Raw genomic sequence first — 112,285 nt, forward strand, 5'->3', positions numbered from 1 at the left:
AGTGCCGAGCGCACCGCTTGGTTGCCCGCTTTCCTGCGCTACTACAACTGCGAGCGCCCGCACTGCGCTCTGGGGCACAAGCCCCCAGCCTCCCGCCTTTGTGGGAACAACCTATTGCAACTCGACACCTAGTATCCGAGCGACGTCCAAGGCTACTAAACAAAGGAGAGAGCAATCGGATATGCGGCTAGCCGCAGGTCTATTCGCCGGTGGCTTTCTACAACAGCAGATCTATAGAGGAATCAGCCATGGGCATCATTCAAAACTCTGGCGCTGTACATGTGAACGGCAATGTGTCCGCGGTGCTTGATCGGGAGTCGCAGCAGGATGATCCTGAAGGGTGGTCGATTACCACCCGGCCCTATCGGCCAGCACTGGAAACTGGGGCTATCCCACCCGAATTTCTTTGCAACACTGGGGAAAACACCTGTTATCTGGCCGGCAATCGCGTTCGGATGGCGGACGGGTCACAAAAGGCCGTCGAGCGCATCAAGATCGGTGATCTTGTGCTGACGATGCAAGGTCCCGACCGGGTCCGGGCCCTGGAGCAGCCCAAACTTGGATTGTCCCGAAAAGTCATCGAACTGCGCGGCCTTGGCGATGACTGCCTCGTGATCTCAGACGAGCATCCTCTTTGGGTGCGTCGTCTGGACGCAGATGGAAAGAGCGACGACACATGGGGAACATACAACCTCAACCACCTCATGTACGAGATGCGTAACTCCATCGAGCCGCGGCTACCGTCGCTGCCCGTGCCCTTGCAAATCGACATTCCAGAGCAACTGGCCCACGAGACCGGTTGGGTGCATGCGCAGCCGATCTACCATCACTTGGCACCATCGACGCAGTTGTACAACATCGCTACAGAGAAAGGCTGCGCGGTCTTTGTTGAAGGCTTCGCAGCGTTCAGTCACTGCCTTGGCTCCCTTACCCCCGCCAATGGCTGGCAGGGGTTAAGTGGTCGCCCCGCCGCGCAAGACCTGTTGAGAAAGCTTGAGCTTCACTCCGCCTGATGCTCATGACGTCCGCGCGCGGAACTTCACCACTTCTGCGCTTGGGAAAGATCCTCAAGCATGGTTCACGCTGCTTGATTGTGGAGAAGGCGGATGGAAAAGCAGAGATTCAAGCGCCGGCTAGGGTGTTGAACGCACTGATTCACGTGGGCGACGGCTCCCGCTCACGCTCCGAAATTGAAGCAGAGTTGGTTGCACGGACTGCTTGGCCATTTGTGTCTGGGTTTCTGGATGGCCTGCTTCTTCAAGGGGCGATGACGACGGATGGCCCGGCCGCAGTGCAGCCGCGGCGAGCGGCCATCCAATTGACGTCGCTTGACCCACAACTGCCAGCAGCAGTCACCGACCTTGGCTTCAAGTCCTTTCAAGCGACGGTCATGGGCTCCGCCGCACCTCTGGCAATGGGGTTCGGCCGGTCAGCAGAGGCGCAAATGGCCATGGATATCGCACGCTCCGAGGCATGCGAAAGGTACGCGTACCGCCATCCTCCGCGAGCGATCCGCGTTTGTAAATCCTCGGAATTGCCGCGCCACATGAGTCCTCTGACGCTGATTCAGTACGCGCCGGAACAGTACAGGAATCCAGCACTGGCCCTGAAGCCGTATTCAAGTAGCGATCAACATCCCTGGTTGAAGGCAACTCAGCTTCAGGACGATCAGCCCACGTGGTGTCATGCTCAACTGGTCTACGACGTGCGCTCCTCCCATGGGGAAGCGCCAGATTGCGCGCTCATGTGGCCGACCACCTCTGGTTGTGCAAGCGACGTAAACGTGCACCTCGCCATTGAGAGGGCGGGGTTGGAGGTCGTCGAGCGCGACGCCCTGGCAAGACATTGGCTCGCGCAGAAGCCATCGCATTCCATCCTGCGGAAGACGCTGCCACCCATCGTCCGCGAGTTGCTGCGACACGCCGAAGGGCAGTCGCTGGAGGTGGATGGCCGGATCGGCCTTGACGCAACAGAGGGGCTGTTCGGCAAGCCCCTCGAAAGCCTCGGTGCGCTGGGGCGGAGCCGACGACTCCGCCCTGGCACTGCGCTCATTCGCGCACGTTCGCGAACTTCACCAACTCGGCGTACTTGGCCGTGTCCTCCTGCATCAGCCGCGCCAGGTCTTCCTTGCCCGTGGCGGGGATCGAGCCGCCGTCCTCCAGGCGCCGGCGCATGCCGGGGTCGGTCAGGCCGGCCTGCAGCGCCTCGCGCAGCTTCTGCGCGAGCGGGGCCGGAAAGTGCTTCGGGCCGGCCAGCGCAAACCAGCCATTGAGTTCATAGCCCTTGAGCAGCGGGTGCTCGCCCAGCGCCGGCACCTGCGGCAGCGTCGGAAAGCGCTGGGCCGAGGTGATGCCCAGGGGAACGAGCCGGCCGCTGGCGATGAAGGGCGCCGCCGCCGTGGGCGAGAGCATGGCGAAGTCCAGCGCGCCGCCCACCAGGTCGGTGGTGAGCGGCCCGGTGCCGCGGTACGGGATGTGCGTCATGAAGATGCCTGCGCGCTGCTTGAGCAGCTCGCCTGCGAAGTGCAGCGTGGAGCCGACGCCCGAGCTGCCATAGCTGTACTTGCCCGGGCTGCGCTTGACCAGGGCGATCAGCTGGTCGATGTTCTTCACGCCGGTGTGCGGCGCCGCGACGAAGAGCACTGGGGCCGTGGCGATCAGCGCGATGGGCGAGAGGTCGGTCAGCGGGCTGTAGCGCTGCGACGGGTTGACCAGCGCCGTCGCCGCCATCTCGTTGCTCGATCCGGCCAGCAGCGTGTAGCCGTCCGGGCGGCTGGCGGCCACGCGCTGGGCGGCCAGCACGCCGGCGGCGCCCGGCAGGTTGTCGATCACCACCGAGCCGCCGAGCCGGGCCGACAGGATGTCCGCCGCCACGCGGGCCGCCATGTCGACCGAGCCGCCCGGCGCGTAGCCCACCACCATGCGGATCGGCCGGGTCGGATAGGCGTCCTGGGCGAGGGCGAGCGATGCGGCCGGGCAGAGCGCGGCGCCGCCCAGGGCGCCCAGCAGGCGCCGGCGGGTGACGGAAGAAGGGGGGGAGGTCATGGCAGTGCGAAGCGGAAGAGAAAAAGGGGCGGTGCGGCCGCGTCAGCGTTGCGGCGCCAGGAAGCGGCGCACCAGCTCCACCCAGTAGCTGGCAGCGATGGGCAGGATGGCGTCGTTGAAGTCGTAGCCTGGGTTGTGGACCATGCAGCCGCCGGTGTGGTGGTGCTCGCCCACGCCGTTGCCGACGATGAGGTAGCTGCCCGGGCAGTGCTCGAGCATGAAGGAGAAGTCCTCGCTGCCGGTCAGCGGCGCCAGGTCGTGCAGCAGGCCGTCCTCGCCCAGCCAGTCCGCCGCGACCTGCCGGGCGAAGCGCGTGGAGGCCACGTCGTTGACCAGCGCGGGGTAGCGCCAGTGGTAGTCCACCTCGGCCTGCACGCCCAGCGTGGCGGCCTGCGACTGCACCAGCGCGGTGATGCGCTCGCGCAGCATGGCGCGGATCTCGGGCCGGTAGGCGCGCACCGTCAGGCGCATCGTGACGGTGCCGGGAATGACGTTGGGCGCATCGCCGCCGTGGATGGCGCCGACCGACACCACGGCCATCTCGCGCGGATCCACGTTGCGCGACACGATGGTCTGCAGCGCCACGACGATGTGCGCGGCGGCCACCACCGGGTCGGTCGCCAGGTGCGGTGCCGAGCCATGGCCACCGCGGCCGCTCACGGTCACATGTACCGTGTCCGACGAGGCCATGAACGGCCCTTCCCTGAAGCCCAGCTTGCCGGCCGGAAAGCCGGGCATGTTGTGCAGGGCGAAGATGGCGTCGCAGGGAAAGCGCTCGAACAGTCCTTCCTCCACCATCCGGCGGCCGCCGCCCAGGCCTTCCTCGGCAGGCTGGAAGACCAGGTGCAGCGTGCCGTCGAAGTCGGCCTGCTGCGCGATGACGCGCGCTGCAGCCAGCAGGATGCTGGTGTGGCCGTCATGGCCGCATGCGTGCATCTTGCCGGCCACCTGACTCGCATAGGGCAGGCCGGTGGTCTCCTGGATCGGCAGCGCATCCATGTCGGCGCGCAGGCCCAGGCGGCGCGTGCCCTGGCCCTTGCGCAGCGTGCCCACCACGCCGGTGCCGGCCAGGCCGCGGTGCACCTCGTAGCCCCAGGCCGCCAGACGCTCGGCCACCAGATCGCTGGTGGCATGTTCCTCGTAGGCCAGCTCCGGGTGGGCATGGATGCGCTGGCGCAGCGCCACCATCTCCGGTGCGATGTCGCGCACTTCGGGGGGCACATGGTCCAGGGCAGCGGCGGTCTCGATTTCGAATGGCATGGGGTCGTCCTTTGCGGAGCCAGTCTAGGAGTGCCTTTGCCGCATCGACAGACAGGCATTGCCCGTCACTGCGTGGCGGCGCCTGTCGCTTCGCATAATCGCGGCCCATGAAGCTGCATCAGCTGCGCTACCTCGTCGCAGTCGCCTCCGAGGGCGGCATCCGCGCCGCCGCCCGGTCGCTCGGCGTGACGCAGGCGACCGTCACCCAGGGCCTGCGCGAACTCGAGGCGCATGCGCAGGTGGCGCTGATCGCGCGCCGCGGCAGCCACGTCGCCCTCACGCCCGCCGGCCAGGCGCTGCTCGCGCATGCGCAGCGCATGCTGTCCGAGATGCGTCAGGCCGAAGGCATGCTGGCCCGCCATCGCGACACGGGCGCGCCGCAGCGGCTGGCGCTGGCCATCACGCCCTGGGTGGCGCAGACCCTGCTGCCGCGGGTGCTGCCCGCCTTCCGGCAGGAGCTGCCCCATGTGCAGCTGGAGATGTTCGATGGCCTGTCGGCACTGGGCTACCCGCGCCTGCGCGAAGGCAGCCTCGACCTGTTGATCGGCCGCCTCGGCCCCACCGAGTCGATGCAGGGCCTGCATGCGCAGCCCATGTTCCGCTACGAGATGACGGTGGTGGCGCGTCGCGGCCATCCACGCGCCGCGGCCCGTTCGATGGCCGAACTGCTGGACGAGGACTGGGTGCTGAACTTCACCGCCGGCGAGCGTGTGAACCTGCTGGACAACCTGTTCGTGCAGCACGGCCTGGCGCCGCCCGTGCACCGCATCCAGCTGGCGCATTCGGCCTCGCTGATGCTGGGCCTGGTGCGCAAGACCGACATGCTGACCTTCTGCCCATGGCCCCTGGTGGAGGGCGATGCGCTGCGCGATGAGGTCGTCGCGCTGCCGCTGCGCGAGCGCTTCCACAGCCATGTGGTGGGGCTGGTGCGCCGCTCGCACGAAGGTCTTTCGCATGCCGCGGGCCGCTTCGTCGCCCACTTCCAGGGGCAGTTGGCGGGCTGGATGTCCTCGGACGAACCCGAACTGCGCCGGGTGCTGCACTCGGTGGAGTTCGTGGGCGAGTGGCCCGCCGACGGCCCGGCGCCCGGGCGCGACTGAGCGACCAAGCCGCAGCCCCGTGGCCGCGGTCGCGCCCCAGGCGTGTGCGCGGCGCCCTGCCTTGGGGGAGCCCCGTGGGTCGCCCTGCGGCTCACGCCGGCTTTGGCGCACCGCCGTGCACCGAAGCACGGGGGGCATGCGGGCATGACTCCTGCATACCCCTCCAGTCTGGCGAACCGGTATCGCATCGCCGTCCCTGCAAGATTCGCGAAGTTCCGCCTTCAAATGTCTTATTGACAGAACAATAAAACGGCTCCTACGATCATTTCCCATGTCCTCGGCGCTGCCGCTTCCCAAGTACCACCGCATCTACCTCGTGCTCCGGCAGCAGCTAGAGGAGGGCGCCTTCGAAGCGGGGCTGCCGGGCGAACATGCCTTGATGGAGCAGTTCGAGGTCTCCCGCGTCACGGTGCGCAAGGCGCTGGAGCGCCTGTCCGGCGAGGGCCTCATCAAGCGCGAGCCCGGCCGCGGCACGCGGCCCACGACGGCCAATGCCTCCGTCGCCGCGCCTGACCGCACGCCGCTCACCGGCCTGCTCGAGAACCTCGTCACCATGGGCCTGAAGACCTCGGTGAAGGTGCTCGATGTGGCGGGCATCACCGCCTCCGAGGCGGTGGCGCAGGCGCTGGCCATCCCGGTCGGGGCCGAGGTGCAGAAGGCGGTGCGCGTGCGCAGCACGCGCGAGGGGCCGCTGTCGCTCATCACCACCTATGTGCCCCAGGCGCTGGCGCAGGGCTTCGGCCGCCGCGAGCTGGCGCGCAAGCCCATCCTGCTGCTGCTGGAGGAGTCGGGCGTGCGCGTGGGCCGGGCGCACCAGAGCATCTCGGCCCGGCTGGCCGACGCCCACACGGCCGAGCACCTCGACGTGTCGGTCGGCACGGCGCTGCTGGCCGTGCGCCGCCTCATCTACGACGTGGACGACCGGCCTGTGCAATGGCTGCACGGCCTGTACCGGCCCGACCGCTACGAGTACCAGATGGAGCTGTCCCGCGTTGGCGACATCGACGCCAAGGTGTGGGTCAGCAAGGACGCTTCCGCCCGCTTTTCCTGACATCGACCCACGAAGGAGTTCGCCGTGACCCAGCCCACCCGCAACCGTCGCCAGTTCATCGCCCAGTCGGCCGCCGCCGCGTCCGCGCTCGCCTTGCCGACCATCGGCGGTGCCCAGCCGCGCAGCATCAAGGTCGGCGTGCTGCACCCGGTCACCGGGGCGCTCGCCTATTCGGGCCAGCAGTGCCGGGCTGGCGCGCTCATGGCCATCGAGGACATCAACAAGGCCGGTGGCATCAAGTCGCTCGGCGGTGCGCGCCTCGAAGCCCTGCTGGGCGATGCCCAGTCGCAGCCGCAGGCCGGCGCGGCCGAGGTCGAGAAGATGAACGAGGCCGGCGTGTCCGCCGTGGTCGGCGCCTTCGCCTCGGCCATCTGCCTGGCCACCACGCAGGCCGCCGCCAAGTACAACCTGCCGCACATCGTGGACGTGGGCGTGGCCGACCAGATCGTCGAGCGCGGCCTGAAGAACACCTTCCGCTTCGGCCCCGGCTACAAGGCCGTGACCGATCTGGCCATGTCCAACCTGCACGTGCTCAACAGCGTGGCGGGCAAGCCGGCCAAGACCGTGATGATCATCCACGAGGAGTCGCTCTTCGGCACCGGCACGGCCAACCTGCTGTCGCGCGAACTGCCGGGCTATGGCTTCGAGGTGAAGGAAGTCATCAAGCACGCCAACCCCACGCGCGACTTCAACAACATCGTGCTGCGCATCAAGTCCGTCAACCCGGACATCGTGATCCCGGCCAACTACTACAACGAATACGCACTGCTGGTGCGCACCATGCAGCAGCAGCGCGTGGTGCCCAAGGCCATCTACTCGGTGCTGGGCGGCGCGGCGTCGAGCTACAAGTTTGTGCAGGAGTTCCCCGATGCCTCGCACGGCATCATCGACTGCAACCACTGGTTCAACCCCAAGGACGCACGCGCCCAGGCGCTCAAGAAGCGGGCCGAGGCCCAGAAGCTGTACTTCAGCTATGAGCTGTTCATGACCTACACCAGCATGATGCTGCTGGCCGATGCGCTGGAGCGGGCCAAGTCCAGCGAGCGCGCGGCGCTGATCGACGCGCTGGAGAAGAGCACCTTCTCCGACCACTTCATGCCCTACGGCCCGACCAAGTTCGTCAATGGCCAGAACCAGGGCGGCCGCCCGCTGATGACGCAGGTCATCGACAAGGACATCAAGGTCATCATCCCGCGCGAATACCGCGAGGCCGAGCCCCTGTTCCCGCTCAAGGCCTGAACGGCACCACCAGGCTCCTTTTCCATGTTCGATCTGTCGATCGTGGTGCCGTCCGTGCTGAACGGACTCACCACCGGGGCGGTCTACGCCCTCATCGCCCTGGGGCTCACGCTGATCTACGGCGTGCTGCACATCATCAACTTCGCGCACGGCGCCTCGCTGATGCTGGCGCTCTATGCCGTCTACTGGCTGCGCGCGCAGTTCGGCATCGACCCCTACCTGGCGCTGCCGCTGGTGGTGGCGGGCATGTTCGCGCTGGGCTACGTGCTGCAGCGCGGCATCATCAACCGCGCCAGCCACGGCAAGGACGAGAACATCCTGCTGGTCACGCTGGGCCTGTCGATCGTGATGGAGAACCTGGCGCTGCTGTTCTTCCGCTCCGACACGCGCACCATCGACACGCCCTACACGCTGACGACGCTGCAGATCGGCCCGGCCTTCATCGCGCTGCCCAAGCTCATCGCCTTCGGCGGTGCGCTGGCCGGGGCGGCCGTGCTGCTGTGGATCGTCAAGGCCACCGACCTGGGCCGCGCGATCCGCGCCGTGGCCAAGGAGAAGCAGGGCGCGCGCCTGATGGGCATCGACGTCGACCATGTCTACGCCATGAGCTTCGGCATCGGCCTGGCCTGCCTGGGCGCGGCCGCCTGCTTCCTGCTGCCGGCCTACTACGTCAACCCGCAGGTGGGCGGCGGCTTCGTGCTGGTGGCCTTCACCATCGTGGTGCTGGGCGGCATGGGCAGCTTCGCAGGCGCGCTGGTGGGCGGGCTGCTGATCGGCGTGGTCGAGTCGCTGGGCGGCCTCTTCCTGGGCGAGTCGCTGGGGCAGATCGGCATCTTCCTCATCTTCATCGCGGTGCTGCTGTTCCGTCCCCAGGGCCTCTTCGGAAGCAAGGCATGAAATCGGTTCTTCTCATCGTGGTGTTCGCCCTCGTGGTGGGCGCCATTCCGCTCGTCACCACCTCGGGGGTCTGGCTCAACTTCGTCATGATGGCGCTCTACGCGGCGCTGCTGGCGCAGGCCTGGAACATCCTGGGCGGCTTCGGCGGGCAGTTCTCCTTCGGGCATGCGCTGTTCTTCGGCTTCGGCGCCTATGTGCAGGCCATCGCGCAGCTGCAGTGGGGCCTCAACCCCTGGGTGGCGCTGGTGGCGGCGGCTGGCGTCGCGGCGCTGGTCGGCTTGATCGTGGGGGCGCTGAGCTTCCGCTACGGCCTCAAGGGCTCGTACTTCGCGCTGGTCACGCTGGCCTTCGCGGAGGTGTGCCGCATCCTGGCGCTGTCGCTGCCCTTCACCGGGGCCGGCGTCGGCCTGATGGTGCCGCTGCGCGAGTCGGTGGCCAACCTGCAGTTCGGCTCGCGGGTGGGATACCTGTACGTGATCCTCGCCATGGTGGTGGCGGCCCTGCTGGTCAGTGCCTGGCTGCGCCACTCGCGCTTCGGCGCCTACCTCCAGGCGGTGCGCGACAACGAGGACGCGGCCCGCGCGGCCGGCGTCGATCCGCTGCGCGTCAAGCTCGGCGCCATCGTGCTGTCGGGCGGCTTCATGGGCCTGGCCGGTGCCTTCTATGTGCAGGTGTTCCAGTACATCGACCCGGGCATCGCCTTCGGCTCCACCGCCTCCGTGGAGGCGCTGGTGGCGGCCATCGTGGGCGGCATGGGCACCGTGTGGGGCCCGCTGCTGGGCGCCTTCGCGCTGCATGTGCTGGCCGACCTGACGCGCAACCTGTTCGGCGAGCTGCCGGGCATCAACATGGTCATCTATGGCTGCGTGCTGGTGCTGATCGTGATGTTCCTGCCGCGCGGCATCGCCGGCGTGGGGCAGAACGTGCGCCGGCTCTGGAAGGGAGGCCGCGGTGGCTGAGTACCTGCTCGAAGTCGAAGGCGTCTCCAAGACCTTCGGTGGCCTGCGCGCCGTGCGCGAGGTGTCGCTGGCGGTGCCGGCGGGCTCGCTCACCGCGCTGATCGGCCCCAACGGCGCCGGCAAGACCACGCTGTTCTCGCTGATGTCGGGCTTCCAGCGCCCGGACACCGGCCGCGTGCGCCTGGGCGGGCGCGACATCACCGGCCAGGCGCCGCACCTCAATGCCCGCATGGGCATGGGCCGCACCTTCCAGATCGTGCAGCCCTTCGCCGCGCAGACCGTGCGCGAGAACATCGCCGTCGGCGCCCACCTGCACCATGCCAGCCGGCGCGAGGCCCTGGCCAGCGCCACGGCCGTGGCCGAACGCGTCGGCCTGGGGCCGCAGCTGGACAAGCCGGCCTCCGACCTCACCGTGGCCGGCCGCAAGCGGCTGGAGCTGGCGCGGGCCCTGGCCACCCGGCCGCGGCTGCTGCTGCTCGACGAGGTGCTGGCCGGCCTCAATCCGCAGGAGATCGCCGAGATGCTGCCCGTGGTGCGCGCCATCCGCGAGGAGGGCGTCACCGTCCTCATGATCGAGCATGTGATGCAGGCCGTGATGAACCTGGCCGAGCATGTGTGGGTGCTGGCCCAGGGCGAGCTGATCGCCGAAGGGCCGCCGCAGGTCGTCACCCGCGACCCCAAGGTGGTCGAGGCCTACCTGGGCCACGGCACGGCCGCCCGGCTGCAGCGGGGCATGACGGCGCAGGCGGAGGTGCAGGCATGAGTGCACAAGCGATCGATACGCAGGTCGTGCGCGACGCGAGCACGACCGCCGCGGAGACCCTGCTCGACGTGCGCGGCCTGCGCGGCGGCTATGGCCGCATCGAGGTGCTGCGCGGCGTGGACCTGCAGGTCGCGCGCGGCGAGATGGTGGCCCTGCTGGGCAGCAACGGCGCCGGCAAGACCACCTTCAACCACACGCTGTGCGGCCTGGTGAAACCCTGGTCGGGCTCGGTGCGCTTCAACGGCGTGGAGCTGGGCGGCGCGCATTACCGCGAGGTGGTGCGGGCGGGCCTGATCCAGGTGCCCGAGGGCCGCAAGATCTTCCCCAACCTGAGCGTGATGGAGAACCTGGAGCTGGGCTCCTTCACCCGCGGCCGGGCGCGCCGCGCGCAGAACCTGGAGAAGGTGTTCGGCATCTTCCCGCGGCTCAAGGAGCGCACCGCCCAGTTGGCCGGCACCATGAGCGGTGGCGAGCAGCAGATGCTGGCCATCGGCCGCGGCCTGATGGCCGAGCCCGAGTTGCTGATCCTCGACGAGCCCTCGCTCGGCCTGTCGCCGCTGCTGGTGGAGGAGATGTTCGCCCTCATCGGCCGCCTGCGCGGCGAGGGCCTGGCCATCCTGCTCGTGGAGCAGAACGTGGGTCAGGCGCTGGAGATGGCCGATCGCGCCTACGTGATCGAGAACGGCAGCATGCGCTTCTCGGGTCGTCCGGAGGAACTCCTCAACTCCGACGCCCTGCGCCGCGCTTACCTGGGGGTATGACATGAGCACCCCTCAGACCCTGGCGCAGAAGCTCATCGCGCAAGCCGCGGGCGTGCCCACCGTGCGCGAAGGCGAGATCGTCAACTGCCGCGTGGACCTGGCCATGTTCCACGACTCCTCCGGCCCGCGCCGGCTCAAGCCCATGCTGGAGGAGCTGGGCGCGCGCATCTGGGATCCGTCCCGCGTGGTGCTGGTGATGGACCACTTCGTGCCCGAGGCCGACGACGACGCGCGGCGCATCGTGCGCATCGCGCGCGACTGGGCGGCCGAGCAGGGCCTGCCCCATGTGCACGACAGCCAGGGCATCTGCCATGTGGTGCTGCCGCAGAAGGGCCACCTGCGCCCGGGCTTGTTCTGCGTCGGCGGCGATTCGCATTCGCCCACCGGCGGCGCCTTCGGCAGCTACATGTTCGGGATCGGCAGCACCGAGATGCTGGGCGTGGTCGTCACCGGCGAGATCTGGGTGAAGGTGCCACGCACCCTGCGCATGCGCTGGCAGGGCGGCCTGGCCGACGGCGTCTGCGCCAAGGACATGATGCTGCACATGATCGGCCGCCTGGGCATGAACGGCGGCGACTACCAGGCGGTGGAGTACGCGGGCGACACGGTGCGCGGCCTCTCGATGGCCGAGCGCATGACGCTGTCCAACCTGAGCGCCGAGCTGGGCGCCCAGGCCGGCCTGGTGGCGCCCGATGCCACCACCGCCGCCTGGCTGCGCGAGGTCGGCGTGACGGTGAGCGACGAGGAGCTCGCCCGCTGGCAGACCGATGAAGACGCCGTGTGCATCGACCACGATTTCGACGCGAGCGAGCTGGTGCCCATGGTGGCGCTGCCTCACAGCCCGCAGAACGGCCGCACGGTCGACGCGGTGGCTGACGAGCCGGTGCAGCTGGCCTACATCGGCGCTTGCACCGGTGCCAAGCTGGAGGACCTGCAGGCCGCCGCCCGCGTGCTGGCCGGGCGTCGCATCGCCCCCGGCATGCGGCTGCTGGTGGCGCCGGCCAGCGTGCACGACTGGCAGCGGGCCGAGGCCACGGGCGTGGCCCAGGTGCTGCGCGATGCGGGCGCCGAGCTGCTGCCCAGCGCCTGCGGTGCCTGCGCCGGCTACGGCCAGGCCATCCAGGGCGCGACGCGGGTCATCTCCAGCACGGCGCGCAATTTCAAGGGCCGCATGGGCTCGGCGCAGGCCGAGGTGTTCCTGGCCTCGCCCTACACCGTGGCGGCCTCGGCGCTGCGCGGGCGCGTCACCGATCCGCGCGAGCTGCTGGCGGACGGGCGCTCTTCCGCCGTCACTTTTTCATCGCCGAGCGCAAAGCCATGAGCGCATCTCTACTTACCGACGGCGCGGTGCTAGGCCACAGCGTGTGGCGCCTGGGCGCCAATGTCGACACCGACGCGCTGGCCCCCGGCCACGCCATGAAGTTCGGCATGGACGTCATCGCGCGCCACTGCCTCGAATCGATGCGGCCGGAATTCGCCGCCCAGGTGCGTCCTGGCGACGTGGTGGTGGCCGGGCCGGGCTTCGGCATCGGCTCCTCGCGCGAGCAGGCCGCGTCCGTGCTCGTGGCCCTGGGCGTGCGCGCCGTCATCGCGCCCAGCTACAGCGGCCTGTACTTCCGCAATGCCTTCAACGTCGGCCTGCTGCTGCTGACCTGCCCGGACGTTGGCGCGCTGCAGGAAGGCGAGCGCATCGGCCTGGCGGTGGACGACCCCGATCGGCCCCTGGTGCTGGCGGCCGACGGCCAGGTGCTCGCCTGCGAGCCCGTCCCCGCCTTCCTGATGGCGCGGGTGCGCGCCGGCGGCCTGCTCAACGAACTCAAGCAACGCTTCTCCAAGGAATCCCATGTCTGAAGCCACACTCGATCCCGTCACGCTGGCGGTGCTCAAGGGGCGACTCGAGCAGATCGCCGACGAGATGGACGCGACGCTCTACCGCAGCGCGTTCAATCCCATCATTGCCGAGGCGCACGACGCCTGCCACGGCCTGTACGACGCCCAGAGTGGCGACACGCTGGTGCAGGGCAAATCGGGCCTGCCGGTGTTCGTGGGCGCCATGGCCTTCGCGGTGCGCGCCGCCAAGCGCGCGGCCGAGGCCCTGGGCGGCATGCGCGAGGGCGAGGTCTGGCTGTTCAACGACCCCTACGAGGGCGGCACCCATGCCAACGACTTCAAGCTGGTGCGTCCGGTGTTCCGCGACGGCCGGCTGCTGTGCTTCCTGGCCTCGGCCGCGCACTGGCACGACGTGGGCGGCGCGGTGCCGGGCAACTACAACCCCGCGGCCACCGAATGCTGGCAGGAGGCCGTGCAGATCCCGCCGGTGCGCATCGTGCAGGGCGGCCAGATCAACCCCGACGTGCTGGCCATCCTGCGGGCCAACACCCGGCTGCCCGACAGCCTGTGGGGCGACCTCAACGGCCAGCTGGCCGCGCTGGAGCTGGGCGCGCGCCGCCTGGCCGAGCTGCTCGACGCCTACGGCGATGCCGTGGTGCTGCAGGCCCTGCAGGCGCTGCGCGAGCGCGCCCGCCGGCTGATGCGCGCGCAGATCGCCTCGCTGCCCGACGGCGTCTATCGCTTCTCGGACGTGCTCGACAACGACGGCGTGGTCGACGAACCCCTCACCATCGCGCTGGACATGACGGTGGAGGGCGAGCGACTGGTGCTGGACTTCTCGCGCAGCTCGCCGCAGTGCCAGGGCCCCGTCAACATCTCGCGCGCCACCGCGGTGGCGGCCTGCTACGTGGCGCTCAAGCACCTGTTCCCCGAGGTGCCGGCCAATGCCGGCGTGCTCGATGCGGTGGAGTTCGTCATGCCCGAGGGGCTGGTCATCACGGCGCAGAGGCCACGGCCGGTGGGCGGCTACACCGAGACCATCCTGCGCATGATCGACGTCATCTTCAGCGCCGCGGCCCAGGCCGATCCGCGCCGCGCCGTGGCCCAGGCCTACGGCACCATCAATGCGCTGTCCATCGCCGGCCACCGCAGCGAGGGCGCGCGCAGCGGCCAGCGCTGGGTGATGTTCAGCTTCTTCGGCGGCGGCCACGGCGCCCATGCGGGCGGCGACGGCCTCAACCACGGCAATGCGCCGATCTCCACCGCCACCATCCCGCCGCTGGAGATCCTGGAGGCCGCCTATCCCGTGCGCTTCACCGAATGGGCCCTGCGCCCCGGCTCGGGCGGCGACGGCACGCACCGCGGCGGCCTGGGTGCCGTCTACGAGATCGAACTGCTGGAGCGCCAGGCCCAGGCCTTCGTCTTCGGCGAGCGCGGCAAGTCGGCGCCCAAGGGCATTGCCGGCGGCGGCGATGCGCAGGCCAACCGCTTCAGCTGGCATTCGCAGGGCGCGTGGCACACGCCGCCCATGGTGTCGAAGATGCTGGGCATCACCCTGGAGCGCGGCGACCGCGTGCGGCTCGAAACCCCCGGCGGCGGTGGCTGGGGCCCGCCCGAGGCGCGCAGCGCCGACGAACGCGCGGTGGATGCCCGCCGCGGCTACCTGGCCGACGCGGCCAACCCGGGAGAACAGCAATGAGCGACGCGCGCACCCGTGTCGTCGGCGTGGACGTCGGCGGCACCTTCACCGACCTCTTCGTGCTCGACGAGGCGGCCGGTACCGCCGAGATCGTCAAGGTACCCTCCACCCGCGGCGAGGAATCGGTGGGCTTCATGAACGGCATCGCGCGCGTGGACGACCGCGGCGCGCAGAGCCTGGCCACCATCATCCACGGCACCACCGTGGGCACCAACGCGCTGCTGGAGCGCAAGGTGGCCCGCACCGGACTGATCACCACGCGGGGCTTTCGCGACGTGCTGGAGATGCGCCGGCGCGACCGGCCCCAGACCTGGGGCCTGCGCGGCGGCTTCGAGCCTGTGATCGAGCGCGCCCTGCGCCTGGAGGTGGACGAACGCGTGCTGGCCGACGGCAGCGTGCACACGCCGGTGGACCTGGACCAGGTGCGCAGCGCCGCCCGCCAGCTGCTGGAGCAGGGCTGCGAGGCGGTGTGCGTGTTCTTCATCAACACCTATGCCAACCCCAGCAACGAGCACGCCGCCGCAGCGGCGGTGCGCGCGCTCTGGCCCAACGACCATGTGACGGCCGCGGCCGAGGTGCTGCCCGAGATCCGCGAGTTCGAGCGCGCCTCCACCGCCAGCCTCAATGCCGCGCTGCAGCCCGTGGTGGGCCGCTACCTGGAGCGGCTGGACGGCGACCTGCGCGCGCGCGGCTTCGGCGGCGAGCTGCTGATCGTGCAGAGCAACGGCGGGGTGATGTCGCGCCGCACCGCGGGCGAACTGCCGGTGCGCACGGCGCTCTCCGGCCCGGCCGCGGGCGTCATCGCCTGCGCAGCCATCGCCACGGCCGCGGGGCATCCGGACGTGATCACCGGCGACATCGGCGGCACCTCCTTCGACGTGTCGCTCATCGCGGGCGGGCAGGCGGCCCTGGCCTCGCAGACCAGCATCGACTTCGGCCTGGTGGTGCGCTCGCCCATGATCCAGATCGAGACCATCGGCGCCGGCGGCGGCTCCATCGCCAGCGTGGATGCGGGCGGCATGCTGCAGGTCGGGCCCGAGTCCGCCGGCAGCGTGCCCGGCCCGGCATGCTATGGCCGCGGCAACGAGCGGCCCACCGTGACCGACGCCAACGTGCTGCTGGGCCGCATCGCGGCGCAGCGTCCCCTGGGCGGCGGGCTGCTGGGCGCGCTGGACGTGGAGAAGGCCCGCGAGGCCATCCGCCACCACGTGGCCGAGCCGCTGGGCCTGGACGTGCTGGCCGCGGCCGAGGCCATCCTCACGGTGGCCAATGCCAAGATGGCCGGCGCGATGCGGCTGGTGTCCATCGAGCGCGGCCACGACCCGCGGCGCTTCGCCTACATGCCCTTCGGCGGCGGTGGCGGCCTGCATGTGTGCGCCATGATGCGCGAGGTGGGCGTGGTCACCGGCATCGTGCCGCGCTACCCCGGCGTCACCTCGGCCCTGGGCTGCGTGATGGCCGACATGCGCCACGACGCGGTCCAGACCCTCAACCAGGACCTGGCCGCCATCGACTTCGCCGCGCTGCGCGAACTGCGCGCCGGCTTCGCGTCGCGCTGCCGCGCCCGGCTGGACAGTGCCGGCGTGGCCTTCGAGTCGGTGCGCGAGGAGCTGGTGCTGGACATGCTCTACCAGGGCCAGACGCACACCGTGGCTGTGCCGGTGCGCGCCGATGCGCTCGATGCCGACGCCGCCCGCGCCGCCTTCGAGGCTGCCTACCGCGCCGAGTTCGGCCGCGTGCTCGACGGCATCGGCCTGCGGGTCATGAACCTGCGCTATGCCCTCATCGGCGTGCGGCCCAAGTTCGACCTGTCCGTGCTGGCGCCGCGCGGCGAGGGGCGCACCGAGCCCCTGGGCGAGCAGCCGGTCTACTTCGGCGGCGACTGGGTGCAGGCACGCCGCTACGCGCGGCTGGACCTGCCGGTGGGCGCGCGCATCGCCGGCCCGGCCATCCTCGAACAGGCCGACACCACCGTGTGGCTCGAACCCGGCTTCGAGGCCGTGGTCGACGCCCTGGGCAACCTCATCCTTCGCCAGCCATGAAAACCGCCCTGGTCATCATCGACCTGCAGAACGACTTCCTCGACGCCCGCGGCGCCTATGCCCGCGGCGGCTGTGCCAACCCCGCCGCGCAGGCGCTGCCCGAGCGCGTGCTGCCGCTGGCGCAGGCCGTGCGCGCGGCGGGCGGCCTGGTGGTGGCCAGCCAGTTCACGCTGTGGCCCGGCGTGGGCGGTGCGCCCATGATCTCGCCGCACCTGCTGGCGCTGCGGCCCTTCCTGCGGCAGGGCGACTTCGCGCCCGGCAGCTGGGGCCAGGCCAATGTGGAGCTGCTGCAGCCGGTCATCGACGCCACGGTGCACAAGGTGGCGTACTCCGCCTTCTTCAACACCCAGCTCGACTGGCTGCTGCGCAAGAACGGCATCGAGCGCGTGGCGGTGTGCGGCATCGTCACCAACGGGGGCGTGGCCAGCACCGTGCGCGATGCGCACATGCGCGACTACGACACCTGGGTGGTGGCCGACGGCTGCGCCGCCTTCAAGCCCGAGACCCATGCGACCGCACTGGCCGACATGGCCACCGTGGCCCATGTGGTGGACTGCGCCGACTTCGGCGCGCGGGTGCTGGCATGAGCGGCCCTCCGGCCGCCACGGCCGGGACGGGCACGGCGGCCCGGGTGGTGGTCGAGCCGGGCTTCGAGGCGCCGGTGCAGACCGATGTGCTGATCGTGGGCGCGGGCGCCTGCGGCCTCGTGGCCGCACTGCTGCTCGCCGATCTGGGCGTCGAGGCGGTGGTGCTGGAGCGCGATGCACAGCCCAGCGGCTCGACCAGCCTGTCCTCCGGCTTCATTCCGGCGGCCGGTACACGCACGCAGCAGGCGCTGGGCGTGCAGGACAGTGCCGAGCGCTTCGCCGAAGACATCCAGGCCAAGGCCCACGGCACGGCGGCGTCGGCCCTGGTGGCGGCCTACACGCAGGCCATCGCCCCGGCGCTGGACCATCTCGAATCGCGCCATGGCCTGCAGTGGGAAGTGCTGACGGGCTTTCTCTATCCGGGCCACAGCCGCCATCGCATGCACACGCTGGCCGCCCGCACCGGCGTCGCGCTGGAGCAGGCGCTGGAGGCCGCGGTCGAGGCGGCGGCGGTGCCCATCCTCTGCGAGGCGCAGGCGACCGAGCTGGTGGTCGACGCGGCGCGCCGCGTGCTCGGCGTGCGCGCGCGTCGGCCCGACGGCAGCGTGGAGGCCGTCGGCTGCCGCGCGCTGCTGCTGGCCTGTAATGGCTACGGTGGGGCGCCTGCGCTGGTGCGCCGCTACATCCCCGAGATGGCCGAGGCCACCTTCGGCGGCCACACCGGCAACGACGGCACCGCGCTGCACTGGGGCGAGGCGCTGGGCGCGCACCTCGCGGACATGCGGGCCTACCAGGGTCACGGCTCCTGGGCGGTGCCGCATGGCGTGCTCATGACCTGGGCCCTGATGGTCGAGGGCGGGGTGCAGATCAACCGCGAAGGCCGTCGCTTCCACGACGAGTCGCAGGGCTACTCCGAAGCCGCGCTGCATGTGGTCGCGCAGCCCGGCGGCATCGCCTGGAATGTGTTCGACACGCCGGTGCATGCGCTGGCGCAGGGCTTTCCCGACTTCGTCGACGCCGAGCGCGCCGGTGCCGTCCGGCGGGCCGATTCGCTCGAAGCGCTGGCGGGGCTCATCGGCTGCGATCCGGCGACGCTCGGCGAGACGCTGTCTGCCTGGACGCCGGGCGAGCCCGATGCCTTCGGCCGCCGGCTGCCGCGCCGCCTCGACGCACCCTTCTACGCCGTGAAGGTGACCGGCGCCCTGTTCCATACGCAGGGCGGGCTCGACATCGATGCGCGGACCCGCGTGCTCGATGGCCAGGGGCAACCGCTGCCCAACCTCTGGGCGGCGGGCGGCGCGGCGCGTGGCGTCTCCGGCAACCATGTCAGCGGCTACCTCTCCGGCAACGGCCTGCTCAGCGCGGTGGCGGGCGGCTACATCGCGGCCCATGACATGGCGGCCTTCCTGCGCACATCCACTTCGACATGAACGAGACAGCTTCTTCTTCGTCGCGCCCTGGGCGCAGCGCTTCCGTCCCTGCAGGCGCCGGGCTTGCCGCGCGCCTGGCGCGCCCCGAGCCCCTGCTGTGCCCGGGCGTCTACGACGCCTTCAGCGCCCTGCTGGCCGAGCAGGCCGGCTTCGAGGCGCTGTACCTGTCGGGTGCCTCCGTCGCCTACACCAAGCTGGGCCGCTCCGACATCGGCCTCACCACCTTCACCGAGGTCTGCGACACGCTGGCCCACATCACCGAGCGGGTGCGCACGCCGGTGATCGTGGATGCCGACACCGGCTTCGGCAATGCGCTGAACACGCAGCGCACCGTGGCCGGCCTGGAGCGCGCCGGCGCCGCCATGATCCAGCTGGAGGACCAGGGCTTTCCCAAGCGATGCGGCCACCTGGACGGCAAGACCGTGGTGCCCGTCGCCGAGATGCAGGGCAAGCTGCGCGCGGCGCTGGACGCGCGCCGCAGCGCCGACACGCTGATCCTCGCGCGCACCGATGCCCTGGCCGTGGAGGGCTGGGACGCCGCCATGGAACGGGCCGAGGCCTACCTGGCCTGCGGTGTCGATGCGCTCTTCATCGAGGCCCTGCGCACGCCGGAACAACTGGCCAAGGCCGCACAACAATTCGCCGGCCGCGTGCCGCTGCTGGCCAACATGGTCGAAGGCGGCAAGACGCCGATCACACCCGCGGACGCGCTCGGCCGCCTGGGCTTTCGCATCGTCATCTTTCCCGGCGGCACGGTGCGGGCCCTGGCCCATGCGATGCAGGGCTACTTCACCAGCCTGCGGGCGCACCAGACCACCGAGCCCTGGCGTTCGTCGATGCTGGACTTCGATGGGCTCAATGCCGTGATCGGCACGCCCGACTTGCTCGCGCGGGGTCGGCAGTACGAGGGATGAGGCGCGGCGCGGGCGCGCCGCTCGGCCCGCCCGACGCCGATGCCTCGGCGCTCAGGCCTGCGCCGCCCAGGAGGCCACGGCGATGCCCGTGTACCAGGTCGGCACGGCTTCGTAGAAGTGCGTCCGACAGCCGCGTCCGCCGGCGGCGCCATGGGCCACCAGCCAGTTGCGGATTTCCTCGGCGCCATTGCCGGCCTCGTTCACATGGTCGGTGGCAAAGCGCAGCAGGGCGGCGGTGTCGTCGCCCTCCAGCAAGCTGAGCAACTCGCGGTCGAAGGCTTCGTTGACCATGCCCATGCGCGGCGTGGCCACGTCATGACTGATGCCCCCTGTCGCCAGCACCGCCACCCGCACGTCGGCCGGATAGGAGTCGATGGCCGACCGCAGCATGCGGCCCCACTGGAGGCTGCGCCGCATGGTCGGCAGCGGTGGCTGCACGCAGTTGATCAGCAGCGGCACCAGGCGGACCTGCTGTTCGAGCCCGGCAAGCAGCAGCGGGGTCAGCACGCCGTGGTCCAGCGTGAGTTGCATGGAGAACGAGGGATCGAAGTCGTGCTCCAGGGCCTCGCCCAGCAAATGCGCCCCGAAGGCGGCATCGCCTTGCAACGCCAGCCGGGGTGCCTTCAGCCAATGCTCGGCAGGTGCGGGCCAGCGGCTTCCGGCACCGATGCAGAACGAGGGAAAGTTGTCCAGGAAGAAGTTGTGCAGGTGGTCGTCGGAGACCAGCACCAGCACATCCGGTCGGACGGCGGCGATGGCCTCGCCGAGCGCCTTGAACGCGTCGTACACCCGCTGCCGTGTGGCGTCGTCGACGGCCCCGGGCAGGTTCAGCATCACAGGGGTATGGCTGGCAGCGAAGGCGCCGACGAACTCAGCCATGGGACGCCTCCTCGCGCACCGCACGCAGCGACTGCAGGAAGTCCTGCTCCGGCATGTGCACGCCCAGCGCGTGGGCGCGCAGCAGGTAGGGGTTGGCCCCGGCCAGGTAGAGCGCGCCGATGGCGTTGTCGCGGATCTGCGCCTTGCGCAGGGGCGGGAGGTCGATCGGGTCCATGTATCGGAGGGGGTCTTCCAGATATTGCTGCAGATGGCCTTCCTTGTGGTGGACATCGAACAGCACCCGGTTGATCCAGTAGCTTTCGGGCGTGGGCATGCTGAGCTGCCAGTTGCGTACGGCCATCACGGGCACTCCGGCGTGTCGGCAGGCGTGGAGCGGCGCTGCGGGCGGCCGGCGTCGCCCGGCGCTGCGAGGTGGGTCATGTCCATCGAGTCGTCTCGTCTGCGTGGTGGCCCCGGGCCTGCCCTTGCTGGCCTGCCTCGGGGGGATGCAGGCATGGTAGGAGTGGGCCCCGGCGCAAGCTTGCCTGCGGCTGCGCCCGATCTTGACCGGGTGTGCGGATGCCCGGCCTGCCGCGCAAGGCCGCGCCGTGGACCCGAGCCGGTCTCCCGGTCCCGATTTGCCTGGGCCTGTACTTCTTCTTGACCACGACGGGGCTTGGTTCACCGCGTCGTTGACGCAAGGCCCTGGGCCTCCTTCCAATCGCTGCCATCGCAACAGGAGACAAGCAGATGGGACAGCAACGAAGGGCGCTCATCGTCGGGGGCGGCATCGCCGGCATGGCCTCGGCCATCATGCTCGGACGCATCGGCGTCAGCGTGAAGCTGATCGACCTGGACCCCGGGTGGCGTGTGTACGGCGCCGGCATCACCATCACCGGGCCGACCCTGCGGGCCATGAAGCAGCTGGGCATCTACGAACAGGTTGCCGCGCAGGCCTACGTGGGCCACGGCATCCGCGTCTGCAACGTGGCGGGCGTGCCGATGGACGAGGTGGCCACGCCGATTGCCCCCGAGGCGGGCGTGGCCGGATGCGGCGGGATCATGCGCCCCGTGTTGCACCGCCTGCTGTCCGAGCAGGTCCGGGCGTCGGGTGCCGAGGTCGTGCTGGGCTGCACCGTCAGCGACATGGCTGACCAGGACGGCGGTGCCCTCGTGCGTTGCAGCGATGGATGCGTCGAGCGCTTCGACCTCGTGGTCGGGGCCGACGGGCTGTTCTCGCGGGTGCGCCAGCTGCTGTTTCCGCAGGCCGAGCCGCCGCGGTACATGGGCCAGTACGTGTGGCGCACCGTCGCGCCCCGGCCCCCCGGGCTGGACCAGCGGCACTTCTTCCTGGGCGGTCCGCACAAGGTGGGCCTGACGCCGGTCTCGGCCGACGCCATGTACATGTTCCTGCTGGAGGCCCGCGAGGACCGTCAGAACGTCGCCGACGCCGACCTCGCCCCCACATTGGCGCGGCTGCTGGCCACCTATGGCGGCCCGCTGCGAGACATCCGCGAGAACCTGTCGGATCGCTCGCCCATCATCGTCCGCCCCTTGGAAGCCTTCCGCCTGCCCAGCCCCTGGTCGCGGGGCTGTGTGCAGCTCATCGGCGACGCCGCGCATCCCACCACGCCGCAGCTGGCTTCCGGTGCGGGCCTGGCCATCGAGGATGCGTTGGTGCTGGCCGAGGAACTCGCGGCAACGCAGGACGTCCGGGCCGCCCTGACGCAGTTCATGGCGCGGCGCTATGCCCGCTGCCAGCTGGTCGTCGACAGATCCTTTGCGATTGGCGACAAGGAGCGGGCGGGCGCGCCTGCGCAAGAGCAGACCGCCATCCTGGCGCGCAGCCTGGCCAGCCTGGCCGAGGAAATATGAGTGCCGCAGAGCACCGTCCAGGCCTCTTCGGAGGCGGACCCACGAAGGAGGCAGCGTCGAATTACGCCACCTCGGTCTGGTACATGGCCGCCTGGAGCGACGAGCTCACCGTTGGCGAGCTGCGTCATCGCAAGCTGCTCGACCAGGACCTTGTCCTGTTCCGCGACGAGCAGGGAAGGGCACACGCGCTGCACGACCGCTGCCCCCATCGCTTCGCGCCATTGCATCTGGGCAACTGCACCGCGGCCGGCACCATCCAGTGCAAGTACCACGGCCTGGAGTTCGACAGCGAGGGCCGGTGCGTGCACAACCCCCACGGCACCGGCACCATCCCGCGCAACGCGCAGGTTCGCCGCTATCCCCTGGTCGAGCGCCACGGCATCGTCTGGGCCTGGTTCGGCGATCCGGACGCGGCCGACGCCGACAGCATCCCCGACTACGGCCGGGCCGACCCGGCGACGGCCTGGTTGGCGCGGCGCTACCTGCACGTCAAGGCCAACTACGTCCTGGAAACCGACAACATCCTGGACCTGAGCCACATCCAGTACCTGCACCCGTCCACACTGGGGACGGCCGCCGTGTCCCAGGCCCGGACCGAGGTGGTGCTCGACGGCGAGACGGTGTGGTGCCGCCGCGAGATTCGCGCCGAGATTCCTTCGCCCTTCCTGGCCCGCAACTTTGGCCTGGTCCCGGGTGCGCCGGCCGATCGCTGGCTGGATGTGCGATGGGACGCGGCTTCCAGCCTGCTGTTGCTGGTGAGCATGTCGGCGGCCGGGGAAGGACGCGACCGTGGTCGGACCATCGCCATACCGCACATCTTCACGCCCGAGACGCGCACCACCACGCACTACTGGTTCGCCTCCGCGTTCAGCCGTGCCGATGGCGACGATGGACAGGCCCGCGCCGAGGCCCATGTCGAGGGCCTGCTGCAGCCCTTCGCCACCGAGGACATGCCGATGCTCGAAGCCCAGCAGAGCCGCATGGGCGATGCCGATTTCTGGTCGCTGCGGCCGGTGCTGATGGCGACCGACGCCGCCGCGGTGCGGGCCCGGCGGCTGCTCGACGCTCGGATCCAGCGTGACAGGGAATCCGCAGAACGTCGTGCATGACAGGCCGCGTTCCGCGGCGACCGCAAACGCTGACAAGGCCGCCATCGTGGGCGGCACCAAAAAGGAGACCTATGAAAGCCGCATCCGTCCTCACGCAGGACGCCCCCCTTCCGGGTGGCGCCGCCTCCGGATTCGCCGTCCCGGCGACGTCCTCCAACGAAAGCCGCAAGAGTTGGATGGTCGCCGTCGCAGCCATGTACGGGCTGATATTCGGTCCCAGCGCCATCCTGGTGACCGGCTTCGGCGTGCTTGCGGGGCCGGTGGCGCGCGGCTTCGGCTGGACGCTGGGCCAGGTGTCGTCGGCCGTCAGCGTGATCGCGCTGTCGATCGTGGCGATCGCGCCGCTGCAGGGGTATCTGATCGACCGCTATGGCGCGCGTCGCGTCGTGCTGGGCTCCGTGGTGGCCTTTGCGGCCTCGCTGCTCGCCATGTCGTCCCTGCCCGCTGACCTGCTGATCTTTCATCTCGCCTGGGGCCTGATGGCGCTGGCGGCCGTCGGCCTGTGGCCGGCGGCGTACCTGAAGGTGGTCAGCGGCTGGTTCGACCGCCGCATGGGCCTGGCCATCGGCATCGCCAATGCCGGCATTCCGGTGGGCGCCGTGCTGGTCTCGCCCATCGCGGCCTATGTGATCGAGGGCTGGGGCTGGCGATCCGCCTTCATGGCCCTGGCCGCCTGCGTGGCGACGACCTTCCCTGTGCTCTACCTCGGATTCCATGAGCGTGCTTCGCAGCGAGCGGCCGTCCTTTCCCAGCCGGGGGTGCGCAGCGCATCGGCGATGCGCGAGCTCTGGCGCGACCACGACTTCCGTCTGCTGGTGGGCAGCTTCTTCCTGATCGGCTTCACCGGCACGGGCATGGTCGCGAACCTGGTGCCACTGCTGATCGAAGCGGGGCTCACGTCGAAGGCTGCGGTCGGCCTGATGTCGGTGTATGGCCTGTCGTCGCTGGTGGCCCGCCTGGTGACTGGCGCGCTGCTCGACCGGATGTTCGCCAGCCGCCTGCTCAACGTCTTCGTGGCCGGCGCCCTGGTGGCGTCGTTGATCCTCTCCGTCCAGGCCAGTGGTGCTGTGCTGGTGGTGGCCGTGGTGCTGATCGGCTTCATCATGGGCGCCGAGTTCGACATCCTGGCCTATGTCCTGCGCCGCTACTTCGGCCTGGTGGTGTTCGGCCGGGCTTTCGGTGCGATCTTCGCGGTGTTCCAGTGCGGTGCGGCGCTGGGCGCCGGCTTTCTTTCGTTGAGCCTGCAGCGCTGGGGCAGCTACCGGCCCGGCATGCTGGCCTTTGCGGCGGCACTGGCGGCCTCCATGCTGATCGTGCACCGTCTGCGGCCCTACCGCATCAACGTGTTCGGCCAGCCGGTCGGCGCGCCGAAATGATGGGTGCGCCGCCCGGCGGGCGGTCCAGCGTTCAGGCGGCCGGCAGGGCGGCCGCGGCGTGCGCCTGCCGCCGGAATTCGCGCGGCGACACGCCGTGGCGCAGCTTGAAGGCCCGGCTGAAATGGGCCACGTCGTTGAAGCCCCAGTAGTAGGCGATCTCGCCGATGGACCGCGCCCGCAGGGCGGGCGACGCCAGGTCGGCACGGCAAAGCTCCAGCCGATGCGACCACACCCGCTTCATCAGGGGCTCGCCACTGTCCTCGAAGAGCTCATACACGTAGCGCGTCGACAGGCCGACCGATTCGGCGATGGTCCCCGCGTCCAGGGCGCTGTTGCGCAGGTTGTCGCGCAGAAAGTCCATGACCCGCTGCCGGTGGATCGCCCGGATGCGCGACGGCGCGCCGTCGATCTGGCGGGCGGTGGTGGCCAGCGCGGCGCTCAGCGTGTGCGGCAACGCGTGGGCCAACTGGTCTGCCTGGTGCTCGTCCAGGCTGGCCGCACAGGCGAAGAGCTGGTCGACGAAGTTGGCGAACAGTCCGGCGGCGCCCTCGCGGCAGGGCACGGCGGTGGCCGTCATCGTGTCGGCTTCGGGCAGCACCCGGCGCAGCGCGTCGGGCTCGAGGTAGATCGAGTGCGTGAAGATGTGGTCGGTCCGGATCGAAAAAGGCCGGGAGGGGTCCACGAGAAACAGGTCTCCCGCCGACACCGTCGAGGAGCGGCCATCCTGCGACACATGCGCCGTGCCCTCCCGCTGCAGGGTCACCAGCCAGCGCGTGGGTCGCCTGAACTGCTGAGAGCGCGTCAGGTGGGGTGAGAAGCGCAGCGCGGCGAATCGCAGCTTGCGGCCGCAATAGGCCGTGATCTGGCTGCTGAATTGCGCTCTGTCGGGTTGCTCCACTGCGAGATCCACCGCGAACAGCCGGTGCATCGCGTCGGAAAACTGCAGAGGTCCAGGGTGGCCCTCGATCAGGATCTTCTGGTAGGGGCTCATGGCAGAACGCAGGCAGTCATAGGCAGCGGTGCATGGTGTGGGGCGTCTTGACCAGCGTCAATGCCGAGAACCCGCACGGCATGCAGTCACCCAGTCCGGGTACATCGCTCTGACCAGGGACCGAAGCGCTTCAGAATGGCGGCCATCGTCCATTCCTGCGAGGTCGCCATGCCGCACATGCTCCTGATCGTCGAACCGCTGGGCCAGCGCGCCGGGCGCAGCCGTCCCGAGGGGGAGGCGGCGTACCAGCGCATGCTGGACTTCGGCGCCGAACTGAAGGAGGCCGGCCTGCTGATCGCCCGCGAGTCGCTGGGCACCGCCGCGCGGCGCCTCACCCGGCGCGCGGACGATGTGCAGGTGCTGGACGGCCCCTTCGCGGAGGCCAAGGAGATGGTGGGCGGTTTCTTCCTGCTGGACACCGAGGACGAGGCCGTGGCCCTGCACTGGGCCGGCCGCTGCCCCGCCGCGGAATGGGCCACGGTGGAGATCCGCGGCGTAGGCCCCTGTTACGCGTAAGTCGGTCACCGGGCCTGGCGGGCTAGGTAGTTTCCCGAGGCCTGTCGATTCCGCGCGTGCCGGATCGTCGTAGGCATGAAGGCAGCGAAAGGCGCTGCCGCCCCACCAGGAGAAAGCCTGCCATGCGATTCATGATTCAGGTCCGCGCGACGGACACCAGCGAGCGCGGCGACAAGCCCGGCCCCGAGTTCGCCAAGCTCTTCGAGGACATGGGCGCCTTCCACGAGGAGATGGCCCGCGCGGGCGTGCTGCTCGATGGTGCTGGCCTGCGCCCCAGCCGCCAGGGCTGGCGCCAGCGCTACCACGCCGATGGGCGACGCGAGGTCATCGACGGTCCCTTCGCCGAGACCAAGGAGCTGATCGCCGGCTACACGCTGATCCAGGTGCGCTCCGAAGAGGAGGCTCGCGCCTGGGCCAGCCGCTTCCCGGCGCCCTTCATCGGCATCACCTGCGAGATCGAGGTGCGGCGCCTGTACGAGGAGGCCGACTTCGGGCCCGGCGGCGACATGGAGATCGTCCGCTGACCGCGGCCCGTCATGCGAAGCACCCCCATGAGAATCCTCGTCTTCGTGCTGATCGGCCTGGCCGTCCTGGTCCTGGCCGTGCTGGCCTATGCCGCCACCCGCCCCGCCACGTTCTCGGTCGAGCGCCAGCTGCGGATCGAGGCCAGTCCCGAGCGGCTCTGGCCGCTGGTGAGCGAGCTGCAAGGCTTCAACCGCTGGAATCCCTATGCCCGCAAGGATCCGCAGATGCGCAGCCACTACAGCGGCCCGCCGGTGGGCGTGGGCTCGCGCTACGGCTGGGACAGCAGCAAGGTCGGCACCGGCAGCATGACCCTCACCGGCCAGCAGCCGGGGCGCGCGGTACAGCTGCAGCTGGACTTTCTCAAGCCCTTCGAAGCCCACAACCAGGCCGAGTTCGCGCTGGAGCCCGCCCCTGGCGGTGGCACGACCGTGCACTGGCGCATGCATGGCCCGGCCAACCTGATCGGCCGTGTCATGGGCCTGTTCATCGACATGGACCGCATGGTGGGCCGCGACTTCGAGGACGGCCTGCAGAACCTGAAACAGATCGCGGAGGCCAGGGCATGAGCGACCAGCAACACACCATCGACATCGGCGCCACGCCCGAGCGGGTCTGGGCCTGCCTGTTCGACCCCGTCGCCTTCCGCGACTGGGCCAGCGCCTTCTGCGAAGGGGCGCACTGCGAGGGCGACTGGTCCGAAGGCAGCCGCATGCGCTTCCTCGACCCCGACTGCAACGGCATGGAGGCCATCGTCGAGCAGCGCCGGCCGCCCGCCCATCTGAGCCTGCGCATCCTGGGCGAGTTGCGCGATGGCCAGCCGATGACGCCGCCCCTGCCCGACGCTGCGCCGATGCACGAGCGCTACACCCTCGCCCCGCTTTCCGATGGCGGCACCCGCCTGCAGGTGCGGCTGGAAGGCTGGAGCGACGAACACGCGGCCATGCTCGACGGCATGTGGCCGAAGGCCCTGCAGCGGCTCAAGGCCCTGGCCGAATCGTCGTCCACCCCCTGAAAGGAATCCGCATGCACAAGCTGATCTTCATCAACCTGCCCTGCAAGAGCCTGCCGGCCAGCAAGGCCTTCTTCGAAGCGCTGGGCTACCGCTTCAACCCGCAGTTCACCAACGAACACGGCGCCTGCCTGGTGCTGGGCGAGAACCTCTTCGCCATGTTGCTGACCGAGGACTTCGCCCGTGGCTTCACCGCCAAGCCGTTGGTGGACGCGAAGGCCGCGACCGAGGTGCTGGTGTGCCTGTCGTGCGAGAGCCGCGACGAGGTGGACAGCCTGGTCGTCAAGGCCCGCGCGGCCGGCGCCGCGGTGCCGCGTCCGCCGCAGGACCATGGCTTCATGTACGGCCATGGTTTCGAGGACCTGGATGGCCACATCTGGGAACTGGCGTACATGAGCGGCATGCCGCCCAACGCCTGAGCAAGGAGATCGCCATGGAGATGCTGAACAAGCTCACGCCCTTCATCTGGTACCAGAAAGGCGCCGAAGACGCGGTGGCCCACTACCTGCGGGTCTTCGGTCCCGGCAGTGGCCGCGTGCTGCACACGCAGCACTGGGGCGAGAACGCGCCGGGGCCGGCCGGCACCGTCATGCTGCAGCACGTCGAGCTGCTGGGCCTGCAGATGACGGCCTTCAACGGCGGGCCGCACTTCAAGCTGAGCGAGGCCTTCTCGCTCACCGTGGCCTGCGAGGACCAGGCGGAGATCGACCATCTCTGGGAAGCGCTGCCCGCGGGCGGCGGTACGGCGCTCGCCTGCGGCTGGGTACGCGATGCCTGGGGCCTGTCGTGGCAGGTCATTCCCCAGGCCTGGTTCCGCATGGTCAACGACCCCGACGCAGCGCGCGTGCAGCGCGTGTTCCAGGCGGTCTGGGGCATGCAGAAGATCGACGTCGCAGCCTTGCAGCGGGCCTACGACGGCGCCTGACAGGTCGCCCGACACGACGCCGATGCCCGCGCGCCATGCCGACACCGCCGCCGCCGTCTGGCGCATCGAGCGTGGCCGCCTGGTGGGCGCGGCGGCCAGGCTGCTGCGCGACCTGGACGAGGCCGACGACTGCGCGCAGGACGCGCTGCTCGCCGCCCTCGATGCCTGGCCGTGCGATGGCGCACCCGCCAACCCGGCAGCCTGGCTGATGACCGCCACACGCAACAAGGCGCTGGACCGCCTGCGCCGACGCGCCATGCAGGAGCGCGAGCATGCGCAGCTTGCCGCCGACGACGAGGCCCTGGGCGCGCAGGTGGTGCCCGACTTCGCCGATCAGCTCGATGCCGCGCGCGACCAGGCCGCGATCGGCGACGAGCAGCTGCGGCTGATCTTCATCGCCTGCCATCCGGTGCTGCCGCGCGAGTCGCAGGTGGCGCTCACGCTGCGCCTGCTGGGCGGACTGGAGACGCACGAGATCGCGCGCGCCTTCCTGCTGCCCGAGGCCACGGTGGCCCAGCGCATCGTGCGCGCCAAGAAGGCGCTCAAGGGCCAGCCCTACGAGCTGCCCGATGCGGGCGAGCGGACGCAGCGCCTGGGCGCCGTGCTGGCCGTGGTCTACCTCATCTTCAACGAAGGCCACAGCGCGGGCAGCGGCGCGAGCCTGCTGCGCCCGGCCCTGTGCGACGAGGCGCTGCGCCTTGCGCGACAGCTGCAGCATCTGCTGCCGAACGAGGCCGAGGTGCATGGTCTGGCGTCGCTGCTGGAGATCCAGGCCAGCCGCCTGCCGGCCCGGCTCGATGCGCAGGGCCGTCCCGTGCTGCTGCCGGATCAGGACCGCCGGCGCTGGGACCGCCTGCTGATCCAGCGGGGGCTCGGCGCGCTGGCGCGGGCCCAGCGGCTCGATCCCGATGGCCCCTACACATTGCAGGCCGCCATTGCCGCGTGCCACGCGCGCGCGGCCCGCGCCGAGGACACCGACTGGCACGCCATCGTGGCCGGCTACGACCGGCTGCTGGCGCGCCATCCATCGCCGGTGGTGGCACTCAACCGGGCCGTGGCCCTGAGCTTTGCCGAAGGCCCCGCTGCGGCGCTGCCCGTGCTGGACGCCCTGGCCGGGGAACCGCAGCTCCAGCGCTATCCCTACCTGCACGGTGCGCGCGCCGATGTGCTGGAGCGCCTGGGCCGCATCGCCGAGGCGCGCGAGGCCTACCGCCAGGCGGCGGACTTGACGCAGAACGAGGCCCAGCGCGCGCTGCTGCTGTCGCGCATGCAGGCGCTCGCCCACTGACCGAGACCCGCGGGCGCACGATGTCGCGCCCGCCCGCTGCGCCGCCGCCCACATCACGTTGCCCGGCGCGCGGCCGGCAGTCGGGCGCCCAGCCCCCGCTTTCTAGAATGCCGCGATGACCGACGACGCGCCCCGCCGAAGCCGCCGCAGCAGCGGGGCCGTGACCCTGCATGACGTGGCCCGCCTGGCCGGCGTGGCGCCCATCACCGCCTCGCGGGCGGTCAACACGCCGTCCCAGGTGTCGGCCGACGTGCTGCGGCGCGTGCAGGAGGCGGTGGCCAGCACCGGCTACGTGCCCAACCGCATCGCGGGCGGCCTGGCCTCCTCGCGCAGCCGGCTGGTGGCGGCGCTGGTGCCCACCATCTCGGGCCCGGTGTTCCAGAACGCGATCCAGGCGCTGATCCAGACCCTGGCCGACCACGACTACCAGCTGATGCTGGGGCAGTCGGGCTACGGCCACAGCCGCGAGGATGCGCTGCTGGAGGCCATCATCAGCCGGCGGCCTGACGGCATCGTGCTCACCGGCATCATGCATTCGGCCCAGGGGCGCAAACGCCTGGCCGCGGCGGGCATCCCGGTGGTGGAGACCTGGGACCTGACACCCACGCCCATCGACATGCTGGTCGGCTTCTCGCATGCCGAGGCGGGCCGGCAGGTGGCGCTGCTGCTGCATGCCAAGGGCCGGCGCCGGCTGGCCATCATCGCGGGCGACGACGAGCGCGCCAGTCGTCGCACTTCGGCCTTCGCGGAGGCGGTGCGCAGTCTGGGACTGCCCGAGGCGCGGCACATCCGCGTGCCGGCGCCCACCACCATGCGCAGCGGCCGCCTGGCGCTGCGCGAGCTGCTGCAGTCGGGCGAGACGGTCGACGGCATCTTCTGCAGCTCCGACCTGCTGGCGCTGGGCGTGCTGGCCGAGGCGCACAGCCAGGGCATCGCGGTGCCCGAGGCGCTGGCGCTGGTGGGCTTCGGCGACCAGGAATTCGCGGCGGACTCGCATCCCGCGCTGACCTCGGTCCACATCAAGGGCGCCGCCATCGGGGAGCAGGCGGCGCGCTTCATCCTCGACCGGGCCGACGGCCGCCGCGTCGAGCAGCCGGTGATCGACATCGGCTTTTCCATCATCGAGCGCGAGACGACCTGAGGTCTGGCGGCAAGGCCAAGGCGCTGCCGCACTAGGGCAAACCCGAGCAGCAAATCAAATCGGTAGCGCTACCATTTCGCCACACTTGGTAGCGCTACCGACTGGGCCTGCGCGCTTGCGTGCCTGGTGCCCCAGGACCTGCGGCAGCTCGGGCTGTCCGCGGTGCGCCTCGACCTTCCTCCATTCCTTTCTTCCGGAGACCTTGCATGAAAAAGTTGATCGCCTGCCTTGCCCTGGCCGCCACGGCTGCGGCGCCCGCCCTGGCCCAGGGCTGGCCCAACAAAACGATCAACCTGATCGTTCCCTTTCCGGCCGGCGGCTCCACCGACATGGTCGCCCGCGCCATCGGGCCCAAGGTCACGGCCGCGCTCGGCCAGCCCGTCGTGGTCGACAACAAGGCCGGGGCCACCGGCACCATCGGCGCCACCTTCGTCAAGCGCGCCGCGCCCGACGGCTACACCTTCCTCGTCACCTCGCTCGGCCCGCTGGTGATCGCGCCGCATCTGATCAAGGGCGTGCAGTACGACGCGCTGAAGGACTTCGACACCATCACCGTCGCCGTGCAGGCGCCGAACGTGCTGGTGGTGCCCGCCAACTCGCCCTACAAGACCGTGGCCGATGTCGTGGCCTTCGAGAAGGCCAATCCCGGCAAGATGAGCTTCGGCTCCTCGGGCACCGGTTCCAGCGACCACCTGACGGCCGCGCTCTTCTGGCAGCAGACCGGCACCTCGGGCCTGCATGTGCCCTACAAGGGCGGCGCTCCGGTGATCACCGACCTGCTGGGCGGGCAGGTGGACGCCTCGTTCCAGAACATCAACGCCGTCATCCAGTACATCCGCGGCGGCAAGCTCAGGGCGCTGGCCATCACCTCCGACAAGCGCTCCACGCTGCTGCCCGACGTGCCCACGCTGGGAGAGTCGGGCATCAAGGGCGTGGACGTCTACTCGTGGCAGGCCGTCGTCGGACCCAAGGGCCTGCCGGCCGACGTGCGCAAGAAGTTCCACGATGCCGTCGTCGCCGCGCTGAACGACGCATCCGTCAAGGAGCCGTTCGCCGCGTTGGGCTTCGAGATGGTGGCCAACACGCCCGAGCAGTTCGCGGCCTTCCAGCAGAAGGAATACGCGCGCTGGCAGAAGGTCATCGAGACCGGCAAGATCAGCGCGGAGTAAGCCACCGTGCTGGACCGAGTCACGACGGCGATGGCCGTCGACACGCCGCGCGTCGCGTCGGTGCAGGCCATTCCCGTGGCCGGGCGCGACAGCATGCTGCTCAACCTGAGCGGCGCGCACGCGCCCTTCTTCACCCGCAACCTGCTGCTCGTGACCGACAGCGCCGGCCACACCGGCGTGGGCGAGGTGCCCGGCGGCGAATCCATCCGCCAGGTGCTGGAGGGGTCCGCGCCGCTGCTGGTGGGCCAGCCCGTCGGTGCGCTGCGCCAGCTGCTGCAGAAGGTCGAAGCGGCCTTCAGCGACCGCGACGTCGGCGGCCGTGGTTTGCAGACCTTCGACCTGCGCACCACGGTGCATGCGGTCACCGCCATCGAGTCGGCCCTGCTCGATCTGCTGGGCCAGCATCTGGGCGTTCCCGTGGCGGCCCTGCTCGGCGAAGGCCAGCAGCGCGACCACGTGCCCGTGCTGGGCTACCTGTTCTACGTGGGCGACCGCCGCCGGAGCAGCCTGCCCTATGCCAGCGAACCCGATGCGCAGGACGACTGGCTGCGGCTGCGCCACGAGGAGGCCCTCACGCCCGAGGCCGTCGTGCGCCTCGCCGAGGCGGCGCATGCGCGCTACGGCTTCGAGGACTTCAAGCTCAAGGGCGGCGTGCTCGCCGGCGATGCCGAGGTCGATGCGGTGACCGCCCTGCACGAGCGATTTCCGCAGGCGCGCATCACGCTCGACCCCAATGGCGCCTGGCTGCTCAATGACGCCGTGCGCCTGGGCCACCGCATGAAGGGCGTGGTCGCCTATGCCGAAGATCCCTGCGGCGCCGAAGGCGGCTTCAGCGGGCGCGAGGTGATGGCCGAGTTCCGCCGCGAGACCGGCCTGCCCACCGCCACCAACATGGTCGCCACCGACTGGCGCCAGATGGTGCATGCGCTGGCGCTGCAGTCGGTGGACATCCCGCTGGCCGATCCGCATTTCTGGACCATGGCCGGCAGCGTGCGCGTGGCCCAGACCTGCCGCGACTGGGGCCTGACCTGGGGCTCGCATTCCAACAACCACTTCGATGTGTCGCTGGCCATGTTCACCCATGTGGCCGCCGCGGCACCGGGGCGCATCACGGCCATCGACACCCACTGGATCTGGCAGGACGGCCAGCGCCTGACGCGCGAGCCGCTGACCATCGCCGGCGGCCGGATCGCCGTGCCGGCACGCCCGGGCCTGGGCATCGAGCTGGACATGGACGAAGTGCACAAGGCGCATGCGCTCTACCGCGCGCACGGCCTGGGCGCGCGCGACGACGCCATCGCCATGGGGCATCTGGTGCCCGGCTGGCGCTTCGATCCCAAGCGGCCCGCGATGGTGCGATGAGCCGTGGGCGGGCAACGCCCGCCCTTGCCGAATCCGCGAAGCCGTCGCCCAAGAACGGCCGCAACAAGCCACCCACAACGAGTCGGAGAAGACAATGCAATCCATCCTCAGAAGCGGCACGTCGTCGCTCGCCCTGACCGTCGCGGCCGCCGCCGCGATGCTCGCCGCCTGTGGCGGTGGCGGGGGCAACAACAGCGGGGCCGCGGCGCTGCTGCTGGCGGCCTCCGGCGGCACAGGGGGCAGCGGCACCACCAGCCCCTCGACGCCGGGACAGACCGATCCGGTCACCCAGACGACGCCGCCGCGCCAGGCGGGCCTGGTCTACCAGGCCCCGGTCACCGAAGGTGGCAACGGCGGCTCGGTCGTCAAGGTGGCCGTGCTGGCCGCCTCGGGCCCGGTCACGCTGACCACCGCACCGCTGGCGACCGATGCGGCGCAGGCGCTGGTGGCCAAGCTGGTGCCCGGCAACCTGGTGGACTGGGTGGCGGGCAGCACGGCGGACAGCGTCGTCACGGCCGACGTGGCGGCCGACACCTTCAACGTGATCCTGCGCAAGGGCAGCTCGGCTGCGGCGCAGTTCAACCTGGCCCGCTATGGCGCGGCCGTCTCGCGCCGTGGCGACGAGCCCGGGCCCATGGTGGCCGCGGGCTGGGTCTACGGCAAGACCGGCACGAGCGTGACGGTGGGCGATGGCCGCGTGGTGACCGCCGACCAGGCTGGCCGCGCCTACAACCCGCCGATCAAGCGTTACGAGGAAAGCTACACGCTGGCGCCGGACGTGAAGGTCTACAACGTCAACACCGCCGACTACAGCCAGAGTGCGGCCTCCACGCTCGATGCGTTGCCCGTCACGGCCAATTACGACTACGCCACCACCAGCCGCCAGGCGGCGTACCTGCTGTTCGACCAGAACTACAAGAACGCCGACAAGGCCCGCGTGGTCGCCATCTGGTACTTCACGCCGACTTCGACGAGCGATGGCAAGCCCGTGTGGGACGTGCCGTCCAACAGCCCCATGCTGGCGGACAAGGGCACCGACCCGGTCTCGGGCCAGGCCTACGTCAACATCAACGCCACCACGCCCACCACGGCACCGTACGCGCGCAGCACCGAGCCCTTCGAGATGGTGAAGAACACCATGTACTACGTGGGCGACAACGAGGTGGCCTCGTACCTGCTCGTGGCCGACATGGGCACGCCCGACGACAAGTCCGACGACAAGGTCATCAAGGTCGACGCCGGCTGGCCCAACAGCGGCTACCAGTACTGGAAGAACATCGAGCTGCTGGGCCTGGACCCGCGCTCGGTCACCGACATCTGGCTCACCCACGGCCATTCGGACCACTACGGCACCGTGGTCGAGCAGCTGCGCATGATGGACAACGCCGGCAAGCCTGTCGCGCTGTGGGCCTCCAAGGAAGACGTGCAGGGCGTCAAGGCCGACCTGCAGGGCAACACCTTCGACATCACCGGCGCGCTGCCGGCGACCGAGACGGTGATCCGCGCCCGCACCACCAACTTCTACGAATACGACAAGTGGTACGACTACGGCAACGTGAAGATCATGGTGATCTGGGCGCCGGGCCACACGCCGGGCACCACCAACATGCTGTTCAAGGTGAAGAACCCGGTCGACGGCCAGTTCTACACCTTCGGCTACCACGGTGGCTACGGCTTCAATGGCCTGACCTCACCGACGGAGGCCAACGGCTGGCTGCGCCTGTCGTACCAGCATGGCTTCAGCTACCTGCAGAACAGCATCACGGCGGACTTCGTCAGCCCGCAGCACACCAACCAGTTCCCCATCGTCGAGGTGTACCAGGCGCTCAAGGCCTACAACCGCGACCCGGCCAACGCCGGCCGGCAGCTGACCATGATGGACGCCATGCAGTCGAAGGTGTATGACTCGCCGTCCATCAACGGCACGAAGATCACCAGCGAGTTCGCCAACCAGCTGGAGAAGCGCCGCTCGGTGGCCTCTTACAAGGCCAGCGACGCCGCCAACAGCAGCTACAAGAGCATCGAGACCTCGGGTCCGTTCAAGCCGGGCCGCGAGAACGGGCTCACGTCGGTGCCGGCGCGCATCCTCGACGACGCACGCATCGTGCAGGGCTTCGTGGGTCCGCAGAACAAGAACCCGGCCATCCCGCTGCTGGCCAATGGCATCGTGACCGCCACCGACCAGTACGTGAACGATCCGGGCGGCTACTACGTGCAGGTGTCGCTGGAGGTGCTGGACAACGGCCCGTACCGCGGCTTCATTCCCGAGGGCTACACCCAGTTCAGTCCCGGCCTGAACCGCAGCATCGTCTACAAGGGCGGCCCGGTGGAGTCGGTGCATGCGGCCAAGGGCACGATCCGTCCGCCCGAAGTGCTGCGCACCCAGCGGCTGGGTTCGCTGGCCGACGCCGTGCGCATCCTGGGCACGTTGCAGAAAGGCGCGACGGTGACGCTGTCGCTCACGCCGGCCAGCGAGATCGTGGTGCCGGCCGATCCGACCAAGACCTTCCAGTGAGCGTGCGGCCCGTCGTGCGCCGGGCCTGCCGGCAGGGCGCCGCCGTCGCCATGATGGCGGCCGCCCTGGTGGCCGCACCGGCCGGCGCCACGTCGCGCAGCGATGCGCGGGCGGCCGCCGCCGCCTGGGCCGAGGGCCAGCGCCTGCAGCGGGGCGAGGGCGTCGCGCCCGACCCGCAGCGGGCGCTGGCGCGCTTCGAGGACGCATCGCGCCTGGGCTCCGCCGACGCGGCCTATGCGCTGTCGCGCCACTACCGCGGCCTGACCGGCCTGGCCAATGATCCGCAGCGCGCCCGCGAGCAACTCCAGCGGGCGGCCGAGCGCCAGCACCTGCAGGCGCAGGTCGAGCTGGCCTTCCTGCATCTCAACGGCATGCCGCCGGTGCCACGCGACCTGGATGCGGCATACCGCTGGTTCTCGGTGGCGGCCCGCCGCGGCTCGGTGGCCGCGGCCTGCCAGCTGGGCGATTTCCACCAGCAGGGCTGGGGCGGCGCCACGCGGAGCGCAACGCTGGCCGTGGGCTGGTGGCGACGCACGGCCGACAGTGCCGATGCCTGCGCCGCGCATTCGCAGTTCGCGCTCTACCGCGCCTACCTGACGGGCGAGGGCGTGCCGCGCCATGGTGCCCGTGCGATGGCCTGGCTGGAGAAGGCGGCCGAGTCGGGCGACGTCCGCGCGCAGCGGGCCCTGGGCCGTGCCTACGAGCGCGGCGAGGGCGTGCCACGCGATGCCGGGCTGGCCCGCCACTGGCTGCGCAAGTCGCGCGAGGGCGTGGCACCGCACGACGACCATGAGCACGACCTGCCCAGCTTCGCCGGACCGCTGCTGTTCCAGAAGCTGGCGCCCTTCCAGCCCGACCGTCCGCCAGAAGGCGGCAACCGACCATGATGCTGTCGCGAAGAATCCTTCTTGCCGGCGTGCTCCAGGGCGCCGCCTGGGCCGCCTGGGCCCGCGAGCCCGGCTACCGCACCATCGGCTGGGATGCCCTGCTGCCCGAGGGCTGGGACCCCTGGGCCGAGTTCAGCGCCGGCGGCGTCGACCTGCGCCGGCTGCCCGACGACGACCCGCGCGCCAAGGCCGCCCTGGCGCGGCTGCGCCGTGTGTGGGATCAGGCGCCCACCAATGCCGCGCTGGACGGCGCCCTGGTGCGCCTGCCCGGTTATGTGGTGCCGCTGGAGCAGACGGCGCAGGGCCTGCGCGAGCTGCTGCTGGTGCCGCACTACGGCGCCTGCATCCACACGCCGCCGCCGCCGGCCAACCAGATCGTGCATGTGCGGCTGGATACGCCGGCGCGCTCCGTCGGCACCATGGACACCGTCTGGATCAGCGGCCGGCTCCAGGTGGCACGCTCCGAGACCAGCGAGGCCGTCAGCGGCTGGAAGCTGGCCGGCCAGCGCGTTGAGCGCTACACCGGCACGCCGTCGACGACCGGCCTGCGCTGAGCGGCCGCGCGCACGGCATCGCCAGGCGCGGCGCTCAGCCGCCCACCGTGTGCGAGCCCGTGGGCCCGTCCAGCACGTCGCGCACCTTGCGCGCCAGGTCCACCAGCCGGTAGGGCTTCTTGATGATCTCGAACTCCGCGGGCGCCACCGGGTCCAGGCTGCCCAGGTCGCGATCGAAGCCGGTGGTCAGCAGCACGCGGGCCGAGGGGCGCAGCTTCTGGATCTCGCGCGCCAGCGTGTAGCCGTTCATGCCGCCGGGCATCACCACGTCCGAGAAGAGCAGGTCCGGCTGCTCGAAGGGCGCCAGGCTGCGGAACAGCGTGAGCGCCTCCTGCGCGGAGGTGGCCATGCGCACGGTGTAGCCCAGGCCTTCCAGCATCTCGCGGGCGAGCAGGCCGACCTCTTCGCGGTCTTCCACCAGCAGGATGCGCTCGTCGCCGCCGCGGTAGTGGGCCTGCACGCCGCGCACCGCGGCGGTGGGCCGCGCCTCGACGGTGGGGAAGTACATGCGCACCGTGGTGCCCATGCCCAGCTCGGAATAGAGCGTCACCGTGCCGCCCGACTGCTTGACGAAGCCGTACACCATCGACAGGCCCAGGCCGGTGCCCTTGCCTTCCTCCTTGGTGGTGAAGAAGGGGTCCATCACGCGGCCGAGCAGCGCCTTGTCGATGCCGTGGCCGGTGTCGGTGACCGACAACGTGGCATAGCGGCCCGGCGGCAGGCCGGCGAAGGCCGTGGCGTCGTCCTCGCCCACCTCCACGCTGGCCGTCTGCAGCGTGAGCGTGCCGCCCTCGGGCATGGCGTCGCGCGCGTTGACCAGCACGTTGAGCAGCGCCACCTCCAGCTGCGTCGGGTCGAGCTGGCAGTTGCCGATGTTCTCTTCCAGTCTGAACTCGACGCGGATCTGCTCGCCCAGCGTGCGCACCGCCAGGTCGGTCATGTCCTTGGTCACGGCATTGAGGTTGATCACGCGCCCGCGCAGGCTCTGCTTGCGCGAGAAGGCCAGCAGCTGGCTGGTGAGCTTCGAGGCCTTGCTCACCGCCTCGCGGATGTTTTCCACGCCGCGGCGTACGTGCTCGGGGTCGAGCTTGTTCATGCGCCCGCGCAACTCCAGCAGGTCCAGGTGGCCCGACATCACCTGCAGCAGGTTGTTGAAGTCGTGCGAGATACCCCCGGTGAGCTGGCCCAGCGCCTCCATCTTCTGCGCCTGGGCCAGGCCGTCCTCGGCGTCGCGACGCCGGCTCACGTCCAACTGCGAGGCGAAGAAGTACACCAGTTCGCCGGCCGGGTTGAACACCGGCGAGACGAAGAGCGCATTCCAGAAGGTGCTGCCGTCCTTGCGGTAGTTGAGCAGCTCGATCTGCACCTCGGTGCGGCTCTCGATGGCTTCCCGGATCACGGCGACCGAGGCGCGGTCGGTGCCCGGGCCCTGCAGGAAGCGGCAGTTGGTGCCCATGATCTCTTCCGGCGTGTAGCCGGTCATCGAGAGGAAGGCGCGGTTGGCGAAGACGATGGGGTTGTCGGGCTGCCGCGGGTCGGTGACCAGCATGGGCATGCGGGTCATCTCGATGGCGGCGAAGAAGATGTCGTCCTTGTGGTCCTGCACCTCGCGTGGGCCGCCTTCGGCACGCACGGGTTTGCGGTCGTCGTTGAAGGGGGGTTTTTCGGGGGTACGGGTCACGGGCGAAGCCTCCGCGGATTGCGTTGCGGCAGGATCGTCCGGTGGACGAGGGCGCCGCCCGTGTAGGACGGCAGTCAGAGCCGCCGTCTGGCGACCGGGTCCTACGGTCGCGCGGCGTGGCGGCCGAACCCAAACGTCGGCGCCCGCGCGCTTGCGCGGGGCCGGCAGGTGCGCGGGGGTGGCCTCAGCCGGGCATGCCCAGCCGCGTGCGCACGGCGTCGGCGTCGGGCAGGAACTCGATGCCGCGCACCGTGCCCTGGTCGAGCACGAGCAGTGTCAGCGTTCCCGCCTTGCGCGGCAGGGCGGCCGTGACCTGGGCATCGCGCACCAGACCGACGGGGAAGGGCAGGTCGCGCAACTTGGGCAGCGCGAACATGCGGGTGATGACGGCCGGCATGCCGCTGATGTCGGCCAGGTACACCAGGCGCTGCTGGGCCAGCACCTCCGGATGCGCCTTCAGGGCCTCGGTGGCGACATCGCCGGCCGCCTTGTCGGCCGCGAAGAGCACCAGCCGGGTGCTGGCGTCCACCACCACGGGGCGGTCGAACTGGTCGTTGACCGAGAGGGGCGGCAGGGCGCTGCCCACGGCAAGCTCGGCCTCCGCGGCACCGGCCCCGGGCAGCAGCGCGACTGCGAGCAGCGCGGCGCCCGCGCGCAGGGCGTGGCGACGGGACGCCGTTGCGTCCAGGGCCAGTGGAAGGAAGAAGGAGGCGGATCGTTGGGTCATGCGAAAGGAAAAGGGAGAGTGCAGGCGTGGGCGGGCCGCCTGTGCAAGGCCGCCCAGCATAGGCGCCCGGCCATGCTCCAACCTGAACGGCGCCGCGGCGCCTGCCAACGCCGAGTGGGCGCGTTTCGGCAGGACGTGCGGACCTGACGGACTCGTCCAACCTTCTCAGGCCGGCAGTCGCGCCCCGGCCTCGCGCCGATTGACCTCGTGGAACAGCCCGCGCAGCCAGCGGTTGGCCGGGTCGTTCTGCATGCGCCGGTGCCAGAACTGCTGCACCTGCAGCGGCGGTGGTTTGAAGGGCAGCACCAGGGTGCGCAACGGAATGTGCCGGCCCACGGCGGTGGCGATGTCCTGCGGCACCGTGGCCACCAGCTCGGTGCCGGGCAGCAGGGCCAGGAGGCTCATGAAATGCGACAGCTCCAGCGTCACCTGCCGCTGCCAGCCCTTGGCATCCAGGAAGCGCTCCAGCAGGTGCTCGCGCCCATCGGGCCGCACCACCACATGACGCGCCGCCAGGTACTGCTTGAGCGTGGGCCGATCACCCAGAGCGGTGTGACCGGCACTGGTGATGCATTCGTAGGTGGTGGTGAACAGCGACTGCTGGAAGTAGCCGGCCTTCTGCAGGTCCGGGAAGAAGCCGATGGCCAGGTCGGCCTCGCCCTTTTCCAGCGCGTCGGCCGCCGCGGCGCGGGCGCGCGAGACCGCATGCAGCCGCACCCCCGGCGCCTCGTGCTGCAAGCGCCGAAGCACGCCGGGCAGGAAGGCCACCTCGCCGATGTCGGGCGTGAGCAGGGTGAAGCTGCGCTGCGCCTGGGCGGGTTCGAAATGGGGCGACTGCAGGATCTCCTGCTGGATGGTCTGCACGACCCGCCGCACCACCGGGGCCAGCTGCTGGGCGCGGGGCGTGGGCTCCATCTGCGCGGCGGTGCGCACGAAGAGCGCGTCGTCGAACACGCCGCGCAGCCGTGCCAGCGCACCACTGGTGGCCGACTGGCTCAGGCCCATGGCCTCGGCGGCCCGGTTGACGCTGCGCGTCTGAATGAGGGTGTCGAACAGCACCAGCAGGTTGAGGTCGACCGAGCGGATATCCATGAAACCGATTTTAGGAATCGGCCGCATCGTCTGTACAGGATCAGGCCCGCTTCCTACGATCCGCCGCAACCGCAACGACGCTGGCCACCCGCAACCCGCGGCAGCCGCGCGAAGGAGACAAGACGATGAGTTCCCCCTGGATCGAGGGCCTGCGCAGCGTGGCCCTGTTCGTGCCCGACCTCGCCCGTGCCGAGGCCTTCTACACCCAGACCTGGCACCTGGCCGTGGCCCACCGCGGCGAGGGCGTGCTCTACCTGCGCGGCACCGGCGACGACGCCTACCTGCTTGCCCTGCACCAGGGCGGCCATGCGCCCCAGGTGCGGCAGGTGACGCTGCGGGCCCGTAGCCGCGAGGCGCTCGACACCCTGTGCGAGACGGCCGTGGCGGCCGGTGGCACGTTGCTCGCTGAGCCGCATGCGCTGACCAAGGACCCGGCCGGCGGCATCGGCATGAAGTTCAAGGACCCGCACGGCCGCGTCTTCCAGGTGGTGCACGGCGACGCGCGACGCGAGGCCGACCCGCCCCAGGCCGACATGCCGATCCGCCTCACCCATGCCGTGCTCAACAGTCACGCGGTGGACGACACCAAGGCCTTCTTCGAACGGGCGATGGGCTTCCGGCTCGCGGACCGCACCGGGATCATGGCCTTCATGAACTGCAACCGGGACCACCACACCCTGGCCATCGGCATCACCGACAACGACGCGCTCAACCACATCGCCTTCCTGATGCCGGACTTCGAGTCGGTGATGCGCGGGGGTGGCCGCATGAAGGACGCGGGCCACCCCATCCAGTGGGGCCCCGGCCGGCATGGCCCTGGCAACAACCTCTTCAACTATTTCATCGACCCCTTCGGCGTGGTCATCGAATACACGGCCGAGGTGGAGCAGGTGGACGACAGCTATGTCTCGCGCGGGCCCGAGCACTGGAAGTGGCCGCCCGGCCGCATCGACCAGTGGGGCATTGCGCCCATGCCCGGCCCCGAACTCAAGGCGGCGCAGCGGCAGGTGCAGTTCGCGCCGGCCTGAGCGAGGCCGACCTCTCCTCCTTCCTTCCTCTTCCTTCCTTCTCCCGCACGGCGTTCCATGAAGTTCACCACCTACCTGCGCGATGGCGCACCCCGCCTGGCCCTCGTCGACGGCGACATGCTGATCGACCTCCACGACGCCGACGGCCGCATTCCGCACGACCTGCGCGCGGCGCTGACCGCCGGCATCGACCTGCCCGCCATGGCCGCGGCCTGTGCCGAGGCCGGCGCTGCCCGCGTGCCGATGGCCGGCGTGCGGCTGGCCCCGCTGGTGCCCGAGCCGGGCAAGACGGTCTGCCTGGGCCTCAACTACTTCGACCATGCCAAGGAAGGTGGGCGCGAGAAGCCCGACTACCCCTGGTTCTTCTTCCGCGGTGCCAGCTCGCTGATCGCCCATGGCGATGCCGGCGTGGTGCCGCGCGTGTCGCCTCGCTTCGACTACGAAGCCGAACTGGCCGTGGTCATCGGGCGGCGAGTGCCGCGGCACGTGAAGGAGGCCGATGCGCTGCAGTACGTCTTCGGCTACAGCTGCTTCAACGACATGAGCGTGCGCGACTACCAGAAGCGCACGCCGCAGTGGACCATCGGCAAGAACTTCGACGCCACCGGCGGCTTCGGCCCGGTGCTGGTGACGGCCGACGAACTGCCGCCCGGCGCAACGGGCCTGCGCATCCAGGGCCGGCTCAACGGCGAGGTCATGCAGGACGCCAACACCACCGACATGATCTTCGGCGTGGCCGAGACCATCGCCCTGCTGGCCGAGGTGCTCACGCTGGAGCCGGGCGACGTGATCGTGATGGGCACGCCCGCCGGCGTGGGCCAGGCGCGCACGCCGCCGGTGTGGATGAAGGCCGGCGACACCTACGAGGTGGAGATCGAGCGCGTCGGTCTGCTTTCCAACCCCATCGTCGGGGAAGCGCAGGCATGACGGCCGCGCCTGTCTACGACGTCGCCATCGTGGGCTACGGGCCGGTGGGCCAGGTGGCCGCCGGGCTGCTGGGCCAGCGCGGCTTCAAGGTCCATGTGTGCGACCGGCTGACGGAGGTCTACCAGATCCCCCGCGCCATCGCGCTGGACCACGAGATCATGCGCGTCTTCCAGCAGCTGGGCGTGGTGGAGGCCATCGCACCCTTCACCGAGCCCTTCTCCAATTCGGAGTACTTCGGCGTGGACGGGCAGCTGATCCGGCGCATGACCATGCTGCCGCCGCCCTATCCGCAGGGCTACACGCCCTCGCTGGTGTTCACCCAGCCGCCGGTGGAGCGGGCGCTGCGCGAGCGCGTGGCGCGCCTGCCCAACGTGACGGTGGAGCTGGGCGTGGAGATGACCGCCATCGCGCAGGACGCCGAAGGCGTGCAGCTCACCCTGCAGCGCGAGGGCCGCAGCCACACCGTGCAGGCCCGCTATGCCATCGCCTGCGACGGCGGCAGCAGCGGCGTGCGCACGCAGCTGGGCCTGCCGCTGGAGGACCTGGATTTCGACGAGCCGTGGCTGGTGGTCGACGTGCTGCTCAACGCCGCCGGCATGGCCCGCCTGCCAGCAGTGAGCGTGCAGTACTGCGAGCCGGATCGGCCTTGCACCCTGGTGCTGGGCCCGGGCAACCACCGCCGCTGGGAGATCTCGCTCAAGGCCGGCGAGGACCCGCGGGAGATGGCCACGCCCGAGGCCACCTGGCGGCTGCTGTCGCGCTGGATCGGCCCGGAGCACGGCGAGCTCTGGCGACAGGCCAGCTATCGCTTCCATGCGCTGGTGGCGGCCGACTGGCGGCGCGGCCGCGTCTTCCTGGCGGGCGATGCGGCCCACATGCAGCCACCCTTCCTGGGCCAGGGCATGTGCCAGGGCATCCGCGATGCGGCCAACCTGGCCTGGAAGCTGGGCGCCGTGCTGGGCGGCGAGGTTCAGGGCGAGGCGGCCGAGGCGCTGCTGGACAGCTATGGCCACGAGCGCCGTGCCCATGTGCGCGAACTCACCAGCCGCATCAAGCAGGTGGGCGCCGTGATCTGCGAGCGCGACACCGACCGCGCCCGCGAGCGCGACCGCCGCCTGCTGGCCGAGGCCGGCGGCGAGGTGCGCGATACGCCCAGGCAGGACATCCTGCCCGGGCTCGAGACCGGCCTGCTGGCCGAGCGATCCGCCGGCGGCCGGGGCGGCCTGTTTCCCCAACCCTGGCTGCGCACGGCGCAGGGGCCGCGGCGCATGGACGCGCTGCTGGACCCTGGCTGGCGGCTGGTGATGGCCGCCGGGGTGCCTCTGCCCGAGGGCGGCTTCGACGGCCTGCGCCTCCTCAACCTGGGCGAGCAGCCCGAGACCGAGGGCGTGGTGCGCGACTGGTTCGCCCGGCACGCGGCGGTGGCCGCGCTGGTGCGGCCCGACCACTATGTGTTCGGCACCGCGGCGCGGGCCGAGGACATCGGCGCCCTGCTGGACGAGGCCGCCACGCGCCTCGGCCTGGCCACGGCCTGCGCCGCCTGAACGGCGCCCGCCGCAATCACGGCGGCGAGGCAGGCCACGCTTTCGACGACGACAACAACCACAGACGGAGACAACGCACCATGAACCGACGCCAATTCCAGCAGGCCCTGGCCGCCCTGGCCCTGCCCCTTGCCGCCCCTGCGGCGCGCGCCCAGTCCTGGCCCGAGAAGCCCGTGCGCTTCGTGCTCTCGCAGCCCGCGGGCTCGGGGCCGGACATCCTGGCCCGCCAGATCGGCGACCAGCTTTCGCGCCTGTGGCAGCAGGCCGTGATCATCGACAACCGCCCCGGCGGCCAGAACGTGATCGGCGCCCAGGTGGCGGCCCGCGCCGCACCCGACGGCTATACGCTCTACTACGCCACCACCGCGGCCATGGTGACCAACGTGTTCACCTTCAAGTCGCTGCCCTACGACCCGGCGCGCGACTTCGTGCCGGTGCGGCTGGTCGGGCGCAGCCCCTTCGTGCTGGCGGCCGCGGCCAGCTTCCCGGCCAAGGACCTGCCCGACCTCATCGCCCGCGCCAAGGCCCAGCCCGGGATGCTGGCCGCGGGCACCGAGGGGCCCAAGACTTTCTCGGGCATGGTGCTCGACAGCATGGCCGCCACCGCCGGCATCAAGCTCAACCAGGTGCCCTACACCAAGGCGCCCGAGGCGCTGCAGGACCTGCTGGGCGGCCGGCTGCAGCTGGTGTGCCTGCCCGAGGCGGCCCTCACCGCCTACATCCAGGGGGGTCAGGTGCGTGCGCTGGCCGTGAGCACCGGCAAGCGGCTGCCGCAGTGGCCGCAGGTGGCCACCGTGGCCGAGACCCTGCCGGGCTTCGAGTTCACCGGCTGGAACGGCATCTTCGCGCCGGCCGGCACGCCCGCTGCGGTGGTGGCCCGCATCAATGCCGACCTGGACAAGGTCATGGCCCAGCCCGAGACCGCGCAGCGCCTGGCCGCGCTGGGCACGATGGCCGAAGGCCCCATGAGCCCGGCCGAGTTCGGCAGCTTCATGAAGGCCGAGCGCGAGCGCTGGGCGGTGGCCGTCAAGACCATCGGCCTGCAGCCCGAATGAGCCGGGCCGGGGGGAAGCGACATGCAACGCCGCGACTTCATCCGCCAGGCCGGCGCGGGCGCGCTCGCCGGTGCGCTGGGCCCGTCCCTTGCACAGGCACAGGCCGAGCGCACCGCCTTCATCATCTCGGGCTTTCCGGCCGGCGGCATGGGCGACCAGGTGGCGCGCCCGCTGGCCGAGAAGCTGCGCGGGCGCTATGCGCCCGGCGTGGTGGTCGATGCCCGGGTGGGCGCCGGCGGCCGCATCGCGGTGGACTACGTGCGCCGGGCGGTGCCCGACGGCATGACGATCCTGCAGATCCCCAGTTCGCCGATGACGCTGTACCCCAACACCTACCGCAAGCTGAGCTATGACCCGCTCGCGGACTTCGTGCCGGTGTGCAGCACGGTCAACTATGCCTTCGTGCTCACCGCCGGGCCCGGCGTGCCGGCCGAGGTACGTACGCTGGCCGACTACCTCAAGTGGGTGCAGGCCAATCCGCAGGCCGCCACCTATGGCGTGCCGGCGGCGGGCTCGGCCCTGCACTTCGTGGGCATGCTGCTGGAGCGCCACGGCGGCCGCAAGCTCACGGCCGTGCCCTACAAGGGCGGGGCGCCGCTGCTCAACGATGTGCTGGGCGGCCAGGTGCCGGTGAGCATCAGCGTGCTGGGCGAGGTCATGCCTTACATCCGCAGTGGCCGGCTGCGCGGACTGGCCGTCTCCAGTGCGCAGCGCTCGCCCTTCCTGCCCGATGTGCCCACCTTCGTCGAACAGGGACTGGCCGACGTGGTGGTGCAGGAATGGCTGGGCTGGTTCCTGCCGGCCCGCGCGCCGCGCGAGCGGGTGCAGCAGCTGAACGCGCTGGTGGGCGAAGGCCTGCGCGATCCGGCGCTGGTCGACAGCCTGGCCAGGAACGGGCTGCAGCCCTTCCACCAGTCGCCGGAGGAATTCGCCCAACTGGTGCGCGGCGATCTGGCGCGCTGGGCGCCCATCGTGAAGTCCTCGGGCTTTACCGCGGAGGACTGACAGCATGGTGATCGAACTGACGGGTGCGCAGGCGCTGGTGCGGCTGCTGGCGGTCGAGGGCGTGGAGCAGGCCTACGGCATCGTGGGCGGCAAGCTGGCGCCGCTGCTGCATGCCATCGCGGGCCAGCCGGGGCTGCGCTTCATCGGCACCCGGCACGAGGCCGCGGCGCCCATGATGGCGGCGGCCACCTTCGCCGGAACCGGCCGGCTGGCCGTGGCCATCGGCGAGATGGGGCCGGGCGGGCTCAACCTGATCTCGGGCCTGGGTGTGGCCTTTGCCAACCAATTGCCGCTGCTGGCCATCACCACCAACCAGCACCGCGCCGCCGCCTACCCGCACAGCGGCATGTTCATGGACCTGGATGCGGTGGCCGTGAGCCGCGCCATCACGAAGTGGAATGCCGTCGTCCACGACGCCCGGCGCCTGCCCGAGCTGGTGCGCCGCGCGCTGCGCGAAGCCCTGGGTGGCCGGCCCGGTCCGGTGCACCTGGACATTCCGCAGGACGTGCTGGCCCAGCGCTGCGCCTTCGCCGATGACGAGTTCGACCTGCCGCCGCACCGCTACCGCGCCATCGGTCGGCCGCGGCCGGATGCCCAGTCTGTGGCGCAGGCGGCCGCGTTGCTGCGCGCGGCGCGCCGTCCGCTGATCGTGGCGGGTGGCGGGGTGGTGGCCAGCGACGCGGCGGCGCAGGTGCAGGACCTGGCCGCGCGCCTGGGCTGCCCGGTGGTGCCCACGCAGATGGCGCTGGGCGTGGTGCCCACCGCCAGTGCACATTTCATCGGTCATGGCGGCCTCATCGCCGGCGCCCCGGTGCAGGCGGCCTTTGCCGAGGCGGACGTGATCGTGGCGGTGGGCTGCCGCTGGTCGTCCTGGATGTGGGACGCGCAAGGCCCGCTGGCCCGCCGCAGCCACCGCACCATCGCCATCAACCTGGACCCCTCGGCGCTGGGCCATCCGGCGGTGCACGAGGTGGCGATGCAGGCAGACGCCCGCGCCGCGCTGGACGACCTGTGCGCCGCCCTGCAGACCGGCGAGCTGGCGGTGGAGGCCGACTGGCTGCCGCGCATGAGGGAAGGCCGCCAGCGCTACGAGGCCGCCCTGCATGCCGCGGCCGATGCGCCCCGCGAGGAGGGCGCCGCCATGCATCCGGCGGCGCTGGCGCGCGAGATCGGCGCAGCACTGCCGTCCGACGCGCTGGCGGTGTTCGATGGCGGCCACACCACGTTCTGGTCCAACGACCTGACGCCCGTGACCGCACCGCGCACGCGCTTCCACGAGCCGGGCATGAGCCACCTGGGCTTCGGCCTGCCCTATGCGCTGGCGCTGCAGGCGGTGCATCCGGGCCGGCCGGTGGCGCTGATCACGGGCGACGGCTCCTTCGGCTTCACGCTCAACGAGCTGGACACGGCCCGTCGCCAGCGGCTGCCCGTGCTGGTGGTGATCCACAACAACGAGGCCTGGGGCATCATCCGCGCCGGTCAGCGCAAGGCGCTGGACTTCGAGCTGGGCACCGACCTGTCGGGCACGGACTATGCGGCAGTGGCACGCGGCTTCGGCTGCCACGGTGAACGCGTGCTCGCGCCGCAGGAGGTACGTCCGGCCATGGAGCGGGCCTGGGCCAGCGGCCTGCCGGCGGTGCTGGACTGCCGCACCGACTTCCTGCCCCATCCGGCCGGGCCGATGTTCGGCAGCATGAACCAGTACGGCTTCGAGGCGCTCACGCGGCTGCCCGCGGCCCCATCGGCCTGATCGCTTCTTGACTCACTTCCTGGAACACGCCATGACCGCCTCCCTCACCCTCGACCAGGCCCAGCGCCTGCTGGCCGCCGCCCTGGCGCGATCGCGCGAACGCGGCTTCAAACCCATGGCCGTGGCCGTGCTTGACGGCGCCGGCCACCTCAAGGCCTTTGTCAGCGAGGACGGCGCCAGCATGTTCCGCTTCGATGTCGCCCGGGCCAAGGCCTGGGGTGCGGTGGGCATGGGCGTGGCCAGCCGCGCGCTGGCCGAGCGGGCCCGCGACAACCCCAACTTCTTCGTCTCGCTGTCGGCCACGGCGCAGGGCCGCTTCCTGCCGCAGACGGGTGCCGTGGTCATCAAGGATGCCGCCGGCACGGTGATCGGCGCCGTGGGTGCCAGCGGTGGCACGGGCGACGAGGACGAGCTGATCTGCATCGCGGGCGTGGAGGCCGTCGGGCTGCAGTGGGGCTGAGCCTGGCCGCCATGCGATACGTCGCGCATGGGCATCGGGGCGCGGCGCCCGCTGTGGGCGCCGTTGCCGGTGCGGGCCGTTTCCGCGATCGAGAGGCTGTCGATGGCCGCCCCCGGCGCCAACCCGGAACACGATGAAACACCCTGCAGCCTGCCCATGCGGCATCGATGTCCACGCGCATGTGGTGCCGGAGAACTTTCCGAGCTATATCGGCGACAGGCTTCCCGCCGAGTGGCCGTCGATGGCTCCCGCCCATGCCTGCCATCGCCACGTGATCATCGCGGGCAAGGTGTATCGCACCGTCTCCGACGGCTGCTGGAACACCGCCCGGCGTCTCGACGATCTCGCCGCCATGGGCCTGGCCATGCAGGTGATCTCGCCGATGCCGGAACTGCTCTCCTACTGGATGGCGGCTGCGGACGCGCAGCAGCTGCTTCGCTACACCAACGACTGCATGGCATCGATGGTGAACGAGGGAGGCGGCCATATCGCGGCGCTGGGTGCGGTTCCGCTCCAGGACCTGGACCTGGCCATTGCGGAGCTGGAGTACGTGGTCAAGACGCTCGGATTCGCCGGCGTGGAGATCGGCAGCAACATCAATGGCGTGCCGGTCGGTGCACCACAGCTCGATCCCTTCTTCGAGGCCTGCGAAGGGCTCGGCGCCGCGGTGTTCGTCCACGCACTGCGACCGGCGGGCATGGAGCGGCTCGTCGGCCCCGCCTCTCTGCAACAGGTGCTGGCCTATCCGGGGGACGTCGGATTGGCGGCGGCATCGGTCATCACCGGCAATCTGATGTCGCGCCGCCCGAGATTGCGCATCGCCTTCAGCCACGGAGGCGGCACGCTCGCATCGTTGTTGCCGCGCCTGCAACAGGGCTGGGACGTCTTTCCTGAACTGAGGCAGAGCCTCGGCGCCTCGCCGGTGGAACAGGCTCGCCAACTGTTCTACGACACGCTTGTCTTCGATGCGCGGACGCTTCGCCATCTGGTCGATCAGTTCGGTGCCGGCCAGTTGATGGTGGGCACCGACTACCCCTTCAACTTCCGCGATCGCATGCCGGTGGAGCGCATCGAGGCCGCAGGCTTCTATGCCCCGACGGCCCAGGCGCTCCTGCATCGGAATGCGGCGCGCTTTCTCCACCTTCCGGCCGGGGCGCCGGCCGCGTGATCCGTCAGGGAGACCACTGCCGAGCGACCACGATGGGCCTCTCGTTCGCATTGCAACAAGGCTTTCGATGCGCACCACGAGCCATGATCGAAGCGGCCCAGCCTGACATGGGACGACCGGCCCCCACGCTCCGCAGCCGGTGGGGCTGGCAACCGATGGCGGCCCGCCGGGCAGCTCAGCCGGCCGGGCCAGGCGTCTCCAGCTCCACCACCGTCTCGCGCAGCCAGGCGCCGATCTGCGCCAGCCGGCGGGGGTCGGCCGCCTGGTCGCGCAGCACGCCGCAGTTCATCACGTAGCGCAGGCCCTCGACAGGTCGGCTGAAGGGCACGGCCACCGCCACGATCTCGGGACGGAAGTCGGCCGAGCTGCACCACCCCTGACGCCGGCAGTCGGCGATGGCCGCACTGGCGGCCGGCCACAGCCGCGCGAAGGCCTCGGGTTGCGTCAGGCGCAGGCGGTGCAGCAGGGCCTCGCGCGTCGGGTGGTCCACGCTGGCCAGCCAGGCCCGGCCCATGGCGGTGTGCAGCATCGGCATCGGGGCGCCGGTGTCGGGCGGCAGCAGGCGCGCGTCGGTCTGCCAGGCGGTTTCGACATAGACCATGCTGGTCTCGTGCGGCAGGCCCAGCGAGACGGCGCCGCCGGTGCGGGCCGCCAGGGCCAGCATGGCCGGCCGTGCGTGACGCCGCAGCGGCAGCCCCGAGAGCATGGGATAGGCCGCGGCCAGCACGGCCGGCGCCAGGCGGTAGCCGGCCGTGGCCTCGTCGCGCCGCAGATAGCCGCGTTCCATCAGCGTGTGCACCAGTCGCTGCACGGTGTTGGGCGCGAGGCCCAGGCGCCGCGCGAGGGCGCGGATGCCCAGCACCGGCTCGCCCGGCGCGAAGCTGCGCAGCAGGTCGATGCCATGCGCCAGCGTGCGGGCGAAGCCGCCATCGCGTGGATCGTCCTGCGCGGCCGCCGTTCCGTGGCCCACCAGCCAGGCGGGCGCGGGTGGCACGGCCGGTGGCTGGCCCGCGCCGTCGCGCAGCAGGGCGCGCTGCCAGTCGGCCTCGATGGTGCGTGCCAGCTGCACGAGACATGGGCCGATCTCCCGCTGCAACGCGCGCGGTGCCAGCCGCCGCGCGGGCAGGCCGGCGTTGAGCAGCAGGTGCTCGCCCTGCAGCGTGATGCGCAGCGGCACGGCCACCGCGTGCACGTCGGGCAGCCAGTCGCCTTCGGAATGGCAGAAGCCCTGCGCGGCCCACTGCCGCTGGGCTTCGCGCAGCACGCGGTCGAAGCGGCTGGCTTGCGCGCCGTCCACGACGGCGAGCGCCACGCGGGCTGCTTCGCGTTCCGATGGCGTCGCTGTGGCCAGCCAGGCGCGGCCAATGGCCGTGTCCAGCAGGGGCAGCGGCGCCCCCAGGTCGGGCTGGAAGGTGAGCGGGTCGTTGTTGCGCCAGGTCTCCACATAGACCATGCGGTGCCGGTCGCGCATGCCCAGCGACACCGAGGCGCCCAGCGCATCGGCCAGCTGCTTCATCGGCAGCCGGGCGATGCGTCGCAGGCCCAGCTGCGCGAGCAGCGGATAGCCCAGCGTCAGCGCGCCGCTGCCCAGCCGGTGGCCGCGGCCCTCGCCAGCTGGCACGACGAGGCCGCGGCTGGCCAGCGTGGTGGTGAGCCGGGTGATCGTGGCGCGGGCGAGGCCGGTGCGCTGCGCGAGGGCCGAATTGCCCAGCACGGCGGGCGCGCCGGCAAAGGCCTCCAGCACGTCCAGGCCGTTTGCCAGCGTGGTGGCGAAGCGCGGGTCGGTGATCGGCATTGGGGAAAGAGCGGCCTGGATGCGGGGCGGTGTCTGTCCAATATAGCGAAACAGCGTTTGGCGCCGGACCGGTGCCTCCCTAGTCTTCGGGCCCTGCCGCACTTCAGTGTGCCGGCACCCACCGGAGACAACGACATGCTCAAGCAACTGATGGCCGCCACGCTGGCGGCCGGCCTCGCACTGGCCGCGCCGCTGGCCTCGGCGCAGGCCGCCTATCCCACCAAGCCGATCCGCCTGGTCGTGCCCTTCGCGCCCGGCGGCTCTGCCGACGTGGTGGGCCGGCTCATCGCCGAGGAACTGCGCGCCGGACTGGGCCAACCCGTGGTGGTGGACAACCGCCCCGGCGCCGGCGGCAACATCGCCGGTGACATGGTGGCCAAGTCGCCGGCCGACGGCTACACGCTGCTGCTGGCGGCGGCCGGCCCCATCGCCATCAATCCCAGCCTGTACGGCCGCATGCCCTACAACCCGGCCACCGACCTGGCGCCGGTGGTGCTGCTGGCGCGCGACCATCAGCTCATGGCCGTCACGCCGTCGGTGCCGGCGCGCGATGTGCGCGAGTTCATCGCCTATGCCAAGGCCAATCCGGGCAAGGTCTCCTTCGGCTCGCCGGGCAACGGCACGCCCGCGCACCTGGGTGGCGAGTTGTTCAACCAGATGGCGGGCACGCAGATGGTCCATGTGCCCTACAAGGGCAGCGCGCCGGCCATGAACGACCTGATCTCGGGCCAGATCACCGTGATGATCGACAACATGCCGGCGCTGCTGCCCCAGGTGCAGTCCGGCCGCCTGCGGGCCCTGGGCGTGGCCAGCCCGTCGCGCGCGAGCGGTGCCCCCGACATTCCCACCGTGGCCGAGTCCGGCCTGCCCGGCTTCAACGTCACCGCCTGGAAGGGCCTGATGGCGCCGGCCGGCACGCCCAGACCCATCGTCGCGAAGCTGAACGAAGTGGCGGTGGCGGCCGTGGCCAAGCCGGAGATCCGCAAGCGCCTGGTGGACCTGGGCGCCGAGCCCGGCGGCGGCAGCCCCGAGGACTTCGGCGCGCTCATCGCCAAGGACAGCCGCAGCTGGGCGGCGCTGGTGAAGTCCACCGGCGCGCGGGTGGACTGAGGTATGCCCGACGCTTTCGATCCCGCGCAAGGGCCGCTGCACGGCCTGCGCATCCTGGACATGGCCACCGTCGTGGCCGCCCCCTTCGCGGCCACGCTGTGCGCCGACCTGGGCGCGGAGGTGACCAAGCTGGAACTGCCCGACGGCAGCGACGCCCTGCGTTCGTTGGCGCCGGTGGAGCCCGGTCATGCCCTGTACTGGAAGGTGCTCAACCGCGGCAAGCGCGGTATCACGCTGGACGTGCGCACCGACGCCGGCCGCGCCCTGTTCCTGCGTCTGGTGGCCGGCATGGACGTGCTGTTGGAGAACTTCCGTCCCGGCACGCTGGACCGCTGGGACCTGGACCTGGCGACGCTGCACCGGGCCAATCCGCGGCTCATCGTGCTGCGGCTCACCGGCTTCGGCCAGACCGGGCCCTATGCGGGCCGGCCCGGCTTCGCGCGCATCTTCGAGGCCATGGGTGGCCTGGCCCATCTGACCGGCGAGGCGGACGGCCCGCCGCAGCATGTCAACTTTCCGCTGGGCGATTCGATGGCCGGCCTGTTCGGCGCCTTCGCCATTGCGGCGGCGGCGGCGGAGCGGGCGCGCTGCCCCGATGCGCCCGGCCGCGAGATCGACCTGTCGGCCACCGAGGCCCTGCTGCGCGTGCTGGAGCCGCTGGCGGTGGAGCGCGAGCGCAGCGGCCAGCCGCGCCAGCGCAGCGGTGCCCGTGCCACCTACACCGCGCCGTCCAACATCTACCGCACGAAGGACGGCGACTGGATCACGCTGGTGGGCTCGTCGGATGCCATCTTCCGGCGCCTGTGCGTGGCCATGCAGGCGCCCGACATGGCGGCCGACCCGCGCTTCACCACCAACCCGCTGCGGGTGCGGCACCTCGATGCGCTGGACGGACGCGTCGCCGCCTGGTGCGCCGCGCACAGCCATGACGAGCTGCGGGCCGCGCTCGATGCGCATTCGGTGCCCTTCTGCAAGGTCTACGACATCGACGACGTGCTGGCCGATCCGCACTTTGCGGCGCGCGGCGCCATCGTGCGCCTGCCCGATGCCGAGCTGGGCTCGGTGCCGGCGCCGGCCGTGGTGCCGCGCTTCGGCGGCCATGCCTTCGCGCCGCCGCGCACCGGCCCGGCGGTGGGCGAACACAACGCCGAGGTTTTCGGCGCGCTGGGCCTCACGGCCGAGGACCTGCGCGGGCTGCGCGCGGCTGGTGCGCTGTGAGGTGGCAGCCACGTCGCGGAGCTGCTCTGCCCACCCTGCCTCACGGCCCAATGCACGAGGGCCGACCCAGAGCCGTTCGGGTTGAGCCTGTCGAAGCCTGGGCACACGCGCAGGGCATGACTGAGTGACCTTGGCCCACGGCCCACCCTTCTCCCCTTCATCCTTCATCCCCCACGACCATGATCCGCGACACCGCCGCCTTCGACGAAACCCTGCAATCCCTGCGCCGCTATGTGCGCGAGCGCCTGATTCCGCGCGAGGCCGAGGTCGAGGCCGGCGACGAGGTGCCGGCCGATCTGGTGGAGGACATGGCGCGCCTGGGCTTCTTCGGCTGGTCCATCCCCGAGGCCTGGGGCGGCGCCGGCATGACGACGGAAGAGCTGGTGCTGGCGGCGATGGAACTCTCGCAGGCCTCGGTGGCTTTCCGGGCGCGCGTGGGCACCAACACCGGCATCGGTTCCGAGGCGCTGGTGGCCGATGGCACGCCCGCGCAGAAGGACCGCTACCTGCCGCTGCTCGCCAGCGGCCAGCTCACGGGCGCCTTCGCGCTGACCGAGCCCGAAGCCGGTTCGGACGCTACGGCGCTCAAGACCACGGCCGTGCGCGACGGCGATCACTATGTGCTGAACGGCACCAAGTGCTTCATCACCAATGCGCCCATCGCCGGCCTGTTCACGGTGATGGCGCGTACCGATCCGCAGGACGCGAGCGCACGCGGCATCAGCGCCTTCCTCGTCGAGCGGGACATGCCCGGCCTGGGTACTGGCACGCCCTACCGCAAGATGGGCCAGGCCGGATCGCCCGTGTCGGAGGTGCATCTGCAGGACTGCCGGGTGCCGGCCAGCCACCTCATCGGCGGGACCGAGGGCACGGGCTTCAAGACCGCGATGAAGGTGCTGAACAAGCAGCGCATCCACCTGGCGGCGCTGTGCACGGGTCCGGCGATCCGCATGCTGGACGAGGCCATCGCCTGGACGACGCAGCGCCGGCAGTTCGGCCAGCCGGTGGCGGCCTTCCAGCTGATGCAGGCGCTGATTGCCGATTGCCAGACCGAGATCCAGGCGGCGCGCGCGCTGATCCTGCAGACGGCGCGCGAGCGCGATGCGGGGCAGGATGTGACGTTGCAGGCGTCGATCTGCAAGTACTTCGCGTCCGAGATGTGTGGGCGCGTGGCCGACCGGTGCGTACAGATGCTGGGCGGCACGGGCTTCATCCAGGGTCACCCGATCGAGCGCTTCTACCGTGATGTTCGGCTGTTCCGGTTGTACGAGGGCACGAGCCAGATCCACCAGCTCAACATCGCGAAGCGGACGATTGCGGCGGCGGGGTATCGACTGGCCGATTGAGCGGGCCCGTCTGCGCGTTTGCGTTCTCGGGTGTGGTGATTGGTGCCTGATGCTTGGTGCTTGGTGCTTGGTGCGCGTCAAGGGTGACATGGCGAGTGCCGTGAAGCTAACCCGGCAGAGGACGCCGGCATGCGCGCTCCCGGTGCACGCTCGCGCTGACCGGCTTGCCTCGCCGGACGGGTGCTCGCTTTCCACCGACGTGCCCGGGGCACTGCACGGCGCCGCGAATGGCACCTCCGCACGCAGACCGGCATCCTCCGCCTCGACGCTGCGCCCGAACGGCCGGGTTCGGCCATACGGGTCCTAACTCCGTTCGCCCTGAGCTCGTCGAAGGGCAGAGCGGAGCGCGGCGCAAATGCCCGGCGCTGCTTGACCTGCCTGCGTGCCGCCCACAGGTGCGAGGCTTCGACAGGCTCAGCTCGAACGGTCTGGGGGTTGACGGGCCCGCCTTGCCCTGAAACGCAGGATCAGGACTTCAGGACTCAAGGACTCAAGGACTCAAGGACTCAAGGACTCCACGGCCCTGATGGTCTCAAGGCCCCATGACCTGAACAGCGGAGGGCTCGCGCGCAACGTCGAGGCGGAGGATGCCGGTGTGCGTGCGGAGGTGCCATTCGCGGCGCCGTGCAGTGCGGCAAGCACGTCGGTGGAGAGCGAGCACCCGTGTCGTGCAGCAAGCCGGTCGGCGCGAGCGTGCACCGGGAGCGCGCATGCCGGCGTCCTCCGCCGGGTTAGTACCCCTATCGCCAGTGCCCAGCGCCCTATTGCCAGTGCCCGAGGCCCTATTGCCAGTGCACCAGCGTCCTACCGCCGCTGCCCCGAGACGCTCCGCCAGCGCACCAGGCCCCTGCCACCCATCGTCCCAGGACACGACCGCCGGTCGACGCAGGAGAAGCGGCGGATCTTTGCCGCCGGTCGGTGAGACCCCAACGAACCCGCGCTACCGGATCACCTGCCGCGCCCGCAGACCTTCCAGATCGCTGCCCTGCAAACCGAGCAGCTCGCCCAGCACCTCGGCCGTGTGCTCGCCCAGGTGCGGCGGCGGCTGGTGCACGGGCGCGCGCTGGCCGTCGAACACGTAAGGCGGTGCGTGCACACCCTGCGTGCCGGCCTCGCTGTCCTCGAAGCTGTGCCACAGGCCCACCTCGCGCGTGCGCTTCGAACCGAGCGCCTCGTACAGCCCCAGCACCTCGCCGCAGGGAATGCCCGCCGCGTCCATGCGCGCGATCAACTGCGCGCGCGGATGCCTGGCGATCTCGGCCAGCAGGATGGGCAGCAGCACGGCGCGGTGCTTCGCGCGCTCGGTGTTCTGCGCGAAGCGCGGGTCCAGCGGCAGGTCCGGCCGGCCGATCACCGCCTCGCAGAACTTGCGGAACTGGCCGTTGTTGCCCACGGCGATCACCACCGGCCCATCGGCCGCGTCGAACACGCCGTAGGGCACGATGGACGGATGCGAGTTGCCGAACTTGGGCGGGTCGGCCTGCTGCATCCAGGCCGTGAGGCCGTAGTACGAGGTGATCATCATGCCGCCGTCGTACAGCGACATCTGGATGTGCCGGCCCCGGCCCGTTCGATGGCGCTCGTGCAGCACCGCCAGGATGGCCTGCCCGGCATACATGCCCGTGAACATGTCCACTGCCGCGATGCCGAACTTGAGCGGGCCCTGGCCCTCCTCGCCGTTCATCGCCATCAGGCCCGTCTCGCCCTGGATCACCAGGTCGTAGCCCGGACGCGCGCGCTCCGGCCCCAGCGCCGAGTAACCCGCGATGGAGCAGTAGATGAGCCCGGGGTTCAGCGCCTTCAGGTCCTCGTAGCCCAGCCCCATCTTCTCGGCGCCACCGTGCTTGAAGTTCTGGATCAGCACGTCGCTCTTCGCCGCCAGCTGCCGCGCCATGTCGCGGCCCTCGGGCGTCTGCAGGTCGAGGGCCACCGAGCGCTTGTTGCGGTTGCAGCTGTTGAAGTAGGTGGTGTTGTGCTGGCCGATGCGCAGCCCCCAGTCGCGCGTGTCGTCGCCGCGCTCGGGATGCTCGACCTTGATCACCTCCGCGCCCAGGTCCGCCAGCGCCTGCGCGCACAGCGGCCCTGCCATCACGCGGGACAGGTCCAGCACACGCAGGCCGGCGAGCGGGGCGGGAGACAGGGACGTCATGGCGGGCGGGGCTTCAAGTGCCTTGCTTGGGGATGTTCAGGCTCTGCAGCAATGGCAGCCAGCGGTCCGATTCGGTCTTGACGAAGCGGTCCAGCTCTTCGGGCGTGCTCCCGCGCGGCTCCATGCCGATGGCGCGGGCGCGGGCCACGAACTCGGGGTCGGCGATCACCTGGTTGACGGCCTTGTTCAATTTGTCGATCGCGGCGCGCGGCGTGCCGGCCGGCACCGAGAACGAATACCAGAGCGTGGCCACCATGTCGTAGCCCATCTCCTTGAAGGTGGGGGCGTCGGGCACCTGCGGCAGGCGCTGGTCGTCCATCACGCCCAGCACGCGCAGCTTGCCGGCCTTGATGTAGGGCAGCGAGCCGGTGATGGAGGTGCCGTGGATGTCGATCTGCCCACCCAGCAGCGCCTGCAGCGCCGGCGCGTCGCCGTTGAAGGGGATGTGCGTGGTGCTGAAGCCCTGGGCGCGCTCGAAGGCGATGGGCGCCAGGTTGGTCAGGATGGAGGCGCCCGGCGAGCCGCGGTTGATCTTGCCGGGGTTGGCCTTGGCATAGGCCACCATCTCCTTGATGTTCTTGTAGGGCAGGTCGGTGCGGCCCACGATCACCGAGGGCTGGTAGGCGATCTGCGTGACCGAGGCGAAGTCCTTGGCCGGGTCGTAGGGCAGCTTGTCGTACAGCGCGATGTTGTTGGCCAGCGTGCCCAGCGACGAGACCAGCACCGTCTGGCCGTCCGGCTTGGAACGGGCCACGTAGTCGGCCGCCAGGATGCCGCTGGCACCCGGCTTGTTCTCGATGATGACGTTCATGCCGTGCTTGTTCAGCTCCTGGGCCAGGATGCGGCAGTACTGGTCGGTGCCGCCTCCAGCGGCGAAGGGCACCACGATGCGGGTGACGTTCTGCTGGGCGAAGGCCGGGCTCAGCGCGCAGGCGCCGAGCAGCAGGCCGGCCAGGAAGTGGCGGCGATGGCTCATGGTGTGTCTCCGGGTCTTGGGCCCTGTCTCGGGCGTGGCGGCCAGTCTAGGGGGGTGTCCACAGACCTTGATCTCGATCAATGAAAAGATGCTTTCCGTGTCCTGCACATCGGGGCCAAGAGCGGCTGCGCACACTGCGAGGCATGCCGCACCTCGACATCCGCCGCCTGGGCACCACGCGCGACCAGCTGGGCGAAAGCCCCTGCTGGGACGACGAGGCGCAGGCCCTGTGCTGGATCGATGCGCTGGCCGGCACGGTGCACCGCCTGCGCCTCGCCACCGGCACCCTGGAATCTCATGCGCTGCCTGCACCCCTGGGCGCCATCGCGCCGGCCCAAGGCGATGCGGTGGTGGTGGCGCTGCGCCATGGCTTCGGCCGCTACGACTTCGGCACGCGCCGGCTGACGATGCTCGGCGACATCGGCCTCTCGGATCTCGACGTGCGGCTCAACGACGGCAAGTGCGACGCGGCGGGCAACTTCGTGGCCGGCACCATGCACATGAACCGGCCGGCGGATGTGCCGGTGCGCGGCGGGCTTTACCGGCTGTCGCCGGCAGGTCGCGTGGAGCAACTGGCCGACGACATCGGCTTTGCCAACGGCCCCTGCTTCAGCCCCGACGGACGCACGCTCTACCTGGCCGACAGCCTGGCCCGCGTGATCTGGGCCTACGACTACGACCCGCGGGGTCCGTTGTCCAACAAGCGCAGCTTCGTGGAGACCCATGGCTTCGAATCCGGCCCCGACGGTGCGACGGTCGATGCCGAAGGGTTTGTCTGGAGCGTGCTGGTGCGGGCCGCACGGCTGGCCCGCTTTTCGCCGTCGGGCGAGCTGGAGCGGCTCGTGCCGCTGCCGCTCACATACCCGACCAGCCTGTGCTTCGGCGGGCCGGGCCTGAGGCAGCTGTATGTGACCAGCATCTCGCGTAGCGCCCGGCTGGAAGGCCGCCTGCCGCAGGACGGCGGCCTGTTCGTTCTCGATGGGCTGCCCGTGGCGGGCTTGCCCACGCAGCGCTTCGGCGGGTGAGCGGCGAGCGTCATGCCTCGTCGCGTCGGCTCAGCCGGCCGCGAGCTTCAGCAACTGCACCAGCTTGGCCGCCTGCGCCGGGCTCAGACGCGCAAGCGTGGCGTCGCTGACGCTGGCGGCGGCATCGGCAAGTCGTTCGTAAAGCGCCAGGCCCTCCGGTGTCAGCGAGACCAGGACCCGGCGCCGGTGCGCCGGGTCGTCCTGGAACTGCACCAGTCCTCGCGTTGCCAGGCGGTCCGCCACGCCCTTGATCGTGGCGGCATCCATGGCGGTCATGCGCCCCAACAGGTTCTGCGAGCACTCCTGCACCTGGGCCAGCATGGAGATCACCGCCCACTGGGTGGGCGTCAGTCCGTCCAGGGCCTGGGTCAGCAGTTCCGCATTGCGCTGATAGAGAACCCGCAGCAGGAAGCCGACCTGTTCATCCAGTCGATAGCTCATCGGGGCATTGTGCTTTCGTGTGCCAGGCCGGTGCGCCGGCCCTGGCTCGGATTCTGCTAAGTGGCTGCGTCCGATTGTTTGCATACAAACAATCAAGGCGGCATGGCGAGGCTGCGGACGGTGCTCGCGCCTGTGCAATCTGATTCCAACTCAATCATCGCGAGGGATTCCATGATGAAGTTACAAGGATGGTGTGTGACTGGTGTGGCTGCGGCCGCCACGCTGCTGGTGACCGCATGCGGAGGAAGTGGCGGGGGCACGAGCTTTGCGCCCACGGCAGCAGCGCCCGCGCCCGCTTCAAGCGGGACCTCCACGAGCAGCGCGCCTGCGCCGGCGCCTGAGGCGAGCTTCGAGGCCCAGTGCAGTGCACTGGCCGGGCTGCCGCCGGCCAACGGAAAGCTGGTCAGCGCGGTCTACACGGCGGGCGTGACCAACACGGCGAGCCCCGCATCGTCCACACCCGACCACTGCCTGGTGCGCGGCGAACTCAATTCGCGCACGGGCGTCGACGGCAAGCCCTACGCGATCCTCTTCGAACTGCGGCTGCCCAAGGACTGGAACCAGCGCTTCTTCTACCAGGGCGGCAGCGGCGTGGACGGCAGCGTGCCGGCCGCGCTCGGCGCCTATCCCGGGGGTGGCGCCACGCGCAACGCGCTGCTGGACGGCTATGCGGTCGTGACCACCGACTCGGGGCACGAGGCGCCCTTCGACATGAGCTCGAACGTCACCTTCCTCTTCGCGGTCGATCCGCAGGCCCGTGACGAATACGGCGACAAGCAGCTGCCGCTGGTGGCCGGGTCGTCCCAGGTGGTGATCAAGCAGCTGTATGGCATGCAGCCCAGCCGCTCCTACTTCGTCGGCTGTTCCAACGGCGGGCGGCAGGCCATGGTCGCGGCGCAGCGCTACCCGCAGCTGTTCGACGGCATCGTGGCCGGCGCGCCCGGCTTTCGCCTGACGGCGGCGGCGCTCGAGGGCTCGATCTTCCGTGCCCAGGCGGCGGCGTCGGTGGCGCCCTTGGGCACCGACGGCAAGCCCGACATCTTCAATGCGCTCACGAGTGCGGAGAAGGATACGGTGCGCAACCGCATCCTCGCCAGCTGCGACGCGGCCGACGGCGTCACCGACGGCATGGTCAGCAAGCCCAGCGCCTGCAACCCCGATCCGTCCCAGTGGGTCTGCACCGGCGGCGCCACCAGCAACTGCCTCAGCGCCGACAAGGCCGCCTATGTGAAGAAGTTCTTCGAGGGTGCGAAGACGTCCACCGGCCGCCAGATCTACGGACCTTGGCCCTATGACCCCGGCATGATCGACACGGTCGGCACGCCCGCCCAGCTGTACTACGCCATCTTCGCGGGCGAGGCCTCGCACGTGTACACCACGCCGCCGACGGTCACGCCCGACCTGCTCGGCTACGCCCGCACGGCCGACCTGGATGCCGAGTACGCCAAGATCTTCGACGTGTCCGGCATCTACACGCGCTCCGGCCACGAGTTCACGGACGCGGACTCGGCCGACATGGACGCCTTCCGCGCGCGGGGCGGCAAGATCCTGTCGTTCAACGGCACGGCCGACTGGGCGTTCTCCTTCACCGATCTGTCCAGGTACCAGGACCGCGTGATCGCACGCTACGGCCGCACCGAGGCCGACAAGTTCGCCCGCGCCTTCGCGGTGCCCGGCATGGACCACTGCAGCGGCGGCAAGTACGGCACCGACCAGTTCGATGCCTTCGGCGCCGTGGTCAACTGGGTCGAGAAGGGCCAGGCGCCCGACGTGATGGTGGCCACCGCACGCGCCGCCGCCGGCGTCGCTTGGCCGGGCCGCACCCGTCCGCTGTGTCCGTATCCGAAGGAAGCGGTCTACAACGGCTCGGGCAGCATCGAGTCGGCCAGCAGCTTCAGCTGCCGCTGACGGGCGGCACGGCGCCGGCACCGCACCGCGTCAGGGCGGTGCCGGCGCGTCGTCCTGCAGCGCCTCGGCCACGAAGTCCACGAAGGCCCGCACCTTCAGCGGCAGGGCGCGGTTCTGGCGGAACACCGCGAAGATGCCGTTGGAAAACGCCCGCACCGCGAAGCGGTACTCGGGCAGCAGGCGCACCAGGGTGCCGTCCTGCAGGTTGCTGCGCACCGTAGGCTCGGACAGCAGCGCCACGCCCATGCCGCCCAGCGCGGCCAGGCGCAGCATCTCGCCGTTGTTGGCGCTGAGCACACCCTGGATCGCCAGCTCCTGCTGCACGCCCTGCTCGTCCACGTACTTCCAGCTCGTGGCCTCGTGTTCGCGCCGGTAGGTCAGGCATCGGGCCTGCGGCAGGTCGCTCGGATGCCTGATGCGCGAGTTGGTCTTGAGGTAGGCCGGGCTGGCCACCAGCACCTCGTCGCTGGACAGCAGCCGCTTGATCACGAAGCCCGAGTCGTTGGATTCGCCGGTGCGGATGTCCACGTCGAAGTCGTGCTCGACCAGGTTGACCGGATGCTCCGACAGCTCGATCTGCACCTGGATGTCCGGATAGCGCTGGGCAAAGCGCGGCAGCAGTGGCGCCACCACGCGCAGGCCGATGTGCGTGCGCGAGTGCACCCGCAGCCGGCCTTCGGGCCGCTGGCGGGCGCTGCGCGCGGCCTGCTCGGCATCGGCCATGGCTTCGAGCACGCCTTCCGCGCGTGACAGGAAGGCCTGGCCGGCCTCGGTCATCTTGAGATTGCGGCTGGTGCGGTCCACCAGCTGCACGCCCAGCTCTTCCTCCAGCGCACTGATGCGCCGTGAGATGGTGGCCGGCGACAGGCTCAGGCTGCGCGCCGCGGCCGACAGGCTGCCCTTGCGCTGGGTGGTGACGAAGATGCGCAGCGAGTCGAGGGCCTTCATTTCGAAAGACGCAAAGAAGGTGTGCGCAGGGCGGTGCGCTGGCAGGCCGGGGCGTTCCTAGCATTGATCCACGTCACGAACCAACGATCAGGAGCAACGGCCATGGACTTCGGAATCTTCATTCTGATGCAGCAGCGGAACAAACATAAGACCTCGCACGAGATCCTGCGGGACGCGGTCGAACAGACGCGTCTGGCGGACGAACTGGGCTTCGGCGCGGCATGGTATGCCGAGCACCACTTCAGCAACTACGGCATGTGCTCGTCGCCGCTGACGATGATCGCGCATTGCGCCGCCGCCACGCGCCGCATCCGCCTGGGCACGGGCATCGTGGTGGCGCCGCTGTACACGCCGGCCCGCCTGATCGCCGATGTGGCGATGGTGGACCAGCTGTCCAACGGGCGGCTCAATCTGGGCATCGGCTCGGGCTACCAGCACTTCGAGTTCGAGCGCTTCGGCGTCGCGCTGGAGACGGCCAAGGCCCGCACCTTCGAGATGCTGGATATGCTGGAGCTGGGCCTCAAGCAGCCCAAGTTCAGCTACGACGGGCAGTACTACCAGCAGCCCATGAGTGCCATCAGCCAGCGCGCGGTGCAGCAGCCCGGCCCGCCGATGTGGATCACCAGCGTGGACCCGAGCTTCGTCGCCCGCGCCGTGCGCGGCAACCACCATGTGTTCGTCTCCGGCGGCGACGGCGGCCTGGAGAAACTGGCCAGCACCCGCGCCCTCATCGACCGTGTGGCCACGCAGGAGGGCAAGGACCCGGCCGCCGTGCCCGTGGGCCTGCTGCGCGCCGCCTATGCCAGCAACGACAAGAACGAGGTCGAGAAGTACCTGGACTGCGCCCGCTACCAGCGCCGCATCGCCGTGAGCCTCAAGCGCCGCACGGCGCAGATCGCCGACGACTACCAGGTCGAGGAAGGCATCGTCGAGGGCGAGCCCACGCTCGATGAGATGCGCGCCCTGCTGCCCGTGGGCAGCATCGACACGGTGATCGAGCGCGTGGTCAAGGAGATTCGCACCCTCAAGCCAGTGCACTACTGCTTCCAGACCCAGATGGGCGACTTCGACCACCCCACCATGCTGCGCCAGCTGCGTACCTGGGCCGAGGTCATCATCCCGACCGTGCAGCAGGAGATCGCCAACGACCCGCCGCACCGCGCCGCCGCCGTCCAGCCCGAACTGGCTGCGGCCTGAGCCGCACGCCGAGGTTCCGCCATGACCGCGCTTGCCACCGCCGAACGCATCCGGCCGGCCATCGAGCCCACGCTGCTGCGCCAGCACCTGGGCTGCTTTCCGACGGGCGTGGCCATCGTCACCACGCGCACGGCCGACGGCCAGCCCGCGGGGCTGACCTGCAACAGCTTCAGCTCGGTCTCGCTGGAGCCGCCGCTGGTGTTGTTCAGCCTGCGCAAGGCCAGCCGGCTGCTGGAGACCTTCCAGCAGGCCGAGGGCTTTGCCATCCACATCCTGGGCGAGCACCAGGACGCGCTGTCGGGCCGCTTCGCCTCCAGCAGGATCGAGCACAAGTTCGAGGGCGTGGCCTGGCGCGAGGGCGGGCTGGGCATGCCGCTGCTGGACGACTGCCTGGCCAGCTTCGAATGCAGCCTGTTCGCCGCCCATGACGCGGGCGACCATGTCATCTTCATCGGCGAGGTGCACCACCTGGGCGCCGGCACGGGCGAGCAGGCGCTGGTGTTCTACAAGGGCGCCTACATGCGCCTGGCCGAGTCGCTGCGCCACCGCGTGGTGCAGGGCGGCATGGGCGATGCCGATGTGGACGAGGCCTACCGCACGCTCTATGGGCGGCTGCTGCGCCTGGCCTGCGAACGGGCGAGCGAGGCCGAGATCGACGCCATCGAGGCGGCCGCCGGGCTGATCGAGGCGCATCCCGAGGACGCGCCGCTCAAGGCCCGCATCGATTCGGCCAGCGCCTTCTTCGGCGCCATTGCCGCCGCCGGCCACAACGATGCGCTGATGCTCATGGCCCAGACCATGACCGCGGTGCTGCGCGAGCGCATGACCCATGTGCTGTCGGTGCGCGCGCGGCCCGACCTGTACCCGCTGCGGCGCGCCGTGGTGCATCACCTGCGCGAGCGCGATGCCGAAGGCGCTGCCGCCGCCCTGGATGCGCTGATCGACCAGCTGCGTCGCGGCTGAGCGCCATCCCCGACTGCCCCACGGCCCGAAGGCCCTGGGCGATCCGATTGAGAGAGACGAGGAGACACGATGTCCATCGACTACGCCGCGTTCCGGCGTGAACTGGAGACCTTCGCCCGCCAGGCCTGCCTGCCCGAGATCCGGGCCGTGGTGGCCGGCGGCCAGAAGATCACCAAGCGCGAGTACCAGGCCTGGCAGAAGATCCTGAACGACCGCGGCTGGGGCGCCCCCAGCTGGCCGGTCGAGGTCGGCGGCACCGGCTGGGACATCCGCCAGCGCCTGATCTTCGAAGAGGTGATGGCCGAGAACGACTGCCCGCCGCTGTACCACCACGGCCTGGGCCACATCGGCCCGGTCATCATCCGCTTCGGCACGCCCGAGCAAAAGGCCCGCTTCCTGCCACGCATCCTCGATGGCTCGGACTGGTGGTGCCAGGGCTATTCGGAGCCGGGCTCGGGCTCCGACCTGGCCTCGCTGCAGACCAGCGCCCGCCGCGACGGCGACGACTGGGTGGTCAACGGCCAGAAGATCTGGACCTCCCACGCCCACGAGGCCAGCATGATCTACATGCTGGTGCGCACCTCGAAGGAGGCAAAGAAGCAGGAGGGCATCTCGCTGCTGCTGGTGCCCATGGACACGCCCGGCATCACCGTGCGGCCCATCCGCACCATCGACGGCTGGCACCACCTCAACGAGGTCTTCTTCGACGAGGTGCGGGTGCGCGCGGACAACCTGATCGGCGAAGAAGGCAAGGGCTGGACCTGCGCCAAGTTCCTGCTGGAGCGCGAACGCCTGCCCCCGGCCAACGTGGCCCGGCTGGCGCTGATGCACCGCCAGGTCTCGGCCCTGCTGCAGCAGGCCGCACAGGAAGCGGGCGCCCGGCGCGACTTCGGCGTGCTGCAACACAAGCTGCTGCTGTGCGAGGCCGAGCTGCAGGGTGCCCGCGTGATGATGGCCAGCGCCACCGATGACCTGATCCACCAGCGGCCGCTGGGCGTGCAGCCCTCGGCCATCAAGATGACCTGCGCCGACGTCGCGCAGCGCCTGACCACCATCGCCCTCGATGCGGTCGGCCCCGAAGCCGCGCACCGCTTCCTGGCCGAGGAGGGCGGCGAGGAGCTGCCTGCCGCCACCTGGATCCAGAACTACATGTTCACGCGTGCCCGCACCATCGCCGGCGGCACCTCCGAGGTGCAGCGCAACGTGATCGCCAACGCGCTGCTGGGAGCCTGAGCCCATGTCGAACCACTTCTCCCCGCTCTTCCCCGGCATGCTCTTCGACGCGGCCGACCGCTTTGCGCAGGACCATGTGCACAGCGCCACCTTGCCCGGCGACCCGGTGCGCGAGCTGGGCTGGACCGCCACGCTGGTGCCCGAGTCCGACGGCGGCGTCGGCGGCACGCTGGCCGACCTGGCCAGCGTGGTCGAGGGCCTGGCCGCCCAGGGGCTGCAGCTGCCCGTGATCGAGACCTGCGCCGTGGTGCCGCTGCTGCTGCGTGCCGCGCCGACCGAGGTGGCCGGGCCCTGGCTGCAGGCCGTGGCCGAGTCCGAAGTGCAGATCGCGTCGCTGGCCGCGCTGGCGGCCCTGCCCGAAGATGGCACCCTGCGTGCGGTCCGCAGTGAAAGCGGCTTCGTGCTCGACGGCCGCGTGGACGGCGTGGACGCCACGCTGCCCGCCAGCCACTGGCTGGCCGTCGCCACGCTGGACGGCGCGCCCGCGCTCTTTCTGGTCGATGCCGAGCGCGTCGGTGCGCCCGCCGCCCGCTACCACACCATGGAAGGCCGGCAGGGCGCGGACTTCAGGCTGGACGGCGTCGCGCTGCCCTCAACGGCCCTGCTGGCGCAGGGCGAACCGCTGCGCGCTGCGCTGGCCGCGGCCGGCGATGCGGCCCTGCTGCTCACGCTGGTCGACACCGTGGCCGCCCAGGCCGCGCTCATCCGACACACCATCACGCACCTGCAGGAGCGCCGGCAGTTCGGCGTGGCGCTGGCCACCTTCCAGGTGCTGCGCCATCGCGTGGCGGACATGTACGTCAAGGCGCAATGCGCTCAGGGCCTGGTGGTGCATGCCTTCCAGGCGCAGGAATCGGCCGCGCCCCAGCTGCGTCGCACGCTGCAGCTGGCCAAGCTCTCCATCGCCGAGACGGCCCGCGCGGCGGCCGAGGCGGCCATCCAGACGCACGGCGGCATGGGCCTGAGCGAGGAGGTGCTGGCCACCCGCCTGGCCCAGCGGCTGATCGCGTCGGAGTTCCGCTATGGCGACCGGCTGACCCAGTTGGCCGTGCTGCTGCATGCAGCCCCCGCTTCCTCCACCCCTTCTTCTGCCAACACCCTCCCTGGGAGCGCGCGATGAGCATCCACCTCGAAGTCTCCGAATACATCGCCGTCGTGCGGCTGGACAAGCCGCCCGTCAACGCCCTCGACCGCGCCTCGCGCCGCGACCTCATCGCCGCCTTCGACGAGATCTCCGAGCGCAGCGACGTGCGCGTGGCCATCCTCACCGGCACCGGCAAGGCCTTCTGCGCGGGGGCCGACCTGAAGGATCGGCCGAACGCCGACAAGGCCGGCGACTTCCTCGACCACAACCGCTGGACGCGCGAGACGGGCAATGCCATCCGCGAATGCGCCAAGCCGGTGATCGCGGCCATCAACGGCCCGGCGCTGGGCGCGGGCTTCGGCCTGATGGCGGCCTGCGACATCTTCCTGGCCAGCGAGCACGCCACCTTCGCCATGCCCGAGATCAACGTCGGCCTGGCCGGCGGCGTCTCGATGCTGCGCACGCTGGTGGGCCGCTCGTTCACGCGGCGCATGTTCTTCACCGGCATGAAGGTCTCGGCCGCCGAGCTGTACCGCCGCGGCGTGCTCGACGAGGTGGTGCCGGCCGAGCGGCTGATGCCGCTGGCCATGGAGATCGCGCAAGACATCGCCTCCAAGGCGCCGCTGGCCGTGGCCTATGCCAAGCAGGCCGCCAACATGATGGACCTGATGCCCCAGCGCGATGGCTACCGCGTGGAGCAGAACTTCACCATGGCGCTGTCGCGCACCGAGGACGCCAAGGAGGCGCGCCAGGCCTTCCTTGAGAAACGCCAACCGGTCTACAAGGGCCGATGAGCATGCGCCCCGACATCGACATCGACGTCGGCCACGGACTGGAGGCGCTGTTCACGCCGCGCTCCATCGCCATCGTGGGCGCCTCCGACGACGTGACCAAGATCGGTGGCCGGCCGCTGCAGTTCCTGCGCAAGTACGGCTTTGCCGGCGCGATCTATCCGGTCAACCGCAAGGCGGCCGACGTGCAATCGCTGCGCGCGTATCCCGACGTGGCCGCGCTGCCCGAGGCGCCCGAGCTGGCCGTCATCGCCGTGCCGCCCGAGAGCGTGCCGCAGGCCGTGCGCGACTGCGCCGCCCGTGGCGTGAAGGCCGCCGTGGTGCTGTCCGCGGGCTTTTCCGAGATGGGCGAGGCCGGGGCCCGGCTGCAGGCCGAGATCGGCCGCATCGCCCGTGAGACGGGCCTGCGCGTGGTGGGCCCCAACTGCCTGGGCGCCATCGGCGTGCCGGCCAAGAGCATCGCCACCTTCTCGGTGGCGCTGGAGTCCGCCTTTCCGGCGCCGGGGCCCGTGGGCATCGTCTCGCAGAGCGGCAACCTGGGCAGCTACACGCTGCGCCTCGCGTCCGAGCGGGGCCTGGGCATCAGCCGCATGCTGACCACCGGCAACGAATGCGATGTGGACATCGCGGATGCCATCGCTTCGGCCGCGGCCGACCCGGGCACCCGCGTCATCCTCTGCTGCATGGAGACCTGCCGCGACGGCGACAAGCTGCGCCGCGCCATGGCCCTGGCCCGTGCCGCGGGCAAGCCCCTGGTGGTGCTGAAGGTGGGCGTCTCCGAAGCGGGCAGTGCCGCCGCGGCCTCGCACACCGGCGCACTGGCCGGCTCCGACGCCGTGTTCGACGCCGTGCTGCGCGAGGGCGGCGCCCTGCGCGTGCCCAGCATCGAGCAACTGCTGGACGTGGGCCACGCGCTGGCCGTGCTCGGCGAAGGCCGCCTGCCCACGGGCCGGCGCATCGCCGTGCTCACGGCCTCGGGCGGCTTCGGCGTGCTGCTGGCCGATGCGGCCAGCGCGCAGGGCCTGACGCTGCCGCGCCTCGCCGAGGCCACCCAGCAGCGCATCCTGCAGGCAGTGGCCTTCGCGGCGCCGGCCAATCCGGTGGACATGACGGCGCAGGTCTCCAGCCGGCCCGAGCTGCTGGCCCAGGTGCTGGACGCCGTGGCCGCCGATCCGGCCTGCGATACCCTGCTGCTGCAGTCGGCCAATGCCTTCCATGTGCCGCGGCTGCGCGACGTCTTCCTGGCTGCGCTCACGCAGATGCGCGGGCGGCATCCGCAGCGGCTCATCGTGCTGTGCGCTCGGGCGCCGGCAGAGGTGCGGCGGCAGCTCGATGCGCTGGGCATCCCGGCCATCGAGGGCATCGACGCGGCCTGCGCCACCGTGGCGGCCCTGGCGACGCTGGGCATGCAGTCCGCACAACCCTGCGAGGTCGAGGAAATGCCCCGTACGCCGCTGCCAGCCGAGGCCTTCGCCACCGAGGCCAGTGCCAAGGCGGCCCTGGCCGCGGCCGGCCTTCCGGTGCTGCGCGAGGTGGTCGCCACCACGCGTGACGAGGCGGTGGCCGCCGCAAGCGCCATCGGCTTTCCGGTGGTGCTCAAGATCGTGTCGCCCGACATCGCCCACAAGACCGAGGTGGGCGGCGTGGCGGTGGGTGTGCGCAGCGAGGGCCAGCTCATCGATGCGCATGACACGATGCTCGCCCGCGTGGCCGAGAAGGCGCCGGGGGCCCGCATCGACGGCGTGCTGGTGGCGCAGATGGCGCCGGCCGGCTGCGAGCTGATCCTGGGCACCAAGACCGACCCGGTCTTCGGTTCCATGGTCATGGTGGGCCTGGGCGGCATCCATGCCGAGATCTGGAAGGACGTGGCCCTGCGGCCCGCGCCGGTGGATGCTGCGGCGGCCGAGGCCATGCTGCGCTCCCTCAAGTCCTTCCCGCTGCTCGACGGTGCGCGCGGCCGGCCCAAGGCCGACGTGGCGGCCGCGGCCCAGGCCATCGCCGCGCTGTCGCGCTTTGCCGCCCGGCATGCCGACGACGTGGCCGAGATCGACATCAACCCGCTGGTGGTGCTGGACGCCGGCCAGGGTGCCTTCGCGCTCGATGCGCTGCTGGTGCCCACCTCGACGAACAACAAGGACGCTCATCCATGACCGCCACCCTTTCCTCGCTCGCCGGCCGAACGGCCTTCATCAGCGGCGCCGGCCACGGCATCGGCCGCGCCACCGCTCTGGCCCTGGCGGCCCGCGGCGCCGTCGTCGGCATCAACGACCTCAAGCCCGAGTTCGTCGAAGACGCCGTGGCCGCGGTGCGCGCCGCGGGTGGCCAGGCCATCGGCCTGCCCTGCGACGTCGCCACCCGCGACGGCATGCGCGAGGCGGTGCAGCGCTTCGCGGCCGATGCCGGTCGCCTCGACGTGATGGTCAACAACGCCGCCTGGGTCCGCTATCAGTCGCTGCCCGAGATCACGCCCGAGGTCATGGACCGCATGGTGGAGATCGGCTTCAAGTCGGTGATCTGGGGCATCCAGGCCGCGGCCGAGGCCATGGATGCCGAACGGGGCGGCGCCATCGTCAACGTGGCCTCCATCGCGGCCTTCAAGTCGCCGATGCGCTCGGTGGTCTACAGCGGCATCAAGGCCGGCGTGCTGGGCATCACCCGCGCCGCGGCGGCCGACCTGGGCGCACGCCGCATCCGCGTCAATGCGGTGGCGCCGGGCGCGGTGCCCACCGAGGGCACGGTGCGCAACCGCAATGCCGAGCTGGATGCCAAGCGCATCGCGCGCACGCCGCTGGGCCGGCTGGGCACGGTGCAGGACATCGCGGACGCCATCGTCTTCCTGGCCAGCGACGAGGCGCGCTTCCTCAATGCAGAAGTGCTGCGGCTGGACGGCGGTGCCTCGGAGACCTCGCTGTGAGCGCGCCAGCAAAGTCCTTCGCGCCCACGCGGCTGCAGAACGTCTACCTGGTGGCCGAGCGGCCGGCTGCGCTGCACGCCTTCTACAGCGAGGCCCTGGGCCTGTCGCTCAAGTTCGCCGACGGCGAGCGCTGGTACCAGTACGGCGTGGGCGGCGGCAATGTCTCGCTGGCCTGCCGCGAGGAGGCGGCGCCGGCCACTTCGGGCGCGGTGATGGTGTTCGAGGTCGCGGACTTCGACGGCGCTTCGGAACGCATCGCCGCGGCCGGCGGCGAGGTGCTGGGTCTGCGCGACATGGGCGCCCATGGCGCCGTGCTGTCGCTGCGCGATCCGGAGGGCCATGTGGTGCAGATCTTCCGGCGCTCGCCTCCGGCAGACGCCAAGGCGCAGCCGTGAGCGCCTCCGCCGTCGACACGGCCGCGCTGCAGACGTTGCTGGACCGCGAGGCCATCCGCGACTGCCTGTACCGCTACTGCCGCGGCATCGACCGCTGCGACGAGGCGGCCTTGCGCTCGGCCTACTGGCCCGATGCCACGGACTGCCACGGCGCCTGGAAGGGCAGCGCCACCGGCTTCATCGACCAGGCGCTGGCCAAGCTGCGCCAGGGCGGCCGGCGCGTGCACCAGATCAGCAACATCCTGATCGAACTCGCCGGCGACACGGCGGCGGTCGAGAGCGGCTTTCTCGCGCTGCAGTCGACGGCGGCCCAGCCCGGGCGCGAGACCTTTCTCTGTGGCCGCTACGTCGACCGCTTCGAGCGCCGCGAGGGCGAATGGCGCGTGGCCGACCGCACGGTGGTCTACGACTGGATCGAGGAGCGCGCGCGGCCCGAACTGGCGCAGGGCGATGCGCAGCTCTTCGGCGTGCGGCAGCCGACGGCGGCGATGGCGCCGGCCGATCCGGTCTATGCGCTCCTCGCGGCCCTGCACGATCCGGCCCGGCGATGACATGGGGCATGCACCCGGCAGCGCCCGGCCCAGGCGACGCCGCAGGCGGCTTCGCCCAGCCGGCCGCCGGGCCCGTGGGCGGGGCAGCGTGCCGCCACGTGCTCATCACCGGCGCGGCCGCCGGCATCGGCCGCGCCACCGCGCTGCGGCTCGCGCGCGACGGCTGGCGCTGCGTGCTCGTCGATGCGGACGCCAGCCGCCTCGCGCAGCTCGCCGCCGTTTGGCCGGCTGAAGCGCGCGCGCCGGAGACCCGCGCCGTCGATCTATGCGACGCCGCGCAGATCGCCGCGCTGGGTGCCGACCTGCCGCCGCTCGATGCACTGATCAACAACGCCGGCATGTCGGCCGGCGGACGCGATGCGCTCGACGCCGAAAGCCAACGGCTGCTGGCCCTCAACCTCGAAGCGCCCGCGCGGCTGGTGCAGGCCTGCACTCCACGGCTGCGGCCCGGCTCGCGCATCGTCAACGTGGCCTCTGGCGCGGGTCTGCGCGCCATTCCCTGGCGCGGCCTCTACAGCCCCAGCAAGGCTGCTCTGATCGCCCAGACCCGCGCCCTGGCACAGGCGCGCCCGGACTGGACGGTCACCGCGCTGGCGCCGGGCTTCGTGCGGACCGAGCTGGTGCAGCAGCTGATCGACAGCGGCCGTCTGGTGCCCGCGCAGGCCACGGCCAAGATCCCGCTGGGCCATATGGCCGAGCCGGAGGACATGGCTGAGGCGCTGTGCTTTCTGGCGGGCGAGGGCGCCCGGCCGCTGTCCGGCGAGTTGCTGGTGCTGGACGGCGGATCGTCGGTGTGCGGTGGCAGCCAGCCGCTGCCACCGGCGGAGGCGCCACTGCCGCCGCTGGATAGGGTCTGCACGCCGCAGGAGGCCGGCGCGTCCACAGGCACAGGGGGCTATCCCGCGGTGCTCGATGCGAGCCTGATGACGGCGCCGCCGGGCCAGTGGCTGGCCACCTTGCAGGCCGCCGCGCGGCGCTTCCGTCTGGCGCATCCGATGCAGGCCAGCCTGACATTGCTGGTGCCTGCCGCGCAGCCCGCACTGCCCTGGGCGCAGGCCGGCGACCCGGCCGCCGCCTGCATGCTGCTGCACACGCTGGCCGCCGAATGGGGCAGCCAGGGCCTGCGCATCAATGCCGTGGCCATCGACGGGCCCGGCGTGGATGCCGCCACGCAGGCATTGCTGGCCTTCGTCGCCGGTCCGCGCTCGCGCTTTCTCACCGGCCAATGGCTGCGGGCCGCCGCAGCGACGACAACGATCCCAAACCCGGAGACATGACCATGAACGAGCCGATCTGCAATCGCCGGCACCTGCTCACCGCCGCCGCGCTGCTGAGCCTGCATCCCGCGCTGGCCCACGCCCAGTCCGGCGTCTGGCCGCAACGGCCGCTCAAGCTGGTGGTGCCCGGCCCGCCCGGTGCCGGCTCCGACATCTTTGCGCGCTTGCTGGCCGTGAGCCTGCAGGAAGCCCTGGGCCAGCCGGTGGTGGTCGACAACCGGGCCGGCGCCAATGGGCTGATCGGCAACGAGGCGGTGGCGCGGGCTGCGGCCGACGGCTACACGCTGCTGCTGTCGCCCTCGTCGGCCATCGCCATCAACCCGGTGATCCAGCCGCGCATGCCCTACGACGCCCGCAAGGACCTGCAACCGGTGGCGCAGGTGGGATCGGCCGGCGTGCTGCTGGTGGCCCATCCCGCCACCGGGCTGCGCTCGCTGGCCGACCTGGTGCGCGCCGCGCGTGCGCAGCCCGACCGCATCGCCTACGGCTCCTGGGGCAGCGGCTCCACGGGCCACCTGGTGATGGAAGGCATCAAGGCCGAATACGGGCTGGTCATGCCGCATGTGCCGTACAAGGGCGTCTCGCCGCTGGTGGCCGATCTGCTGGCCAACACCATCGGCGTGGGCTTCGTGGACATCGCCTCGCCGGTGCCCCACATCCGCGCCGGCAAGCTGGTGGCCCTGGGCTGCACCGGCTCCGCCCGTGGTCCCGCACTGCCCGAGGTGCCCACGCTCACCGAGCAGGGCTACCGCTTCGACGTCGATGGCTGGTATGGCGTCTTCGTGCCGGCCGGCACGCCGCCAGCGGTGGTGCAGCGGCTCAACCGCGAGATCAACCGCATCCTGGCGACGCCGGAGGTGGTGCAGAAGTTCGCGGTGCAGAACATGCCGCGCCCCCCGCTGAAGTCGGCCGAGGAATTCAGCGCCACCGTCTGGCGCGACATGGACAGCTGGCAGGCGCTGGCGAGGACGGCGCGGCTGCGGGTGGAGTGAGGGGGGCACGGCGCCGCGCCCGCGTGGCTGCAGCACGCTGCGCGATCCGCTCAGCCGACTTCTTGCCAGGAATGGCGAAGTGCAGCCTGTCTGGATGGATGTATGCCGGGAATCCAGTGTGCTTGCAGGGGCGGGGGTTTTTTTAGGGGCGACTTCTTTGCAATTGCTATGGCAGGAGTTTGGGGAATTTCGCCTTAAGCCACTCCCAATAAGACGGCGGCATTTTCATCCTGACTTCCGATTCATCGCTGGCCTCGTCGTAGTAGGTCAAATAATCCTCTCCGTACTTGATGGTCAGCGGTCCCTGGCTGGTCAAAACGGGCATAAACGTTCGTTCTGCCCAAAGGCGGTCATTCATGAACAGAATGCGCAGCCGGACCCGACCGGCATCCATGAGGTTGTAGTTGATATGGTTGCGGGTGCTGCAAAGCTCTATCTTGACTGACTCACCCTTGAACGTGCGCACACCGCCGCCCAATTCTTTGGTGAATTCATCGCATGCTCCGTAGTGCTGTGGAAACACGATGGAACCGCAAAAAATTCCTACCATAATGATGAGTAGAGAAGCTCCCATCCGATGATGGATCGTCTTCAACCACGGCAACCGACTAACCTGGATGAATATCAAGAAAAATGCGGCGGCCGCTGCAATCCAGCCTAAAGGCCGAACGTAAGGTTCAAGCAGCCCGTCAAGCCCATTTTTCGAGTTGATGTGCACATAAAGCAACTTATAGGCAGCAATGAATAGGACCGTTGTTACGAAAAAAAGAAGGCATCGAAGGCCAACGATTAAGAGTCTGTATATCCGGCGCATAAAATGGCCCGAGGTTAGCGCCGATAAATCTCGCATATTTCATCGAGATCTATGGTTATAGGCTTCGCAAGTTTTATCTTCCTTGTGTCCGAAAAAATAGCGAAGTCGCCGCCACGGTTCTTCAAGTGGCGCCAAGTCTCAAAGTCCTTGTTTCTAACTGGGTAATATACTTGTTTCGCCAATAAACTATTACCGGTGTCCAGTGGCCTGTCCAGATTCTTGGGCACGGGCGGAAGATAAATTTCTGATCTGCTGCCGTGTTCTTTTTCCAGCAGGCTTGCGGCGTATGATTCCGCAGAAATTATTACGCCATAACGATTCCAATGTCCCAAATACTGGGAGGTTTGCGTCTCGTCGTTGAATGAGTAAACGTCCTTTGCATACACGTAGATATGTGACACCTCCACGGTGGTCTGTGTGCATTTCGTCTGACCTTCACTGCCGTATCGCATATACCGACGGGTGCGAACAGTGGCGTGAGCGACCGCTGCATAAAAGTAGAAGTTCGCCAGCGATGCAGCCAGATCGTTCATGATCTGGGAATTCTTTATCTTTCCTTGGGATATTTCCAATATCCCTCCCAGTACATCCACCATTGTCACCTTAATTCTCTGGAATTGAAAATCACGGTGCAGCTTTTGAATGTCCTGTTCTGAATAACTCCAAGTGGACAAGGGGCTGGGGCAGGAATTATTGTGCTTGTCGACGAATCTCTTAAGGACATTTTTAAGCGCCTCCCTAGATTTATTGTTGTATATGTTTTCGGGTGCATTTGTGTCGGCATCCTTGAGTGCATCGAATTTTCTCTTCACCAGCCCGAAACTCAATATCCAATCCAGTTTGAAAGTGTCGGTGTCCAAGAATTGAAGAGACTCGATATCCGCCGAACCATCCTTAATCACATGAGCTTGACCACGGAACCAACGGTCGGCGCAGTAGGCCGCCTTTGTAAAACCCATTGCCCGCATGCCGGTCGGCAAATCCAGCATATCGAACGGTGGCACAACGGGACAGTTTTCCTTCTTATCGATAATGTTGCCGTTCGAATTCTGCGCTAGCGAAGGCCTTTGAATTCCTGCTGCACCGGCATGTGTAGTGCCCTTCGCCGCACCGTTTCCATTGATTCCGGGGTTTGATGACGGCGGAGCTGAAGGGGGTGGCGGGGGCGGCGCAACGCCAAAAATCGGCGGCGGGTTTTTAAGCATTTCAATGGACGTCTGGGTCGGGCTGGGGCGGCAACCGAAGCCGGCCTCTTTGACGGTCCATTTCAAGCCGAATAGCTGAACTTCAGGTTTCAAATATGGGTGCCTATCCCGGTGGAGTTCGTCAGAATACCGCTGAAGGCTTGAGATAATGTTTCCGAGCATTGACTTTTTGAGGGATTTTTAAAGGTTCGGGCGATGCCTCGACCTTATCCATATTCCCTTGGCATACGGAACTTGGAATGCCAAAAATTCCCGGCACTGCTCATCTTCTTTCTACATCAGCCCCACCCTCAGGCTGCAGCAACTACTCGCCGGCAACCGGGGCCCGCGTATTCTGTCGGTCCTTCTGAATTTACTGCCGAGCCGGCATCCCGCCCGGGTACAACCTCCTCAGTCTCGTAAAGCAGGACCCGCCGGCAACGAAAAGGGCGGTTCCCTCATGCATGTCCCCTTGTCCGCTCAACCGCCCGGCGCCAGAAAGCGGATCGAGCGCAGCGGCAGCCGGCGCCGGGCCCTGTCGGTCAGCTTGTCGTAGTGCTCGTCCCAAAGGTCGAACAGCTTCTCAAGACTGATCAAGGTGATGCGTCGCTTTTCCTGCGTGCGGGCTTCGGCCTCGGCATCCTTGGTGAAACCGCCGGTGCAGACGAACAGGTCTACGTCGTCATCGCCCAGCACGGCCATGAAAGACCGCAGGCCTTCGACGCCGACGGTGTTTTGCTGTCGCTTCACCTGAACCTTGATGCGCGGCGGGCGCGTGCCCAGCGCATCGGGCCAGGCCAGGATGTCCACGCCACCATCCTTGCCGGGCGGCGACACCCAGCTGACGTGGGGCGCGCAACAGGTCGGCCACCAGTTCCTGGAAGTCGTAAGGATTCATCGCGCGCAGGTACTGCGACACCTCTGCCCAGGCCTGCTCTTCGGCCTCGTCGAAGGTGACACTCGCCGCCTTGGCGTTGTTGTCCACGTCGTTCACCGCATTCGCGGCGGCGGCCACCTCCGCAGCGCTGCCCTCGGAGTCAGGCTGTGCGGCCTTCCATTCCGCGTACAGCTTGCAGGCACGCTTGTAGAAGGCCTCGGGGTCTTGCAGTTCCGCATGGGCCGCCTGGCCTGCCTCGGTGATGGTCCAGATGCCCTTGTCCTTCACCAACCAGCCCGCCTTGACGCAATCGACCGTGGCGAAGCGGACGATCTTCTCGAAGCGGCGCCCGCCGGATTCATAGCTGTCGGCCTCGTAGGGTGACAAGGTGACGCTGCTGGCCAGCACCTGCAATGCTTCACTGCCTCGCATGCCTTCTGGCGCTGACATTAGGATGCTGAAGAGCTCGCGCAGAAATTCGCCGGTGCGGCGGCGGGTGATTTCAGCCATGATTTCGCTCGCTTGTGCGTTGTGGCGGGACTTGATAGAGGTAGGACATGAAAGCTCAGCGCCGCTCCTGCGGGTGGGCGCCCGGCCACAGGCGGGCGAAGTCGAATGAAAGCTGGCGGTGGTGCCGGATGGACAGCAGATAGACCGTCGCACTGGCGTCCATGACGGTGTAGAGCATCAGGTAGTCGCCATGCAGGTACTCGCGCAGAGCACTGGCTGCGCCGGCCGGCAGTGCTGCGAGCTGGGCCAGTGCTTCGGCCGACTGCGGCGGGTTGTCCAGGTAGCGCCGGCCGATGCGGGGGAACCGGGCCAGATTGGGGATGACCGTGGCACGCAGGCCGGCCAGCAGATCATCGAAGGCGAATGCCGCGTCGGCTTCTGCCAGAAAGGCCTCGATGGCGTCCAGCCGCTCCAGGAAGCTTGCGGTCAGTTCGACCCGATGCAGAGCCTCAGCCACGCTTCCTGGCGGCTTTGCCAGTGGGGACGGCCGCGCGGCGCTGTTGAAGCTGGGCAAGGGCCGCATCGGCCCCGTAGGTGCGGCCGGCCTCGATGTCGGCGATGCCGCGTCGGGCATCGTCGATCAGCAGCAGGTGGATGCGCTCCCGCTCCAGGCGGTGGTAGTAGTCCAGCCGGTCGGCGTCGATGAGCGCGACGTAGCTTTCCCCGTTCTTGGTGATGATCTTTTCGGCACCGGCCTTGGCCTGGTCGGCCAACTCCGAGAGGTTGGCGCGTGCCTGGGTAAAAGGCACGACGTCGCTGGCTGAAAAGCCCATGGCCGGCTCCTTGAGAGTGCAGAATTCTGCGCAGTCTAAGACAGACTCGCGCGTGTCGAGCGCGGGGCGGCCCGCGGGCCGCTCAACCACCCTCGCGCAACGCCGCCAGCAGCGCATGCGTGTCCAGCGGCTTGGAGACATGCGCGTCGAAGCCGGCCTCCAGCGCACGGTCGCGGTCCTGCGGACGGGAGAAGGCGGTGAGCGCGACGCAGCGCACACGTGGATGGCCGGCCTTGGCCTCCAGTCGGCGCAGGGCCCGCACCAGTTCGTAGCCGTCGCGCCCGGGCAAGCCGATGTCGCTGACCAGCAGGCTGGGCCAGCGCTCGCGCATGGCGGCCAGGGCGCTGTCGTGGTCGTGCACCACGCGCACCTGCGCGCCAGCCTCGTGCAGCACCACCTGCAGCATTTCGGCGGCGTCGGGGCTGTCCTCCACGGCCAGGACGTCCTGGCCGGCGAGGGGCTGGTCGCGGTGGGTCGCCGGGCCGCTCTCGGCCGAGGGCTCGGTGCTGACGGGCTGCGCGGGCATGTCCTCCGGCGCCACATCCAGCCGCACCACCAGCCGGGCACCGCGGCCTTCGCCCTCGCTGAAGGCCTGCACGGCGCCGCCGTGCAGCTCGGCCAGGCGCTTGACGATCGACAGGCCCAGGCCCAGGCCGCCATGGAGGCGGTTGTCGGGCCCGTCGCTCTGGGCGAAGCGGTCGAACAGGTGCGGCAGGAAGTCGGGCGCGATGCCCTTGCCCTGGTCCTGCACCTCCAGCGTCAGCTGCCGGCCTTCGCGCCGCAGCGTCACGTCGATGCGCCCGCCGTTGACCGAGAACTTGATCGCGTTGTTCAGCAGGTTCCACACGATCTGCTGGAAGCGCGTCGGGTCCAGCCAGGCGCTCTGCCGTGCATCGTCGTCGGCCTGCGGCAGCACGCGCAGCGAGCGGGCGGCAATGTCGTCCTTCAGCGCGTCGATGGCCGCATGGGTGAGTTCCACCGGGTCGGTCCATTCGCGGTGCAGCCGCAGCTTGCCGGCATTGACGCGGGAGACGTCGAGGATGTCCGAGATGATGCGGCTCTGCGCCTTGACGCTGCGGGCGATGGCGTCCAGCGCCTTGGCCATCAGGTCGGGCCGGCCGCCATGCTTCTGCAGGATGTGCACCCAGCCGCTGATGGCATTGAGTGGCGTGCGCAGCTCGTGCGAGAGCACGGCCACGAAGTCGTCCTTGGTGCGGCTGTGGCGCTCGGCCATGGCGCGGGCGGCCTGTTCGCGCTCCAGCACCTCCTGGCGCGCGCGCTCCAGCGCCAGGCGGTCGGAGATGTCCACCGCCACCGCCACCAGCAGCCCGGTGGCGCCGTGCGGCGACAGGCTCCAGGCCAGCGGCACCTCGTGGCCGTCGGCATGCAGCAGCGGGAACTCGGCGCGCCGCACACTGCCGGGGCTGCCCCCCTGGGCGGCCGCGGCCTGGGCCACGAAGGCCTGCACCTGGGCCGCCGCGCCGGGCACCGCCAGGGCGGCGAGCTGCAGGCCGATCAGCGCCTCGGGCGCGCGGCCCAACTGCGAGGCCAGGGCGGGATTCACGTCGTCCAGCCGGCCGGCGGCATCGAGCAGGGCCATGCCGTCGGGCACCTGGTTGTAGATGGCGCGGAAGCGGCTCTCGCTCTGGCGCAGCCGGTCCTCGGCGCTGCGCGCGCGGATCAGCGCCTGCAGCGTGGCCACCAGCACCGCGGGCTCGGCCGGGTGCACCAGGTAGGCGTCGGCGCCGGCGTTGAGGCCGGCCACCTTGTCGCGGTCCTGGACGAAGGTGGCCGACAGGTGGATCACCGGCAGGCTGGCGGTGCGCGGGTCCTCGCGCAAAAGCCGGCAGACCTCGAAGCCGTCCACGTCGGGCAGGTGCACGTCCAGCACCAGCGCCGACATGCCCTGGGCGGCCAGCGCCAGTGCCTGGCCGCCGGAGGCCGCCTCCTCGGTGGCGAAGCCGGCCGCGCGCAGCGTGCGAGCGGTCGAGTAGCGCGTGGTCGGATGGTCGTCCACCACCAGGATGCGGTGGGCACCCCGGTCGATGGTGGTGTGGATCACACGGGTGGTTTCCACGCGACCTCCGGCTGATCGGCAGGCGCGCCCGTGCGCGCGGGCGCGGGCGCCGGCGCATCCGGCAGCTGCATCGGCAGGGTGAGCCAGAAGGTGGAGCCGCGGCCCAGTTCGCTCTCCACGCCCACTTCGCCGCCCAGCAGGCCGGCCAGCTGGCGGCACAGCGCCAGGCCCAGGCCGGTGCCGCGCAGGCGCTTCTGCATCGGCGAATCCACCTGCGAGAAGTCGTCGAAGACCGAGGCCTGGTGCTCCGGGGCGATGCCGATGCCGGTGTCGCTCACCGAGAAGCGCACCCGGTCCTCGCCGAGGCGGCAGGCCGCCACGCGCACCTCGCCCTGCGGCGTGAACTTGAGGGCGTTGGAGACGTAGTTGCGCAGGATCTGCGAGAGCTTGCGGTCGTCGGTGTACAGCCGCGGCAGGTCGCTCGGCTCCTCGAAGGCGAGGCTGACCTGCTGGTTCTCCAGCATGGGCCGGAACATGCCGCGCAGCGCCGAGAACAGGTCGACCATCTCGAACCAGGCCGGCGAGATCTCCACGCGGCCGGCCTCGATCTTGGCCAGGTCGAGCAGGTCGTCCACCATCTCGGCGAACTCGCGCGCCGAGGTCTGGATGAACTGCACCTGCCGGCGCTGCTCGTCGGAGAGCGGGCCGTCCACCTCGTCGCTCAGCAACCGCGCGATGCTGCGGATGGCATTGACCGGCGTGCGGAACTCGTGGCTCATGTGCGACAGGAAGCGGCTCTTGAGTTCGGTGGCGCGCTTGAGGGCGATGGCCTGTTCGTCCAGCTCGGCATAGAGGGCGACCACGCCGCGGTTGGTCTCTTCCAGCTCCTCCCGCAGCAGGGCAGCCTCCGCTTCGGCGGCCTGCAGGCGCTGCTGCAGCTGCAGCACCCGCGCGTCGGTTTGCGGAGATTCGGTCATGGGCCCTCCTTGGGGCGCAGCGCGACGACGCAGACATCGTCGCGGCCGCGGGCATGGTCGGCAAAGATGCGCGCCGCCAGCAGCGTGGGCTCGCGCGCGAGCAGCGGCGCCAGCGCGGCGCCGGGCCAGCGGGTCTGCACGCCGTCGCTGTGCAGCAGGGCCAGCGCATGCGGCGGCCGCGTCGCGGGAGTCATGTCGAAGCGGCGCACCTGCAGCCCCAGCGTGCCGTGGGCCGTCGCCAGGGCCTTGTCGGCGGTGCCCGAGACCAACCGGCCCGCCACATTGCCGGCCCCGGTGTAGCGCAGTGAATCGCCCTCCATCCACAGGCCGAACACGGCCGCGCCCCGGGTGGTGCGCAGGCGCTCGTGCACGGACTGCATCGTCGCCGCGCCGTCGTCGAAGGGGCGGCTGGCAAAACCGTCCAGCGCCGCCTGGGCGGCGACCTGCGCCTCGGGCCCGTGGCCCAGCCCGTCGGCCAGCAGGGCCGCGGCGCGGCGGCCGTCGAAGGCCAGCATCCAGGCATCGCCGCAGGCGGTCTCGCCGCGCACCGGCACGCACACGGCGCCCCAGTCGAAGGCGTCCGCCCGGGCCGGGGCGGCCACGGCCGTGCCCGTGCTCGGCCGCACGCGGGCCAGGCAGACGGTGCCCATGCCGGGCAGCGAATGGAGGTCGAACCCCTCGCTCTGCCGCGCGATGGCGCCCAGCCCGGTGCCGGCCGTGGCGGTGGTGGAGAAGCCGTCGCGCATCGAGCGCGCCAGGTCGGGCATGCCCGGGCCGCGGTCCACGGCGATCAGCTCGATGTCGCCCAGCGCATCGCGCGCGGCCACCAGCAGCTGGCCGGCCTGCGCATGCTTGGCCAGGTTGGTGCCCAGCTCGGTGGCCACCAACGCGGCGCGGGCGGCGTCGTGCTCGGGCCAGGCGCGCTCGGCGGCCAGGCGCGCCACATGGCGCCGGGCTTCGCCGACGAAGCTCAGGTCCTCGATGGGGAACGCGCGGTGCGTCCAGCCGCGGATCACTTCCACTTCACGATGCTCACGCAAGTGCCCTGGCCAGGCGTGGAGCGGATGTCGAAGTCGTTCACCAGCCGCTTGCTGCCCGGCAGGCCCAGGCCCATGCCGCCGCCGGAGGTGTAGCCGTCGGACATGGCGAGGTCGATGTTGGCGATGCCGGGGCCTTCGTCCTCGAAGCGCAGTTGCAGGCCGCGGCGCGCGCCTTCCTGCAGCACGGCCCAGTGCATGCGGCCGCCGCCGCCATGGATCAGCGTGTTGCGCGACAGCTCGCTGGCGGCGGTGACCATCTTGGTCTGCTCCACCAGCGAGAAGCGCAGCTCCTGGCACAGGGCGCGCACCGTCTGCCGGCTGGCGACGATGTGCTGCTCGCTGGCCAGCGGCAGGGTGCCGGTGGGTTCAGGCGCCAAGGCGGGCTCCCGGCTGGGCGCGCAGGCGATCGAGCAGCGCCATGCCGCGCTCGACGTCCAGCGCGGTGCGCACGCCGTCGAGCGACAGGCCCAGCTCGACGAGGGTGATGGCCACGGCCGGTTGCATGCCCACCACCACCGCGGTGGCCGAGAGGATGGCGGCCGTGCCCGAGATGGTGCTGAGCATGCGGCCGATGAAGGAATCGACCACCTCCAGCGCCGAGATGTCGATCAGCACGCCGTTGGCGCCGGTGGCCGCGATGCGGTTGGCGAGGTCTTCCTGCAATGCCATGGCGGTCTGGTCCTGCAGGTCGATCTGGATGGTGACCAGCAGGGTCTGGCCCATGCGCAGGATCGGGATGCGGTCCATGGGGTTCAGGCCTCGCGGCTGATGCGCCAGCCGTTGGTCTTGAGGGCCTGCGCCAGCGCGTCGGCCAGCGTGGCCTTGGTGACGATGCCCTGCAGGTCGATGCCCAGGTGCACGATGGTCTGCGCGATCTGCGGGCGGATGCCGCTGATGATGCAGTCGGCGCCCATCAGGCGGATGGCCGTGACGGTCTTGAGCAGGTGGCGGGCCACCAGCGTGTCCACCGTCGGCACGCCGGTGATGTCGATGATGGCCAGCGCCGAGCCGGTGTCCACCACCGTCTGCAGCAGCGTCTCCATGACGACCTGGGTGCGGTTGCTGTCCAGCGTGCCGATCATCGGCACGGCCAGCACCCCGTCCCAGAGCTTGACCACCGGGGTGGAGAGTTCGAGCAGGTCCTCCTGCTGGCGGCGGATGACGTCCTCGCGCGACTGCTGGAAGGTGTCGGCCGTGTGCTGCGCCAGGCGGTCGACCAGGGCGGAGAGCGTCCACAGGGCGCTGCCCATGGCGGCCGGGTCCTGCGCGAAGGCCTGCTGCAGGCGGCCGAAGAGGGGCTTCTTGAGCCCCAGAACGAAGACGCTGGTGGCGCCGGCCGAATCGCCCTTGGCGGCGCGGCTGGCCGACAGCTGCTCCAGCGTGCGCCGCAGCGCCTGCCAGGCCGGGCCCTGGAGCGACTGCGCATCGCCCCCGGCTTCGAGGGCGCTGCGCAGGCCATCGGCGACGGCCGTGGCCTCGGCCTTGGCGCTGGCATGCAGGCCGCCCTGCGTGGTGGCCTGGAGCTCGCGCATCCATTCCTCGACCACGGCGGTGGCATCGTCGTTCAGAGCACGGACAAGGGCCGCGGTTTCCGGGTTCATGGGGAGGCCCTCGTTGAATGCTCCCTTGTAGGGATGGGGATGCGGGAGCGTCCAAAAGTGTAGGAAAAGGTGACAGCCGTCGTTGTCAGCCGATACCTCTTTTGCGCTGTTGGCCCACACGGATTGCGCCTGCCATCCGCCATGGCGCGCGCTGCGCCCGTGCAACGCGATCGGCCGGGGCGGGCCGGTCGCTCGGGAGCGCGGCCGCCCGGCGCCTCAAGCGCCGACTGGCAGCGCCGCGAAGTCCAGCGAATGCGGGTCGCTCAGCGCGCCGAAGCCCAGGCCGCGCTCCATCACCTGCTCGCACACCCGTGCCATGCGCTCGCCGTGGCGGATGAAGATCGACACCAGCTTGGGGTCGAAGGCCGCGCCGCTCTGCGCATGCAGCAGGCGCAGCACCTCGTCGGGCTTCATGCGCGCGCGGTAGCGGCGCTCGCTCACCATCGCATCGAAGAAGTCGACCAGGGCCGTGATGCGCCCCGGCAGCGGAATGGCGTCGCCCCGCAGGCCGCGCGGGTAGCCGCCGCCGTCCCAGCGCTCGTGGTGGGTCAGGGCGATCTCGGCGGCCAGGCGCAGCAGCGGCAGGTCGGAGCCGCCGAGGATCTCGGCGCCCATGACGGTGTGGGCCTCCATCTGCCGGTGCTGGTCCGACGAGAAGCGCCCCGGGTGCTTGAGCAGCGCATCGGCCACGCCGATCTTGCCGACGTCGTGCATGGGCGCGGCCTGCCGCAGCAGCAGTGCGGCTTCGGGGCTGCAGCCGGCCGCCAGGGCCAGGGCCCAGGCCAGGAAGCCCACCCGCACCATGTGCGAGGCCGTCTCGCCATCGCGGAAGCGCGCGGCGCGCGCCAGGTGGTCCAGCACTTCGCGGGGCTCGGCGGGGCCACCCTGGGCGAGCACGCCCGGGCAGCAGTCGATGCCCGCGGCGGCGGTGGTGTCCCACCCGGCGGCTTCGTCGGCGCCGGGGGCCGGGCCGGCGTCTGTACAGGCGGCCGGCTGCCCGGCCGCCGGTTCGGCGACGCATGCGGGCGTGTGCAGGGCCGTTCCAGCTTGCGGGTCCGCGCCGGTGTCCACCTCGGCGCCGGCCGGCTCGACCGCGTCCAGCCGGTAGCCCTGGCCGTACACCGGCGTGAGGCGCAGCGGGCCCTGGCCGTCCAGCCGCAGCTTGCGGCGCAGGCGGCTGATGTGGGTGTCCACCGTGCGGGTGGTCACGTCCGCCGTCCTGCCCCAGACGCGGTTGAGCAGGTGTTCGCGCGACAGCAGCACGCCCGGGTTCTGGAAGAGGTAGACGGCCAGGTCGAATTCCTTCTGCGTCAGGTCGACCGCCGTGCCGTCGACGGCGATGCGGTGCTGCACCAGGTCCACGCGGTAGCCGTTCAGCTCCAGCACCTGGGGGCCGCGCGTGCGTGCGCGGCGGCTCAGGGCGCTGATGCGGGCCAGCAGCTCCGCCGGGCGCGCGGGCTTGACGAGGTAGTCGTCGGCGCCGCTGTTCAGGCCTTCGACCACGTGCGCCTCCTCGTCGCGCGAGGTCAGCACGATGGCCGGCGGCTGCACGCCCGGGCGGTTGCGCAGCCAGGTCAGCACGTCGCCGCCAGTGCCGTCGGGCAGCGTCCAGTCCAGCACCAGCAGGTCGTAGCGGCGCGAGCCCAGCTCGCGGATCAGCTCGCCGGTGCTGCCGAAGCTGGTCACCTGATGGCCGCCGTGGCTGAGCCACAGGGTGGCCAGGTCCCGCTGATCGGGGTCGTCTTCCAGGAGGGCGATGTTCATGCGGGCTGGGAGTGGGGTTGGGGGCGGTCCTGGGATTGGACGGCCGAGGGGGCGGCCAGATCGTGACGGGACTGCAAACTCCCGCCAGGAGCGGCCTCGTCCAGCCAGCGGGTGAGCCGCACGGTGCTCACGCCGTCGTGGTGCAGGTAGTCGACCTGGTCGCAGGCCTTGCGGATGATGGTCAGGCCGAAGCCGCCTTCGGGGTACTCGTCGAAGTTGGTCGGCAGCTCGTCCTCGGGCGGCACGTAGGGCTCGCCGATGTGGATCAGCGACACCTCCAGCGCGTCGGGCGGCCGCCGCAGCAGCGCCTCCACCGGCGCCTGCGGCAGCCGCCCGCGCGTGTGGCGCACGATGTTGGTGAAGGCCTCCACCACCGCCACGGTGAACAGGCCACTGGCCGGCGAGGTCTGGCCGGCCTCGGCCAGGCCGCGGTCCACCAGGGCCCGCAGGGCGCCGATGGCCCCCGGCTCGGCGGGCAGTTCGAGGCGCTGAACGGGCTGCTGCGGGTCGAACACCCGCACCGTGGCCAGCGTCACGTCGTCGGTCAGCATGGTGCCGGCCAGCAACTGCTGGCGCATGCGGTGCAGCATGGCGGCCGGCGTGGCATGGTGCTGGGCCAGCCGGCGGAAGGCGGCATGCACCTGCTGCACGCCCACGCGCTCGCCGTCAGCCAGGCGGGCGTCGCACAGGCCGTCGGAATGCAGCAGCAGGGCGTCGCCCGGGCCCACGGGCCGGCTTTCCTGCGTGAAGCGGGTGTCGGCCAGCACGCCCAGTGGCGGATGCTGGTTGCGCAGCAGCGCTACGGCGCCGCCCGGGCCGATGTGCATCACCTCCTCATGGCCGCAGCCGCACCAGGTGAGCAGGCCGCGCGCCAGGTCGATGCGCACGTAGGCCAGGGTGACGAAGGTCTCCAGCGCTTGCAGGTGCGGTGTCATGGCCGCGTGCACGGCGTTGAGGATGTCGGCCGGCTCGGGCGTGGCGTCGCGGGCGGCGGGCTGCATCATCAGTTCCACGAGCGAGCGGCTGAACTGCATCTTCACGGCCGCGCCCAGCAGCGCGGCATTGACGCCCTTGCCCATCACGTCGCCGGCGATCAGGTCCACGCAGCGCGGGCCCGGGCGCATCACCTCGAAGAAGTCGCCGTCGATGTCCTGCGAGGCATGGTTGAAGCTGCTCAGCCACAGGCCCGGCAGGTCCACGGCAGGCGCGGCCACCAGCAGCGAGGCCTGGATGCGGGCGCTGATCATCACCTCCAGCTGGCGCGCGGCGCGCAGGTCCTCGCGGTGCTGGCGCTGCTCCTCGATGTCCTCGACGATGCCGATCAGGTAGAGCACGCGGCCGCGGTCGTCGTGCGCCAGCGAAGCCGTGAGCCGCACCCACAGCGGCCGACCCGTGGCGCGCACCAGCCGCGCCTCCAGCCGCAGGCTGGAACCGGCGCCGTCGAACAGCCGTTCGGTGCCTTCCATCACGGCGGGTGCGTCCAGCGGATGCAGCAGGTGCTGCAGCGGCAGGCCCAGCAGCGCGGCGGCGTCGCGGCCGAGCAGGCGGCACAGCGTCTGGTTGACGCGCACCAGCTGCTGCTGCCGCTCGTCCAGCAGGAAGATGCCCACGGCCGCCTGCTCGAAGGTGGCGCGGGCGCGCACCTCGCTGTCGCGCAGGGCGCGCTCCACGCGGCGCTGCTCCGAGATGTCGCGCATGGTGGCGGTGAACAGCGTCTGCGCGCCGGCGCGCACCGCCACCACCGTGGCCTCCACCGGGAAGTGCTCGCCGTTGGCCCGCAGCGCCATCACGTCGATGCGGCCGCCCCCATGCATGCCCACGCCGGCGCCGCGCAGGGCGTGCATCGCCCGCTGGCGCATGGCGCGCCGGGCCTCGCCGGGTGCCAGCAGGCGGTGGATGGGGCGGTGCAGCGCCTGCTCGCGCGGCAGGCCGAACATGCGTTCGGCCGCGGGGTTGAAGTCGACCACCTTGCCGCGGGCGTCGGCGGTGACGACGGCGTCGAGTGCGCTGTCGAGCACGGCCTGGTGCCGGGCCTGGGCGGTGCTCAGGGCCGCCTCGTTGGCGCGCTGGTCGGCGATGTCGGTGACGAAGCCCAGCACATGCATGGCCTCCTGGCCGCCGCGCGTCACGGGCAGGGCCACGCCGCGCAGCAGCATCCACTTCCAGCGGCCGTCGGCGCAGCGCACGCGGGCCTCGCAGTGCAGGCTGGCGAGCTCCCGGCGCAGATGGCGGGCGAGCCGGTCCGCCAGTGTGTGCCGGTCCTCGGGATGCAGCAGGGCCAGCCAGGCGGCGCTGTCGTAGCGGCATTCGGCCGGCGGCTCGCCGCGCATGGCGGCCCAGCGCTCGCTCAGGTCGACCCGGCCGTCGGGCAGCCGCCATTCCCACAGCGCGTCGCCCGACGCCGCCAGCGCGCGGCGCCAGCGCTGGGCGCGCTGCTCGCCCTGCGCATGCAGGCGCGCCAGGGTGGCGCGCGCCGTGCGCTGGCTGGCGATGCTGCGGCGCAGCGCGCGCAGCGCCAGCAGCACGATGGCGAGTGTGAACAGGGTCAGGGCCACGCCGGGGCGGATCTGGCGCAGCAGGTACTGCAGCAGCGGCTGTCGGGGCTGGACGACCAGGACCTTCAGGGGCCGCTGCGGCAGCCATTGCTCGGCGGCCAGGTCGCCGGCGGCCACGGCACCGGCCTGCGTGCCGGCCTGCCAGGGCGCGCGCGCGCTGGCCGTCAGCACCTCGCCGCTGCGGCCGACCAGCACGGCCCAACCCCCACGCTCCTGGGCGAGCGCCTCGGTCAGCCGGTCCAGGCCGTCGGCCTGCAGGAGGGCCACGGCCCAGCCTCGCTGGCCCGGCAGGGAGCGCAGCACCGGCACGACCCCGCCCGGCGCACGTTGCGCGAGGGCGGGGGGCAGTGCGGCCGCGGACAACCGCCGGCCGACGCACGGGTCGCAGGCGGAGGCCGTGGCCGGTAGCCCCAGACTGGCGGGCGGCGGCAGCAGTGTCGCCCCGCCCTGCGTCAGGCCTGCGCCGCGCTCGTCGAGCGCGAGCACCGCCAGCAGTTCGTGGTCCCATGGTGGCCGCAGGCCTTCCCCGGCGGTGGCAGGCAGCGCGGCCGCCCCGGGCGCGGCCGGCAACGGGCCGGCCGGCATGGCCGCTGCCAGGGCCCGCGTGGCCGCTTCCGCCCGGTCCAGGCTGGCGTCCACCAGGCTGGCGAGCGCCGCGGCATGCAGCCGGGCATGTTCCCGCGCTTCGTCGCGCAGATTGTTCCAGCCCAGCGCAAGCCGGGTGGCCAGCGTCAGCAGCACCGCGACGGCCACCAGCAGGCCCACCCAGCGCAACTGCTGCTCGCGCCGGCGCAGGGCGCGTTCCAGTGCGGCGTCGGGGCCGGCGTCGGCGCGCGGGTGCGGACCTGCGTCCTGGCCCGCCTCAGTCGAAGGAGGCGACGGCATCCTGCCGGTCCGGGAAGATCTGGAACACGCGGTTCATGCGCATCAGTGCCAGCAGCGCCTGCACCGTGGGCGTGAGGTTGCACAGCCGCAGGTCGCCACGCCGGGCATTGAGCTGCCGCAGGCAGGAGATCAGCGCGCCCAGGCCCGAGCTGTCGATGAACTTCACGCCCTGCAGGTCGAACACCACCCGCGTCGCCGTGGGGCCGACCAGGGCCTGCATGGTCTCCTTGAACTCGCGCACGTTGCTGGCGTCGAGGTTGGCCTCGCGCAGGGCGATCACGACGATGTCGTGTCCGGCGGGGTGGCTGCTGATTTCCATGGTGGCGTGTCTCCGTCGCGGGCGGGGGCGATCAGGCCGTCGAGGGCGGCCTCCAGTGCATCGAGGGCCTGGCGGATGCCGGCCGGGTCGGTCTGCCCTTCGGCATGGCGCGCCAGCTCGCCCAGCGCGGCGAAGCCGTAGCTGCCGGCGGCACCGGCCAGGCGGTGCAGCGCCTGCTGGCGGCCCTGGGCATCGGCGGCCTCCAGGATGGCCGCCCGGCGCTGGGGCAGGCCGTCGAGGAAGCGGCGGCGCAGCGCCGCGTAGGCGGGCCCGCCGCGGTCAGCCCCGGGGCCCACGGCCGTGCTCCCAGTACATGCGGATGTCCTGCGGCAGGCGCACGGGGTCGAAGGGCTTGACGATCACACCGGTGGCACCGTGGCGCAGCAGCTCCTCCAGCTGTTCGGGCATCGCCTTGGCAGTGAGGAAGACCACCGGCACGCCTTCCATGCCGGGCAGCTGCCGCAGCTGCTGCAGGGTCTGGGGGCCGGACAGCTGCGGCATCATGACGTCCAGCAGCACCAGGTCGGGCCGGAAGCGGGGGGCGGCCTGCAGCGCCTCGGCACCGCTGCCCACCGCGCAGACCTCGTAGCCGCCGATCTCGCGCAGGCTGAAGTCGAGGATGTAGCGGATGTCGTCGTCGTCCTCCACGCACATCACGCGTCGCAGCGCGTCGTCGCCGTCGAGGGGGGCGTCGATCCGAACACCGTCGGCTTCGCCTGCGGTGCAGGCACTCTTCGGAACAGCCGGGTGAACGCTCATGGCACCGCCCTCGCGCGGGCCGGCTGCGGGGCCGGTTCGGCCGGGAACCAGACGTCGAAGGTGGAGCCGACCTCGCCGGCGCCGGGCGCGTAGCCGATGCGTCCACCCATGCGCTGTACCAGCAGCCGCGCCAGGTGCAGGCCCAGGCCGGTGCCGCCGGGCCCGCGCTGGTCGCCGCCCTCGGCCTGGGCGAACTTCTCGAACAGGTGGGAGCGGAACGCCGCCGGCACGCCGCGGCCCTGGTCGGTGACGGCGATGCGCTGGCCGTCGCCGGTGTCGCTGAGCTCGATGAGCACCGTCTGGCCGGGCGCCGAATGCTTGATGGCGTTGGAGATCAGGTTGGCCAGCACCTGCAGCAGGCGGTCGGCATCCACGCTGGCGCCGCGGCCCGTGACCGGCGTGGTGGCCGGGCAGCGCAGCCGCAGCTGCACGCCGGCACGCGCCGCATAGGCCTGCGCGGCGCTCACGGCCTCGCCGGCCAGCGGGGCCAGCGCCTGCGACTGGCAATGCAGGGTCATGCGGTCGCCTTCGAGCTTGGCCAGGTCCAGCACGTCGTCGATCAGCTTGCCCAGGCGCTCGCCGTTGCGCTGCGCGGCGGCCACCAGGGGCTGTGCGGTCGGCGGCAGCCGGCCGGCCACGCCCGAGGCCAGCAGGCCGACGGCGCCGAGGATGGAGGTCAGCGGCGTGCGCAGCTCGTGGCTGACGCTGGCCAGGAATTCGTCGCGCATGCGCTCGTTGCGCAGCGCCTCGGTCAGGTCGCGCAGCACCCAGGTCGTGCGCACGGCGCCGCCCTCGCACCAGCGGCTGGCGCTGGCCTGGGCCCAGAAGCCGTTGCCGTCGGCCGTGCGCAGCCACAGGCGCTCGCCGGTGGCGAGCTGGCCGGGCGCCGCGCCGATGACGGCCTCCAGTGGCTGGCCGGCCAGGCTGCGCGCGCCGGCCGCGCCGAAGTGGCGCAGCGCGGCGCGGTTGGCGTCCACCACCATCGCCTGCGCGTCCACGGTGACGACGGCGTCGGCGATGTTGTCCTGGATGCCGCGCTGGCGCTGCAGCTGGCGCCGCCAGTCGGCCAGCAGGGCCGAGCGCTGGGCCTGGCGTGCCAGCCGGGCCTCCAGCAGGGCGTCGCTCAGCCCGAGATGCAGGCAGTCGTCCATGCCGGCCGCGAAGGCCTCGATGGCGCGCGCCTCGTCCGGCGCCTCCAGCAGCGACACGATGGGCAGCCACGGGTCCCCGGCACGCAGGCGGGCACAGGCCCGTTCGGGCTCCCACTCGCCCGGGCCCGGCAGCCACAGCAGCACGTCCGTGGGAATGCCCGAGCCCAGCCAGGCGACGGCCTCGCCCACCCCGGCCACGGGGCGCACGCGGTGGCCTGTGCGCCCGAGCCGGGCGCACAGGGCGGCGCGCGCGGCCCCGTCGGCGCCGACGACGAGGACGTGAAAGGTCGGATAAGGGTTGGAAGGCATGGAGAAAGGTGTTCGGCTTGTCTCGTGGTTGTGCCGCTGTGCGTGACCGGCAGGTGACACAGGGTCAGGCAAAAGGTAACAAGCCGTTCTGTCCTGAATCTGAACATCCGACCGCGGCGCAGGGGCTCCGCGGGCGCATGCCGGTCGCTGCCATGGGCGTTCTCCCCATGCTGCGAGCTCATTTGGGACATGAAATTGACGCAAATCAAGAAACGGCGGCCTGCCTTTCCCGGGCGACAAAAGACACAGAGAAGAAACGATTTGTCACGTATTGTTAGCTCCAATCTGTTTCCACGACCTGTCCGGATCTGCCCGGGCAGCGCCGGACAGCCAAGGAACAGCGATGCGGATCAACCTGCCGATCACCACCCAGGAGCGCCAGTTGCCGGCCAACGGCTTCATGGTCTCGCGCACCGACCTCAAGGGCCGCATCACCTACGTGAACGGCACCTTCGTGGACATCAGCGGCTTCGCCGAATCGGAGCTGCTGGGCCGGGCGCACAACATCATTCGCCACCCCGACATGCCGCCGGAGGTCTTCGCCGACATGTGGGCCACGCTGGCGCAGGGCCTGCCGTGGACCGGCATCGTCAAGAACCGCTGCAAGAACGGCGACTTCTACTGGGTGCGGGCCAACGCCAGCCCCATCTGCGCCGATGGCCGCATCGAGGGCTACATGTCGGTGCGCAACAGGCCCTCGCCCGAGGATGTGCGCGCCGCCGAGCAGCTCTACGAGCGCCTGCGCAAGGGCGGCAGCCGGCTGCGCGTGCGCCAGGGCGAGCCGGTCGGCCCGGTCTGGGCCGATCCCATGGCCGCACTGCGCCGCCTGCCGCTGCGCCGGCGCATGGCCTGGGCCACGGGCACGCTGGCGGCGGCCAGCGCCGCAGTGGGTGCGTGGCTGGCCTGGAGCGGCGCGGCCGGATCGGCGACCGGCCTGCTCGCCGGCCTGTCCGCCGCCTCGGCCCTGGCCTGGACGGTGCTGGGCCTGATGCTGGAGCGCACCGTGCTCGGCCCGCTGGATGCCGCAGTGCGCACCGCCCGCGCCATCGCCAGCGCCGACCCGCGCCGCTTCGTGTTGCGCCGCGGCGACGAGACGCGGGCGCTGGTCAGCGCCCTCAACCAGATGAGCGCCAACTTCGTCGCCGTCATCGCCGACGTGGGCAGCGGCGTGGCAGGCGTGAGCACCGCCTCGACCGAGATCGCGCAGGGCAACCTGAACCTGTCCTCGCGCACCGAGGAGCAGGCCAGCGCGCTGGAGGAGGCGGCCGCGTCGATGGAGGAGCTCACCAGCACCGTGGGCCAGAACGCCGAGAACGCGCGCCAGGCCAACGAGCTGGCGGTCTCTGCCTCGCAGGTGGCGGCCCGGGGCGGCGGCGTGGTGGCGCAGGTGGTGCAGACCATGGCCTCGATCCACGGCTCGTCCAAGCGGGTGGTGGAGATCATTGACGTGATCGACGGCATCGCCTTCCAGACCAACATCCTGGCGCTCAACGCCGCGGTGGAGGCCGCCCGCGCCGGCGAACAGGGCCGCGGCTTCGCGGTGGTGGCGGCCGAGGTGCGCCAGCTGGCGCAGCGCTCGGCCCAGGCCGCGCGCGAGATCAAGGCGCTGATCGACGACGCCGTGGCCAAGGTGGACGCCGGCACGCGCCTGGTGGGCGAGGCCGGCAGCACCATGGGCGAGGTGGTCGACAGCGTCAAGCGCGTCACCGACTTCATCGGCGAGATCGCCGCGGCCAGCGCCGAGCAGACCGCCGGCATCCAGCAGATCAACCAGACGGTGATCCAGCTCGACCAGGTGACGCAGCAGAACGCCGCGCTGGTGGAGGAGGTGGCCGCCGCCTCCGCCGCGTTGGAGGAGAAGGCCCAGCACCTGGGCCAGGCGGTGAGCGTGTTCCGCGGCGCCGGTGCGGGCGGCCGGACGGCCCCCGCCGCCCACGCCGGCGCCTTCGACGACGCCGGCGAGGAGGGCGCCGGCGCCTTCGCCGACGACCTGCCCCCGGCCTCCCGCCTGGCCCATGCCTGAGGCCTCATCCAAGGAGTCGCCATGAAGATCCTGATCGCCGACGACAGCCGCGCCATGCGGCAGGTCATCGCCCACATGCTGCGCGAGGCCGGCTTCCGCGGCCACCACATCGTCGAGGCCGCCGACGGCCAGCAGGCGCTGGCGGCCGCCCATGCCGAGTCGCCCGAACTGATCATCTCGGACTGGAACATGCCCGCGATGACCGGCATCGAGCTGCTCCATGCCCTGCGCGCCGAGGCGTCGACGACGCCCTTCGGCTTCGTCACCACCGAGGTCAGCGCCGAGATGCAGCAGCAGGCCTTCGATGCCGGGGCGGCCTTCCTCATCGGCAAGCCCTTCAGCGCCGAGGACTTCCGCGTGGCGCTGGTGGACCTGCTCGAATGACGGCGGCCGCCATGATGCTGTCCCTGCCCACGGCGGCCCAGGTGGAGCGCTCGCTCGGCCTGCTGCTGCGGCGCGCCGTGGAGGCGTCGATGCAGCCGGCCGCCACCCGCTGCCGTTTCGCGGCCGCCGGCAGCTACCACGGCGGCGACCGCGCGCCGCTGGCCTGGCTCGCGGCCGACCTGCCGCTGGCCGCGCACCTGGCGGCCGCGCTGTCGCTGGTGCCGGCCGACGCCGCCGACGACCGGGTGCGCGCCGGCGTCCTGGACGACACGCTGCGCGAGAACTTCGCCGAGGTGCTCAACGTGGGGGCACGGCTGATCGTGCGCGACGACGCCGGCCGCCTGACCCTGCTGCAGACCGCCTTCGGCGAGCCCGCCGTCGCCGCCCTGCTGCCGCCCGCCACCGCGCGCCTGCGCCGGGCCGTGTTCAAGGTCGAGGTGGACGGCTACGCCGAGGGGCTGCTGGGCCTGTGGGGCGCCGCATGAACGCGCCACTGCCCGTCGACAGCCGCAGCCTGGCGGCGCAACTCGAGGCGGGCGCCCAGGAGCTGGCGCTGGCCGGCGCCATGCTGGCGCAGGCCATGGGCGACCTGCGCGCCGGCTTCGTGCAGGTGGCCGGCGCGCAGACCGATTCGGACGTCGCGGTCCGCACGGCCCTGCGGCAGGTGATGGTGGCCCTGCAGGCCGAAGACACGCTGGGCCAGTTGCTGCAGGCCGCCCAGCGGCGGCAGTCGCAGCTGGCCGGTGCCCTGCGCCATGCCGCCGCCGACACCGCCTCGACCGGCGCGGCGCGGCGATTGCCGGCCTGGCCGCCCGCGGCCGCCTGGGGCGATGCGCACGGCACCGCCTGCCCCACGCCTGGCGCCCCCGGCGCGGGCACCCATGAATTCTTCTGACCCGAAAGCGTCCTCATGCGCCTGAACAACTTCAAGACCGGCAGCCGGCTCGCGGCGGCCTTCCTTCTCGTGCTGATCGTCACCGGCCTGGTGGCGGCCCTGGGCGTCTCGCGGCTGCGGACGCTGCGCGAGGCGCTGGACTACCAGGCCAACGTCGTCCACGAGCGCGAGGTGCTGGCCCAGCAGTGGGCGGCCGACATCCGGCTGAACATGGTGCGGTCCCTGGGCCTGCTGCACAGCCGCGACGGCGCCTATGTGCAGGCCCTCTCGCGCGAGACCCAGGCCACGTCGCAGCGCATCGGCGAGATGGCCCGCCGCGTGGCCGACTCGGCCACCGACGACGACGGCCGCCGGCACATCGCGCGCGTGGTGGCCGACCGCGCGGCCTACACCCGGCTGCGCGAGGAACTCTTCGCCGCCCATTCGGCCGGCCGTGCCATGACGGCCGAGGAGGAGCAGGCGCTCGTCGCGCACGGCGATGCCTACCTGGCGGCCCTGGAGCGCGTGAGCGAGGACATCCGGGCCGACGGCAACCGCCATCGCCAGCACACGATCGACACGCTGCGCAGCGGCGAATGGATGATCGTGATCGGTGGCCTGGCGGCGGTGCTGCTGGGCGGGCTGTGCTCGGTGCTGGTCACGCGCTCGATCACCCGGCCCATCGCCGGCGCCTCGGGCGTAGCCGAATCGGTGGCGGCGGGGGACCTGACCGCGCGCGTCCATGCCGAGGGCCGCGACGAGACGGCCCGCCTGCTGCACAGCCTGGAGGCCATGCGCGGCAAGCTGGCCTCGGTGGTCAGCGAAGTGCGCCGCAATGCCGACGGCCTGGCCTCGGCCAGCCGCGAGATCGCGGCGGGCAGCAGCGACCTGTCGGCCCGCACCGAGCAGCAGGCCTCGGCGCTGGAGGAGACGGCCGCCTCGATGGAGCAGCTCAACACCACCGTGCGCCACAACTCCGAGCATGCGCAGAAGGCCAGCGAGCTGGCCACGCGCGCCTCGCAGGTGGCGGCCGAGGGCGGCACCGTGGTGGCGCAGGTGGTGCAGACCATGCGCGGCATCGCCGACAGCGCGGGCCGCATCTCCGAGATCATCGGCGTGATCGACGGCATCGCCTTCCAGACCAACATCCTGGCGCTCAACGCGGCCGTGGAGGCCGCACGCGCCGGCGAGCAGGGCCGCGGCTTCGCGGTGGTGGCCAGCGAGGTGCGGGCGCTGGCCCAGCGCAGCGCCGAGGCGGCCAAGGAGATCAAGTCGCTCATCACCGCCAGCGTGGAGACCGTGGCCCACGGCTCGGACCTGGCCGACCAGGCCGGCAGCACCATGGAGCAGGTGGTGGGCGCGATCCGCGGCGTGGCCCAGGTGGCCGGCGAGATCAGCGCCGCCAGCCGCGAGCAGAGCCTGGGCGTGGCCCAGGTGGGCCAGGCGGTGGTGCAGATGGACCAGGCCACGCAGCAGAACGCCGCGGTGGTGGAGGAACTGTCGGCCGCCGCCGCCGTGCTCAAGGAGCAGGCCGAGCACCTGGTGCGCAGCGTGGCGGTCTTCCGCCTGGGTGCCGATGCCACGGTGGCCGCGGCGCCGCCCGCGCGCAAGCCCCGCGGCGCGACGGCCGCCGTGGCCGCCACCGGCCCGGCCGGGCGCGCCAGGCCGGCACCGCGGCGTCTGTCGGCCCCCGCGCCCGTGCTGGCCGGTGCCGGGGCCGAAGCGGGCTGGGAATCCTTCTGACGCGCGGGGAGAAGCAAGCCATGAACAAGACCGTCATGACCGTGGACGATTCCCCCTCGATCCGCCAGATGGTGGCGATGACGCTGCGCATGGGCGGCTACGCCGTGGTCGAGGCCGCCGACGGTGCCGAGGCGCTGGACAAGCTGGCCGGCGGCGTGCACGTGGACGCCATCGTCACCGACCAGAACATGCCGCATGTGGACGGCCTGACCTTCACCCGCCGTCTGCGTGGGCAGGCGCAGCATGCGCGCACGCCGATCCTGATGCTGACCACCGAGTCCAGCGTCGAGATGAAGGCCGCCGGCCGCGCGGCAGGCCTGACGGGCTGGATGGTCAAGCCCTTCGACCCGAAGACGCTGATCGCGGTGATCGGCAAGGTGCTGGCGTGAGCGGCACTGCAGGAGCGCGGCCATGAAAGTGGATCTCAGCGAATTCGTCGGCATCTTCGTGGAGGAGGCCCGCGAGCACCTGGACGCGATGGAGTCGCTGCTGCTCGCCCTCAGCCCCAACCGGGTCGACGGCGAGATGCTGAACGCGCTGTTCCGGGCGGCGCATTCCATCAAGGGCGGGGCCGCCACCTTCGGCCTCGACGAGGTCGCCGGGCTCGCGCATGTGGCGGAGTCGCTGCTGGACCGGCTGCGCGACCAGCGGCTGGCGCTCAGCGCCGACATCGTCGATGCGCTGCTGGTGGGCACCGACGTGATGCGGGCGCAGATCGCCGCCTTCGAGGGCCAGGCCGCGGTGCCGGCGCCCCAGGTGGAGGCGGCGCGGGCCCAACTGTCGGCGCTGGCCGGTCCGGTGGCGGTGCCCGCGCCGGCGGCCTGGCCGGCCCTCCCGGCCGAGGCGCCGCTGGCGACGCCGCCGTCCGCCGCGCTGCCCGCGCCTGTGGTTGGCGCCGGCGAAGCGAACGAAGCGACTGAAGCCGCCGGGTCCCTGGCCGGCGAGGGCGTGGCCTTCGGCTTCTTCGACGACGTGCCCGAGCCCTCGGCCGAGGCCCGGCCGGTGCCGGGCGCGGGCGCTGGTGCTGGTGCTGGTGCGGTCGCCGACGTCTGTGCCGTGCTGCCAGCGTCGTCCGCCATGGCCGAGCCGCCCGCCGTGGCCGCGTCCGCCGGCCTGCCGGCGCCCTCGGCCGGGGCGGGCGCGGCGCATGCGGGTCACGAATCCAGCTCCATCCGCGTGAGCGTCGACAAGGTCGACCAGATCATCAACCTGGTGGGCGAGCTGGTGATCATCCAGTCCATGCTGGCCCAGCATGCGCTGGGCGACACGCCGCAGCAGGTCGAGCGGCTGCGCAGCGGCCTGGACCTGCTGGACCGCAACACCCGCGGCCTGCAGGAGGCCGCCATGGCCATCCGCATGATGCCGATCTCGGCCGTGTTCAGCCGCTTCCCCCGCCTGGCGCGCGACTTGGCGCAGCGCCTGGGCAAGGAGGTGGAGATCCGCCTGGACGGCGAGGGCACCGAGCTGGACAAGGGCCTGATCGAGCGCATCGTCGACCCGCTCACGCACCTGGTGCGCAACAGCCTGGACCATGGGCTGGAACTGCCCGCCGAGCGCCTGGCCGCAGGCAAGCCGGCGGCGGGCTCCATCACCCTCGCGGCCCGGCACGAGGGCGGAAGCGTCGTGATCGAGGTGGCCGACGACGGCCGCGGGCTTGACCGCGAGCGCATCCTGGCCAAGGCGCGCGAGCGCGGCATGGCCGTGCCCGAGCAGCCCACCGATGCGCAGGTGTGGGCGCTGATCTTCGAGGCCGGCTTCTCCACCGCGGCGGCGGTCACCGACGTCTCGGGCCGCGGCGTGGGCATGGACGTGGTCCGCCGCAACATCCAGGCCCTGGGCGGGCGGGTGGACATCCACAGCGAGAAGGGCCGCGGCACGCGCATCGCGGTACGGCTGCCGCTCACGCTGGCCATCCTCGATGGCCTGTCGGTGGCCTGCGGCGGCGAGGTCTTCATCGTGCCGCTGGCCTTCATCGTCGAATCGCTGCGGGCCGAGGGCGACGCCGTGCGCAGCGTGGCCGGCGCGGGCCGCGTGCTGCGCATCCGTGGGCGCTATCTGCCCGTGGTGGCGCTGCACGAGGTGCTGGGCCTGCCCGGCGGCACGCCGCCCGGCGCGGACGGCATCTTCATCGTGCTGGAGACCGAGGGTCAGCGCGTCGCACTCTTCGTGGACGCGCTGCTGGGCCAGCACCAGGTCGTCATCAAGAGCCTGGAGGCCAACTACCGCAAGGTGGCGGGCATCTCGGGCGCCACCATCATGGGCGACGGCCGCGTCGCGCTGATCCTCGATGCGGCGGGACTGGGCCGTCAGGCGGCCTCGTCCGGCCGCCTGCCGTCGCCGCTGGAGAGCGCGGGCGCCTTCCTTTCCACCGAACCCCTTCCTGCCTGAGGCTCCTCATGCGCGCTGCCGAATCCGCCATTCCCGCCGCCGAACTCGCCGCCCAGATGGCGCAGACCGGCATCCTCACCTTCCGGCTCGACACCGAGCACTACGGCATCGACATCCTCAAGGTGCAGGAGATCCGCAGCTACGAGCCGGTCACCCGCATCCCGCAGGCCGATCCGGCGGTGCGCGGCGTGATCAACCTGCGCGGCGCCATCGTGCCCATCGTGGACCTGCGGCTGCGCTTCGGCCTGCCGCAGGCCGACTGCGACCGCTTCACCGCCGTCATCATCGTCAACGTCGGGGCCAAGGTCATCGGCATGGTGGTGGACGGCGTCTCGGAGGTGGTCACGCTCGCGGCCGAGCAGGTGCAGCCCCGGCCCGACATGGCCGCGGTCGACCTGTCGTGCATCACCGGCCTGGCCACGCTGCAGGACCGCATGGTCATGCTGCTGGACCTGGAGGCGCTGCTGGCCCACGTGGCGCAGTGAGCAATTCCGCCGCCGCCATGCATGCGCCGACCGTGTCCGCACGCGAGTTCGACTACGGCCCGGCCGACTTCGATCGCGTGCGCCGCCTGATCCACGCGCGTGCCGGCATCGCCCTGGCCGAGAGCAAGGAGGCGATGGTCTACAGCCGGCTGTCGCGGCGGCTGCGCAGCTGCGGCATCGGGCGCTTTCGCGACTACCTGGACGCGCTGGAAGGCGATGCCGCCCAGCCCGAGTGGGAGCAGTTCGTCAACGCGCTGACCACCAACCTCACGGCCTTCTTCCGCGAGCCGCACCACTTTCCGGTGCTGATGCGCCACCTGCGCGGCCTGCGGCGGCAGCGGGCGCTTCGCGTGTGGAGCTGCGCCGCCTCCACCGGCGAGGAGCCGTATTCCATCGCCATGGCCGCCGCGCAGGAGTGGGCCAGCCCCAGTCCGCCGCTGGAGATCCTGGCGACCGACCTGGACACCCGCGTGCTGGCGACGGCCGAGGCCGGCGTCTACGACCAGGAGCGCGTCGAGCGGCTGCCGCCCGATCAACTGCAGCGCCACTTCCTGCGCGGAACCGGCGCCAACGCGGGCCGGGTGCGCGTGCGGCCCGAGCTGCGGGCCCTTCTGGCCTTCCGGCCGCTGAACCTGCTGGCGCCCGACTGGCCTGCGCTGGCGCCCTTCGACGCCATCTTCTGCCGCAACGTCATGATCTATTTCGACAAGCCCACGCAATACCAGGTGCTGCGCAAGCTCGCCCGCCTGCTGGAGCCCGACGGGCTGCTCTTCGTCGGCCATTCGGAAAGCCTGCTGTTCGCCTCGGACCTGTTCCGGCTGCGGGCGCAGACCGTGTACGAGCGCGTGAAGGCGGGGCCATGAGACGCGCAGCCGCCCGCAACGGAGCCCGCCGATGAGCATGGACCTGCATCCGGCCGGCAGCGGCACGCTGCACTACGAGACCGTCTTCGGTCGCCGCGGCGTGCGCGTGCTGCCCGGCGAGTTCCACGCCACCGCCGACGACCTGGTGCTCGTGACCGTGCTGGGCTCATGCGTGGCGGCCTGCATCCGCGATGCCGAACGGGGCGTGGGCGGCATGAACCACTTCATGCTGCCCGACGCCGGCCCCGCCACCGGGCCGGCCGATTCGGCCCCGGCGCGCTACGGCAGCTATGCCATGGAGGTGCTGATCAACCAGCTGGTCAAGCTGGGCGCCCGCCGGAACCGGCTGGAGGCCAAGGTGTTCGGCGGTGCCAATGTGATCCCCGGCATGAACCAGGTCAACATCGGCCACCGCAACGCCCGCTTCGTGCTCGACTTCCTGGCGACCGAACGCATCCCGGTGCGGGCGCAGGACCTGGCCAACACCTGCCCGCGCAAGGTGGCGTACTTTCCCCGCACCGGTGAAGCCCGCGTCAAGCGGCTGAACGAGGCGCTGCCGGCCAGCGTGGCGTGCCGCGAGCAGTCCTACCAGGCCAGCCTGGCCCGCACGCCGGTGGCCGGCGCCATCGAGCTCTTCGACTGATGCCGGACGAGCGCCTGCGCATCCTGGTGGTGGACGATTCGGCGCTGGTGCGCCAGGTGCTGTGCGCCATCATCGATGCGCAGCCCGACATGCAGGCCGTGGCCACTGCCGGCGACGCCGCCGCGGCCCGGTCGCGCATCGCGGCGCTGGCGCCCGACGCGCTGACGCTGGACATCCAGCTGCCGGGCATGAACGGCCTGGACTTCCTGCGCGAGCTGGCCGGCGGGCCGTCGCTGCCGGTACTGATCGTGGCCACGCCCACCGACGCCGAGGCGCAGGTCGCCCGGCAGGCCCGCGCGCTGGGCGCCTGCGGCGTGCTGCCCAAGCCGCGCCTGGGCGTGGCGCAGGGCCTGCGCGACGACGGCGACGCGATCTGCCAGGCCTTGCGCCAGGCGGTGCAGGAGACGCGGGCCGCGCGCGCGGCCGAGACGGCCCGTGCGCGGCCGGCAGCGGCCACCGCCCGCACCGACGACGGCCCGGCGGCGGGCGCCGATCGTGGGCCCGGCCCGGCGGCACCGCCCGGGCGCCGGGCGTGGCGGGGCGAGCGCGTCATCGTCGCCGGCGCCTCGACCGGCGGCACCGAGGCCTTGCTGCAGTTCCTGGCCCAGCTGCCGCCGCACTGTCCGCCCGTCCTGGTGGTGCAGCACATGCCGGCCGGCTTCACCCGCAGCTTCGCCGACCGGCTGGACCGCCACCTGCCGCTGCGCGTCGGCGAGGCCCGGGACGGCGAGCCGCTGCGTGCCGGGCAGGCGCTCATCGCGCCGGGCAGCCACCATCTGGCCGTCCGGCGCGATGAGCAGGGCCGGCTGGAGGCGGCGCTGCTGGCGACGCCCCCGGTCAACCGGCACCGGCCGTCGGTCGACGTGCTCTTCGACAGCGCCGCCCGGCTGCTGGGCCGGCGCGCCTGCGGCGTGCTGATGACCGGCATGGGCCGCGACGGCGCCGCCGGCCTGCTGGCGCTGCGCCGCGCCGGCGCCCTGACCTATGCGCAGGACGAGGCCAGCTGCGTCGTCTTCGGCATGCCCCGCGAGGCCATCGCGCTGGGTGCGGCGGGCCGGGTGCTGCCCCTGGCGCAACTGGGCGAGGCGCTGATGCAGGACCTCGGCGATGCCGGTGCGGCGGCGTAGGGATGCGCCGGGGCCGCCGCGGCGTCCGGCGGGGCCCTGGGGCGGTGCTACATTAGCGCCCGCGCCGCGCGACCCCCGCGAGGCGATGCGGGAGGTTACCGACCAGCCGGGCGAAGCCGGTTCCGGCGGTGCCTTCGAGGCCCCTCGACGGGGCTTTTTTCTTTCTGGGCCAACAGCAGCGCATGGATGCTCCGGTGACGTCGTTCGGCGGATGGCGCCATTCCTCGCTCGTGGGAATGACGCCTTCACCCGTTTCCGGCGATGAGGCGGACCGCTGGGTCCGCGGCGAACTGGTGCGCTCGCTCATGCGGGCCGCCCGGGGCAACTACATCCTGGCGGCGGTGCTCACGCCCGTCATCGTGGCCCTGAGCTGGCGCGACCTGCCCTGGTGGGTCGCCTCGCTCTGGGTGTTCCTGGTGGTCTGCGTCTCGCTCGCGCGGGTGCGCTTCGAGCACCTCTACCGGCTGCGCTACGAAGGCCGCGACGCCGATGCGCAGGAGCATTTCGTCCACCGCTACCGGCATCTCTGGGGCGCCAGCGGTGTCGTCTGGGGCATGTCGGCGTACCTGTTCTTCGAGCGCACTCCGCTGGTCAACCAGTTCATCTGCTGGTTCATCGTGGCGGGGGCCGCCACCTTCCCCGTGGTCAGCATCGCGCTGCATCCGCCGGTGCTGCGGCGCTACATGGCCTCGCTGTTCATCACCATGCTGCTGTGCATGGGCATCCGCGTGGCGGAGGTGGGCATCGAGGGCCTGCAGTTCGGGCTGCCCTTCGTGCTGCTGCCGGCGCTGCACTGGTGGCTGCTGCTGCACGCGGGCCGGCGCATCTACGAGACGGCACGCAACAGCTTCGAGCTGCTCTTCCACAACAAGATCCTGATCGCCTCGCTCACCCAGCAGCGGCAGGCGGCCGTCTCGGCGGTGGCGATGAAGAACCGCTTCCTGGCCAGCGCGGCGCACGACATGCGCCAGCCGGTGCTGGCGCTGTCGCTGTACGCCGACTGGCTGCGCAACGAGCCGGAGCTGGTGCACGAGATCGCGCCCAAGATCTCGGGCGCCACGCAGGCGGTGAACGTGCTGTTCGACTCGCTGTTCGACCTGGCGCGCATCGATTCGGGCCAGGTGCGGCTGCACATCGAGCGGGTGGACGTGGTGCAGCTGCTGCGCGACCTGGAGCTGCAGTACCGCCCGGTGGCCGAGGCCAAGGGCCTGCGCTTCCGGGTGCACATGGTGCCCGGCACGGTGTTGACCGACCCGGTGCGGGTACGGCGCATGCTGGGCAACCTGCTGTCGAACGCCATCAAGTACACGCACGAGGGCGGCGTGCTGCTGGCGGCGCGGCAGACCCGCGAAGGGCTGCGGGTGGAAGTCTGGGACACCGGCATCGGCATCCCGCGCGAGCACCTGCGCGACGTCTTCCTGGAGTTCTACAAGGTGGCCGACCACGACGCCGGCACCTCCGACGGCTTCGGCCTCGGCCTGGCCATCGTGGCGCGCCTGTCGCACGCCCTGGGCCATGCGGTGAGCGTGCGCTCCCGCGTCGGCCGCGGCAGCGTCTTCCGCGTGATGCTCACCGACGCCGACGAGACCCAGGCCCAGGCCCGCATGTCGGACGCCGTGGGCTGAGCCTGTGGCCCTCGTTCACCAGCGGTAGGTGGCGGTGGCGACCACACGGCGTTGGTCGCCGTAGTAGCACGTCTGCGCAGTGCTGTCGCAATTGCTCAGGTACGTCCGGTTGGTCAGGTTGCGCACGTTGAGCGCCAGGCTCCAGCGGTCGATGTCGTAGGCCAGCAGCAGGTCGACCAGGGTATAGGCCGGCACCTTGACGGGTGTGCGCCCACCGTTGCCGTAGGTCGAGCCGGTGTGGCGCGCCCCGATGCCCACCTTCAGGCCGTTGGTGAAACGGTAGTCGATCCAGCCCGATAGCTGGTTCCGCGGTACGGCCAGGGCCTGTCTGCCGATCTGTTCGGGGTTGGCGCTGGCGGTGACGATGGCGCGCGGCGTGTAGCTGTAGGCCGCGGTGAGGTTCATGCGCGGCATCGGCTGCGTGGTGGCCTCCAGTTCCAGGCCACGCGTGGAGATCTCCCCGGTCTGGTAGGGCACGAAGTCCGGATCGAAGGTGATGTAGTTGCGCCGCCGCAGGTCGAAGATGGCCGCGCTGTAGAGGCTGCGCGAGCCCGGCGGCTGGTAGCGCAGCCCCGCTTCGTATTGCCGCCCGGTCTCGGGCTCGAAGGGCTGGCGAGTCAGCGGGTTGAGCGCCGGGTTCGGGTTGAACGACTCGGTGTAACTCGCGTAGGGTGCGAGCCCGTTGGGCGCCAGATACACCAGCCCCGCGCGCTTGGTGAACCGGTGGTCGGCCACGCGCGAGGATGCACCACCCAGCCGGTCGAAGTTTTCCGTGCGCGCCTGGTCGTATCGGCCGCCCAGCGTGAGCTGCCAGCGCTCGCCCCACTTGATCTGGTCCTGCAGGTACAGGCCTGTCTGCTGCAGGCGCGTGCTGTCGATGGCATAGGGGTCGGGAATCTCGAACGGTCCGTTGGGGTAGACGGGCGCCGCGATGTCCAGCAGCGGTGCACTGCCGCCGCTGAAGGTGCGCGCCTCGAAGCGACTGCGCTGGTGGTCCAGGCCGAGCAGCAGCGTGTGCTGCCAGTCGCCGCGTCGCAGGTCGGCCTGCAGTTGGTTGTCGAGGCTCAGGCTGCGAGCCGACTCGCGGCTGCCGAAGAGCGTCCGGCTCAGCAGCCGGTAGTTGGCGGGGTTCAGCGGCTGCTCCGGGTCCGTCGCGACGAAGCGGGGCGCCTGCAGCCCGGCGTAGTCGAGCTTCATGTGCCCCGCCCGCAGGTTCTGGCGGAAGGTGAAGGTGTCGTTCAGCCTGTGCTCGAACTGGTAGCCGACCAGTGTCTGGTCCTGGTCGAAGCGGTCGAAGTGGCGATTGCCGATGTCGAGCGTGCTCGGAATGCGGCTGCCCACCGGCGTGGGTACCAGCGAGCCCTCGATGGGCCGGATGCGGGTGTACACGCCGGCGCGGTTGCGCATGAGTTGCGCATACAGGGTGAGCGAGGTGTCGCCCGACAGCCGCCATGTGAGCGACGGCGCGAGGTACGTGCGGTCGTCGTCCTTGTCGCCGGTCGGCATCCGCGCGTCACGCAGCAGGCCGACGACGCGGTAGCGCACCTGGCCCTCGGCGTCGAGCTTGCCCGAGAAGTCCCCGGCGATCTGCTTGTGGCCGTGGCTGCCCACCTGCATCTGCAGCTCGCGCACCGGCAAGGCTGTGGGCAGCTTGCTCACCACGTCGACCACGCCGCCCGGGCTGGCCTGGCCATAGAGCACCGACGCCGGTCCACGCAGCACGTCGATCCGTTCCGTGCCGTAGGGCTCGACCTTCCAGACGGCGAAGGTGTTGGCGTTGCGCAGTGGCAGGCCGTCCTGGTAGAAGCCCGGGCTGTAGGCATCGAAACCGCGGATGCTGATCCAGTCGTAGCGCGAGTCGGCCCCGTAGGGCGAGATGTTGATGCCGGGCGTGTAGCCGAGCGCGTCGCGCACGGTGGTGGCGCCGATGGCCTCGATGCGCTCGGCGGTGACGACCGACAGCGACTGCGGTGTCTCGATGATGGGCGTGTCGGTCTTGCTGCCGGCTGCGCTCCGGCGCGCGAGATAGCCGCGCACCGGCCCGGTCGCGGCGTCGCCGTCCGCCGTGACGGTCACGGCCGGCAGGGCGGCCGTGGAAGGCGGCGCCACGGTCTGGCCTGCTTGCGCCGGGGCGGCGGGCGGCAATTGCGGGCGCAGCACGTAGGCGCCGTTGTCCAGCCGTGCCGCGCGCAGCCCGGTGCCGGCGAGCAGGGCCTGCAGCGCGGCGTCCACCGTGTAGGTGCCGCGAACGCCTGGTGTCTGCCGACCTTGTGTCTGCTCCGGGGTGAAGCTCAGCAGGACGTCGGCAGACGAGGCCAGCCGGTGCAGGGCTGACGCCAGCGGACCGGCCGGGATGTCGAAGGCGTGCGTAGCGGCGGTCTGCGCGACCGGGGCCTGGGCGCGGGCCTGCCCGGGCAGGGAGGCCAGGACCAGGCCGTCCAGCGCAAGCCAGGCCGCCGCGAAGGTGGGGCGCAGGACCGACCGGTGCCGCGACGGACGCCCGGGATGCAGGGGATGAAGGGGCTTGGCGCGCATGGGATTTCCTCGGAAGTGACAAGAAGTGCTCTCCCTGGTGAGGTGCCGCGAAACGGCGGATCGGGCAGTCGTCGAAGCAAAAAAACTTTGCGCGGCGCGCGCAGCAGGCCGTGCCAGGCGGCGACGGAGGGCAAGACCGGGCACCGCGGCGCACCCGCGGGCCACGCGGCGGCGTCAGGGCTGCGCTTCGACCGTCACCCAGAAGCGGGTGCGCTGCGCTACCTGCACGGGCAGCACATTGGGCAGCGTGGCGAGGATGCGGTCGGTGTCCTGCAGCGGGAACACGCCCGACAGCCGCAGATCCCCCACCTCGGGCGCGCACCGGACGGCGCCCTGGCGGTAGCGGCCGAGTTCTTCGAGGAAGGCGTCCAGCCGCATGTCGTCCGCCACCAGTTGCCCGCGTGTCCAGGCCGGGGCGGCGTCGTCGGCCGGCCCTGCGGGGCCGATCGCGCTGCGGGTGAAGCTCAGGCGCTGGCCGGCTTCCAGCACACGAGGGCGCTGTGCCAGGTCATCCGGCGCGATCTCGACCGCACTTTGGAGGACGGCGACGTCGGTGCCCTGCATCCGCTGGCGCACGGTGAAGCGGGTGCCCAGTGCACGGATGCGGCCCTGCGCGGTCGCGACGACGAGGGGCGGCCAGGCACGGCCTGTCGCCGTCTGCGCATGACCTGTGACGACCAGCACCTCGCCTGCCAGGAGGCGAAGCAGGCGCTGTGCAGCGTCGAAGCGCACATCCACCGCGCTGTCGGTGTTGAGCGTCAACGCGGTGCCATCGGCCAGCATGACGGTGCGCTGCTCGCCGATGCCGGTGCGGTAGTCGGCCGCCAGTCGCTGGGCGAGCGGCGTGCGCGCGGCGAGCAGGCCGGCCGTGCCGGCGATGCCGCCCCACAGCAGGACGCGCAGCGCGGCGCGGCGTTTCGGCGCCGTCGCCGTGCCGGTGTAGGGCGAGAGCACCTGGTAGGCGGCGCGGGGGGCCATGTCCTTGAAGCGGCCGGTGACCTCCTCGATGTGCCGCCAGGCGCGCTCATGGTCGGGATGCGCGCTGCGCCACCGGGACCAGCGTTGCCGGTCGTCGTCCCCGGCCTCGCCCGACATGAACAGGGTCAGCCAGTCGGCCGCCTGGTCGGCGATGGCCGGGTCGATGGCACGGCCACCGGCCCGTGGTGCCGGCCGGCCCGCGGCCAGTGTGCTCGTCGGCTCGGTCACGACAGGGAGGGCCGATCAGGTGCCGAGCACGAACAGGCAGTGCCGGTTCGCACGAGACAGGTATTGCTTGACCGAACTGGTCGAGACGCGAAGGCGCGCCGCGATGTCGGCGTAGCTCAGATCTTCCAGGTGGGCCAGCAGGAAGGCTTCGCGTACCGGTAGGGGCAGGCCGTCGAGCGCCTGGTCCACCTGGCGCAGGGCTTCGAGCGCCAGGTAGCGCGTTTCGGGCGAGGGGGCGAGTTCGCCGGGGAGCGTTGCCAGCACGGCGAGGTAGGCGTCTTCGAGCCGCTGCCTGCGATGGCGATGGGCGATCAGTCGCCGTGCCACCGTGGCAAGAAAGGGGCGCGGCGCCTCGATCCGGGCGGGCATCCCCGCCGTGATCATGCTCAGGAAGGTGTCCTGCGCCAGATCCGCTGCCACGCAGGAATCGCCAAGACGCCGCCGGAGCCAGCCTTTCAGCCAGCCGTGATGGGCGACATACAACCCCTCGATGCTTTGCGGAGGAAGCGAAAACTCGGTACTGGCCACGACATGCCCTCGGATGCGCCACGGACGATCTGATCGTCCAATATGAGAATTGTTCTCATTCTATGGCGTGCCATCCGAGGCGCCGCGGCAACACGCGGCCGGGATCGAGGAATCAGCGCAGATTCGAAAGCAGCCCGTGGCTGCGCGCGTGGTGCAGCGCCTGCGTGCGGCTCTTGACGCCCAGTCTGCGGAACAGCCGCCACAGGTGCACCTTGACGGTGTGCTCGCTGATCTCCAGCTGGGTGGCGATGTCGCGGTTGGACAGGCCCTGGTCCAGCATGGCGATCAGCTGCGTCTGCCGACGCGAGAGCTTGCCCGTGGGCGCCGGCGGCTCCAGGTCGCCGTCGTCGGCCAGCAGCAGGCCGCGCAGGGCCGCCGTCAGCTCGGCCGAACCGCTGGACTTCTCGATGTAGATGTCGGCACCGGCCTCGATGCAGGCCTCTTCCATGTCGGCGGCGGGCGAGGCGGAGTACACGGCCACCGGGATGTCGGGGTACGACTCCTTGACCGTCAGCACGCCCGAGACGCCGGTGACGTCGGGCAGCTTGAGGTCGAGGCAGAACAGCTTGGGCCGGCCGTGGTGCTCCACGGCGTTGGCCAGCTTGTCCAGGCGGTCGAGTTCGACCACGTTCTCGGAGGGCCGCAGGCGGCGAAGGACCATCACGATGGCCTCGCGCATCAGGGGATGGTCGTCGATGACGTAGATGCTCATGGTGTGCGTGTCCGGAGAGGGGGCCGGGAGTTGGCGTCCGTCGGGGGCGACGTGCCGGGTCAGGACGCTCGGGCGGATTCGGCCGCCGCTTCCGCCAGCACGGCCAGCGCTGCCACGACGGCAGCGCGCGCCGCATTGTCCAGCGGCGCGAGCCGGGAAGCCAGCGCCGCGAGGGCCGGTTCGCCCTCCGCCTGCAACTGCGCGATGGCGCGGCCGGCTTCCTGGGGCGAGGCGAAGCCCAGGCTCTGCAGCAGCACCGTGCCGCGCGCGTCCTGCAGCTTGAAGTAGAACTGGCCGTCGCGCTCGCGGTACTGCTTGAAGCTGGGCCGCGCGGCCTTGGCGGCCTTCGCCGTGCCGCTGGCGGCAGCGCCGAGCTGGCCCAGGTTGCGCAGGCCCACGGCCTCGCGCAGCCGCGAGGTCAGCGCGCGCGAGAGCACGCGGGCCTTCTCACCGCCCGCGCGCAGCGTGTCCTCGATGCGCTGGGGCTCGGCCATCAGCGCCTCGTAGCGCTCGCGCAGGGGGGCGACCTCCTGGTCGATGCGGTCGACCAGCACCTGCTTGGCGTCGCCCCAGGCGATGCCCTCGGCATAGGCCTTGCGCAGCGCGTCGGTCTCGTCGGCGGTGGCGAAGGCCTGGTAGATCTGGAACAGCGCCGAGCCCTCGGCCTCCTTGGGCTCGCCGGGCGCGCGCGAGTCGGTCACGATGCCGGCGATCAGCTTCTGCAACTGGGCCCGCGAGGAGAAGAGGGGAATGGTGTTGCCGTAGCTCTTGCTCATCTTGCGGCCGTCCAGGCCGGGCAGCAGGGCGACGGCGTCGTCGATCTCGGCCTCGGGCAGCGTGAAGTGCTCGCCGTAGAGGTGGTTGAAGCGCTGCGCCATGTCGCGCGCCATCTCGATGTGTTGCACCTGGTCGCGGCCCACCGGCACCTTGTGGGCGTTGAACATCAGGATGTCGGCCGCCATCAGCGCCGGGTACATGAACAGGCCGATGCTCACGTCCGCATCCGGGTCGGTGCCGGCGGCGGTGTTGCGGTCCACCGCGGCCTTGTAGGCATGGGCGCGGTTGAGCACGCCCTTGCCGGTCACGCAGCTGAGGAACCAGGTCAGCTCCGGAATCTCGGGAATGTCGGACTGGCGGTAGAAGGTCACGCGCTCCGGATCGAGCCCGCAGGCCAGCCACGAGGCCGCGATCTCCAGCGTGGAACGCTGGATGCGCGCCGGCTCGTCGCACTTGATGAGCGCGTGGTAGTCGGCCAGGAAGTAGTAGCTCTGCACGTCCGGGCGCTGGCTGAAGCGCACCGAATGGCGGATCGAGCCGACGTAGTTGCCCAGGTGCGGCGTGCCGGTGGTGGTGATGCCGGTCAGGAAGCGGGTCGGAGCGGAGGCGGAGGACATGGCGGGGCGGACGGCGGCGAAAAGGGGGTCAGCGCAGCAGCGCGGCAATGGGAGAGATCAGCAGGTTCAGGAAGGCATAGCCCAGGCCCATCAGCGGCCGCAGCCACAGCGAGCCGACCACGCCCAGCACCACCAGGCCCATGACGATGAAGAAACCGAAGGGCTCGATGCGTGCTAGCCAGTACTGTGCCCGGCCGCGTGGCAGCAGGCCGGCCAGGATGCGGCCGCCGTCGAGCGGCGGCAGCGGGAACAGGTTGAAGGCCCACATGACCAGGTTGGTCAGGATGCCCGCGTTGGCCATGCCGACGAAGAAGCGCTCCTGCACGCCCGCCACGGTGAGCCCGACCAGGAACAGCGTCCAGAGGATGGCCTGGATGAAGTTGGAGGCCGGTCCGGCCAGCGCCACCCAGATCATGTCGCGCTTGGGGTTGCGCAGGTGGCCGAAGTTGACTGGCACCGGCTTGGCATAGCCGAAGAGGAAGGCACCCGAGGTGGCGAAATACAGCAGGATCGGCATGGCGATGGTGCCGATCGGGTCGATGTGCTTGAGCGGGTTGAGCGTGAGCCGCCCCATCATCTGCGCCGTGTTGTCGCCGAAGTGCCGGGCGACGTAGCCATGGGCCGCCTCGTGCACCGTGATCGCGAAGATCACCGGCAGGGCGTAGATGAGGACGGTCTGGATGAGGTTGGAGGCTTCCACCGCGGGATTGTCTCAGACGGATTCACAGGCCAAGCGGCCCCAGCGGGCCGCGGCCCTGCCGGATCAGCGCCGGCTCGCCGCCCGCGTCCATGGGCGTGAGGTCGACCACCGTGGTGGGCTCGGAGGTGCAGGCGCCGGCGTCGATCACGGCGCCGACCAGCTTCTCGAAGCGGTCGCGGATCTCCTGGGGGTCGTTCATCGGCTCGGTCTCGCCGGGCGGGATGAGCGTGCTGGCCAGCAGGGGCGCGCCGTGCAGCGCCAGCAACTCGGCCAGCACCGGATGCTCGGGCACCCGCAGGCCGATGGTCTTGCGCTGCGGATGGCTCACGCGGCGGGGGACTTCCTTGGTCGCCTCCAGCACGAAGGTGTAGGGGCCGGGCGTGCAGGTCTTGAGCAGGCGGTACTGGCGGTTGTCCACGCGGGCGTAATTGGCCAGCTCGCTCAGGTCGCGGCACAGCAGGGTCAGCAGCCGCTTCTCGTCGATCTGGCGGATGCGGCGCAGCTTGTCGACGGCATTCCGGTCGTCCAGCTGGCACGCCAGCGCATAGCTGGAGTCGGTGGGCACCGCGATCACCTCGCCCTTGGCGAGCAGGGCCGCCGCCTGCTTGAGCAGGCGCGGTTGCGGGTTGTCGGGGTGGACCTCGAAATACTGGGCCATGGTCTTGTCCTCCTGTCGAAGTTCAGCCCTCGACCGGCTCGATGGGCTGGCGCCGCTCGCGCACCGTCAGCCAGGCGCCGCCGGCGCCGCACACGGCGATCAGGCCGATGCCCGCGAACGACATGCGGTCGGGCAACTGGTCGAACACCAGCCAGCCCCCCAGCATGGCGAAGCCGATCTGGGCGTAGAGAAAGGGGGTGAGGGTGGACGCGTGGGCGCGCTGGTAGGCCAGGATCAGCAGGAAGTGACCCACCGTGCCCATCAGCCCCATGAGGGCCAGCAGCGCCCAGTCCTGCCAGGCGGGCAGCGCCTGCCAGGCGAAGGGCAGGAACAGGGCCGCGATCAGCGTGCCCACCCAGCCGGTGTAGAAGTGCAGCGTCAGCGGCTTCTCGGTGCGGGCCAGGCGGCTGGTCAGCACCTGGAACCAGGCGTTGCACACCACCAGCCCCACGGGCATGAGCACCGCCCAGCCGAA

Annotated in this window: 106 protein-coding genes and 2 pseudogenes (1 of these 108 cut by a window edge); 69 read left to right on the forward strand and 39 right to left on the reverse strand. The window is 70.8% G+C overall.

All coding sequences use genetic code 11. From position 1 onward, the window contains the following. From KBC94_RS22335 to KBC94_RS28895, 3 genes and pseudogenes are all read left to right on the forward strand, one after another. A pseudogene (locus KBC94_RS22335) lies at positions 1-132 on the forward strand (integrase core domain-containing protein); the annotation flags it as partial. Positions 133-248: 116 nt separating this feature from the next. Further along, a complete protein-coding gene (locus KBC94_RS22340; RefSeq protein WP_294375350.1) occupies positions 249-1,013 on the forward strand; it encodes a hypothetical protein in 765 nt (254 codons plus the stop codon). Between the two features lie 401 nt (positions 1,014-1,414). After that, positions 1,415-1,933: pseudogene (locus KBC94_RS28895) on the forward strand (YcaO-like family protein); the annotation flags it as partial. A gap of 115 nt (positions 1,934-2,048) precedes the next feature. On the opposite strand, the gene KBC94_RS22345 reads toward KBC94_RS28895, so the two are convergent. Together KBC94_RS22345 and KBC94_RS22350 are read right to left on the reverse strand one after the other, a co-directional pair. Beyond that, positions 2,049-3,044: a tripartite tricarboxylate transporter substrate binding protein gene (locus KBC94_RS22345; protein WP_294375353.1), complete on the reverse strand. Its 996-nt coding sequence runs from the start codon at positions 3,042-3,044 to the stop codon at positions 2,049-2,051. Positions 3,045-3,086: 42 nt separating this feature from the next. Further along, on the reverse strand, positions 3,087-4,232 hold the full coding sequence (locus tag KBC94_RS22350) for a M20 aminoacylase family protein (protein WP_294375748.1): 1,146 nt from the start codon (positions 4,230-4,232) through the stop codon (positions 3,087-3,089). A 179-nt stretch (positions 4,233-4,411) separates the two neighbouring features. On the opposite strand from KBC94_RS22350, the gene KBC94_RS22355 reads away from it, so the two are divergent. The 14 genes from KBC94_RS22355 (at position 4,412) to KBC94_RS22420 (ending at position 19,576) form a co-directional block, all read left to right on the forward strand. Further along, positions 4,412-5,404, forward strand: coding sequence for a LysR family transcriptional regulator (locus KBC94_RS22355; protein ID WP_294375356.1), 993 nt, complete (start codon positions 4,412-4,414; stop codon positions 5,402-5,404). Between the two features lie 271 nt (positions 5,405-5,675). Further along, entirely contained in the window at positions 5,676-6,455 is a 780-nt protein-coding gene (locus KBC94_RS22360) for a GntR family transcriptional regulator (protein ID WP_294375359.1), read from the forward strand. Between the two features lie 24 nt (positions 6,456-6,479). Next, positions 6,480-7,694, forward strand: coding sequence for an ABC transporter substrate-binding protein (locus KBC94_RS22365; RefSeq protein WP_294375362.1), 1,215 nt, complete (start codon positions 6,480-6,482; stop codon positions 7,692-7,694). 24 nt (positions 7,695-7,718) lie between these two features. Beyond that, positions 7,719-8,591, forward strand: coding sequence for a branched-chain amino acid ABC transporter permease (locus KBC94_RS22370; RefSeq protein WP_294375365.1), 873 nt, complete (start codon positions 7,719-7,721; stop codon positions 8,589-8,591). Beyond that, on the forward strand, positions 8,588-9,550 hold the full coding sequence (locus tag KBC94_RS22375; protein WP_294375368.1) for a branched-chain amino acid ABC transporter permease: 963 nt from the start codon (positions 8,588-8,590) through the stop codon (positions 9,548-9,550). The genes KBC94_RS22370 and KBC94_RS22375 overlap by 4 nt, the downstream gene beginning before the upstream one ends. After that, positions 9,543-10,313, forward strand: a complete 771-nt coding sequence (locus KBC94_RS22380; RefSeq protein ID WP_294375373.1) for an ABC transporter ATP-binding protein — start codon at positions 9,543-9,545, stop codon at positions 10,311-10,313. The genes KBC94_RS22375 and KBC94_RS22380 overlap by 8 nt, the downstream gene beginning before the upstream one ends. Further along, entirely contained in the window at positions 10,310-11,074 is a 765-nt protein-coding gene (locus tag KBC94_RS22385; RefSeq protein ID WP_294375375.1) for an ABC transporter ATP-binding protein, read from the forward strand. Before KBC94_RS22380 ends, KBC94_RS22385 begins: the two co-directional genes overlap by 4 nt. Before the next feature lies 1 nt (position 11,075). Continuing rightward, complete coding sequence (locus KBC94_RS22390) at positions 11,076-12,395, forward strand: 3-isopropylmalate dehydratase large subunit (RefSeq protein WP_294375377.1); 1,320 nt, start codon at positions 11,076-11,078, stop codon at positions 12,393-12,395. Continuing rightward, on the forward strand, positions 12,392-12,925 hold the full coding sequence (locus tag KBC94_RS22395; protein ID WP_294375380.1) for a 3-isopropylmalate dehydratase: 534 nt from the start codon (positions 12,392-12,394) through the stop codon (positions 12,923-12,925). Before KBC94_RS22390 ends, KBC94_RS22395 begins: the two co-directional genes overlap by 4 nt. Further along, positions 12,918-14,603 (forward strand): hydantoinase B/oxoprolinase family protein, encoded by a 1,686-nt coding sequence (locus KBC94_RS22400; RefSeq protein WP_294375383.1) that lies wholly within the window; start codon positions 12,918-12,920, stop codon positions 14,601-14,603. The genes KBC94_RS22395 and KBC94_RS22400 overlap by 8 nt, the downstream gene beginning before the upstream one ends. Next, the gene (locus KBC94_RS22405; protein ID WP_294375386.1) at positions 14,600-16,645 is read left to right on the forward strand and encodes a hydantoinase/oxoprolinase family protein; all 2,046 of its coding nucleotides are present in this window, start codon (positions 14,600-14,602) and stop codon (positions 16,643-16,645) included. The genes KBC94_RS22400 and KBC94_RS22405 overlap by 4 nt, the downstream gene beginning before the upstream one ends. Next, the gene (locus KBC94_RS22410) at positions 16,642-17,232 is read left to right on the forward strand and encodes a cysteine hydrolase (protein WP_114802766.1); all 591 of its coding nucleotides are present in this window, start codon (positions 16,642-16,644) and stop codon (positions 17,230-17,232) included. The genes KBC94_RS22405 and KBC94_RS22410 overlap by 4 nt, the downstream gene beginning before the upstream one ends. After that, positions 17,229-18,662, forward strand: a complete 1,434-nt coding sequence (locus tag KBC94_RS22415; protein WP_294375389.1) for an FAD-dependent oxidoreductase — start codon at positions 17,229-17,231, stop codon at positions 18,660-18,662. The genes KBC94_RS22410 and KBC94_RS22415 overlap by 4 nt, the downstream gene beginning before the upstream one ends. Continuing rightward, on the forward strand, positions 18,659-19,576 hold the full coding sequence (locus KBC94_RS22420) for an isocitrate lyase/PEP mutase family protein (protein ID WP_294375391.1): 918 nt from the start codon (positions 18,659-18,661) through the stop codon (positions 19,574-19,576). The genes KBC94_RS22415 and KBC94_RS22420 overlap by 4 nt, the downstream gene beginning before the upstream one ends. A 51-nt stretch (positions 19,577-19,627) precedes the next feature. Here the strand turns inward: KBC94_RS22420 and KBC94_RS22425 are convergent, their stop codons facing one another. Together KBC94_RS22425 and KBC94_RS22430 are read right to left on the reverse strand one after the other, a co-directional pair. Beyond that, the gene (locus KBC94_RS22425; protein ID WP_294375393.1) at positions 19,628-20,455 is read right to left on the reverse strand and encodes a 2,3-dihydroxyphenylpropionate 1,2-dioxygenase; all 828 of its coding nucleotides are present in this window, start codon (positions 20,453-20,455) and stop codon (positions 19,628-19,630) included. Continuing rightward, positions 20,448-20,756 carry a subunit of meta cleavage enzyme gene (locus KBC94_RS22430; protein ID WP_294375396.1) on the reverse strand — a complete coding sequence of 103 codons (309 nt, stop codon included), beginning with the start codon at positions 20,754-20,756 and terminating at the stop codon, positions 20,448-20,450. Before KBC94_RS22430 ends, KBC94_RS22425 begins: the two co-directional genes overlap by 8 nt. Before the next feature lie 389 nt (positions 20,757-21,145). On the opposite strand from KBC94_RS22430, the gene KBC94_RS22435 reads away from it, so the two are divergent. The 3 genes from KBC94_RS22435 to KBC94_RS22445 all read left to right on the forward strand — a co-directional run bounded on the left by KBC94_RS22435 (position 21,146) and on the right by KBC94_RS22445 (position 24,755). Next, positions 21,146-22,270 carry an FAD-dependent monooxygenase gene (locus KBC94_RS22435; RefSeq protein ID WP_294375398.1) on the forward strand — a complete coding sequence of 375 codons (1,125 nt, stop codon included), beginning with the start codon at positions 21,146-21,148 and terminating at the stop codon, positions 22,268-22,270. Positions 22,271-22,353: 83 nt separating this feature from the next. Continuing rightward, positions 22,354-23,379, forward strand: a complete 1,026-nt coding sequence (locus tag KBC94_RS22440; protein WP_294375400.1) for an aromatic ring-hydroxylating dioxygenase subunit alpha — start codon at positions 22,354-22,356, stop codon at positions 23,377-23,379. Between the two features lie 71 nt (positions 23,380-23,450). After that, positions 23,451-24,755: an MFS transporter gene (locus KBC94_RS22445; RefSeq protein WP_294375403.1), complete on the forward strand. Its 1,305-nt coding sequence runs from the start codon at positions 23,451-23,453 to the stop codon at positions 24,753-24,755. 31 nt (positions 24,756-24,786) lie between these two features. Here KBC94_RS22445 and KBC94_RS22450 read toward each other — a convergent pair whose 3' ends face one another. Beyond that, complete coding sequence (locus KBC94_RS22450) at positions 24,787-25,746, reverse strand: helix-turn-helix domain-containing protein (protein WP_294375406.1); 960 nt, start codon at positions 25,744-25,746, stop codon at positions 24,787-24,789. Positions 25,747-25,914: 168 nt separating this feature from the next. Here KBC94_RS22450 and KBC94_RS22455 point away from each other — a divergent pair, with 168 nt between their 5' ends. The 13 genes from KBC94_RS22455 to KBC94_RS22515 all read left to right on the forward strand — a co-directional run bounded on the left by KBC94_RS22455 (position 25,915) and on the right by KBC94_RS22515 (position 37,637). Continuing rightward, complete coding sequence (locus KBC94_RS22455) at positions 25,915-26,262, forward strand: YciI family protein (RefSeq protein WP_294375408.1); 348 nt, start codon at positions 25,915-25,917, stop codon at positions 26,260-26,262. 122 nt (positions 26,263-26,384) lie between these two features. Next, positions 26,385-26,786 (forward strand): YciI family protein, encoded by a 402-nt coding sequence (locus KBC94_RS22460; RefSeq protein ID WP_294375412.1) that lies wholly within the window; start codon positions 26,385-26,387, stop codon positions 26,784-26,786. Positions 26,787-26,813: 27 nt separating this feature from the next. Then, positions 26,814-27,353, forward strand: a complete 540-nt coding sequence (locus KBC94_RS22465; protein WP_294375415.1) for an SRPBCC family protein — start codon at positions 26,814-26,816, stop codon at positions 27,351-27,353. Next, a complete protein-coding gene (locus KBC94_RS22470) occupies positions 27,350-27,799 on the forward strand; it encodes an SRPBCC domain-containing protein (RefSeq protein ID WP_294375418.1) in 450 nt (149 codons plus the stop codon). The genes KBC94_RS22465 and KBC94_RS22470 overlap by 4 nt, the downstream gene beginning before the upstream one ends. An 11-nt stretch (positions 27,800-27,810) precedes the next feature. Then, positions 27,811-28,215, forward strand: coding sequence for a VOC family protein (locus tag KBC94_RS22475; RefSeq protein ID WP_294375420.1), 405 nt, complete (start codon positions 27,811-27,813; stop codon positions 28,213-28,215). Positions 28,216-28,229: 14 nt separating this feature from the next. Next, complete coding sequence (locus KBC94_RS22480) at positions 28,230-28,721, forward strand: VOC family protein (protein ID WP_294375423.1); 492 nt, start codon at positions 28,230-28,232, stop codon at positions 28,719-28,721. Positions 28,722-28,743: 22 nt separating this feature from the next. Next, positions 28,744-30,009, forward strand: a complete 1,266-nt coding sequence (locus KBC94_RS22485) for an RNA polymerase sigma factor (RefSeq protein ID WP_294375429.1) — start codon at positions 28,744-28,746, stop codon at positions 30,007-30,009. A gap of 115 nt (positions 30,010-30,124) precedes the next feature. After that, positions 30,125-31,150: a LacI family DNA-binding transcriptional regulator gene (locus KBC94_RS22490; RefSeq protein ID WP_294375432.1), complete on the forward strand. Its 1,026-nt coding sequence runs from the start codon at positions 30,125-30,127 to the stop codon at positions 31,148-31,150. Positions 31,151-31,356: 206 nt separating this feature from the next. Then, positions 31,357-32,319 carry a tripartite tricarboxylate transporter substrate binding protein gene (locus KBC94_RS22495; protein ID WP_294375436.1) on the forward strand — a complete coding sequence of 321 codons (963 nt, stop codon included), beginning with the start codon at positions 31,357-31,359 and terminating at the stop codon, positions 32,317-32,319. 30 nt (positions 32,320-32,349) lie between these two features. Next, positions 32,350-33,681, forward strand: coding sequence for a glucarate dehydratase (gudD, locus tag KBC94_RS22500; protein ID WP_294375751.1), 1,332 nt, complete (start codon positions 32,350-32,352; stop codon positions 33,679-33,681). 94 nt (positions 33,682-33,775) lie between these two features. Next, on the forward strand, positions 33,776-36,196 hold the full coding sequence (locus KBC94_RS22505; RefSeq protein ID WP_294375439.1) for an MBL fold metallo-hydrolase: 2,421 nt from the start codon (positions 33,776-33,778) through the stop codon (positions 36,194-36,196). Beyond that, positions 36,193-37,083, forward strand: coding sequence for a tetratricopeptide repeat protein (locus tag KBC94_RS22510; RefSeq protein ID WP_294375441.1), 891 nt, complete (start codon positions 36,193-36,195; stop codon positions 37,081-37,083). Before KBC94_RS22505 ends, KBC94_RS22510 begins: the two co-directional genes overlap by 4 nt. After that, positions 37,083-37,637, forward strand: coding sequence for a DUF3299 domain-containing protein (locus KBC94_RS22515; RefSeq protein WP_294375443.1), 555 nt, complete (start codon positions 37,083-37,085; stop codon positions 37,635-37,637). The genes KBC94_RS22510 and KBC94_RS22515 overlap by 1 nt, the downstream gene beginning before the upstream one ends. Positions 37,638-37,671: 34 nt before the next feature. Here the strand turns inward: KBC94_RS22515 and KBC94_RS22520 are convergent, their stop codons facing one another. From KBC94_RS22520 to KBC94_RS22530, 3 genes are all read right to left on the reverse strand, one after another. Next, the gene (locus KBC94_RS22520; protein ID WP_294375445.1) at positions 37,672-39,318 is read right to left on the reverse strand and encodes a histidine kinase famiy protein; all 1,647 of its coding nucleotides are present in this window, start codon (positions 39,316-39,318) and stop codon (positions 37,672-37,674) included. A gap of 184 nt (positions 39,319-39,502) precedes the next feature. Beyond that, the gene (locus tag KBC94_RS22525) at positions 39,503-40,045 is read right to left on the reverse strand and encodes a hypothetical protein (protein WP_294375447.1); all 543 of its coding nucleotides are present in this window, start codon (positions 40,043-40,045) and stop codon (positions 39,503-39,505) included. Positions 40,046-40,210: 165 nt separating this feature from the next. Beyond that, a complete protein-coding gene (locus KBC94_RS22530; RefSeq protein ID WP_294375449.1) occupies positions 40,211-41,137 on the reverse strand; it encodes a LysR family transcriptional regulator in 927 nt (308 codons plus the stop codon). A 125-nt stretch (positions 41,138-41,262) separates the two neighbouring features. On the opposite strand from KBC94_RS22530, the gene KBC94_RS22535 reads away from it, so the two are divergent. The 8 genes from KBC94_RS22535 to KBC94_RS22570 all read left to right on the forward strand — a co-directional run bounded on the left by KBC94_RS22535 (position 41,263) and on the right by KBC94_RS22570 (position 50,074). Continuing rightward, positions 41,263-42,165, forward strand: coding sequence for a VOC family protein (locus KBC94_RS22535; RefSeq protein ID WP_294375452.1), 903 nt, complete (start codon positions 41,263-41,265; stop codon positions 42,163-42,165). 57 nt (positions 42,166-42,222) lie between these two features. Continuing rightward, positions 42,223-43,092: a fumarylacetoacetate hydrolase family protein gene (locus KBC94_RS22540; protein ID WP_294375455.1), complete on the forward strand. Its 870-nt coding sequence runs from the start codon at positions 42,223-42,225 to the stop codon at positions 43,090-43,092. Next, the gene (locus KBC94_RS22545; RefSeq protein WP_294375457.1) at positions 43,089-44,636 is read left to right on the forward strand and encodes a bifunctional 3-(3-hydroxy-phenyl)propionate/3-hydroxycinnamic acid hydroxylase; all 1,548 of its coding nucleotides are present in this window, start codon (positions 43,089-43,091) and stop codon (positions 44,634-44,636) included. The genes KBC94_RS22540 and KBC94_RS22545 overlap by 4 nt, the downstream gene beginning before the upstream one ends. 80 nt (positions 44,637-44,716) lie before the next feature. Further along, a complete protein-coding gene (locus tag KBC94_RS22550; protein WP_017758220.1) occupies positions 44,717-45,691 on the forward strand; it encodes a tripartite tricarboxylate transporter substrate-binding protein in 975 nt (324 codons plus the stop codon). Between the two features lie 21 nt (positions 45,692-45,712). Continuing rightward, positions 45,713-46,696: a tripartite tricarboxylate transporter substrate-binding protein gene (locus KBC94_RS22555; RefSeq protein ID WP_294375464.1), complete on the forward strand. Its 984-nt coding sequence runs from the start codon at positions 45,713-45,715 to the stop codon at positions 46,694-46,696. 4 nt (positions 46,697-46,700) lie between these two features. Further along, positions 46,701-48,446, forward strand: a complete 1,746-nt coding sequence (locus tag KBC94_RS22560; RefSeq protein ID WP_294375466.1) for a thiamine pyrophosphate-binding protein — start codon at positions 46,701-46,703, stop codon at positions 48,444-48,446. Positions 48,447-48,477: 31 nt separating this feature from the next. Continuing rightward, positions 48,478-48,906 (forward strand): heme-binding protein, encoded by a 429-nt coding sequence (locus KBC94_RS22565; RefSeq protein WP_294375469.1) that lies wholly within the window; start codon positions 48,478-48,480, stop codon positions 48,904-48,906. A gap of 133 nt (positions 48,907-49,039) precedes the next feature. Beyond that, complete coding sequence (locus KBC94_RS22570; RefSeq protein WP_294375473.1) at positions 49,040-50,074, forward strand: amidohydrolase family protein; 1,035 nt, start codon at positions 49,040-49,042, stop codon at positions 50,072-50,074. 175 nt (positions 50,075-50,249) lie between these two features. Here KBC94_RS22570 and KBC94_RS22575 read toward each other — a convergent pair whose 3' ends face one another. Beyond that, positions 50,250-51,869, reverse strand: a complete 1,620-nt coding sequence (locus KBC94_RS22575; RefSeq protein WP_294375476.1) for an IclR family transcriptional regulator — start codon at positions 51,867-51,869, stop codon at positions 50,250-50,252. Positions 51,870-52,004: 135 nt separating this feature from the next. Here KBC94_RS22575 and KBC94_RS22580 point away from each other — a divergent pair, with 135 nt between their 5' ends. The 3 genes from KBC94_RS22580 (at position 52,005) to KBC94_RS22590 (ending at position 55,543) form a co-directional block, all read left to right on the forward strand. Next, positions 52,005-52,979 carry a tripartite tricarboxylate transporter substrate binding protein gene (locus KBC94_RS22580; protein WP_294375481.1) on the forward strand — a complete coding sequence of 325 codons (975 nt, stop codon included), beginning with the start codon at positions 52,005-52,007 and terminating at the stop codon, positions 52,977-52,979. Positions 52,980-52,982: 3 nt separating this feature from the next. Continuing rightward, complete coding sequence (locus tag KBC94_RS22585; protein ID WP_294375484.1) at positions 52,983-54,197, forward strand: CoA transferase; 1,215 nt, start codon at positions 52,983-52,985, stop codon at positions 54,195-54,197. Between the two features lie 179 nt (positions 54,198-54,376). Continuing rightward, entirely contained in the window at positions 54,377-55,543 is a 1,167-nt protein-coding gene (locus KBC94_RS22590) for an acyl-CoA dehydrogenase family protein (protein WP_294375487.1), read from the forward strand. A 940-nt stretch (positions 55,544-56,483) separates the two neighbouring features. Here KBC94_RS22590 and KBC94_RS22595 read toward each other — a convergent pair. Together KBC94_RS22595 and KBC94_RS22600 are read right to left on the reverse strand one after the other, a co-directional pair. After that, a complete protein-coding gene (locus KBC94_RS22595; RefSeq protein WP_294375489.1) occupies positions 56,484-57,692 on the reverse strand; it encodes a CaiB/BaiF CoA-transferase family protein in 1,209 nt (402 codons plus the stop codon). A 13-nt stretch (positions 57,693-57,705) separates the two neighbouring features. Then, a complete protein-coding gene (locus KBC94_RS22600) occupies positions 57,706-58,668 on the reverse strand; it encodes a tripartite tricarboxylate transporter substrate binding protein (protein ID WP_294375492.1) in 963 nt (320 codons plus the stop codon). 143 nt (positions 58,669-58,811) lie between these two features. Between KBC94_RS22600 and KBC94_RS22605 the strand changes: the two genes are divergently transcribed. Further along, positions 58,812-59,693 (forward strand): SMP-30/gluconolactonase/LRE family protein, encoded by an 882-nt coding sequence (locus KBC94_RS22605; RefSeq protein ID WP_294375495.1) that lies wholly within the window; start codon positions 58,812-58,814, stop codon positions 59,691-59,693. A 30-nt stretch (positions 59,694-59,723) separates the two neighbouring features. Here the strand turns inward: KBC94_RS22605 and KBC94_RS22610 are convergent, their stop codons facing one another. After that, the gene (locus KBC94_RS22610) at positions 59,724-60,134 is read right to left on the reverse strand and encodes a MarR family transcriptional regulator (RefSeq protein WP_294375500.1); all 411 of its coding nucleotides are present in this window, start codon (positions 60,132-60,134) and stop codon (positions 59,724-59,726) included. Between the two features lie 171 nt (positions 60,135-60,305). On the opposite strand from KBC94_RS22610, the gene KBC94_RS22615 reads away from it, so the two are divergent. Further along, positions 60,306-62,042: a tannase/feruloyl esterase family alpha/beta hydrolase gene (locus tag KBC94_RS22615; RefSeq protein WP_294375503.1), complete on the forward strand. Its 1,737-nt coding sequence runs from the start codon at positions 60,306-60,308 to the stop codon at positions 62,040-62,042. A gap of 30 nt (positions 62,043-62,072) precedes the next feature. Here the strand turns inward: KBC94_RS22615 and KBC94_RS22620 are convergent, their stop codons facing one another. After that, positions 62,073-62,990 (reverse strand): LysR family transcriptional regulator, encoded by a 918-nt coding sequence (locus tag KBC94_RS22620; RefSeq protein ID WP_294375506.1) that lies wholly within the window; start codon positions 62,988-62,990, stop codon positions 62,073-62,075. 102 nt (positions 62,991-63,092) lie between these two features. Between KBC94_RS22620 and KBC94_RS22625 the strand changes: the two genes are divergently transcribed. The 11 genes from KBC94_RS22625 (at position 63,093) to KBC94_RS22675 (ending at position 74,387) form a co-directional block, all read left to right on the forward strand. Next, a complete protein-coding gene (locus KBC94_RS22625; RefSeq protein ID WP_294375509.1) occupies positions 63,093-64,187 on the forward strand; it encodes an LLM class flavin-dependent oxidoreductase in 1,095 nt (364 codons plus the stop codon). Between the two features lie 21 nt (positions 64,188-64,208). Then, the gene (locus KBC94_RS22630; protein ID WP_294375511.1) at positions 64,209-65,150 is read left to right on the forward strand and encodes a flavin reductase family protein; all 942 of its coding nucleotides are present in this window, start codon (positions 64,209-64,211) and stop codon (positions 65,148-65,150) included. A 69-nt stretch (positions 65,151-65,219) separates the two neighbouring features. Beyond that, positions 65,220-66,383 carry an acyl-CoA dehydrogenase family protein gene (locus KBC94_RS22635; RefSeq protein ID WP_294375514.1) on the forward strand — a complete coding sequence of 388 codons (1,164 nt, stop codon included), beginning with the start codon at positions 65,220-65,222 and terminating at the stop codon, positions 66,381-66,383. Between the two features lie 4 nt (positions 66,384-66,387). Next, on the forward strand, positions 66,388-67,503 hold the full coding sequence (locus KBC94_RS22640; protein ID WP_294375517.1) for an acyl-CoA dehydrogenase family protein: 1,116 nt from the start codon (positions 66,388-66,390) through the stop codon (positions 67,501-67,503). Then, entirely contained in the window at positions 67,500-68,261 is a 762-nt protein-coding gene (locus tag KBC94_RS22645; protein ID WP_294375519.1) for an enoyl-CoA hydratase/isomerase family protein, read from the forward strand. Before KBC94_RS22640 ends, KBC94_RS22645 begins: the two co-directional genes overlap by 4 nt. Next, a complete protein-coding gene (locus KBC94_RS22650; RefSeq protein ID WP_294375522.1) occupies positions 68,258-70,408 on the forward strand; it encodes an acetate--CoA ligase family protein in 2,151 nt (716 codons plus the stop codon). Before KBC94_RS22645 ends, KBC94_RS22650 begins: the two co-directional genes overlap by 4 nt. Further along, entirely contained in the window at positions 70,405-71,172 is a 768-nt protein-coding gene (locus KBC94_RS22655; protein ID WP_294375525.1) for a glucose 1-dehydrogenase, read from the forward strand. The genes KBC94_RS22650 and KBC94_RS22655 overlap by 4 nt, the downstream gene beginning before the upstream one ends. Further along, entirely contained in the window at positions 71,169-71,567 is a 399-nt protein-coding gene (locus tag KBC94_RS22660; protein ID WP_294375527.1) for a VOC family protein, read from the forward strand. The genes KBC94_RS22655 and KBC94_RS22660 overlap by 4 nt, the downstream gene beginning before the upstream one ends. Further along, positions 71,564-72,118, forward strand: coding sequence for a nuclear transport factor 2 family protein (locus KBC94_RS22665; protein WP_294375530.1), 555 nt, complete (start codon positions 71,564-71,566; stop codon positions 72,116-72,118). Before KBC94_RS22660 ends, KBC94_RS22665 begins: the two co-directional genes overlap by 4 nt. Further along, on the forward strand, positions 72,115-73,395 hold the full coding sequence (locus KBC94_RS22670) for an SDR family oxidoreductase (RefSeq protein ID WP_294375533.1): 1,281 nt from the start codon (positions 72,115-72,117) through the stop codon (positions 73,393-73,395). The genes KBC94_RS22665 and KBC94_RS22670 overlap by 4 nt, the downstream gene beginning before the upstream one ends. A gap of 2 nt (positions 73,396-73,397) precedes the next feature. Further along, complete coding sequence (locus tag KBC94_RS22675; RefSeq protein ID WP_294375537.1) at positions 73,398-74,387, forward strand: tripartite tricarboxylate transporter substrate binding protein; 990 nt, start codon at positions 73,398-73,400, stop codon at positions 74,385-74,387. Between the two features lie 166 nt (positions 74,388-74,553). Here KBC94_RS22675 and KBC94_RS22680 read toward each other — a convergent pair whose 3' ends face one another. From KBC94_RS22680 to KBC94_RS22765, 18 genes are all read right to left on the reverse strand, one after another. Further along, positions 74,554-75,105: a hypothetical protein gene (locus KBC94_RS22680; RefSeq protein ID WP_294375541.1), complete on the reverse strand. Its 552-nt coding sequence runs from the start codon at positions 75,103-75,105 to the stop codon at positions 74,554-74,556. Positions 75,106-75,215: 110 nt separating this feature from the next. After that, positions 75,216-76,499, reverse strand: a complete 1,284-nt coding sequence (locus KBC94_RS22685) for a DUF6402 family protein (protein ID WP_294375545.1) — start codon at positions 76,497-76,499, stop codon at positions 75,216-75,218. A 366-nt stretch (positions 76,500-76,865) separates the two neighbouring features. Further along, positions 76,866-77,186 (reverse strand): restriction endonuclease, encoded by a 321-nt coding sequence (locus KBC94_RS22690; RefSeq protein WP_294375754.1) that lies wholly within the window; start codon positions 77,184-77,186, stop codon positions 76,866-76,868. Further along, on the reverse strand, positions 77,068-77,772 hold the full coding sequence (locus KBC94_RS22695) for a winged helix-turn-helix domain-containing protein (protein ID WP_294375550.1): 705 nt from the start codon (positions 77,770-77,772) through the stop codon (positions 77,068-77,070). Before KBC94_RS22695 ends, KBC94_RS22690 begins: the two co-directional genes overlap by 119 nt. Before the next feature lie 55 nt (positions 77,773-77,827). Next, positions 77,828-78,229: a type II toxin-antitoxin system RelE/ParE family toxin gene (locus KBC94_RS22700; protein WP_294375553.1), complete on the reverse strand. Its 402-nt coding sequence runs from the start codon at positions 78,227-78,229 to the stop codon at positions 77,828-77,830. After that, on the reverse strand, positions 78,222-78,545 hold the full coding sequence (locus KBC94_RS22705) for a type II toxin-antitoxin system Phd/YefM family antitoxin (protein ID WP_294375556.1): 324 nt from the start codon (positions 78,543-78,545) through the stop codon (positions 78,222-78,224). The genes KBC94_RS22700 and KBC94_RS22705 overlap by 8 nt, the downstream gene beginning before the upstream one ends. Before the next feature lie 82 nt (positions 78,546-78,627). After that, positions 78,628-80,622 carry a response regulator gene (locus tag KBC94_RS22710; protein WP_294375558.1) on the reverse strand — a complete coding sequence of 665 codons (1,995 nt, stop codon included), beginning with the start codon at positions 80,620-80,622 and terminating at the stop codon, positions 78,628-78,630. Then, the gene (locus KBC94_RS22715; RefSeq protein ID WP_114802722.1) at positions 80,604-81,539 is read right to left on the reverse strand and encodes an ATP-binding protein; all 936 of its coding nucleotides are present in this window, start codon (positions 81,537-81,539) and stop codon (positions 80,604-80,606) included. The genes KBC94_RS22710 and KBC94_RS22715 overlap by 19 nt, the downstream gene beginning before the upstream one ends. Beyond that, positions 81,536-82,561 carry an ATP-binding SpoIIE family protein phosphatase gene (locus KBC94_RS22720; protein ID WP_294375563.1) on the reverse strand — a complete coding sequence of 342 codons (1,026 nt, stop codon included), beginning with the start codon at positions 82,559-82,561 and terminating at the stop codon, positions 81,536-81,538. The genes KBC94_RS22715 and KBC94_RS22720 overlap by 4 nt, the downstream gene beginning before the upstream one ends. Next, positions 82,552-82,956 carry an anti-sigma regulatory factor gene (locus tag KBC94_RS22725; protein ID WP_017757019.1) on the reverse strand — a complete coding sequence of 135 codons (405 nt, stop codon included), beginning with the start codon at positions 82,954-82,956 and terminating at the stop codon, positions 82,552-82,554. Before KBC94_RS22725 ends, KBC94_RS22720 begins: the two co-directional genes overlap by 10 nt. Beyond that, complete coding sequence (locus tag KBC94_RS22730) at positions 82,946-83,326, reverse strand: STAS domain-containing protein (protein ID WP_294375566.1); 381 nt, start codon at positions 83,324-83,326, stop codon at positions 82,946-82,948. The genes KBC94_RS22725 and KBC94_RS22730 overlap by 11 nt, the downstream gene beginning before the upstream one ends. Before the next feature lie 5 nt (positions 83,327-83,331). Beyond that, positions 83,332-84,180, reverse strand: coding sequence for an STAS domain-containing protein (locus tag KBC94_RS22735; protein ID WP_114802719.1), 849 nt, complete (start codon positions 84,178-84,180; stop codon positions 83,332-83,334). Between the two features lie 216 nt (positions 84,181-84,396). After that, complete coding sequence (locus tag KBC94_RS22740; protein ID WP_114802718.1) at positions 84,397-85,944, reverse strand: HD domain-containing phosphohydrolase; 1,548 nt, start codon at positions 85,942-85,944, stop codon at positions 84,397-84,399. Further along, positions 85,941-89,384, reverse strand: a complete 3,444-nt coding sequence (locus tag KBC94_RS22745) for a PAS domain S-box protein (protein ID WP_294375575.1) — start codon at positions 89,382-89,384, stop codon at positions 85,941-85,943. The genes KBC94_RS22740 and KBC94_RS22745 overlap by 4 nt, the downstream gene beginning before the upstream one ends. After that, positions 89,362-89,703: an STAS domain-containing protein gene (locus KBC94_RS22750; RefSeq protein WP_294375579.1), complete on the reverse strand. Its 342-nt coding sequence runs from the start codon at positions 89,701-89,703 to the stop codon at positions 89,362-89,364. The genes KBC94_RS22745 and KBC94_RS22750 overlap by 23 nt, the downstream gene beginning before the upstream one ends. After that, positions 89,661-89,999: an Hpt domain-containing protein gene (locus KBC94_RS22755; protein WP_114802715.1), complete on the reverse strand. Its 339-nt coding sequence runs from the start codon at positions 89,997-89,999 to the stop codon at positions 89,661-89,663. Before KBC94_RS22755 ends, KBC94_RS22750 begins: the two co-directional genes overlap by 43 nt. After that, complete coding sequence (locus KBC94_RS22760) at positions 89,983-90,462, reverse strand: response regulator (protein ID WP_294375586.1); 480 nt, start codon at positions 90,460-90,462, stop codon at positions 89,983-89,985. The genes KBC94_RS22755 and KBC94_RS22760 overlap by 17 nt, the downstream gene beginning before the upstream one ends. After that, the gene (locus KBC94_RS22765; protein ID WP_294375589.1) at positions 90,459-91,922 is read right to left on the reverse strand and encodes an ATP-binding protein; all 1,464 of its coding nucleotides are present in this window, start codon (positions 91,920-91,922) and stop codon (positions 90,459-90,461) included. Before KBC94_RS22765 ends, KBC94_RS22760 begins: the two co-directional genes overlap by 4 nt. Before the next feature lie 343 nt (positions 91,923-92,265). On the opposite strand from KBC94_RS22765, the gene KBC94_RS22770 reads away from it, so the two are divergent. The 12 genes from KBC94_RS22770 (at position 92,266) to KBC94_RS22825 (ending at position 104,077) form a co-directional block, all read left to right on the forward strand. Beyond that, the gene (locus tag KBC94_RS22770) at positions 92,266-93,945 is read left to right on the forward strand and encodes a PAS domain-containing methyl-accepting chemotaxis protein (RefSeq protein ID WP_294375591.1); all 1,680 of its coding nucleotides are present in this window, start codon (positions 92,266-92,268) and stop codon (positions 93,943-93,945) included. A gap of 21 nt (positions 93,946-93,966) precedes the next feature. After that, positions 93,967-94,329, forward strand: coding sequence for a response regulator (locus tag KBC94_RS22775; RefSeq protein WP_294375594.1), 363 nt, complete (start codon positions 93,967-93,969; stop codon positions 94,327-94,329). An 11-nt stretch (positions 94,330-94,340) separates the two neighbouring features. Beyond that, the gene (locus KBC94_RS22780) at positions 94,341-94,814 is read left to right on the forward strand and encodes a hypothetical protein (RefSeq protein ID WP_294375598.1); all 474 of its coding nucleotides are present in this window, start codon (positions 94,341-94,343) and stop codon (positions 94,812-94,814) included. Next, complete coding sequence (locus tag KBC94_RS22785) at positions 94,811-95,224, forward strand: hypothetical protein (protein ID WP_294375601.1); 414 nt, start codon at positions 94,811-94,813, stop codon at positions 95,222-95,224. Before KBC94_RS22780 ends, KBC94_RS22785 begins: the two co-directional genes overlap by 4 nt. Positions 95,225-95,239: 15 nt before the next feature. After that, on the forward strand, positions 95,240-96,946 hold the full coding sequence (locus tag KBC94_RS22790) for a methyl-accepting chemotaxis protein (RefSeq protein ID WP_294375604.1): 1,707 nt from the start codon (positions 95,240-95,242) through the stop codon (positions 96,944-96,946). A 20-nt stretch (positions 96,947-96,966) separates the two neighbouring features. Beyond that, the gene (locus tag KBC94_RS22795) at positions 96,967-97,335 is read left to right on the forward strand and encodes a response regulator (protein ID WP_294375607.1); all 369 of its coding nucleotides are present in this window, start codon (positions 96,967-96,969) and stop codon (positions 97,333-97,335) included. A gap of 22 nt (positions 97,336-97,357) precedes the next feature. Next, positions 97,358-99,334, forward strand: coding sequence for a chemotaxis protein CheW (locus tag KBC94_RS22800; RefSeq protein WP_294375610.1), 1,977 nt, complete (start codon positions 97,358-97,360; stop codon positions 99,332-99,334). Between the two features lie 8 nt (positions 99,335-99,342). After that, entirely contained in the window at positions 99,343-99,819 is a 477-nt protein-coding gene (locus tag KBC94_RS22805) for a chemotaxis protein CheW (RefSeq protein WP_354319463.1), read from the forward strand. Between the two features lie 17 nt (positions 99,820-99,836). After that, positions 99,837-100,682 (forward strand): CheR family methyltransferase, encoded by an 846-nt coding sequence (locus KBC94_RS22810; protein WP_294375764.1) that lies wholly within the window; start codon positions 99,837-99,839, stop codon positions 100,680-100,682. Positions 100,683-100,713: 31 nt separating this feature from the next. Then, positions 100,714-101,325: a chemoreceptor glutamine deamidase CheD gene (cheD, locus tag KBC94_RS22815; RefSeq protein WP_294375613.1), complete on the forward strand. Its 612-nt coding sequence runs from the start codon at positions 100,714-100,716 to the stop codon at positions 101,323-101,325. After that, complete coding sequence (cheB, locus tag KBC94_RS22820; protein ID WP_294375615.1) at positions 101,325-102,452, forward strand: chemotaxis-specific protein-glutamate methyltransferase CheB; 1,128 nt, start codon at positions 101,325-101,327, stop codon at positions 102,450-102,452. Before cheD ends, cheB begins: the two co-directional genes overlap by 1 nt. Positions 102,453-102,688: 236 nt before the next feature. After that, positions 102,689-104,077: a HAMP domain-containing sensor histidine kinase gene (locus KBC94_RS22825; protein WP_294375618.1), complete on the forward strand. Its 1,389-nt coding sequence runs from the start codon at positions 102,689-102,691 to the stop codon at positions 104,075-104,077. A gap of 15 nt (positions 104,078-104,092) precedes the next feature. Here the strand turns inward: KBC94_RS22825 and KBC94_RS22830 are convergent, their stop codons facing one another. The 8 genes from KBC94_RS22830 to KBC94_RS22865 form a co-directional block, all read right to left on the reverse strand. Further along, positions 104,093-106,612: a TonB-dependent siderophore receptor gene (locus tag KBC94_RS22830; protein WP_294375620.1), complete on the reverse strand. Its 2,520-nt coding sequence runs from the start codon at positions 106,610-106,612 to the stop codon at positions 104,093-104,095. Between the two features lie 174 nt (positions 106,613-106,786). Beyond that, positions 106,787-107,818, reverse strand: a complete 1,032-nt coding sequence (locus KBC94_RS22835) for a FecR domain-containing protein (protein ID WP_294375622.1) — start codon at positions 107,816-107,818, stop codon at positions 106,787-106,789. 15 nt (positions 107,819-107,833) lie between these two features. After that, on the reverse strand, positions 107,834-108,346 hold the full coding sequence (locus KBC94_RS22840; RefSeq protein ID WP_294375627.1) for a sigma-70 family RNA polymerase sigma factor: 513 nt from the start codon (positions 108,344-108,346) through the stop codon (positions 107,834-107,836). Between the two features lie 112 nt (positions 108,347-108,458). Continuing rightward, positions 108,459-109,058: a response regulator transcription factor gene (locus KBC94_RS22845; RefSeq protein WP_017761790.1), complete on the reverse strand. Its 600-nt coding sequence runs from the start codon at positions 109,056-109,058 to the stop codon at positions 108,459-108,461. A gap of 59 nt (positions 109,059-109,117) precedes the next feature. Beyond that, on the reverse strand, positions 109,118-110,452 hold the full coding sequence (locus tag KBC94_RS22850) for a tryptophan--tRNA ligase (RefSeq protein WP_294375635.1): 1,335 nt from the start codon (positions 110,450-110,452) through the stop codon (positions 109,118-109,120). A 28-nt stretch (positions 110,453-110,480) separates the two neighbouring features. After that, complete coding sequence (locus KBC94_RS22855; RefSeq protein WP_017761434.1) at positions 110,481-111,152, reverse strand: site-2 protease family protein; 672 nt, start codon at positions 111,150-111,152, stop codon at positions 110,481-110,483. Positions 111,153-111,174: 22 nt separating this feature from the next. Continuing rightward, a complete protein-coding gene (locus KBC94_RS22860) occupies positions 111,175-111,810 on the reverse strand; it encodes an L-threonylcarbamoyladenylate synthase (RefSeq protein WP_114802701.1) in 636 nt (211 codons plus the stop codon). A 22-nt stretch (positions 111,811-111,832) separates the two neighbouring features. Beyond that, positions 111,833-112,285, reverse strand: partial view of a DMT family transporter gene (locus KBC94_RS22865; RefSeq protein WP_294375766.1) — the 3' portion only. 411 nt of this gene lie beyond the right edge of the window; the window shows 453 of its 864 coding nt (coding positions 412-864); the start codon falls outside the window, past its right edge; the stop codon is at positions 111,833-111,835.

This window comes from Pseudacidovorax sp. (genome assembly GCF_017991995.1).
Taxonomy (GTDB): Bacteria; Pseudomonadota; Gammaproteobacteria; order Burkholderiales; family Burkholderiaceae_C; genus Xenophilus.

Bases quoted from the DNA above. Each gene is read 5' to 3' on its own strand.
- KBC94_RS22785 (WP_294375601.1), top strand. From the start codon at position 94,811: ATGAACGCGCCACTGCCCGTCGACAGCCGCAGCCTGGCGGCGCAACTC.
- KBC94_RS22610 (WP_294375500.1), bottom strand. From the start codon at position 60,134: ATGAGCTATCGACTGGATGAACAGGTCGGCTTCCTGCTGCGGGTTCTC.
- KBC94_RS22645 (WP_294375519.1), top strand. From the start codon at position 67,500: ATGAGCATCCACCTCGAAGTCTCCGAATACATCGCCGTCGTGCGGCTG.
- KBC94_RS22675 (WP_294375537.1), top strand. From the start codon at position 73,398: ATGAACGAGCCGATCTGCAATCGCCGGCACCTGCTCACCGCCGCCGCG.
- KBC94_RS22740 (WP_114802718.1), bottom strand. From the start codon at position 85,944: ATGAACATCGCCCTCCTGGAAGACGACCCCGATCAGCGGGACCTGGCC.
- KBC94_RS22385 (WP_294375375.1), top strand. From the start codon at position 10,310: ATGAGTGCACAAGCGATCGATACGCAGGTCGTGCGCGACGCGAGCACG.
- KBC94_RS22430 (WP_294375396.1), bottom strand. From the start codon at position 20,756: ATGGCCGTACGCAACTGGCAGCTCAGCATGCCCACGCCCGAAAGCTAC.
- KBC94_RS22415 (WP_294375389.1), top strand. From the start codon at position 17,229: ATGAGCGGCCCTCCGGCCGCCACGGCCGGGACGGGCACGGCGGCCCGG.
- KBC94_RS22600 (WP_294375492.1), bottom strand. From the start codon at position 58,668: ATGAGCCATCGCCGCCACTTCCTGGCCGGCCTGCTGCTCGGCGCCTGC.
- KBC94_RS22560 (WP_294375466.1), top strand. From the start codon at position 46,701: ATGGTGATCGAACTGACGGGTGCGCAGGCGCTGGTGCGGCTGCTGGCG.
- KBC94_RS22420 (WP_294375391.1), top strand. From the start codon at position 18,659: ATGAACGAGACAGCTTCTTCTTCGTCGCGCCCTGGGCGCAGCGCTTCC.
- cheB (WP_294375615.1), top strand. From the start codon at position 101,325: ATGCCGGACGAGCGCCTGCGCATCCTGGTGGTGGACGATTCGGCGCTG.
- KBC94_RS22845 (WP_017761790.1), bottom strand. From the start codon at position 109,058: ATGAGCATCTACGTCATCGACGACCATCCCCTGATGCGCGAGGCCATC.
- KBC94_RS22795 (WP_294375607.1), top strand. From the start codon at position 96,967: ATGAACAAGACCGTCATGACCGTGGACGATTCCCCCTCGATCCGCCAG.
- gudD (WP_294375751.1), top strand. From the start codon at position 32,350: ATGGCCGTCGACACGCCGCGCGTCGCGTCGGTGCAGGCCATTCCCGTG.
- KBC94_RS22355 (WP_294375356.1), top strand. From the start codon at position 4,412: ATGAAGCTGCATCAGCTGCGCTACCTCGTCGCAGTCGCCTCCGAGGGC.
- KBC94_RS22750 (WP_294375579.1), bottom strand. From the start codon at position 89,703: ATGGAAATCAGCAGCCACCCCGCCGGACACGACATCGTCGTGATCGCC.
- KBC94_RS22445 (WP_294375403.1), top strand. From the start codon at position 23,451: ATGAAAGCCGCATCCGTCCTCACGCAGGACGCCCCCCTTCCGGGTGGC.
- KBC94_RS22515 (WP_294375443.1), top strand. From the start codon at position 37,083: ATGCTGTCGCGAAGAATCCTTCTTGCCGGCGTGCTCCAGGGCGCCGCC.
- KBC94_RS22655 (WP_294375525.1), top strand. From the start codon at position 70,405: ATGACCGCCACCCTTTCCTCGCTCGCCGGCCGAACGGCCTTCATCAGC.
- KBC94_RS22360 (WP_294375359.1), top strand. From the start codon at position 5,676: ATGTCCTCGGCGCTGCCGCTTCCCAAGTACCACCGCATCTACCTCGTG.
- KBC94_RS22435 (WP_294375398.1), top strand. From the start codon at position 21,146: ATGGGACAGCAACGAAGGGCGCTCATCGTCGGGGGCGGCATCGCCGGC.
- KBC94_RS22540 (WP_294375455.1), top strand. From the start codon at position 42,223: ATGAAGTTCACCACCTACCTGCGCGATGGCGCACCCCGCCTGGCCCTC.
- KBC94_RS22480 (WP_294375423.1), top strand. From the start codon at position 28,230: ATGGAGATGCTGAACAAGCTCACGCCCTTCATCTGGTACCAGAAAGGC.
- KBC94_RS22530 (WP_294375449.1), bottom strand. From the start codon at position 41,137: ATGGATATCCGCTCGGTCGACCTCAACCTGCTGGTGCTGTTCGACACC.
- KBC94_RS22615 (WP_294375503.1), top strand. From the start codon at position 60,306: ATGATGAAGTTACAAGGATGGTGTGTGACTGGTGTGGCTGCGGCCGCC.
- KBC94_RS22605 (WP_294375495.1), top strand. From the start codon at position 58,812: ATGCCGCACCTCGACATCCGCCGCCTGGGCACCACGCGCGACCAGCTG.
- KBC94_RS22715 (WP_114802722.1), bottom strand. From the start codon at position 81,539: ATGACCGAATCTCCGCAAACCGACGCGCGGGTGCTGCAGCTGCAGCAG.
- KBC94_RS22375 (WP_294375368.1), top strand. From the start codon at position 8,588: ATGAAATCGGTTCTTCTCATCGTGGTGTTCGCCCTCGTGGTGGGCGCC.
- KBC94_RS22830 (WP_294375620.1), bottom strand. From the start codon at position 106,612: ATGCGCGCCAAGCCCCTTCATCCCCTGCATCCCGGGCGTCCGTCGCGG.
- KBC94_RS22630 (WP_294375511.1), top strand. From the start codon at position 64,209: ATGACCGCGCTTGCCACCGCCGAACGCATCCGGCCGGCCATCGAGCCC.
- KBC94_RS22640 (WP_294375517.1), top strand. From the start codon at position 66,388: ATGTCGAACCACTTCTCCCCGCTCTTCCCCGGCATGCTCTTCGACGCG.
- KBC94_RS22460 (WP_294375412.1), top strand. From the start codon at position 26,385: ATGCGATTCATGATTCAGGTCCGCGCGACGGACACCAGCGAGCGCGGC.
- KBC94_RS22595 (WP_294375489.1), bottom strand. From the start codon at position 57,692: ATGACGTCCCTGTCTCCCGCCCCGCTCGCCGGCCTGCGTGTGCTGGAC.
- KBC94_RS22440 (WP_294375400.1), top strand. From the start codon at position 22,354: ATGGCCGCCTGGAGCGACGAGCTCACCGTTGGCGAGCTGCGTCATCGC.
- KBC94_RS22695 (WP_294375550.1), bottom strand. From the start codon at position 77,772: ATGGCTGAAATCACCCGCCGCCGCACCGGCGAATTTCTGCGCGAGCTC.
- KBC94_RS22810 (WP_294375764.1), top strand. From the start codon at position 99,837: ATGCATGCGCCGACCGTGTCCGCACGCGAGTTCGACTACGGCCCGGCC.
- KBC94_RS22455 (WP_294375408.1), top strand. From the start codon at position 25,915: ATGCCGCACATGCTCCTGATCGTCGAACCGCTGGGCCAGCGCGCCGGG.
- KBC94_RS22400 (WP_294375383.1), top strand. From the start codon at position 12,918: ATGTCTGAAGCCACACTCGATCCCGTCACGCTGGCGGTGCTCAAGGGG.
- KBC94_RS22340 (WP_294375350.1), top strand. From the start codon at position 249: ATGGGCATCATTCAAAACTCTGGCGCTGTACATGTGAACGGCAATGTG.
- KBC94_RS22425 (WP_294375393.1), bottom strand. From the start codon at position 20,455: ATGGCTGAGTTCGTCGGCGCCTTCGCTGCCAGCCATACCCCTGTGATG.
- KBC94_RS22590 (WP_294375487.1), top strand. From the start codon at position 54,377: ATGATCCGCGACACCGCCGCCTTCGACGAAACCCTGCAATCCCTGCGC.
- KBC94_RS22805 (WP_354319463.1), top strand. From the start codon at position 99,343: ATGCGCGCTGCCGAATCCGCCATTCCCGCCGCCGAACTCGCCGCCCAG.
- KBC94_RS22475 (WP_294375420.1), top strand. From the start codon at position 27,811: ATGCACAAGCTGATCTTCATCAACCTGCCCTGCAAGAGCCTGCCGGCC.
- KBC94_RS22555 (WP_294375464.1), top strand. From the start codon at position 45,713: ATGCAACGCCGCGACTTCATCCGCCAGGCCGGCGCGGGCGCGCTCGCC.
- KBC94_RS22405 (WP_294375386.1), top strand. From the start codon at position 14,600: ATGAGCGACGCGCGCACCCGTGTCGTCGGCGTGGACGTCGGCGGCACC.
- KBC94_RS22585 (WP_294375484.1), top strand. From the start codon at position 52,983: ATGCCCGACGCTTTCGATCCCGCGCAAGGGCCGCTGCACGGCCTGCGC.
- KBC94_RS22350 (WP_294375748.1), bottom strand. From the start codon at position 4,232: ATGGTGGCGCTGCGCCAGCGCATCCATGCCCACCCGGAGCTGGCCTAC.
- KBC94_RS22490 (WP_294375432.1), top strand. From the start codon at position 30,125: ATGACCGACGACGCGCCCCGCCGAAGCCGCCGCAGCAGCGGGGCCGTG.
- KBC94_RS22545 (WP_294375457.1), top strand. From the start codon at position 43,089: ATGACGGCCGCGCCTGTCTACGACGTCGCCATCGTGGGCTACGGGCCG.
- KBC94_RS22345 (WP_294375353.1), bottom strand. From the start codon at position 3,044: ATGACCTCCCCCCCTTCTTCCGTCACCCGCCGGCGCCTGCTGGGCGCC.
- KBC94_RS22505 (WP_294375439.1), top strand. From the start codon at position 33,776: ATGCAATCCATCCTCAGAAGCGGCACGTCGTCGCTCGCCCTGACCGTC.
- KBC94_RS22495 (WP_294375436.1), top strand. From the start codon at position 31,357: ATGAAAAAGTTGATCGCCTGCCTTGCCCTGGCCGCCACGGCTGCGGCG.
- KBC94_RS22770 (WP_294375591.1), top strand. From the start codon at position 92,266: ATGCGGATCAACCTGCCGATCACCACCCAGGAGCGCCAGTTGCCGGCC.
- KBC94_RS22735 (WP_114802719.1), bottom strand. From the start codon at position 84,180: ATGAACCCGGAAACCGCGGCCCTTGTCCGTGCTCTGAACGACGATGCC.
- KBC94_RS22525 (WP_294375447.1), bottom strand. From the start codon at position 40,045: ATGACCCAACGATCCGCCTCCTTCTTCCTTCCACTGGCCCTGGACGCA.
- KBC94_RS22390 (WP_294375377.1), top strand. From the start codon at position 11,076: ATGAGCACCCCTCAGACCCTGGCGCAGAAGCTCATCGCGCAAGCCGCG.
- KBC94_RS22570 (WP_294375473.1), top strand. From the start codon at position 49,040: ATGAAACACCCTGCAGCCTGCCCATGCGGCATCGATGTCCACGCGCAT.
- KBC94_RS22470 (WP_294375418.1), top strand. From the start codon at position 27,350: ATGAGCGACCAGCAACACACCATCGACATCGGCGCCACGCCCGAGCGG.
- KBC94_RS22565 (WP_294375469.1), top strand. From the start codon at position 48,478: ATGACCGCCTCCCTCACCCTCGACCAGGCCCAGCGCCTGCTGGCCGCC.
- KBC94_RS22620 (WP_294375506.1), bottom strand. From the start codon at position 62,990: ATGAAGGCCCTCGACTCGCTGCGCATCTTCGTCACCACCCAGCGCAAG.
- KBC94_RS22370 (WP_294375365.1), top strand. From the start codon at position 7,719: ATGTTCGATCTGTCGATCGTGGTGCCGTCCGTGCTGAACGGACTCACC.
- KBC94_RS22860 (WP_114802701.1), bottom strand. From the start codon at position 111,810: ATGGCCCAGTATTTCGAGGTCCACCCCGACAACCCGCAACCGCGCCTG.
- KBC94_RS22550 (WP_017758220.1), top strand. From the start codon at position 44,717: ATGAACCGACGCCAATTCCAGCAGGCCCTGGCCGCCCTGGCCCTGCCC.
- KBC94_RS22465 (WP_294375415.1), top strand. From the start codon at position 26,814: ATGAGAATCCTCGTCTTCGTGCTGATCGGCCTGGCCGTCCTGGTCCTG.
- KBC94_RS22730 (WP_294375566.1), bottom strand. From the start codon at position 83,326: ATGGACCGCATCCCGATCCTGCGCATGGGCCAGACCCTGCTGGTCACC.
- KBC94_RS22395 (WP_294375380.1), top strand. From the start codon at position 12,392: ATGAGCGCATCTCTACTTACCGACGGCGCGGTGCTAGGCCACAGCGTG.
- KBC94_RS22575 (WP_294375476.1), bottom strand. From the start codon at position 51,869: ATGCCGATCACCGACCCGCGCTTCGCCACCACGCTGGCAAACGGCCTG.
- KBC94_RS22775 (WP_294375594.1), top strand. From the start codon at position 93,967: ATGAAGATCCTGATCGCCGACGACAGCCGCGCCATGCGGCAGGTCATC.
- KBC94_RS22625 (WP_294375509.1), top strand. From the start codon at position 63,093: ATGGACTTCGGAATCTTCATTCTGATGCAGCAGCGGAACAAACATAAG.
- KBC94_RS22745 (WP_294375575.1), bottom strand. From the start codon at position 89,384: ATGCCGTCGCCTCCTTCGACTGAGGCGGGCCAGGACGCAGGTCCGCAC.
- cheD (WP_294375613.1), top strand. From the start codon at position 100,714: ATGAGCATGGACCTGCATCCGGCCGGCAGCGGCACGCTGCACTACGAG.
- KBC94_RS22635 (WP_294375514.1), top strand. From the start codon at position 65,220: ATGTCCATCGACTACGCCGCGTTCCGGCGTGAACTGGAGACCTTCGCC.
- KBC94_RS22790 (WP_294375604.1), top strand. From the start codon at position 95,240: ATGCGCCTGAACAACTTCAAGACCGGCAGCCGGCTCGCGGCGGCCTTC.
- KBC94_RS22780 (WP_294375598.1), top strand. From the start codon at position 94,341: ATGATGCTGTCCCTGCCCACGGCGGCCCAGGTGGAGCGCTCGCTCGGC.
- KBC94_RS22765 (WP_294375589.1), bottom strand. From the start codon at position 91,922: ATGCCTTCCAACCCTTATCCGACCTTTCACGTCCTCGTCGTCGGCGCC.
- KBC94_RS22535 (WP_294375452.1), top strand. From the start codon at position 41,263: ATGAGTTCCCCCTGGATCGAGGGCCTGCGCAGCGTGGCCCTGTTCGTG.
- KBC94_RS22650 (WP_294375522.1), top strand. From the start codon at position 68,258: ATGAGCATGCGCCCCGACATCGACATCGACGTCGGCCACGGACTGGAG.
- KBC94_RS22850 (WP_294375635.1), bottom strand. From the start codon at position 110,452: ATGTCCTCCGCCTCCGCTCCGACCCGCTTCCTGACCGGCATCACCACC.
- KBC94_RS22450 (WP_294375406.1), bottom strand. From the start codon at position 25,746: ATGAGCCCCTACCAGAAGATCCTGATCGAGGGCCACCCTGGACCTCTG.
- KBC94_RS22670 (WP_294375533.1), top strand. From the start codon at position 72,115: ATGACATGGGGCATGCACCCGGCAGCGCCCGGCCCAGGCGACGCCGCA.
- KBC94_RS22825 (WP_294375618.1), top strand. From the start codon at position 102,689: ATGACGCCTTCACCCGTTTCCGGCGATGAGGCGGACCGCTGGGTCCGC.
- KBC94_RS22800 (WP_294375610.1), top strand. From the start codon at position 97,358: ATGAAAGTGGATCTCAGCGAATTCGTCGGCATCTTCGTGGAGGAGGCC.
- KBC94_RS22410 (WP_114802766.1), top strand. From the start codon at position 16,642: ATGAAAACCGCCCTGGTCATCATCGACCTGCAGAACGACTTCCTCGAC.
- KBC94_RS22580 (WP_294375481.1), top strand. From the start codon at position 52,005: ATGCTCAAGCAACTGATGGCCGCCACGCTGGCGGCCGGCCTCGCACTG.
- KBC94_RS22485 (WP_294375429.1), top strand. From the start codon at position 28,744: ATGCCCGCGCGCCATGCCGACACCGCCGCCGCCGTCTGGCGCATCGAG.
- KBC94_RS22760 (WP_294375586.1), bottom strand. From the start codon at position 90,462: ATGAGCGTTCACCCGGCTGTTCCGAAGAGTGCCTGCACCGCAGGCGAA.
- KBC94_RS22705 (WP_294375556.1), bottom strand. From the start codon at position 78,545: ATGGGCTTTTCAGCCAGCGACGTCGTGCCTTTTACCCAGGCACGCGCC.